Raw genomic sequence first — 115343 nt, 5'->3', positions numbered from 1 at the left:
GAGAACACGCCTTCCTCCCCGATCTTTGCAGGAAGGACTCCTTCATTCAATCCGATGGCAAAGGCTGCTTTAATATCACTCAGGCGGGAGAGATCCACGCTTGTGATCAGAACCTGGTCAATGGCTGGGGGAACAAGGGAGAATTTCATGCTCTCCATCCCGGCTTCCAGAAGCCCGATGAACTTCTTGAGGCTCATTTTTTCATCCCCCAGAAGCTCCACGAACTGGTCCAGGAGCTCCATGACCGCGTTCCACACCTGTTCATGCTCCCTGGCCGTCACAAGGTCTCCTTCCGCCTCTGCTGACTGCTTCAGCCTTTCGAGCTTTTCAGGGATATGAAGCTCTTCAAGAAACAGATACAGAGCCTCACAGAAGTATCGGCTGTCTTTTGCCCGCTTCAGCCTGCGGGAAAGCTTTTGGATCGGCGCTGAAATCATTTCTTTCAGTTCATTCAAATCAGCCTCGATGCTTTTCTCCTCATCCGTCTGGCCTTTGCTTCCCAGATCAAGGCCCCTTACTTTCCTGTATGACCAGGGTTCCTTATTTGTCCATCTGCTGCCCTTTATCCCTCTTGACAGCACATAGTTCTCAAGCCGGTCCGCACGGCGGCGCATGATGGACGGCTGATCGCTGATCGGGAACATCAGCTCCGTCTTGACCGCCCTAAAGACAGGCTCGTATCTCCAGCTGGTATCAAGAATTTCAAGGACCGAGCGGATCAGCTCTACAACAGGATGGTTCAGCATGGATCTCTTGGCATCGATAAAAATAGGAATGTTGTAATCTTTAAACACCGTCTCGATAATATCCTGATAGGAAGAGGCATTTCTTACGAGCACAGCGATATCCCTGTACCGATAATCCCGATCCCGCACAAGGGATGCAATCGTCCTTGCTGCCCCTTCCACTTCTGCACGCCTGTTAACTGCCTGTCCAATGGTAATCCTGGCGTTATCGGTAAAAGGTGCCTCTCCCCGGGCGGTGAATTTCTCCTCGAGCACTCTCAGACTTTCATGGGCGAACCGATGCGATGTCCTCAGAACTTCTTCTTCAATGAAAATATTATTTTTCAAAGCAAGCGAATAGAGCGTATGATACATATGGCCTGTCTGCCTGAACAGATCCAGCTCACCCGGCGGCCGGTACTCAAAGGGCTCATCCATAGTCAGTGATACGGCGACATTCGCGCAGCATTTCATAAGTCCCTCTACAATCAACTGCTCCTGGGGGGTAAGGCTGTAGAAGCCGTCGATATAAATTTCCGCATTTCTGAGATAATCCGAGTTTTCTAGATTTTCAGCCAGCAGCTTGAAATAATCCTCGGAATCCAAGTATTTTCCTTCCAGCTGGTTTTCGAAGGATTCATAAATCAGCTGCAGGTCATGAATTTTATCCGCCACCGCGCCGGACGACGCCTTCTCTCCGGACTGAAGGGTTTCCCCGAGTTTTTCAGGCGTGATGCAGTATCTTTTGAATTCAGTGAGGATGCTCTCCATATGGCCGATAAAACCAGGCTTATCCGAAGAGCGCTGGAAAATTCTCATATCATCCTTTTGGTCTTCCAGGATTTTTTGGATCAGCATCGTGATGCCCACGCTGTTCAGGTGGGTGCGCGCCATTCCTCCTGTTTCCTGCAGGACCCTCCATGCGAGCCTGCTGAAGCTGAATACCTGTGCCCGGATCATTCCATCCAAACCAGGAGCCGAAATCAATTTATATTCAGACTGAAACGTCATTTGATCTGGTACTAAATATATAATCGGAGGTCCGTCCGGGTCCTGAGAAAGCTTCTCCCGGATCTCATCCAGAATAAGCCTGGTCTTTCCCGTTCCTGACCTTCCAAGCAAAAAACGAAGGGCCATTTCCTGCCTCCTCTACTTAATTTATACTCACCATTTTACCATAAAAATGGGCGTTCGATAAGAAAAAGCTCGGAACAGGCGTTCGGAAGATAATAGGAGGATGGGAACTGCCGCCATTTCCCTGTTATCCCCAAATAAAAAGCTTCCCGCCAGCGGGAAGCCTCCATTCATGCTCGTTCTTTTTGTTTTTTTACGCTTTTGTTCATCCGGATTTCTATTGTTTTACCCGCAAGCCATACGAGGAATATGATGACCGCCACGATTGCCGTCCGGAGGGGCTTGTGTATAAGGGCAGATAAATCATATCCGACAAAGCTGATGGAGAAGATCATGACCATTTTGCCCGCCGCCAGAGCGAATGCGTACTGCCTTGGACTGATATTAGACAGCCCTGCGACGACATTGATGATGGCAGAGGGGGAAAACGGGAGGCAAAGCAGCACGAACAATGGTCCAAAGCCATGCCTGTCCACCCAATCCATCAGCTTTTTTACCTGCCGGTGCCTCTGAATGAAATGGAACACTTTCCCCTGGCCGTACTTCCTTACAAGCCAGAATACTAAATAAGACCCGGCACAGGCCCCTATCCAGGAAAACAAAAAACCGAACCATAAGCCAAAGGCGCTTGCATTGGCGAGTACAAGCACCACAAGCGGCAGAAACGGCAAAAAAGCTTCCAGCGCAGGAAACAGGATCCCTGCAAGCGGCCCAAGAGCGCGGTAATGGTGTATCAGGTCATACATATTTTCAAGTGTCAGCCATTCTTTCAAATCATTGAAATCCATCTTTTGCTCCTTAGCTATTATGTAATGCCCCAAGGGCTTCCTTGCACTTCTTTTATCTCTTTTCCCTCTATAAATATAATAACTCATTTTTTTAGAAGGTTATAATTTCTTGCAGAAAAATCATAATGGTAAGGAGACGTAAAATTTCTGGCGGACACTTGCAAAGGGATAAAAAATTGATTAGGATATATACAGAACAAATGTTCTGTTTTTTAGTCAGAGGGGGCTTTGGAGAAATGACAAGAATACCCGAGAAAGACCGGGATATCATTGAAAACGCGATTTATCTGCCCATGGTCCTCACGATCCTGAACAGGGACCTGGATGTGATCGGCCGCAGTCCCTTCAAGCTGAAGCGCCCATATTTAGAGCTTATCGAAGAAACCATGAAACAGGTTCAGAGGGATTTAAAGGAGACCAGACTTTACTTGAGAAAAGAAAATATACATGTAAGCGAGGTCCGGAGGGATGAAGCCTTCACCATGTACCTGTTTATGTATAAAGGCTATGAAGAGCACCATAATTATTTTAATCCAAGGCTGCGAAACAAAGTCGAAGAGCTGATGACTGCCTATCTATTCAGGAGATGCGAAAGCCGGCTTGATTCCTAAATCGGGAAGCATGTTCCAGCTATAACCTGCTTAATCGAAGCTGCCATGCTTCCGTTCAGGCAGATGAACAGCCGCCGCAGCTACTGCCGGCGCCTGTTGACAAGAAGATAATTCGCCTTCAGATCCGATGCTTCGGATGTAGGATTTGAAAATAAATACATAGATTTCCTCTGAGTCTCCTCAATTCTCTGAATCAGCTTCGTCCGGAGCATGGCCGTCCGGAACATCTGGCTTTCAAAAGAAGAATAAGAAATGGGCACTTCAATTTTATTTTTATTCCTAAAGGTCACAACGGTATTTCCTTTATCATCCCTGTGGTAGGCATCCACATTTTCGTGGGAAATCCATATGCAGTCCTCCCTGCCAGGAGAATTCGTGGGAAAGAAGAAGAGATTGCTGGTAGGATCAATGGTGACCGGCAGCTTGTGGGTGATTCCTACCAGCTGGCGTGTCCCGTCTTTCCTGCCTTCATAGCTCGAGCCAAAATACTCACAGCTCTTCTTTATAATCTCAATCGGCTTAAATGGTGAAACCAGCTCCCCATCGACCTCCACTACCCGCGAGTAAATCTTGCTTCCATATTCTATCGGCATGATGATGAGTGTATAAGGATTTACTTCATATTCCTCAACTAAAGCAGATTTTAAGGTTTTCATTGGCCTTCTCCTTTGAACATCCAAAATTTTACACTTCTCAAATTCATCATATCACGATTTTCAGGACAAGACTAAATATTTTTTAGAAAATTCAAAATCTATAGTTTTGGTTTTTCCCTTTTTCTCATATAATTGAAAAAAGGAACCGGGGTGAAAGGGATGAGCAAAAAGAATTCCTATTCAGAGTTGATGAAGAAGTCCGTCATGGACCGGCAGAAGCAGAGTAAGAATTATATGCAGGATTTATTCATTGAGATGGTGATCCATGAGGCCTGTATGCTGTTTGAGCTTGCCAGCGTGAACACGGAGATTGATAAAAGCCTTGATTCCAGAGACAAAGAGCTTTTTATGAAATTGAGCAATAAGAAGAAGGAGCTGCTGCAAAGATTCGGCACCTAATGAGTGGGAAAATATAGAAAAGACTTCAGGAAGTTTAATTTTCCTGGAGTCTTTTTTAATTTTACCTTAAATTTTTAAAGATGCCTTCTGCTTTGCAGCGCAGATTATTAGAATAACGGATTTTTTATTCCCTTTAATCCAAAGGCGGCCGGCAGGGAGCCGGCCCATTTCTTTTATTTACTTTTTTGCCGGCCAATTTTCAATCATGGAGATCCTCTCAAGCATGGTCGGATGGGTATAGCGGAAAAGCTTTACAAGCAGGGGCGGATTTACCTGGCTCAGCCCTGACCGTGTGAGTTCCTGAAAGGAATGAATGCCGGCCTCTTTGTCCTTTGTCATCTTGATGGCATAAATGTCTGCCCGCTTCTCCTCATATCTGGCTGCATAATTAGAAACTGGACTTGCCGCAAAGAGCAGGACCGAAGCTGTGAGCAGCAGCAGGGGATAAGAGCTCAGGCTTTTAATCGAGGGGATTTTCAAAAGTCCTCCCCACCTTCGGATAATGGCTGCCACTAATTTCGAGGCGATCCATAGACCGATGAAGCTTCCTGCCAGTGAGCCTGCTATCCCGAAATACAGATGCTTTTCTACATAGTGGCCCATTTCATGCGCCATGATAAACAGAATCTCTTTATCGCTCAATTTATTCAATGTAGTATCCCACAGGACAATCCTTGAATTTGAGCCAATCCCATTCACATAGGCATTCATGGAATTAGTCTTCGTGGACATGTTCACCTCATAGACATGCTCTGCCGGTATGTCCGCCTTTGCCGCAAGTGCAAGAATCTTTTTCTCGAGCTTTTGGTCCTGCAGGGGATAAAATTTATTATAAAGCGGGTCAATCACAACCGGCTGAATGAACATCAAAAACAGGGTGAATGGTATGGAAAGCAGCCAGGCATACAGCCACCATTTCTTCGTAAACCTTCTGATCAGCCAGTATAACACGCTCATTACCACCCACATCAAGGCGAAATCCACCCAAAAGCCGATCAGTTCATCCTTCATCCACAAAGGAAAGGTCTGGTTCGAAAGGTGATAGGATTTCGACAGCCTGAACCCGATAAAGTCCAGCGGCAGTGTAAAAAGAAAAGCCAGTACAGATACCCAGAATAAATAAATGCCATTCTGAAGGATGGTCCATTTCACAAGATTCCGGGACCAGCGCTCGACCAGGCCCGGAAAGCCAGCCAGCATAATAAAAAGATAGAAAATCCAGTCATAGGGAGCCGCGAGGAAAAACATAAAATTGCGGATCTTTGAATAATGCGTGCTGATATCGAGCTCCCGGCTGTTCATAAAAGTCGAAGGGTCGGCGCTTGTCCCTTTTAAATGCGAAGGAATATCCGCACTTGTGCCATAAAATATATACCAGTAGATCACAGCGATGAACAACAGATAAATGAGCATAGCCCATGAAGCGGTTCTCCTAGCCATATTATTCTCCTTCCGTACGAGCTTTCCTTATAATGTAGCCGAATTGACTGGGATTTAGAACCGATTATTCGGGTCATGACAAAGCCGGCTAAAAAATGGCTGAATATAAGGTAAGCACTACAATGGAGCCTAATACCGAAACAATGACATTCAGCCCCAGATAGGATAGCAGGAAAGCAGCTGCGGCTCCTATGAGCCCGTATAAAATATTATCCTGAATGAGCAGGACAGCGGGAAAAATAAGTGCTCCCAGCGTGGCGAAGGGAATGTTCCGCAAAACGCCCTGTAGAAAAGGCGGCAGCTCCCTGTTTTTAAACAGCACAAAGGGCAGGGCCCTGGGTATGTAGGTCACGGCCCCCATTCCGATAATCATCAGTAATATAGATGTGTTCATGCTTCTTTCCCTCGCTTTCTGGCCCCATCTACCGCTTCAACCAGCACGGCAGATATTAAAGTGGAAGTTACTATGGACCAGCCTGTGCCAAGGAAATGGGACAGTGTAAAAGCACTGTTCAGGCAGGCAGATGTTACAGCAAGAAGTATGACTTTTTTGTTACCCTTCAAGGACGGCACCAAAAGTCCAATGAACATGGCATACAGGGCAATAGACATGCTTTCCTGGAGCACATGGGGAAGTGCAGCACCAAAAATAAAGCCAAGCCCCGAGCAGATGACCCAGCTTGCATAGGCAACCCCATTCACACCAAACATATAGCCTGATGTCACCGGGGAACTATTAATCGAAGCAACGGAAAAAGTTTCATCGGTAATCCCAAATGCAAATGCCGCCTGTTTTAACACATGGTCATCCTCTGTTTTTTCCCTTAAAGATGCAGACATAAGGAAATGCCTGATATTCACAATGAAGGTCGTAAGAATAATCTCATAAATTCCGGTGCCAAGGGACAAAAGGTTCAAGGCCATATATTGAGAGGCGCCTGCAAACACAATGAGACTCATTAGAACTGTTTCTGACAGGGCCAGGCCAGTGCTTTTGGCAATTAAGCCAAAGGTAAGCGCTATCGGAAAATAGCCGATCGCTATGCTTGTCCCCTCCTGCATTCCTCGACGAAAGGAAGACATTTCTTTCTTGACTGCAATTTCCTGCATGGGTGCGTGCATCTCCTTTTCTAGTTTACCTATAGCCTGTTGTCAATAAAGCAAATCACATGTATGTATTTTATAAATTATACTTATATATAAAACTATTATTCAATACAAAGGTTAAAAAAAGACAAATAAAAAAACCCTCCGCTATCATACGAGAGGAGAGTATCAAGAGCCTGTGATGCTTTGTTTTATTTTGCTTTAAATACTGGCCTGCGCTTTTCCCTGTAGGCAGCCATCGCTTCCATTCGGTCTTCTGTTTGAACGGTTTTTCTAAACGAATCTCCTTCAAGCAGAAGTCCCTCTGCAAATGTAGTTTTCAGCCCTTTTTTCATCGCCGACTTAGCCTGTGCCATAGCAATAGGGGCATTTTGCAGGAGAAGGTCCGCATAATCTTCTACTGTCTGACTGAAGGAACTATGAGAAGCTGTTTTGGTGAAGAGACCATAAGCAAGCGCTTCCGTCGTTGTAACCCTCCTTCCTGTCAGAATCATCTCGAGTGCCCTGGATTCACCGATCAGCCTGGGGAGTCTCTGGGTTCCTCCGCTTCCAGGGATCAGACCAAAGCTTGTGTCCGTGAATCCGAGCAGGGCATGTTCAATTCCAATTCTTATATCACATGCCAGTGCCAGCTCCAGGCCCGCACCAAACGCATATCCATTCACTGCGGCAACTGTCGGCTGCGGCAGCCCCTCGATTGAGCTGCAGATGTTTCCCAGAAGTTTTTGGAATTCCATGATTTCCTCCGGTTTGAATGCTTCCAGCTCTTGAAGATCCATCCCAGCGCTGAAGGCTCTGTCTCCAGCCCCTGAAATCACCACCATCCTTACCTGGGAATTCCCATGAATATCCTTCACCACTTCATCCAGCCGCTGGAGCATGGAAAAAGTCAAGGCATTAAGGCTTTTTTCTCTATTTAAGGTAATATAAGCGCGGAATGAATCGACCTCATACAGGATGGAAGAATTGCCAGACCCTTTTTCCATTAAAACATGGGAATTCCAGCTGGCTGGTGTTGTGTCTTTTCCTGATGCATTCATTCGGTTGCCACCTCTCTCCTTTAGACTCTTAGTAAGTCTTTTCCCCTGAGCCTTAAGCGAAAAACAGAAAAATTCAAGATATTTACAATTTGTAAAAATTGGATTTTCTTAGACTTTCAGAAAGGGAGTTCACTCCGCTATGTATTTCGGATTCTCCTTTTAGGCCTTGATTAGTTTCCGGATAGCCAAAAAGGCGGCAGCCCTAATACAACGGGCGCCGCCTGTTCCCTGAAGCATCATTTAGACCTGTGAAACAGAGGGTTTCAATGTTCTTCTGAGTATTTTGCCTGTCGTATTTTTCGGCAGCTCCTCCAGGAACTCGAAAGCCGATGGTACTTTATATTTAGCCAGATGCTCCCTGCAATAAGCGGTCAAATCCCCGCCGGTCACGTCCTTTGAGTCGGAGACGACAAATGCATAGACCGCCTCTCCCTGATTTGGATCCGGCACTCCGATGACGGCTGCCTCCACAATATGAGGGTGCGCAAAAAGGACCTCCTCCACTTCCCGAGGATACACATTATAGCCTCCTACAATTACAAGATCCTTTTTTCTGTCCACAATATAGAAATAGCCCTCTTCATCCATCCTGGCGAGATCACCGGTATAAAGCCAGCCGTCTTTAAGAACCGCCGCGGTTTCCTCAGGCATTTTATAATAACCCTTCATGACATTCGGGCCTTTAACGGCAAGCTCTCCTACCTGGCCGGGCGGGACCTCCTCCCCAAGCTCGTTCATGACCTTATTTTCCACATTCAAAATATTGGTCCCGATGGAGCCTGGTTTCCTTGGGCGGTCCAAAGGATTAAAGCAGGTGACAGGAGATGCTTCGGACAATCCATAGCCTTCTGAAACGACCACTTTAAATTTTTTCTCAAACTCTTTTAGAAGGGAAACCGGCATGGCCGCTCCCCCGGAAATGCACAGGCGCAGAGATTTTAAATCATCTGAGTTTCCATCAGGGAACTGGTATAGGAAGTTATACATGGTTGGAACACCGGCAAACACGGTAGCCTCATACTTCGCTGCCAGCCGGAATACTTCCTTGGGACTGAATTTTGGCATGATCAAGAGAGTGGCTCCCTGTAATAAAGGGGCGTTCAGTGAGACGGTGAGGCAAAACACATGGAACATAGGAAGCGCTGTAATAACAGAATCGCTTTCATTCATTTTAAGATAGGTGCCTACATCATCCGCATTCTTGTAGAGGTTCTTATGGGTAAGCATGGCTCCTTTCGGTTTTCCAGTTGTACCCGATGTGTAGAGGATCACAGCAGTATCATCTTCGCAGGTATCTGCCTCCAGATAGGCAGGGTTTCCTGTTTCAATCAAGTATGTAACCGGTTTCAATTTTGGATAAATCGATAAGTCTGTGAGATTTCCTGTGCCTTCCTTTGAGGTGTGACAATAGACAATATGCTTTACATTTGGCATAGCGGGATCCAATGCCTCCATCAGCGGCAGGATAATATCGAGTGTAATGACAAGCTTGACATCCCCATTGCTGATGATATATCCGATTTCATCAGGAGTATAGATGGGGTTGATCGGAATAACGGTTGCACCCGCACGTAAAGCGCCATACAATCCAATAATGAAATGCGGGGTATTCCCCAAGACCAGGGCGATATGGTCACCTTTTTTAATGCCAAGGTCCCTCAGCGAATTTGCAAACTTTGATATAGCAGAATCCAATTGCCCATACGAGGTCTTCTGCTCCATAAAGATATAAGCTGTTTTATCAGCGGCCCCTCCGGCCGTTTCATGCAATCTCCTTGATAAATTCATAGTTTCCCTCCTTCTTGACTTCTGAATGAATAGTCATTCATATTTTTAATTTTCAAATAATATTATAGTAAAATATAGCCCTTTCTTCAACCCTGGAGTTAAAAAAAGGCGGATACTAACAAAAATAAAGCTGGCTGCCTGTACATGGAAGCCAGCCCGGATCCTGCATCAATATACCAGCTGGATGAAATCTTCCTTTGATATATTTCCAAAATAGTGCTGAATATGGATATCCTCAAGAGCATTCGTGATTTCAGAGCGGTCATATCTCTTTCCGGTCAACTTTTCCTCAATATCGTGAACATCCCCTACACCGAAGAAATCACCGAAAATCCTGCACTCCTCGATTTTCCCCTTATTCACTTCCAGTCTGATATCAATGCTGCCCACAGGGAAACGATGGCTCCTCTGAAGATTGAATTTAGGGGATTTACCATAGTTCCATTCCCAGTTCCGGTATCTTTCTTCAGACAGCTTGCGGATATTTTCCCAATCTTGTTCAGTCAGGACATATTCCTGAACTTCCTCCATATTGAAGATGTACTGAAGAAGTGTGCTCCTGAATTCCTCGATTGTCATCGGCTCTTTTAAAAACTCGGATATATTGGCCACCCTGCTGCGGATCGATTTAATCCCTTTGGAAGCAATCTTTTCCTGCTTTACATTAAGGGCAGACACTACATTTTCCATTTCAGAGCTGAAAAGCAGGGTGCCATGGCTGAACATTCGGCCGCGGGTTGAGAACTGTGCATTCCCGGAGATTTTACGCCCTTCTGCTTCAAGGTCGTTCCGGCCGCTTAATTCCGCATTCACCCCAAGCTTTCTAAGAGCTTCTACCACAGGCTCCGTAAACTTCCTGAAATTATGGAAGCTTTCTCCATCATCCTTTGTGATGAAGCTGAAATTCAGGTTGCCGGTATCATGGTAAACAGCGCCCCCGCCTGACAGTCTTCTTACAACATGGATGTTATGCTCTTCCACATAATTACGATTGATTTCTTCAATGGTATTCTGGTTTTTCCCGATGATGATGGATGGTTCATTGATATAAAATAGCAGATACGTTTCCTCAATATCTAAATTTTTCAAGGCATATTCTTCAATTGCCAGATTGATGCTTGGATCCGTAATTCCTTTGTTATCAATAAAAAGCATGTGTCTTGTCCTCCTGAATCAAATGTAATACTCCATACCGCTTCGTGCGATGATAATTTGGCGCTCGAACACCTCTGCGGCCTGCTCCTGCAGCTGGCTGACCTCCCCAAAATGCGGGAGATGTGTCAATACAAGAAGCTTCACTTCTGCCTTTTGTGCGAGAGTACCTGCATCCGTGCTTGTCATATGGCCAGCCTTTTCTCCATCCATTCCCTTATAAAAATTGCTTTCACATAAAAGCAGGTCAGCGTCCTTGGAGAAGTCCGCAAGCTCCTCGAAATATGAGGTATCCCCGGTGTACACCATCGTTCTCCCGTCACATTCGATCCTTATGGCAAAGCAGGGTGCGCCATGTCTCGTTTTTAAGAATGTAAAAGTGAAGGGGCCTATTTCCAAAGCCTCCTCGTCCGAATAAGCCGCACCCTTTGTTATATCCTTATACGTGAGGCTGCTGAATCCTTTGGAATCGAGAGTATGACCGTATATTGGAAGGGCTTCCTTTTCATTGCCAAGCATTTTATCAATTAACAGGGCATGCTGCAGCACCCCTATATCTGCAATATGATCGGCATCATAGTGAGAAAGTATCACACCGTTTAAATTTCGGGGAGCTGTGTGATTCTGCAGCTTGGACAGCACAGCGCTGCCGCAGTCCACAAGCAGGGTAAAGTCTTCATGCTCCAGCAGGTATCCTGCAGAAGCGTCATTCTGGGCAGGATAACCTCCCCAGCAGCCAAGGATGGTAAGTTTCACATTATTTCCTCCCGTCAATTTAGCATGGAATAGTTAAATCATAAATCATTATGCCTATTTTTTCATCTTTTTACATTTTGTTATACTACATAACTTGACCTTTCAAAACTGTTATAATACAATACTAGTAATCATTTAATTTTCTGAATAATCAAACAGGAGGCGTTGACTATGATCCTAAGCAGCCTAGAATTCTTTAAGAACCTTCCCGCAAAGCAGTGCGCGGAATGTGGAGAAACCATTCAGGAGCAGCATGAATGCTATGGCAATAAATGCGAGTCCTGTCTGCAGATTTCTAAATAGGAAGAGCAGGAAAAAACCAGCCGGATGCCCGGCTGGTTTTATATTATCTGGATAATCCTTTGAAAACATAGACTTCAAGGAGTTCTGCGATTTTTTCTTTGGGCAGCGGGTTATGGGTCTGCTCCCAGTCAAAGATAAGGGTAATATACATCTTGAGGATGATGAAGGAAGTAAGCTCAGGATCGCAGGGAATGATTTTCCCATTATCAATTCCTGTTTGAATCTTTCCACTGATATACGTAATAATCGCTTCCTCGATTTCATCGACCATGTCCACGACTGCTCTTGTACCCATTTCCCGTTTCTCCTGCATCAGTTTGATCATGAACTGATGGTCGCGTCTGTATTCAAGCATTTTATATAATACATTATGGATATTTTCATGAAAGGTCGCCGCTGTATCCAGTGTTTCTTCGGCTGCATTCATCATCTCCTGGATCAGCCCCTGGACAATTTCCTTGAAAAGCTCCTCTTTGTTATGGAAAAAGGTATAAATGGTCCCTTTTCCTACATTTGCAATTTTTGCAACCTGATCCATTGTGGTCGCTTTATAGCCAAACAGGGAAAAAGACTTGGAAGCAGCCTTTAAAATGGATTGTTTCCTGTCTATTGTCATTCTTTCTCCTCCGTCTAATGACCCATTGAATAATTCAGTCATTTTAAGCTTATCATAACAGATGACGACAGAGGAGACAACCTGCTGCTATAACTGAAGAAAGAACATAATCACACATGCCAGGAATGAAAAGAAACACACGTTTAATAATACCGTTACCATCATATTCAGCATCCGCCCGCCTGCTGCGGCCTCCGCCTGTTTTCTACGCAATTTCCGGCTCATTGAACACCGCTCCTTTTGCCATATACCTTTATTTTATTACAAAAGGACTGCATATTTAACAAAATGTTCTGAAAGCAATCGTACAGGTACGTTTAATAAGCCAAACCGGCTGCTGCACTGGTTTGGCTTATTCACTCTGGTATAACTTCCTTTTCCTTTAGCTGCATGAACACCGTTTCAGCTGCTTCCTCTCCCTGCTGAATGCAGTCCGGAAGGCTGATTCCTTCATAGGAACTTCCGGCAAGGACCACTCCGGGGAGATCTTTCCTAACCTGTTCCATCAAGCGGGCGATCCTCTCTCTGTGTCCTACCGTATATTGAGGCATGGCGTCTTTCCAGCGGGTTACAATGGTGAAAAGAGGAGCATCTGTAATCGACATGATTTTGTTTAAGTCTTCCAGGACCACCTGCCTAATCTCATCATCCGATAAATCGACCACTACCTGATCTCCAGCCCTGCCTATATAGCAGCGGAGCAGTACTTTTCCCTCCGGGGCGGAATGAGGCCATTTTTTGTGGGTCCAGGTAAATGTGGTAACTGTATAATCACTATTGCGGGATACAACAAAGTCCGTCCCTCCGAAGTCCTTTTTCAGGGCGGATGCATCAAATGCCATGGATACAGTAGCAACACTTGTTGTGGGCATTTCCTTTAATTCATCAAAGAAGGGATATTCCGAGAAAATGTGCCGGACAGCAGGATGCGGTACAGCAGCTATAATGGAGTCCGCAGACAGCACTTCTCCGTTATTCAGCGAGATGGTGTAGCGGCCTCCTTCCAGCACGGCGCGCTCCGCCTTCACTCCCTTTATGATCGATACCGGATCGAGCTTGGACTCTATAGCCTCTACAAAGGACTCCAAACCTGTGGTGAAGGTCAGAAAAGCCCCCTCTTTATTTTGTGTCTGCGGAACATTCGCTGGTGCTAAATGCTTCATGCCAAGGATCATGCTCTTATAGGTCTGCTCTGCTTGGAAAAATTCCGGAAAGGTGGACATAAGACTTAAATGATCGATATCACCGGCATAAATGCCCGATAATAAGGGTTCGATTAAGTTTTCTACCACTTCACCGCCAAAACGGCGCCTGAAAAATTGCCCTAATGACTGATCTTCGGCTTTTCTGGAGGGCGGCAGGACAAAATCAGCCGCCGCCCTCAGCTTGCCGACAGGACTGAATAAGCCAGTGGAAATAAAGGGCATAATCCTGGCTTCCTCACCTAATACGGACCCCCCAGGCAGTGGATACAGCCGCTCTCTGACCAGTACAAAGGATCTGCCGGGCATGCTCTGCACCAGCTTATCCTCCATTCCTGCTTCTTTAGCAAGACGGACTGCGCTTAATTTATGGGCAAGAAAAGACTCCGGACCTTTTTCGATTACAAATCCATCCCTTTTCGTTGTCTGGATTTTGCCTCCCAGACGCTGGCCGGCTTCTATCAGAATCACATCCAAAGGATGTTTTTCTTCCCGGGCCTTTTTTTGCAGGTAATAAGCGGCCGTCAGACCGGTGATTCCCCCTCCGATTACTACAGCCCTCTGCCTTTGCTGTTTCACGGTTCATCGCCTTCTTTTTTATGCAAATGGGTATTCAATCCGAAAGCGGCTGCAGGCTGCAGAATAAACCGCAGACCTTCCGCCGCTTTATCGATCGTTTTAAGAACGCAGTTTCTTTAATACAACGTCCGCCAATGCATCAATAAATTGCGGATGCGTATTCGGCATTTCCGGACGGTAATAGGCGGCTCCTATTTCTTCAGTGACCACCTTACACTCCACATCATTGTCATAAAGAACTTCAAGATGATCGGATACAAATCCCACCGGAGTGTAAACAAACGCCTGATAGCCTTCCTTCTGAAAGAGCTCTCTTGTAAGATCTTGAACATCCGGCCCAAGCCATGGCTCCGGAGTCCCGCCTGCACTCTGCCATCCAAGCTCATAATGCTTGATTCCCGCCCCTTCTGCAATTAAGCTTGCAGTTTCCTGCAGCTGCCGGGGATATGGATCTCCTGAAAGAAGGATTTTCTCAGGCAGGCTATGTGCCGAAACAATCAGGACCGCTCTTTCTCTTTCGTTTTCACTCATCTTTGCGTAGGTCTCTGTCACCCGGTCCACCCAGTATTGAATGAATTTAGGCTCATCATACCAGCTTTCTACACTTTTGATTTCCGGCCCGCCGATGGACGCTGCTTCTTCCTTGGCCCTTCCGTTATATGATTTTACGCTGAAAGTAGAGAAGTGCGGGGCAAGCACAATGCTCACGGCTTCCATAATGCCATCCTTTTTCATCTGATGTACCGCATCTTCAACAAATGGCTCGATATGCTTAAGGCCTAGATAATAGGTGAATTCTACTTCATCCTGTACCTCATTCAGTCTCTTTTCGAGGGCCTGGGCCTGTTCCTCGGTGATTCTGGCAAGCGGGGAAATTCCTCCTATGGCAGCATATCTGGTTCTTAGATCAAGAATGGCTTCATCGCTCGGCCTTCTGCCATGCCTGATATGTGTATAATATCTTTCAATATCTTCTTCCTTGTATGGCGTTCCATAAGCCATTACTAATAATCCGACTTTCTTTTTTTCCATTTGGCTGCACCTCTCATTGGCTGGGTTTATTATTTGTTATTCCTTGAATATTCATGGATAAACTGGGTCAATCTTTTTAATGTATCCGGGTTCACATCCGGAAACACTCCATGCCCCAGGTTGAAAATATAGCCTGGTGACTGCATTCCCTGGTCCAAAATAGCCTTCGCCTTTTCCTCAATGACATTCCAGGAGGAAAGAAGGATGGCCGGATCCAGATTGCCCATCACCGTCTTCGTAATTCCTTTTTCTCTCGCCTGGGAGATCGGCAGGCGCCAGTCAAGGCCCACCACATCCAGAGGCAGGTCATGCCATTCCATGGCCAGATGGCTAGCACCTACCCCGAACATAATAAGAGGTACATTTTCCTCTCTTAAACTAGAGAAAATCCGGTCCATCACTGGTTTTATATAATAGCGGTAGTCCTCGGCATTCAGGGCTCCTACCCAGGAATCAAAAATTTGGATAGCTTTTGCCCCCGCTTTGACCTGGGCTTTGACATAAGTAATGGCCATATCCCCAAGCTTGTCCATCAAGGCAAACCACGCCTTTGGCTCTGTATACATAAAAGCTTTTGTCTTATTGTAGCTTTTAGAGGGTCCGCCCTCGATCATGTAAGAAGCGACCGTAAACGGCGCGCCGCTGAAACCAATCAAAGGAACGTTCAGCTGTTCGTTCACCAAAAGCTTAATGGTATCAAGTACATAGGGAATATCCTCTTCAGGATGAATTTCCCCCAGCTTTTCGACATCCGCAAGTGATTTAATCGGATTGGAGATGACCGGGCCGATCCCTGAAACGATATCTACATCCACTCCGATTGCAGGAAGGGGCGTCATGATATCCTTATAAAGGATGGCTGCATCCACTCCGTATTGTTCGACAGGCAGCCTTGTCACATAAGCGCAGAGCTCAGGCTGATGCGTAATTTCAAAAAGTGAATATTTTTCTTTTAATTTGCGGTATTCGGGCTGGGATCTGCCAGCCTGCCTCATATACCAGACGGGCACATAATCCGTTTGTTCTCCTCTTGCCGCTTTTAAAAATGTCTCATTTATCATTTTAGCCATAAATAATATCCACCTTTCGAAATTACCCTGAATCGCTTCTGCCATTTCCCATTATTTCAAGAGCCCTGGAAAGGCTTCCCGTAGACATCTGCCGGGAAGCCGGACTCGGATCTTATTAAATGTTTTATATGTTTCAATATAGACTTTTCTCCTATAGTTGTATAGACTGGCGCTCTAATTGTCAAAAAACAGACATTTTTGCTTTTCCATAAAGGCTTTTGGCGAGAGAAAGGCTCTGCCGAGTCCTGTTTACACCATGGCGTCATGAGGTACAATGAAAGTGTAAAAACTTTGTATAAAAGAGGTGCAGGAATGAATTTTTTTATCACATCGGGTACGGCAGATTACTTAAATGTCTTAAAGAATAAAAATGCGGAGGAAAACATGATCGTTTTGAACGGGCTGGATAACGCCCTACTTCTTCATGAAACACCAAAGGATACGGTTTTCAGCACTCCGCGCAGATATGAAGTGGTTGACTCAAAAGGTGAATTAGCCCAGCATGGTTTTGTAGTCATGAATAATATCCCTGTAACGGATGAAGGACGCCCCATCTTCGAATACCGATTCAAAAACCGGGCAGGGCTCATCGAAAATGAACCCGGCTTTATCGCCATCAGGGTTCTCCGGCCCACCAACTCAGACACCTATGTCATCCTGACTCAGTGGGAAGGCGAATCCTCATTCAGCAATTGGCAGAATTCCCAGTCCTTCGCACAAGCCCATGCCAAAAAAGGCGGCTCCGGGGAACAGGACGCCCCACAGCAAACCATCTTTTCAGGCTCCTCCTATGTAACAAAATATGCTGTCTATGAAGAAGAATAAAACATCGAAAGCAGAACCACGCAGGTTCTGCTTTTTTATTATGATTGATTCTGGACATGTGATTCATATTTTAGTTGATAAATCTGTTAATACTATTGCTTAGTGAGAAAAGCATCTACAAAATAATGGATGCTTCCTGAGTTTCCCTGCCCGTTTAACCCTTTACCCATACAGTACATCATCATATAATCCGTCCCAATAGCAATGGGAATAACGATTACAGCTCCAATGTTGAGGGTGAATTACACATTGTTGACATTCATTTTCCTTTCCGCATTCTCTTTCCTGCTCACGCTCACGCTCTTTTTCCCGCTCGTGTTCTCTTTCCTGCTCGCGTCCTCTTTCCCTCTCGCGTTCTCTTTCCTGCTCGCGTCCTCTTTCCCTCTCGCGTTCCCTTTCCCGCTCACGTTCTCTTTCCTGCTCGCGTTCCCTTTCCCGCTCACGTTCTCTTTCCTGCTCGCGTTCTCTTTCCCGCTCGCGTTCTCTTTCCCGCTCACGTTCACGACGAATTCGGCACCTACCCATAGTACCACCTCCTAATATTTACAATATATTATTCAGGGGTGGCTGAGTCAGTGTGGACAAGTTGCTATAATAGCACCTTTAAATTATAATTCCGCACTCTCAATGTTTACCTTTTCCGGTTCAGTCTGAGCTCTCTAAGCTGCCATTTCAATAGGTCAGCCATTCGGTAAGGTTTATGCTTTCTCTTTAAGATCCTCAGCCGATCCATTTTTTTGAATTGGTACAAGGTGCATATGATATCAAAATAAATGACGGCGATTATGAATCTTTTTATACACATCACGATAAATTTCGGCTTATCCGCGGCTAAGTCCCTGGCTGAAGTCTGAACCACCATGCATTTCACCACCAGAAAAAAAGTTTTAACCAGCCGTTTACCGGCTAAATGATAGATTTCACTTCATTGATCGTTTTGATATGCTTCACATTGGCTGATGCTTTATCTGTCAAATCTGTTTTCAGCGGAACAGGCAGAAGCCTGATATCTTCTATGAACTCGTTTGTTATAAACCAGTCCGAACCAGGCGGCGGCATAAAGGGCCGATCCTCCCAGGCATCGGATAGTACAGGGCTGTAAATCTTTTCATCATCCCTGCGCTTCCGGGTAAAGAGTTCTTCCCAGTAATCAGACCTCGATGCAGTATGAACATTCTTGAAAGCAAAATCCTGAGTCCCTTTGAGCACTTTAGGAGACAGAAACAGCATGGAGTAAAGGAGCTTCCCAGTCATAATCCTTCCCTCCGGTCTTTCAAAACGGTTCACAGTCAGGCCCGCCAGCCGGTATTTGCTCCCCTTCCTTTTCACATAAGGAAAAATGACTGCAGTAAAACCAAAGAACTCCTGAAGCTGAAAATCAATTCTTGATAACAGCTCTGCATTCCAGCTTCTTTTCACTACCCTTTCCTGCAGCATCCTTTGTTCGTTTAGAATCATGCCAACAGTCAGCATTTCTCTGTTTCCTGATTTAGAGAAAGCCTCCCAAACTGGAATCATAAACCTGGAAATTCGAAAATGGGGGAAAAGCCGGCGAAAGGAAATTGCCCGATTTTTTGAAAGTTCATAGAGATGGAGCTGTGGATATGCATCCGCAAATATGCCTCCATTGGCCCTTTCAAGAAATGCAAAATATTTATCCCGCTCGCTTTCCTTAAGTAAATGGTCCATCATGGAGCCTTTCAAGTCGGTCATATGATAGCCGCCATTCCGGGATACCATATGTGCCAGGAACGCCCAATGAACCTCAGGGTTTCGTTTGAAATAATCCAGGTAGCCCATGGTCCTGGTCAGATTATTGGCATTGAGCTTACGGACTTCATTTTCTACATGCTCTTTTATTTCTTCTTCTTCAGGATGAAGGACTGGGATATCCGGCTCCCTTTTCAGCTCCTCTTTCAGGCTTTCCCTGAGCTGGGAAAAATCTCTTTCCCCCATCACTTCCTGCCAGCGGTTTTCCTGCCCTCCAAAGAGTTTTCCCTTTAACACCTTAAGCGTCGTAAACGGAAAGATTGCTATCACCCCTTTAACCGTTCTTTCGCTTACTATATGAACAAAGGAATGGTCTCTGACCACTTTTTGTTCTTTTCAATTGTCCCATTTGGGAGGATAAAAAGAGGACTGCTAAAGGGACTAGAATAAAAAAAGACTGGTTCCTGCCCCAGATGCATGGAGACGAACCAGCCTTCTTCTAAATTTGTTTTTTTCGTTTCATATACGCAAAAAAGATTTCGTAAAAATGTAAAAGCCCAGCTGTATAAATGAATCCCAAGGCATAACCTCCGATGACATCTGTAGGATAATGCACATTAAAATACACCCTGCTCATACCGATTAATAGAATAATGATAAATACCGCAAAACAAAGGATAGCTTTTGCCGTTCGGGTCCTGCAATAGCTGAACAAGAAATAGCCAGCAAGAAAATATAAAATAAAGCCCACCGCAGCATGACCGCTCGGGAAACTATAGCCAACCCCGTCCACTGCGGCATTAAGGCTCGGCCGGTCCCTTTCCACCAGGTTCTTCACCAGCTTATACAGCTGGTCTCCCCCCGCAACTCCCAGGACAACTACAGCCATCGCAAGATAGTTTTTCCTTGAAAACCAAAGGAAGGCAATAAACAAAAGAGAAAGAGTTCCAATCACTTCTCTTGATCCCAGCCGGGTCACAGAGGAAAAAAAGGCTTCAGAAGAACTCCCTCCCCAAGATACCAGCCAATCCTGGATAAAGGTATCAAGCTTCATCGGCGTACTGTCCTTGACATGAAGGATTAATAAAAAAAATACGACCCATGCAACAGCAAGAAAGCATGCAAAAACGATCGATGTTGTATTTCTGTTCTTCTTAATAGGTACTGCTTCCATAAACTCTCTCCTACTCTAAAATATCATGCCTGTGCCATATGAGTGATTAAAGCTTGAGGATCCGCATCCTCCAGCAGTTCATGGCGGTTTCGCCAAGATGGTCCAGCAGATTATAGTTGGCATAGGCCCCTACTACAGCTCCAATGCCAGGTACAAGCTGCAGCATTTTAGCAAGGTCAATATAATCCCTGTATTCCTGCTGAAACACTCTCCAATCCATTTCCTTCAGCCCGTTTTTATACTGATCCCAGTTTTCGATTTTCCGGAGAGTCTCTGCTCTTTTATCATCACTCGAAAAAGCAAGCTGGAACACGTGAAGAATAAACAGCCTTTCCTCGTATTCTTCAGCGTCAAATCCATACAGAGAAGTGAGTTCGAAGAGAAATTTCATTTTGATCGCAAGCAGCAGGGGGAAATCTGCCAGCCCCGCTATAAAACCGGCTGCCCCTGTTCCGGCACCTTCAATGGCTGCCGCCTTTCGATAGGCCGCAATTGCTTCTTTCACAAGCTGTTCTTTTTCTTCCAGATTTAAATTCTCCACCTGTTTATCCCTTGTAATCCAATCGGCTCCTGCAAGTGCCGCCTTTACCATGCCCTTGACACTGTCAGTGATCAGCTTGTGGGCTTTTTCCGGAATATAACTGTTTAGCTTTGCCTGAGCCCTTTTTGACAGCCGCTTAAAAATGGAAGACCTGGTTTCCATGGCCATCTTCCACCTCATCACATCCCCAGTGATCCGTGTTTCATAGGAATCCATAGCGCCTCTTCCTTTGCAGATTTTTTTAACAAGCCTTCCATGAATGCTGCCAAGTCGAAACTTCCTGAGATGTCAGCCTGCTAATTTCCGTTTGGCATACCCCGAAAACAGGAGCATGAATAGAATTCCTGCCGCAAGGGATATCCCTGCGCCCATAACATTTCCTTGCACGAGGGCAGCAAGGGCAAACAGCAGGCTCTCGACAATCAGGACCCATCGAAGAATACCGGACACTGCCCGTTCCCTATACGCTTTAGATACCGGATACAAATCGATCCATATTTTAAGATTATGATGCTTTGCCAGCGGCAGAAGCTGAATGCCTGTTAAATATAAAAATAAAAGAACAGTTATGGCCTTTGCCCACACACTTGCAAATATTAAGCTGATGATAATTCCGATTACGGTAAGCCTCACCGAAAGCCCCAGATAGTCATTGGACCTTAAAAAGGTCCTGGAATACAAATAAGAGTAGGAAGATTCCTGTTTGTACGGGATCGCTGAAACAATCCAATCCAGCCATTTTCTGCGCACGGCTCTTTCCTTCAGCTTTGGCACATCGGTGAAGAGGTTTGCGATCCTGTAAAAAGCCGACATTCTTTTGCTTTCCATGCTGATCAGCCTTTCCCATTTCAGCGGCTTTCCGCTTGTATCGCGTTTAAAGTACATCAGCAAAAAGAGCAGCGCACAAGCTATAACAACCGGATAAACAATCGGCGCCTTATCAAAATATAGATATAAAAAGGCGATATTCAGGCACAGCCTGATCACTGAATCCACCAAAAGCACCCTGTTGTCCGGGTAATACAGAGTCTGCCAGCGGATCTGGATATTTACATACTTCAGTACCAAGAGCAGAATCAATCCTATTATAAAGTCGCCAAAGGAGGCTGCATTCACTTTTGCGTGCATGGGCATGAAAGCGGCAAGCACCATGAGAAGCAAATATCCCTGAAACACGAAGCTAATGGTTCGGGATTTTGCCATATATGGGTTCAGCCTGGTTTCCATCGGCAGCAAAAAGACGATGTCTGCCTCCTTCAAGAAAGTGAAGACAGGTGAAATGGTAAGCATAAGGCCAAACACGGCTGCCATGATGAGCCCAGCAGGGAAATCACTGCTGAGAGTCTTTACCCATTGACTGTAATAATAAGAAAGGCCGCCGACTGCAAAAATAAGCACAAAAGCAAAATGTCCATTAAAAATATATTTTAAATATTTACCCGTTTCTTTTGTAAAGCCTCGGAATCGTTCCCGCCATAAATCATTCGCCGTCATGATCTTGCTCTTCCTTCGTTAACGCGATATAAATCTCATCCAGGCTGGCTCCTGGCATAGAAAACTCCCTTTGGATATCGGCAAGCTTCCCTTTGGCCCTGATCTCCCCATTATGCAGAATGATGAAGGAATCACAGTAGCGTTCAGCTGTGGCCAGAATATGGGTGGACATCAGAATTCCCGCGCCATCCTCCTTCATTTTCTTCATTAGATCAAGAAGCGACTGAATCCCAAGAGGATCGAGACCGACAAAAGGCTCATCCACAATATAAAGCGATGGCTGCACCAAAAAAGCGCACATAATCATGACTTTCTGCTTCATGCCCTTTGAGAAATGAGCAGGGAACCATTTAAGGCGTTTTTCCAATCTGAATTCCTTAAGGAGCGGCTGAATCCGCCTTTTGTACTCTTCCCTTTCGATTCCATAGGCCATCGCGGTCAGATTCAAATGCTCCTCAAGCGTCAGCTCATCATACAGAATCGGTGTTTCAGGCACAAAGGTATATTGCTGGCGGTAGGATTCCGGGTCATCACCAAAGCTTTTGCCATTGATGCGGATACTTCCGGATTTCGGCTCCATCAAGCCGATAATATGCTTAATGGCCGTACTTTTCCCCGCCCCATTCAAGCCAATCAATCCTACCAGCTCATTTTTTTCAATTTCAAAGCTGATGTCTTTTAAAACAGGATTCCTGGTATAGCCCCCTGTTACATTTTTTAGTTCTAATAATGGCATAAAGATATCCCTTTCCTTATTATCCTAGTTCATTCATTTTAACAAATTTCGCTTCATGTACCTAGCGGAAACGAAAGGAATTCCATTATTACCCAAGGTTTATTTTCTTTACACCCGGACATTCTAATATAGAGGAAGGAGTTAAAGCGGTGATGTTCTAAGACTTGATGGTTTTTGCATCATTGAAATGGGGTGTCAGTTAAAGATATTTAACTGTCTTTCATTTACTTCAAATCCGTCATGCAAGGGGATGTTATTCTTGCACATTTAAGGTGTTTGTTCACTTCCGGCTCAGGCCGGGAGCAGGTCTAATCCGCCATTTAGTTGAGAAACTCATACGGTATGGGAGATGATCCGTTTGGACAACGAAGCTCTTTTGAAATAGCCGTCATTCCATAAAAAATGAGGTGTTTATCAAAGAGTAAAAAAACCTGATTAGACGTTTGATAACTGAAACTCCTTCCTCCTAAGGCAGGGTGGCTGAAGCCATCCTGTCTTTTATTGTTGATGATAGCTGTTTTTGTCCGTGGGGGTCCTGTTCACGGACAGATTTCTGTACCTCTAACGAAGTTTTGTCCTTGAGGGCCCTGCTCATGGACTGATCTCTGTACCTTTAACAAGGTTCTGTCCATGAGGACCCTGCTCATGAAATATTCCTGATTTCATGGAAGAAGTTAACTTGGAATGTATTCTCTGAACCACTTTTTATCATGACCGCCTGTATTTTGGTCCTGAGGTGCCCCCTCTGAACCACTTTCACCAGCTCTGTCTTTGTTTTTGGTCCTGAGACGCCCCCTCTGAACCACTTTCACCGGCTCTGTCTTTGTTTTTGGTCCTGAGACGCCCCCTCTGAACCACTTTCACCAGCTCTGTCTTTGTTTTTGGTCCTGAGACGCCCCCTCTGAACCACTTTCACCAGCTCTGTCTTTGTTTTTGGTCCTGAGACGCCCCCTCTGAACCACTTTCACCAGCTCCGTCTTTATTTTTGGTCCTGAAACGCCCTCTCTGAACGATTTCCCACCATGACCGCCTGCGTTTTGGTTGAGACGCCCCCTAACTGAACCAACCCAAAGAACAGCAGCCTTATTCAGGTTCTGTAACGAATATCTTTGAGATTCTTCCAAAGCATCCTAAACTGCTGCATATCAATCAGCTGATGACCCCGAATCTCCAATCTTTTATAGGCACATTGGTTTCATTTAAACCTTCCACCCTTTTGCGCCCCATTTTACTAGTCCCAAACCTATATGATAAAATACCTCAAAACCGGTCTTTTTTTTCTTGGGACTATTCGAAAAGCTTTCAATTAGGAAAGGGTGGAAATATGAGCAACTGTATTTTCTGCAGTATTTTAAACGGAGAGATCCCTGCCTCAAAGGTTTATGAGGATGAGCATGTCCTTGCATTCCTTGATATCAGCCAGGTTACAAAAGGGCATACTCTTGTCATTCCAAAGGTTCACCAGGAGAATGTATATGAATTAACAGATGAAACAGCAAGCCAGCTTTTTAAGGCGGTTCCCAAAATAGCGCAGGCCATTAAAAAGGAGTTTAACCCGGTAGGCCTGAATGTACTAAATAATAATGGCGAAGCTGCGGGTCAATCGGTGTTTCACTTCCATATGCATTTAATTCCCCGCTACGGAAAGCAGGATGGCTTCGGGGCGGTATGGAAGACCCATACAAGCGAGTATACTCCCGAAGATCTTTCTTCTATCGCTTCTTCCATTGCCAGGCATTTAGGATAATACATAAAGACAGAGAGCCCCGCCCTAATAGGAGCGGGGTTTTTCTTATAACCCTTCTAATTATTCAGAAGGTTTTAAATAAAATTTTATTTCCGACTCTTTTTCTGTTACATTATAGTAGTACTTTAGCGATTTAAAGTGGAGGGAATAAATTGGAGAGAGCACTGAATTTTAATGCAGGTCCTGCTGCACTGCCATTGGATGTCTTGAAGAAAGCCCAGGATGAGTGGCTTAATTTTAACGGTACAGGAATGTCGGTACTCGAGGTCAGCCATAGAAGTCCAGAATTTGAAACCGTCCTGAATGAAGCTAAGCGCCTTTTGACTGAATTAATGGAGATCCCGGACACTCATGAAATTTTATTTATCCAGGGAGGAGCGTCCCTTCAATTCTCCATGATTCCTTATAATCTTCTTGAGCCTGATAAACAGGCGTATTATGTATTGACCGGAACATGGTCCGAAAAGGCGCTGGCAGAAGCCCAAAAGATTGGAAAAGCCAAGGTTGCGGCCACAGCCAAGGACCGCAATTATTCGTATATCCCTGACCTTAAAGGCATTAGCGTGGAAAATGCTGCTTATCTTCATATCACCAGCAATAATACCATTTATGGTACAAGCTGGCGCCATTTCCCTGAGCTTCAGCAGATTCCGCTGGCAGCTGATATGTCGAGTGATATTCTGAGCAGAAAACTCGATGTATCTAAATTCGGAATCATTTATGCTGGCGCTCAGAAAAATCTCGGCCCATCCGGTGTGACCGTGGTCATCATCAGGAAGGATCTGATAAAGGATGACGCTTCGCATCTCCCAACCATGCTGAATTATCATACTTTTGCAAAGCACAATTCACTTTATAATACACCCCCATCCTTTGCGATTTACCTGCTGTCACTTGTGCTGCAATGGACAAAAGATAAAGGCGGCATAGAGGGGATCCAAAAAATCAATCAGGAAAAATCTTCGCTCCTGTATAGAGTTATAGATGAAAGCGAAGGATTTTACCGGGGGCATGCCGAAAAAGAACATCGATCTGACATGAATATCACCTTTACGCTTCCTGATGAACAGCTTACAAAAAAGTTCCTTGCTGAGGCTAAAGAAAAAGGCTTTACCGGTCTGAATGGCCATCGCTCCGTAGGGGGCTGCCGGGCCTCGATTTATAATGCGGTTCCTCTCGAGCATTGCGAGTATCTTGCAGAGTTCATGGAAAATTTCAGAAGGAATATTTAAGTTCCCTAATCGGGGCAGTCATGATATAATCAAACATATCTTTTCGCGTTAAGGCAATGAGTGCACTTACGGAACAGGTGAAAAAATTAGCTTAGCAGAGCATAGGAGAGATGAGAATTGAATACAAAAACATTAGTATCCCTTTCCCTTTTAGTTGGGATCGGTGCCGCACTTCATTTTATTATCCCTGGATTCTTTCTTGGCATGAAGCCAGACTTAATGCTGGTCATGATGTTTCTCGGTATCTTTTTATTTACTGAAAAGAAAAATGTATTGCTGCTTGGAGTACTTACCGGAGTCATATCTGGATTGACATCAACCTTTCCAGGAGGCCTTCTTCCGAACATCATCGACAAGTTCATAACAGCATTTGTCGTTTTCTTTATTTTCATCAGTCTTCGCCACCTGAAGAACTCCATTTATTCAGTATGTGTCCTTACTGGTGTCGGCACATTAATCTCTGGGGCAGTTTTCCTTGGATCGGCTCTCTTAATTTCCGGTCTTCCAGGATCATTCCTTGCCTTATATACCATGGTAGTGCTTCCAGCCGCAGCGCTTAATATTCTTGCGATGGCCATTATCTATCCTGTTGTAACCAATATTCTTAGAAGAACTGGCTATCGTACAGCCGTTAAACATTAATGAATAGAATAAAGACAGAACCCGCCTAGAGATAGGCGGGTTCTTTTGCTTGTTTCCATTCAGCTTCCGGTCTTCTCCTTTTCCCTTATCATTTCCACCTTTTCCGGGGTCAGAATAATGTCTCGCACCGGAGAAACTCTTCCCCATTCATCCTTATGGGCGATATGCTTCCGTATTAAAAAATAATACCAGCCATAGTAATTAGGAATAAGGCACAAAAAAGCGAATCTTGAAGGTCAAGATTCGCTTTTTTCATTTTATTTTCCATCGACGATGTCCTTAAAGATCTGGTAAGAGCGTTTTTGTTTCTCTGGATCAAAAATATAGGAAACCGCCATGATTTCATTAACATCATATTTTTCCTGAAATGAAGTCAATTGAGCTTTGATTGTCTCCTTACTTCCCATCAATGTCACACTGGACATGGACGATGCCATTTCCTTTTCCTGCGGGCTCCAGACGGCATCCATATCCTCCACCGGCGGCTGCAACGGTGTCCTGGATCCGCGGACAACATTCAAGAAAAATTGCTGCATGGTGGTGGATTCTCTCTTGGCTTCCTCGTCTGTTTCGGCAGCAATGACGTTCAGGCAAACGGTCATATACGGAGAATCCAAATACTCGGAAGGCTGGAATCGATTGCGGTAAATCGAAATCGCCTCCTCCATATATCTAGGGGCAAAATGAGAAGCAAATACATATGGCAGTCCTAATTTAGCCGCTAAATAGGCAGAATCAGTCGATGATCCTAAAATATAAATCGGTATATGCGTATCCGCGCCTGGATATGCCCTGACATATCCCTGCTCTTCCTCGGGCCCAAAGTAAGTGAGCAGGGACATTACATCCTCAGGAAACGTATAAACCGTATCATTCTGCGAACGCCTCAGGGCCTGTGCTGTCATCATGTCAGTACCTGGTGCCCTTCCAAGACCCAAATCCAGGCGGTCCGGGTAAATGGCAGCCATTGTGCCGAACTGTTCAGCCACAACCAAAGGTGAGTGATTAGGCAGCATGACTCCCCCTGAACCGACTCGTATTGATTTCGTATGCTCCAGGGTGTGCTTGATTAAAATGGAGGTAGCCGAGCTTACAAGCGTAGGTGTATTATGGTGCTCTGCAATCCAGTATCGTTTATATCCCATTCCCTCCACAGCCTGGGCTAAATCAACCATTGCATCAATTGCATCTTTTGGTTCCTGGCCCTGCCTGATCGGTGCTAAATTCAAGACAGAAATGGGTATATTTATATTGGTCATTGTGGTAAGATCCCTTCTAAAATAAGATTTATTCCTATCGTATCAAGCCACGGTTAAGAAACAAAATGGTTTGCTTGAAAATTCATGAATAGTGTTCCCTTTTTTTACGGGAAGCTAAAAACCAAAACTTCTCAGCAGCAGAATTTGTTTATTATTTGATAGAACGTGTATAGTACAAAATAAGACTTTTTGAGGAGGTTTAACAGGATGTCTTTCATTGGAATTGTCATCATCATTGTACTTGTATATTTTCTGATCATAAAACCGATGACCCAAAGGAATCGGAATCAGGGTTATGGCCCCGGAGGACCTTATAATCAGAACCAGGGATACGACCCTAGGTATAATCCAAATCAAGGTTATGACCCTGGAAGAAGTCCTTATAATCAGAATCCTAATCAATATGGTCCTGCCTATCCAGGCGGTATGGGCGGGTACGGTTCAGGAATGGGACGCTTCGGTACATTTGCCGGAGGACTTGCTGCCGGTGCACTGCTGAGCTATTTGTTTGAACAGGGAAGAATTGGATTTGACCAGTTTCAGTCACTGCAAGGACTTGGAGATCATGAACTGCTGAGAGAGCTGGAAGACCAAAATATTTTGCAGCAGGATGAAATTAATCAATTGCGCGATGAAATTGGCCAGGATGGCGGAAGTCAGGATGATGGAAATGCGCACGAGGATCAGAACGGCAGCAATGAAGATAATGGTCCGAACGACCAGCAGAATGATACTAATGGTGGCAGCTGGGATGATAACTCGGATGATAATTGGCTTTAGGTTCAGTGCTTCATAAAAAAGCTGCAGGCAAACCCATTTCACCTGGTTTGCCTGCAGCTGAATTTATAAAGACAGGTCTTTTATTTTTTCAATCCAATCCTTAAAATTCTCAAATTCACCCTTGCCAAATCCAAAATGTTCCTTTATGACCCTTACTGATTCTCTCTCTTTTTCATGAAAAACTCCATCTGAGTAAATCAGCTGAAAAAGCTCCGTGAGAACAATGTTCCGGGATCGTTCGCTTTGGAATTGCTGTAGGATATCATCAATAGGAAGGCCCTTGATTTGATAATCCTCAAGGCCCATTTCCTTTTTATATTTGTTTAAGATCGCACCTTCGTAAAAAGATACATTTCCGTCAATATTAGCCATCAGGACGGCTAATTCAAGAAATGCGTATTTTTCCTCCTGCTGGAGTTCTGCCAAAAACAATCACTTTCAACTCCTAATATGAATTACTGAATTACTCTATATATACGAACATGGTCTGATTAAGTTTCATTTTTTCTCCGGAACACAGAGGTGCTTTTTCTAATAATATAGGCCTCTCTCCATTGAACTATACAGGAAAAAGGCATATTGGATATCCTTAAAAAATTCAATCTTTTTACTTCATCCCCCATATTCCTTATTCAAGGATGGACGATGACTGCCTCTCCCTGTAGACAAGAGAATGCTTAAAAGCACCAGTGATGCACCAAAACAGCCTTTTGCAGACATTGTTTCATGGGCAAATACAAAGCCGAGCAGCGCTGCAAAAACAGGCTCCAGCGAAAAAATGAGACCTGTCCGTGCTGGGGATGTGTACCTTTGGGCGATGACCTGAAGGATAAACCCCATCGCGCTGCAGAGCACGCTGAGCACAAGGATGGAAACCCAGCTGTTCAGGGAGTCCGGCCAAGTTGGAGTTTCATAAATGAATGAGAGCAGCAAGCCGTATAATCCCGCAAAGCCCAGCTGGAGGATGCCAAGCTTCAATGTATCTACCTTCGGGGCGGCATGCCCCACCACAATGATATGGACCGCATAAAAGAGAGCGGCCGAAATACACAGAAGATCTCCTTCTGCAACTCTAAAGGGAGGCTTGAGGGTCAGAAAAGCGATTCCTGTGATGGCCAGAAGGATGCTGACAGCCAGTTTTCTCTCTATCTTCCGCTTTAGCACAAAAGCGTTAATCAAGGGAACAAAAACCACCGTCAGGCTGACTAAGAAACCCGCATTGGAGGTGCTTGTGGTATGTAAGCCGAAGGTAATGCATGTAAATATGAGAAACAGGATAACGCCTAGTATCATGGAATACTTCAGCTCAATCCATCGCAGAGAGCGCAGCCTGCTGAAAAAGATGCCCCCTGCCAGAAGAAAAGCCAGTCCAAAACGTAAGGCGATCAAGTTGAACTCCCCTAGCGAGCCAAGGCCCATCTTCATAAAAAGATAGGACGAACCCCAGAACATAGTAACGAGCAAAAGCAAAAGTTCCGCTCTTATCGGTTTCACTTTATTGCGCCCTCCAATCGGATCATGGTAATACCTTATTTAAACTTTCAGATAATTCTAACATTAATTTAGCTTTTATAATATTTAAATATTTACTTCGTAAAGCTTTTATACCGGTTCATCCTATTGGTTTATTCATCCTTGATTGGTTATACTTTTTAAAGATTAAATAATAACTAAGGCAGGAGGAATCCATAATGACAAAATACGCTTTTATAACCGGCGCAAATAAAGGAATCGGCTATGAAATGGTACGGCAGCTGGCGGAATCGAATTTTCAGGTGTTTTTAGGCGCACGGAATGAGGAGCTGGGTAAAAAGGCCGTAAAATCACTGGGCCTTTCTAATGTAGAGTTTATACCAGTTGATGTCACAAATTCAGAGTCCATTCAAAATGCATCCAGTAAAGTTCTTACATTCACCGGACATTTGGACTTGCTGATCAATAATGCAGGTGTTTCACTGGATCATCATACAACGCCTAGTGAATTGATGCTGGAAACACTCCGCCAGGAATTTGATGTGAATTTCTTTGGGGCATTTCAGATGATCCAAGCTTTCCTTCCATTAGTGAAAAAAGCACAAGGCGGAAAAATTATCAATGTAACCACTGATATGGCGTCACAGACCATGTTTGACAATGGAGAAACAGCCCCGATTAACGCGCTGGGCTATAATTCATCCAAAACAGCCATGAACGCTTTGACATTGGCCTTCGGCAAAGAATTCGGCCATCATGGACCTGAAATTTTCGGAGTTACTCCCGGTTTCACCACAACTGACCTGAACGGAAACGCTCCTGGCGGCCATACAACAGCTGAAAGCGCAAAAATTATTCTTAAATACGCATTAGGCTCTCAAAATTATAATGGTAAATTATTGAACCAGTCCGGTATCATCCCTTGGTAAAGAGTTCTGCCATAAAAATAGGGAATGAGGTCAGACCCCTTTTCTCAAACCTTATGGCATCGCACGGTCTTTTTTCCTAGTATTTCGTATTTATTATTTATCAATTTAGGAGTATGATAATATATAAAAAAATACGAAAGAGGTTATCCTGTGAGTTCAACATTTCCATCTGCAGAATCAACAAAAACAAAGGTGCTCGTTCTCAATGCTCTATTTATCGCTTTAACCTTTGTAGCGACCATGTTAATCCATATCAGGCTTCCTATCATGGGTAACGGAGGACTTATCCATCTTGGGAACCTTCCACTTTTTCTCGCAGCCTTGGTTTACGGTAAAAGAACCGGTGCCATAGCAGGTGCATTTGGAATGGCCTTGTCTGACGTGACAAGCGGCTGGGCAATCTGGGCGCCGTTTACTTTTGTCATTGTAGGAGTAATGGGCTATACAGCGGGACTTATATCCGAAAAAGTACCGGGTAACAGAACTCTTATAAATATACTTGCAGTGATTGCTGCGCTGGTGATAAAAATTGTGGGCTACTATTTCGCAGAAGTCATCCTTTACGGAAACTGGATCCAGCCTTTCGGCTCCGTTCCAGGCAACATCCTTCAGGTGGTCATCGCCGGTATTATCGTAGTCCCTCTTGTAAGCCGCCTTAAGAAAAGAACATAAATGAACAGGAAAAAGGCTTTGGTGAATACTACCAAAGCCTTTTTATTACTTATTCGCCTCTGGCCAGGCCTTCATGATCAGCAGCTGCAGGAGGCTCCTCCATCCATTCATGATCTATCAACAGATTAATGCCATCCTCAGCAATCAATGCTATCTCCGTATTCATGCGTGCGTAAGCGGCAGACAAATCTCGTCTTTGACACATCGATAAAGCTTCTCCGTAGTAACCAAGCGCTGCAGACAGCAGTGTTTCTATATGGTAGAGCATAAGTTTATCCGAAAAGGGAGCGGCTGTTGAATCCGTTACTTCTGATTCAAATATCCGGGGAATATGGAGGTTCTCTTCTTCCAGCATAGAACCCAGAATAGTAAAATGCCTTTTACAAAGCTTCCTCGCCCGTTCCATATAATCCAGTACCTTTTTATGCTGGCATACCTGGCTGAAGCCCAGCTCCAAAACCATTTTCACCATCGTTTTCTGCATATTCAGGTACACCCCGCTGATTTCAATGGCATTAATAGGCCGCCTTTTTCCAAACCAGCCTGTCATGTAGCCCTGTTTTTTTATAAATCCCACATGTTGATGGTTGTTCAGCGTGGGAGGCTTACTTTGAATTCCCTTTGATAAAGAAAGGCTGGTCACCCTGTCATATAAAACGAGTGTTTCGGATGTACAATCCATGAAGTATCTTCTTATGTCCTCACGGAGACAAACACTTGTGGCACCGGCATATCTCGTCAAGCCGTGAATGATCATAATCTGAAGATAGACAATTTTAAACGTATCCGTAAATAAGCTGGGCGCCTCCATATTCACATCTTGTTCGGTAAACCCAATTGGAACAGGATGGCCCTCCTGTTTTAAAAACTGCTTCGTTTGATCCAAATGACGTTCAGAAATATCGAGAGAAGACTGTAGTAAGGAGCGAATGCTTTCATCCTGCGTGTCTTTTATCATATATTTCAAAACGCATTTTGACATACTGTCACTCATGTATTGTGACCATATGACTGCTTGTTCTGATGCGTTCATTCTTGTTGGATGATGATCTTGTTCCATGATTATTCCTCCCGATTGCATTGAACAGGGCTCGATAAAAATATGTTTTGCATTTTTTCGAATTATACTCTTTCACTTGACGAAATAATTCAGGGGAATTCCCCCTTTGAAATGCTCTTATGGAAAAAAACTATCTTCCTTTTGTTTTAAAAAAATATTTTTGTGATATACAAATAAAGGAGTCTATTTTTAGGTTTTTTCTGCATGGTCGTATAAAATAAAATTATCTTTTTAATAGCGGACAGCCCTTGCATGAAATGACCCCGGCGCTAAGCGTTCTGCCCCTTCCAAGAACCGCCTGGAAAGAATCTTTTATAAGGAAACGGTTGCTGAAGGATAAAAATATGCATATATAGGGTATATACCTACTACGGGCAGCCGCTAAATTCTTTTGAAAAGCTGCTGCTGACAAAAAGGATTTTTTAAGTTTTTGCAGAAAAATGTAAATATGAGGTGATGATAAGATGAAAGTGAAATCTCTACTCCTAGGTGTGCTGACAGGCACGATTGTAGCGGGAGCCGGAACTCTTCTTGCTGCCCCTTCTTCAGGCAGGGAGCTTAGAAGGAGAATCCAGGAAAACAAAGATGAAATTATTTCCATTCTGAGTGATATTAAAGAAAAAGCCCTGGATGTGAAAAATGAAGTGATTTCTGCTTCAAGCACCAGTAAGGACAGCTTGAAGGCCTTCACAGCTGAAGTGAAGAATTTAATTCAGAACTGGCAGCAGGACATCGAGCCTCATAAATCGGAAATACAGATGAGGATCGCGGAAATTGAAGGGGCTATCCAAGAGCTTGAAGGAGTAGTAAGCACCCCCTCTTCAGAAGAAAAAGAAGCAAAGTAAAGAAGAGTATTCACGGAGACAAAAGGCCTGGACTTATTCCAGGTTCTTTTGCCCGGGTATACACATTCTGAAAAAATTAATTATTTCAGTAAAAAGAAATAACTTCCACTTTTTATTACCCATCTGTCATGTCCCTTGCATTTACCTGGCCCATTCTTGATACATAAGGCATTCAGCCCTTTATTTCCTTGCCCCTCACCTTAATGTCTGTGGTAAAAATAAATTTTTTTCTCGTAAATTCAAAAAATTATGTTTTTTTACTTTATAAGTTATTATTTTATTGTCATAATAAAAAGTAGATTAGTTTTTTGCGAAGCCTGGCTGCTTTTTGATATTTCACAGGGTGGCCCTGGGCTCTGGCTATTCACTCCGAGAATAGAGGATATTCCCAAACAGCCAGTAAATAGATTAACGCAGCATCTTATCTAAAAAAGCCATAACTAAAAAAGTGGGTGAACCTTTTATGCCTGAAAAAAATTATTCCATGAAAGAAGCAATGTTATTCAGCCAAAGAATTGCTCAGCTAAGTAAAGCACTTTGGAAGTCCGTTGAAAAAGACTGGCAGCAATGGATCAAGCCTTATAACCTGAATATCAATGAACATCATATTCTATGGATCTCTTATCACCTTAACGGTGCGTCCATTTCTGATGTGGCCAAGTTTGGGGTCATGCATGTTTCTACTGCGTTCAATTTTTCAAAAAAGCTGGAAGAAAGAGGACTCCTTCAATTTTCAAAAAAAGAGAACGATAAACGGAATACGTATATCCAGATTACCGAAGAAGGGGAAAACATCCTATTGGACCTCATGGAAACATACGATCCTTCCCACAATGCAGCGTTCAGCGGCGCCCTTCCATTAAGAGAACTATATGGGAGATTTCCCGACATGGTCGAAATGATGGCGGTGATCCGCAATATCTATGGTGAAGACTTCATGGAAATTTTCGAGCGCTCCTTCTCCAATATAGAAAAAGAATTTGTCGACAATAATGGGGTCCTTATTAAAAAGGAAGCGGTGAACGAAACAAAGACAAGTTGAATACGCATACATTGCAAAGCGGAAAATCCCAGTCCCCTTCCGCTTTTCGTCCTTCTTTTCATTGTTCGGCACTTCACAATCATATCATCCACTAGGACTTTACAAAAAGAATCCTTCCTCTCTTTGTTTTTTTTACCCAAGTATTTCTTACTATCTTTTTTCCAGATTATTTGGTATCGTATTTATAAAATTTGTTTTTTTGCAGAAGGAGGGGATTTCAGGTTGCTATCGCTTTTTTACAGTCTTCTTGCTTTGATCATTTTATTCTTTACTAATCAAATGACTGCCTCATTATGTATTCAAAAAGAAATCCCTGAAGATCGGCAGCCAGGGGTTTTCCGGACTATTAATGTGCTTATTACTATTTTATTAATCTCATCTTATGTTGAAATATTATTTACATAGATTTGAGACTGTTGCCCGATCTCATTTTTAAACCAAAGGTGAAGCTGACACAGCTTCACCTTCTTTAATTTATAGTTTGTCTGCATGTCTGCATGGATTTATCAGTCCAGCAGATTAGTATCCCCACCAGGATGCACCAATGATAATTAGAAGGATAAATAGGACAACCAGTAAAGCAAAGCCTCCTCCGTAAGCTCCGGACATACTTTTTCCTCCTTTCAAAGAAAAAGATAAGCTGTTAAGTGAAAGGGAATGGCCTGGCTGTTTAGGACCAAAAACTTTGTCATGTTTTTCCGCCATTCAACTCTGTCACTTACGTTATCATATGTATCCCCCAGAGCTTTGGATAGGCGGATGACGGATATTACGGCAAACATTTTTCCGAAATTTTTTCCCTGGGAATTAATTTATGTTATGATTATCCTTGTGGATTTAATTGCCACGAAATACAAAATGGGAGTTGTTAACATGAAGAAATGGGCATTATCCATTGCTGTTACAGCAGGACTTTTAGGATTAACGGCCTGTAGTAATAATGGCGGAGGCTCCGATAAAGTTGTCGAATCCAAAGCCGGCGATGTTACAAAGGACGACCTATATAACTCAATGAAATCACATTATGGGAATAAAGCTCTGCAAGACCTTGTTTATGAAAAGGTTTTGTCAAAGAATTATAAGGTGACAAACAAGGAAATTAACGATAAAGTTGCCAAAGTTAAAGAAGAGCTTGGCGACCAATTCGGTATGGCCCTTCAGCAATATGGCTATAAAGATGAAGCCGATCTTAAGCACTCCTTCAAAATCGGCCTCCTTCAGGAAAAAGCGGCTGTCAAAGATGTAAAGGCGACAGATAAAGAAGTGAAGGACGCTTATAATAACTATCAGCCTCAAGTTCATGCCCGCCATATTTTGGTGCAGGATGAAAAGACTGCCCAGGATATTAAGGCTCGTCTTGATAAAGGCGAGAAGTTTGAAGATCTGGCTAAAAAATACTCAAAAGATCCTGGATCTGCCTCTAAAGGCGGAGACCTTGGCTGGTTCGGCCCTGGTCAAATGGTTCCTGAGTTCGAAACTGCAACTTACAAGCTGAAAAAGAACGAAATCAGCCAGCCTGTCAAATCAGATAACGGCTACCATGTCATCCAGCTTCTTGATAAGAAAGAGAAAAAGTCTTTTGACGATATGAAGAAAGAGCTTGAGTATCAAGTAAAAGTGGCCAAGCTTACTCCTGAAATCGTCCAAAAGGCTATGGATCGCGAGCTTAAAGCAGCAAAAGTGGACATCAAGGATAAAGACCTGAAAGATGCCCTTAAAACTTCAACTGGACAGCAGCCGCAGCAGCCTGCTCAGTAATCCATTTAGAAAAAACTAAAAGAGGCATGCCCCCTTCTAAAACAGCTCTAAGCCATATGCTTAGAAGGCTGCAGCAGGGGGCTGCCTCTTTTTTGATTATCTTTTCATTCTTTACTAGTCTCTTGTTTTGCTTTTTAAACAATCAGCTTTGTATCCGGTTCTTCTTCTGCCCCTTCATTCCTCTTTCTCTTTTCTTCCTCCATCCGCTCTATATATTTCATTCCCTCTTCCTCAATCCAGGCCATCTCAAGCCTTTTATCCTCCAAAGCTGTTTTAAGTGTCATAAATGCACTGCTGGCAATTCCGGCTATAACAAACCATACCCATACAGGCATATCGTCTCCCCTTTCCATCGGGCTGTCCCCTATCTATCCTGAATGTATGCGGCTTCCTTAAAAAAAATGCTTCTTCATAATAGAAGAAGCATTTTTAAAACCATTATTTTTGAAAAGAAGGCTTGTAAAAACTCCTGTTTTCCAATGCGAAGACCCGCTCGCTGAACTCGCCTGGCTTGACTCTTTCAAGTGCCCGGTCGAGCATGTTGATCTTGGCATCCAGATTATCGATATAATGCAGAATTTCCGCTTCTCTGATCATCGGCGGCTTAGGGCTTCCCCATTCAGCCTTGCCATGATGGGAAAGGACAAGATGCTGAAGCACCATGATCTCTTCTCCCTCAATTCCCAGTTCTTCGGCTGCCTTACCAATTTCATTCACCATGATCGTAATATGCCCTAATAGATTCCCCTCGATCGTATAGGAAGTGGAAATCGGGCCTGACAGCTCGATCACCTTCCCAAGATCATGGAGAATCACTCCTGCAAATAAAAGATCTTTATCCAGGCTAGGATACAGGGACGCAATTCCCTTGGCTAGATCGAGCATGGATACCACATGATACGCAAGGCCAGACATGAACTCATGATGGTTCTTGGTTGCCGCCGGATAGGTCAGGAATTCCTGATAATGCTTCTTCAATAGATGGCGGGTGATTCTTTGGATATTAGGGTTTCTCATTTCAAAGATATATTGAGTGATTTTATCAGCCATGACATCCTGGCTTAGCGGCGCCGTAGGAATCAATTCTGATATATTCACAGAATCATTTTCATTTGTAAGCCTTATGTTACGGATCTTCAGCTGGCTCCTGCCCCTGTAATTCTGAACTTCCCCCGACAGCTTCACCGTATTTTCCGCACTGTAATTTTTTTCATCGGCGTCGCTGATATCCCAAAGCTTAGCTTCAATTTCACCGGATTTATCAGACAGATACAGCGTTAAAAACGGCTTGCCGTTGCTGGCAATTCCCTTAACGCTGCTTTTTATAAACATATAGGCATCAACTGACTCGCCGACACCGTAATGGGCAATCCCTTTTTCCATTTCGTTCTCCTTTCAATTTAAATGCTATTTCATAGTATACCATATTGATAGTGATTTAAGGAGCAGCAAGAAACGGAGTCAATCCCAATTATCCCCTTGACCTTGCTGGAAGTCTTTCATCATTTTTAAGGATGTGTACATCTCCTTCAGAAAATGTTTCAAGCAGATGACCGTGGCAGGTGAAAAAGATTACTTGAGCCTCCTCCTTTATGCCTTCAAGGAGCTGAAGCATCCGCAGCGTCCGTTCCCTGTCAAAATTTACGAAGCTGTCATCAATAATGATCGGAAAAGGCTCACCTTCCGCCGTTGATAGAGCGAGCGCCAGCCTGATTGACACATAGGCCTGCTCAGAGGTTCCACGGCTGACTTCTCCAGGCTCAAAAAGAGTCCCATTCTTGTCCTGAAGCTGAAGCCCGCCTGCCCCTCCTCCTAAATGGAGAGATGAATACTGCCCTTCTGTAAGAAAGGAAAAATACTCTTCCGCTTTCTTTATGATCTTTGGCAGCCTTTCATTTTTAAACGTATCAACCGTCCGGTCCAGCAGAGATTTGGCCGCCGCATATTCAGCCCATCTCTTAGCATCCTCCTGGAATTCAGACCTTTTTTGATAAAAAGCATGCAGGAGCTCCGAGTAGGTACCGCCTTCTTCTATTCCGGCTATTTTCAGCTGTGCCTCCGCAATCGCCTTAATAAGCCCATCTTCTTCCTGTATCCATTGCTTCCTGCTTTCCTCCAGCTCATGTACATGGTAGGGACTCACACCGATCGTTGTATATTCCTCTATTTCACGGTCTGAGAGTCCTGAATTTTGCAGCTGTCCTTTCAATCTCTTCAAGGATTTTAAGGCTTCTTCTGCTTCTGTATAAATCCTGGCAATCCTTCTGAAGTCCTCTTCCCCTTCCGCTCCAGCTGCGCGAAAAAGCTCTGATATTTCGTTTCTGACATAGGTGACTTTTTGTTCATTTTCTTTAATCTGCATTTCTGCTTCTTCCGCTTTTTCAAGGAGCTGTCTAAAGGATCGATCCAGGTCGAGGTTACTTTTCAAGACTGTTTTTAACTCTGAGGCAGCCTCCCTCCATACCGGAGCTGATAGCGAAAGCCCGGAAGAAAGACGGAGGATTTTATCCTTTTGGACAGATGCCTTCTCAAGCTCTTCTTCCATCTGTTCGCTTAATCTGCGGATTTCAAGGGAATTATCCTTTACTTTTTTTAATGTAGTAAATATGAGTCCCAGATATTGCGGATGCGTTTCACGGGGGAAACGCAGCTCCAGGAATGCCTGTGCTATTCTCTGTTCATTATCCTTCCACTCGACCTCCCATCTTTCAAAGGAGTCAATGACCTTATCGAATGCATGCTCTTGTTCCTGATATTTAATCTTTTTCTCCTGGATAGCTCTCTGCAGCTCTATGTCCCGATCGAGAAGAGCCTGCTTGGAGAAATCCCAGCCTTTGTCCCGGGAAGCCTGCTCCAATTTTTCTTTTTGGGAGGACAGCTCAGCCAGCTCCTGCTTTAATTCGTTCACTGCACCTTCCGCATTTTTCAGCGGTCGGTATAAAAACAAGGCACCCGCCGCAATTCCGCCCAGGATACCGGCAAGATACTGTTTAAAGAACAGGAGGCAGGCGATAGAGAGAACCATCAGAATTACACTGGCTCCCTGTGCAAAAAGCTGTTTTCGTTTTAGTCTCTCGACTTTCTTTTTCTGTTCCTTGAGCCTTTTATTTACTCTCTCTATCTGGCCCAGAATCAGTTCCCTCTTTACCTCTGCATGGCTGGAATCCTGGCTGCTTTTACGGATTTGTTCAAGCTTTATCCGTTCTTCCTGTGAAAGCAGCCGATGTTCCAGTTCGGAAATCGACTTTTCCGTTTCCTCCAGTTTTTCTCTGTCCTCCTTCAGCCGCTCATCCAGCTGCTCTTTCATATGAAGGCTCTTTTGATGGTTCCTTTCCAGGGTGCTTATTCGTTCTTTTGTTAAAGTCCCAGTGTCTAGACTCAGGATTTCCTCCTCTGATAAGGGACTGCCTATTTCCTGCAGGTGCTGCTCGTTTTCGGACGCCTTTGCGCGGATCTGTGCCTGAATTTGGCCGATCATGGTCTCAGCCTGAAGAAGGGCGGGGACATGATCCAGGGCACGTTCTATTTCTGCCTCCTGTTCCATAACAAGGGGGTCAGGCTTGATTTGCTCCAGTTTCATCCTTACATCCTTCAGCTTTTCCCTTTGGGCCGTAAGTTCGGCTCCGTAATGATTTTCCAGATTGACCAGTTCCTGCAGCCGGTTCAGGCCGTCTTCAGGAAAATCGATGATCTTTCCTGCTTCAGCTGCCCTCTCCTGCTCGGCTTGTTCATGGAGCAGGGATTTGATCCTTAGGTAGTCACGATACTTTATGACTCTCTGTTCAGCTTCCTGTTTTTTATCCCTGAGATTCTGGAGCCGCTCCCTGTCTTGGATTGACTGTGCTAAAAGAAGCTCATATTCCTTTTGCATGCCCATGGCTTTGTTAAGATCGGCCTGAAGCGTCCGCAGCTCCTTCAGCTTCCGATTCAATACAGGCTTAGATCCGGCGGGCTTAAACAGGGCATCCATTTCCTTCTGTAATTTTCCTTCCGCATATGTAAGCGTATCGTTCCCAATCATCCCGGCTGAAAGCAGGAACTTGCCAATATCATTTTCATTCACCTTTTGAAGTTCCTGAAGTCCGGTCAGATCAAATGAGTAAATCGATTGGAAGGTATTTTTATCCAGTCCCTTAAGCAGTTCCTTCAGGCTTTCCTCCCCTCCGGCGATTTTATTCTGGAAGGCTACTGTTACATCACCGGCCGCTTTTCCTTTGACCCGTTCAATAGAAACAAGACCTTCTGCTTCTGTTTCGACAATCAGTCTCCCGCCATACTTGGAATGATGCTTCGGTTCATATCTGGCACTATTCTGGTTCTTCGCAGGAAAGCCAAAAAGCACGCTGTGAATAAACGACATGATTGTGGACTTACCGGCCTCATTCTGTCCGAAGAAAACCTGGAGATTCTTAATATCTGTAAAGGATCGGTTCTCAAGCTTTCCGTAGCCGTAGATATGAATTTCCTTTATTTTCATTTCGCGCCTCCATTCAGCAGCTCCAGTACTAATCGTGTGGAACGGTCCAGTATTTCGTCCGCAGCCATGTTGTCAAGATCAAGATACTTCCTAGCCTGCGGGTGCTTAAAGAGAGCAGCGGCGGCCGCCTCCATTTCGAAGGCCTCCCCTTTAGAAATGCTCAGCAGTTCCTGTATAAAAGGGTTGGACTCCTCATAGACAGCTGTTTCCCGGGTTTGGATCTTAAGAGAATGCACCCATACAAAATCATCATCCAAATACTCCTCCTGGAGGATTTCCAATATTCCATCGGAGATTTCCCTGGTCTCAAGTCCCTTTGCTTTTAGTTCAATCCTTATTTCCAAAAAGACTCCCTTACCCGGTCTTCCGGCGAGCATCACCTGCTCCCTGCATACATCCAGCAGATCATCAAATCCCTGGAATTCGTCTACTTCAAGCTGCGCCGTCTCCCAGATGATATCAGAGGTTTCTATAAAATGCCGTTCCATATGGCCTTCACTCAACTTGATTAAATAACAGCCTTTATCTCCCTGCTCGTTTTTATGCCTGCCCTGGATATTGCCAGGATAGATAATTCCAGGGTAGTCATAAAGCTCCTGCCTTTTATGGATATGCCCGAGCGCCCAGTAGTCCATGTCTTTCTCAAGAAGCTCTTCCAGTGTAAAGGGTGCGTAATTTCCATGCTCTGAACTGCCTTCAAGATTCCCATGAAGCATGGCGATATGAAAATCGGCTCCCCCGGATTTTGTATAACGGGCTGCCATTCTCTCGAACACATGCCTCTCTGGATAGCTGAAGCCATAGATTTGGACTCTGGCCCCATCAGCCGTCTCAAGGAATTTCACCTCTGGTTCTCCTTTGTAAATGTGGACATTAGGAGGAAAGTCCAATTTGACCCAGCTCCCGCTCAGATGATCATGATTCCCATGGATCACATATACCGGTATGTGTTGGGCAGAAAGCCGTTCCATTTCCTTCCTGAACCTGACCTGCGCCCGTATGCTCCGGTTCTCACCATCATAAATATCGCCCGAGATCAGGACAAAATCCACCTGGCGTGAGATCGCTGCGGTTACAATCCGCTCAAAGGCCAGGAATGCCGCTTCCCTGAGCCTGCCTATAATAGGATCAGGGATATCTTTAATACCAGTAAAAGGACTGTCTAAATGTAAATCTGCTGTATGTATAAACTTGATTTCTCCCATAAAAAAGCTCCCTTCCAATTGTTCCGTGAGCTATATTTCTATTATTTTATCACATTAAAAAGGGGCAGGCCGTATTCCCGGGGAATTGGCCTGACCCTTTTTATTTTTGCGATAATGCTTTTTTTATATCTTTAAACGAGCTGGATTTACTATATAAAAGGACTCCTCCTTTATACACCTTCGCCCCGAATACAGCAAGGGCTCCAATGGAGGCAAGCAGCAGCACGATACTCAGGATGATTTCCCAGAGAGGAACATCCAGCATCCCCACTCTGAGGAACATAAGCAGAGGGCTGAAGAAGGGAATAAAAGACATGATGGTAATAAAGGATAAATCCGGCTTTCCTAAACCAAACATGGCTAGCATAAAACCGATAACAACCAGCCAGGTCATAGGGCCGATGGTCTGCTGCAGATCCTCCACCCTGCTGACGAGCGAACCAAGAAAGGCTGCGAGCGTTGCATAAAGGAAATAGCCAAGAATGGCGAACAAGATTCCGTAGAATATGGTGGCCACAGGCAATTGATCAAAATTAAAGAAAGGAATGCCTGTCTCACGTATCGACTCTAGATTTTTTTTGAAAGAAGCATAGCCCACTAGGAAGAATAAAGCCAGCTGAGTTATGCTTAACAGCGATATTCCGAGGATCTTTGCAAACATCTGCTGAACCGGCGAAACGCTCGAAACCAGTATTTCCATGACCCGTGACGTTTTTTCCTGCGCCACTTCCATTGCGATCATATTCCCATACATCAGCACCGAAATATAAATCACAAACAGGATGATGTATACAAACCCTCTCGCCTGATTAAGCTCTTCCTCTGTCTTTGCATCTTTTTTCAGAGGGACCACATGAAAATCAACCGGCTTGTAAAGGGCCGCAGCCTGTTCTTGCTGAAGATTCAATTTCTTCGTAATCAAAACACTTTTTGATTGCTGAAGAGCTGACTGAAGCTGGGAGCTGATGCTGGTGTCTGAAATCGTTTCCGATTTATAGGTACCCTTCGGCAGTCCTTCCGCATCAGATTCTACCAGCAGATATCCTTCAATCTTGCCCTTTTGCTCCAGCTTTTTTGCTGCCTCCTCACTTTCCGCTTTTATAAGCGTAAAATCCGGTTTCAAAATGTTTAGCTGCTGCTGGAGTAAGGGGTATTGTTCAGGATCCGCAGTTACTGCAGCTACCTGATCCTTGCTGTCGTCCCCTTCAAACAAATTAATGATCTTCGTGATATTAGTTGCTCCCAAGGCAAAAAGCAGCATGATCAACGTCGAAATAATGAACGACTTAGATTTGACCTTTGTTAAGTAGGTATGCCAAAAGATAATCCAGAACTTATTCATATGCAGCACCCACTTTTTCAATAAATATATCATTCAAGGAAGGCTCCTCGATTTCAAACTTCCGGATGAACCCCTTTTTCACAATATCCTTTAATATGCCCTCCGCTGCCTCTTCTCCCGTAATCTGGAGAATCACACCTTCAGTCACAGGCTTCGCCTTGACCACACCTGGAAAATCCTTCAGGAAAGATAAATCAAAGTCCGCATGGATCGATAGATTTTTTTTGCCGAAAGAGCGCTTGATTTCCTTTAAAGCCCCATGAACAACAGGGCTGCCCTTATGCATGATGCACAGATTCTCACACAGCTCCTCCACGTGCTCCATTCTATGGCTTGAAAATACAATCGTCGTTCCTTTTGCCTTTAATTCCATGACAGCGTCCTTAAGGAGCTCCACATTCACCGGATCCAGACCGCTGAATGGTTCATCCAGAATTAAAAGCTCTGGTTTATGTATAATCGCTGCAATGACCTGGATCTTCTGCTGATTCCCTTTGGACAGTTCTTCCACTTTCTTATTGAGATATTCCGGTACCTTGAATCGATCCAGCCAGTACTCAAGCTCCCTCAGGGCCGCCGCCTTATCCATGCCTCTCAATCTGGCAAGATAGACAATCTGATCTTTCACCTTCAGCTTTGGATAAAGCCCCCTCTCTTCCGGGAGATAGCCGATTTTCGAACTCTTGGAATAATCGATTTTCTCTCCATTCCAGTGGATCTCCCCCCTGGTAGGTTCAAGCAGCCCCAGAATCATTCGAAAGGTCGTCGTTTTGCCCGCTCCATTGCCTCCCAAAAAACCAAACATCTCATTTTCAGGGATGACGAAGCTCAGCGAATTGACCGCTGTAAAACTCCCAAACTCCTTGGAAACATTCTTAATCTCAAGGACCATTACATTGCTCCTTTCCCTTCCATTCTCCTATGATAATAGTAGATTATGGTAATGACTTCAATGCTTCTTTGAAATTAACTCTTTTTTGAGGGAGTTACCCACCCCGAGATCCAGGATTTCTGACCAGGATTATTTTTCAGAAAGATTTGACTCCCGGATTATCATACATGACATACCGTAAAAAGCGGGAGCAGCTTCCAAGGTTCATCTTTACAACTAAATTAATGGTATGTAAGAATAATAATAAATAGTCTGAAGAGGAGGATTTTTATGAAAATTTATAAGTTGACTGCTTTTGATGCAACAGGAGAAAAACTTCTGGATGAAACTCTGCAGGCTGCCGGCGATGAGGAGGCAAAAGCTCAAGGCACCCAGCTCCTGCAGGAAAAAGGACTTCTCGATCAAACACACCGCTGTACCTCTCCTGCGGGTAAGCTTGTGCTGTTTCACCGTTAAGATACACGGTTGTGACGTATGCTTTGCCTGCTGCTAAATCAGCGCGGATAAAATGAAAGAGGATGCGAAGGTACACATAAAAAAATCCGATGTGCCGGATGGCCATCGGATTTGGGTTTACCTGCCTATGAAAACGGGCTTCCTTTTTTGTATGAATGCTTCTATGCCTTCCTGATGGTCCTTTGTACGCCGCATCTTCAGCTGGCCGTATTTCTCCAGCTCCAGCATTTTAAGGAGATAAGGACGGTTATTTTCTGCAAGTATTTTTTTGGTCTTGATCATCGCTGCGGTAGGCTTTTGACGCCATTCGCCAATCTTGCGGTCAACTGCTTCCTCGAGATTTTCCGCGGTTTCATGAATGAGCCTTTTAGCAGCGGCTTCATCTGCCGTTAAAACTCTTCCTTCCCAAATCAATTCCTTTGCATGTACTTCACCGATCCGGCGCTCAAGGAAGAAGTGGCCTCCTCCATCCGGGATCAGTCCAATTCCTATAAAATTCATGGCGATCTTACTGTTTGTGTCGGCAATAATATAGTCACATGCCAGCGCAATGCTCAGTCCCAGTCCAGCTGCAGCTCCATGGATCGCGCATAATGTTAATTTCGGAATACAATATAAGGTTACGGCAAGCTCGCTTATGCATTCCATCATTGCAAAAAAGTCTTCTTCACCTGTTAGTTCAAGCATGGCTTTTATATCACCGCCTGAACAGAACCCTCTGCCGCTTCCCTTTAATACAACCATATCCACTTTCTCATCTACCGTAATGTCCTTCAGGCAGGCAAGAAGCTCTTTTAATAAATCTAAATTTAAGGCGTTTAAAGAATCGGGCCGGTTCAGCTCGATTACTGCCAGTCTCCCTGAATAAGAAACTGTCACTAATTCCTGCTTTGATACTGTATCCGCTTCCAAAATTGAAGCCTCCTTTATGCATTTATATCTCAATTATACACCTCATTCTTCGATTCAATGAAAGTATTCCAAAAAGTTAAGAAATTTGTCATATTTTAAAAATTCGCAAACTTACTGCTTTGGAGAGGAATCGAGGAGTCTCCACCTTCCGCTTCAATCACCTGTTTTTATAATGGAATCATCCTAGAAAGCAGCATTTTTTTAGAAAAAAGCCAAAAAAAGACTATAGACAAACCCGATTCCTGCCGGGCATGTCTAAAAGTCTGAAAGGCTCTGACGTTTTTTAAATGAGTGTGTTAGTAATAGAGAAGGTTTCTTCCAATAATCTGATCTTGTCCGCTGTATATTTTTCAAAGCTGTCGTTATAGGACTTCGGGTCTTTTGGATTGGCAAACTGCGTGATCTTCCCCGTTTCAGGGTGGATGAACTTACTCGCCGCCCCGCAGCCGATCCCGATGATGGTCTGCATTTCTTCCATGATCATGATATTATAGATGCTTTCCTGGCCAGGCATGGAATAGCCGACATTCTCGAGGTTTCCGAGGATATTTTTCTGCCTGTACAGATAATAAGGAGTATAGCCGTGGGAGGCTGTCCAATTCTCTGCCATCTTCATCATTTCCTCTGCTTCTGTCCGTCCGGCCACCTGATATTTTTGCTTATTGCGGGTCATCTCCGAAGCACGCTTAAAGGATAGCGTATGGACGGTAAGAGACTCCGGCATCAGCTTTTCTGTCTCATCGAGTGTATATTGGAATTCCTTGGTTCCTTCTCCGGGAAGCCCTATGATGAGGTCCATGTTGATGTTTTTCATTTCCATTTCTCTGGCCAGCTTGAATTTTTCAATGGTTTCTTCTACCGTATGATGCCTGCCGATGGCTTTCAATGTCTGCGGGATATAAGATTGAGGATTGATACTGATCCGATCGATATTCCATTTAGTAAGGACTTCCAGCTTTTCTGGTGTAATCGTATCTGGCCGTCCGGCTTCAACCGTAATTTCCCTGATATTTTTCACATCAGGAAAAGACTCGTACATTTCCTCATAAAGCATATCCATTTCTTCCGCTGTTATGCTCGTTGGAGTCCCTCCACCGAAGTATACAGTAGTGATGCGGATCCCATTTTCCTTCAGCCATTTTCCCATTGCCTTCATTTCATAATGGAGGCCGCCCAAAAAGGAATCCACAGACCCCTGGCGTCCGTTGATGGCATATGCCGGGAATGTGCAGTACGCGCATTTCGTAGGACAGAATGGGATGCCGATATAAATGCTGACCTCTTTTCCAAGACTGTATAAATCCGGCACGGCCTTCAGCTGAGTATCCACAATTTTCTGCATCAGCTGGATCTTTTCTGGAGAGATGAAATATTGGTCCTGCAGAAACTTGTGCATCTCTTCGATGCCGCCTCCTTCTCTCATTTTCTTATGAAGGAGCTTTGTCGGCCGGATTCCAGTCAGGATCCCCCATTTCTGGATGATCCCCTCCTCTTCCTGGAGCACTTGGAGATAGGCTTTTGATACAGCTTCTTTAATCTGTTTGTGGAGTTCATTTTCCGGTAGAGCTTCCTGCTCAATAAAGGAGGTCCACTGCCTGCTCTCTTCCAGGCTGGTCAGGACAGCTTCAGCAGATATAACATCGTCTGTCTTGATGGTAAAATCAACTGTAAAGCGGTCCTCCTCCCTTGCAGTAAAAGAAAGGGAAGATTCTTCAAAAAATAAATTCGTGATATTGGTAAGCGGCCTGATCAGCCTTTCATCTTCAATACCTTTTATATGAATTTGCACATTAATCACCTGATCTATAGGAATTGCCCAGGGTATTCTTCTGCACATGTTTTCATAAGAGAAAAAACCCCTGCCAAAGGCTGTAATAAGTGTACATAAATGCATTTTCCAGGTCAACCTCCAGGTGGATTTTGACCATGATTCCCCTTTCTGCCAAAAGAAAAATCGAAGGCTGCCTCCATCTCTGATCCTCCGGGCAGTACAGTTCCGGGAGATCACAGTGATATGGCAGCCTTTTCGCTTATTTTTATATAAGTCATTTTTTCAGCATAATCTTGCTTGTTTCTGCTGCCGGTTCAATATTCTGCTGTTTCCGGAAAACTTCTTTCAGCGTATAGGCAACACCCAGCTGGTCATTGGTCCTCGTAGCCCATGCTGCGGCTTCCTTCACTTTTGCCGGCGCATTCCCCATTGCCACTCCAAGGCCGGCCCGTTCAATCATTTCGATGTCATCCTCTGCGTCCCCAATGACTGCTATTTCATTCTTCCTGATCCCAAGGTATTCCGCAAGATAGGCAATGCCATTCCATTTCGAAATTCCTGCTGGGACCACTGAAAATTTGTTTTCCTGAATTTTGACAGTATCCACTTCATGATACATGCCTTCAATCGCTGCCATCAAGTCCTCGGCCACCTTGGCTCTGTCACAGACCACATCGATTTTAGGAGGGGCTGCCGGGTGGGATTCAAGGGTTTCGCTTAATACATCTACATATTGATGTGAATAAAAATAAGGCTCGTTTTTAGAAAAGGTCGAACGGCCAATTAAATTTTCAGGCAGGTTCACCCTGTTTCCGACCATATATTTCTCGTGATACAGCCTGATTTGACTGGAAGAAGCTTCAAGCATTTTAACAAGCTCCAAGGTAACTTCCTCGGATATTCTTTTAAGAAGGATTGGTTTATCCGGCGTTCCTACATAAGCTCCCTGATGGGCCACGAGCAGCGGCTTAACCTTCAATCCTTTAGCCACCTTTTTAGCCGAAGCAAAGTTCCGGGATGTGACTAACGTTACATAGACACCCTTCTGATGTACATATTCCACTGCCTCCCTGGTCACCTTATGAAGGCGTCCATTAGAATGAAGCAGTGTTCCATCTATGTTAACGGCTAACATGCGATACACCATGATGATCTCCCCCATCTGTTGTGTCTAATAAATTTTTATGAAGAAATTCCTTGCGGTAGAACTTCCTCCTGTATCCCGGGGAAGGTTTTCTGCATTCATCCAGATTGATGGAGAGGAAGGCGGATCTTGAACGAAGCTTCCTTTTGTAAAAAAACAGGTTGATTGGAGCGGAAGGTGCGAGGCTCCTGATCCAGCTCCAAGGCTTTAGCCCCTCTAGTCATAAGCCAATCCGTCTATGGGAAGAAAAACACTCCCCACAGCCGGCTCGTCTTATGCTTGCACTAAAGCATAAGTGCGACTAAGCTTCTGTCTTCTTTATCGGGTCTCTGCCTGCCAAGAGGTTCACTGCTTATTTTAATATAGATGAACATTGAGCCCTTAATATTGTCATATTTAGCAGGCACCGCTTTCCGCTTTTCTATGCGGGATTAGGGGGACAGGTGAGACCCCGCAGGCGCAGGCTTGAGGAGGCTCACCGCCCGCCCCGCGGAAAGCGAGCATCCTGGAGAGGAAATCAACCACCTTGTTCCAAGCCACAAAGTTTGCGAAAACAGCCAAAAAATAAAAACCCTCAGGAAAATTCCTGAGAGCTTTCATTATCCCTGCTGAGGGCTGCCGTATATTTCATCAAGCGGTTTTAATACAATCTTATTCAGTTCTGCGATGATCATGCTCATCCGCTGCTCCGCTTCCATCAAACCCGAAATTTTTGGGTTCTGCTGGACAAGGGCGACTGTTTTTTGAGCCTGCTGGATTTCATCCGGGGAAATATCCTGGCCCATCATCTGCTTCTGCTGGATGGTCATCTGTACCTGACGGAAATTTTCAAACATGCCTTTCGCAGCCGGATCGGCATTCACTTCTGCAAAACGCCTCTTTAATTCGTTATATTCTGCGCTCTGGCGGATCGTCCTCTCTAACTCATAAGCAGCATCGTATAAATTACTCATTTATAATCCTCCTTCGTCTTCCTAAAACAGCTCATACCTGAATATACTCCAAGCGGTTATATTCTATTATCACTTTTTTATATTGGCAAAGTTCCAATCCTAAATAAGGTATCATGAGGCGTTCATGATTTGCAAATTTATATCCTGCTCCTTCTTGGGAGCAATGGACTGCCAGGGAAGAAATGGATTATACTTAAGCAGGAGGGATCGACATGATAACACATTTTACGCACGAGCGATTATTCAGCAATTCCCAGCTCCCCGGCTGGAAGATTTCCTTTTATTATAAACAGAAATTGTATACAGGAATGTATCATGCGAGCGGAGAGATTGAATGGCTGACCGAGCCGCCTCATCCAGAGAAAAAGGCCAATATTGAAAGCTATATCCACGAGCTCATGCTCTATCATGTATATGAATAAAATGAAAAGGGGCTGAAAAAAGAATGCTAGACAAACTTAAACAGACATTTCAGGGTTCTTTTATACACAGCCCTGAACAGCCACCATCCTCTGACAACCTTTATATCCAAACCGAGGGCAAGATTCTCGGAATCCCAAAAGACATCATCTCAGAAAAAGAAGCCGCTCTCCTGACAGCTCTATTTCCCCTGGATCCTAAACCTGAGCAAAACTTTGGCTCTCTTTCGGAAAAAGATCAATGGAGAAAATTCCTCACTTCCCCTGAAGGCCAGGAACAGCTGCCGCTGACTTCCTGGACATATGTCCGGTTTGCTTTCTTCTCTATCCAGGGAGGCAATCCGGCGCGCAGGGAGGCCGAGGAAGCGTTTTGGACTCTTTTCCAAAGGACGTCTATCGTACTCTGGAATTCAAACACTGAGGGTGTGCTCATTGAGCCGCTGTCTGCCGAGCATTTAAAAAAGAATGAAATGGAACCGGTGCTCTCGGCAATCGAAAGTGACTTTTTCATCCGATTGAAGCTGTTTATTTCTTCTTTTTATGAAATCGATAACTGCCTGCCGGAGGCCTATGCCTTCATGAACCATTGCAGGGCAATTGGAGAACGGTATTCACCCTCCCATAAGCTTCAGACCGTCTCAAGCGTCTTTCCATTCTTGATGTCCACCGGTCTTGATGATGCATCCCTTTCACGGCTGGCTGAACATCTGCTTGGAGAAACCCTTAAAGATGAAGAACTGATCTCCACGATTAAAACCTATATCGAGTGCAGCTCAAATGCGAGCCTGGCCGCGAAGAAACTATTTATGCACAGAAACAGCCTTCAATACAGGATTGATAAATTCATAGAAAAAACAGGACTGGATATCAGGACATTTGAGGATGCTCTCACTGTGTATCTGCTGATTGCCGTCTCTTTATCCAGGATTAGCCGTTAGACAGAGCCCCATCTTGCTTAAAATCAACTTTTATTTCAAACTGGGCACCCTGCATAAAGAGTGACTGTTCTTTTTGTGCAGAGTGGACATATTCCAGCAGCCGCTTTTTCCGTACAATGTAAGTAATTAAGGAATACATAATACAGGGGGAACTGAACATGGCTGAATTAAAACTCGATCATATTTACAAAATTTATGACAATAAAGTGACAGCAGTATCCGATTTCAATCTTCACATCCAGGATAAAGAATTTATCGTATTCGTTGGTCCTTCAGGCTGCGGTAAATCTACGACTCTTCGAATGATCGCCGGCCTTGAAGAAATTTCAAAAGGCGAATTCTATATCGATGGAAGACTTGTAAACGATGTTCCTCCAAAAGACCGCGACATCGCAATGGTTTTCCAAAACTATGCATTGTATCCTCACATGTCTGTGTATGATAATATGGCTTTCGGCTTAAAGCTGAGAAAGATGCCAAAAGACGAAATTGACCGCCGTGTAAAAGATGCTTCCAGAATCCTTGGCCTTGATGCTTACCTGGACCGCAAGCCTAAAGCTCTTTCAGGCGGACAGCGCCAGCGTGTTGCTCTCGGAAGGGCAATCGTACGTGACGCAAAGGTATTCTTGATGGATGAGCCTTTATCAAACCTTGACGCCAAGCTTCGTGTACAGATGCGTGCCGAAATCGCCAAGCTTCACAAAAGACTGGAAACCACTACGATTTACGTAACACATGACCAGACGGAAGCTATGACAATGGCTACCAGGCTCGTAGTCATGAAGGATGGTCTGATCCAGCAGGTAGGTTCTCCAAAAGAAGTATACGAAAATCCTGAAAACGTATTTGTTGGAGGATTTATCGGATCACCTGCCATGAACTTCCTGAACGGAACTCTTAAGGACGGAAAATTCCTGATTGGAGATCTTGCCATCCGTGTTCCTGAAGGAAAATATAAGACTCTTCGTGAACAAGGTTATGAAGGGAAGGAAATCATCCTTGGAATCCGCCCTGAAGATCTTCATGATGAGCCTGTATTCATCGAGTCTTCAAGTGATACAGTAATCTCTGCACACATCGAAGTGGCCGAGCTTATGGGTGCTGAATTCATGCTGTATTCTCAAATTGGAGGCCAGGATTTCGTTGCCCGTGTGGATGCCCGTACAATCGTAAAAGCAGGAGACAGACTTGAACTTGCTCTTGATATGAACAAGGTTCACTTCTTTGATAAGGATTCTGAATCACGGATCCGTCCTGAGCGCCAGCCGGTTACGGTTTAATTTAAAAGCAAAGAGCCGATCGATGGATCGGCTCTTTTTTCATGGGTTCGGCTATTCTTGAACAAAGACCACCTGATCATGGCCGCATTCCGGACAAGACACAAGATGGGGACAGATATCATCCTCCGCTGTGCGGGGAAACCCGTCGCCGAGCTTGACCGTTTCTTCATCGTTATAATGTCCATAAGGATCCAGAAAATCAGATACTTTTCCCGAATCCTCCATAATCGTTCCGCAAACCGTGCATATCTTTTCCAGCTTTTCAAATCCGTTGCAATAAGGGCACATCGCCATCGTGCTTCCTCCCCCCTCCGCCGCTTTTTTACATATCCCTGTATAGTATGGCCCTATGCGTGCGGAATTATAGAGAGATCCGTATATATTCAGATGCAGGGAGAATACTAGGTACTGCTTCCATCATTGGGCTTAGCCGAGATTGGCGGCAGGAAAACCCACTTTTTCTGCAGAGCTGGTTTAAATCCAGCAAGCCCAGCCCTATTTTTTGGATACCATCTTTTCAGGGTTCACCCATTCATCGAACTGTTCCTCTGTTACATACTTCAGATGCAGCGCCGCCTCTTTCAGCGTCAAATTCTCTTTATACGCATATTTTGCAATTTCAGCAGCCTTTTCATAGCCGATATAAGGATTGAGGGCTGTCACCAGCATTAATGAACGCTGTACATTCTCTTTGATTTTCTCCTGATTGGCTTCCAGTCCTTCCATACAGTTGTCGTGGAAGGATTTTATTCCATCTGCCAGCAGCTGCACCGATTGAAGGAAATTATAAATGATGACCGGCTTGAATACATTCAGTTCAAAGTTTCCCTGGCTTGCTGCAAAAGAGATCGTAGCATCATTCCCGAATATCTGAACGGCAATCATTGTAACAGCTTCACTTTGGGTCGGGTTTACTTTTCCCGGCATAATGGAGCTTCCCGGTTCGTTGGCAGGAATCACCAGTTCCCCGATTCCTGTGCGGGGACCGCTTGCCAGCCAGCGTACATCATTGGCAATCTTCATCATGTCTGCCGCAAGTGCTTTCAAGGCACCGTGGGCATGAGCCAGCTCATCATGGCTTGTTAACGCATGGAAGGTGTTTGTGCTTGCCTGGAAAGGATAGCCCGTTTCCTCTGCAATAAATGCTGCCGTCTTACTGCCAAAATCCGGATGGGCGTTTATTCCTGTCCCTACTGCGGTTCCTCCAATGGCTAGATTTAAAAGATGACGGCTGCTTTCCTGAATCATGAGTTTGCACCTTTCAAGCATGGCTCTCCATCCACTTATTTCCTGGCCGAGTGTCAAAGGGGTCGCATCCTGCAGATGGGTCCTTCCTATTTTCAGCAGGTTTTCATATTCCCTCTCCTTTGCTTTAAGGGTTTCTGTAAGAGTATCAACCTGGGGAATCAGGTTTTTCTGTACAGCAAGGTATGCAGCGATATGCATGGCGGTAGGAAACGAATCATTAGAGCTTTGGGACATATTCACATCATCATTCGGATGTACCTTTTCCCCGCTTCCCTCCTGCTCCAGCAGGGCATTGGCCCGATTTGCCACCACTTCATTTACATTCATATTGCTCTGTGTGCCGCTCCCTGTCTGCCAGACAGAAAGAGGAAAATGATCATCATACTTTCCCTGCATAATATCATTGCATACGGTTTCAATGGCATCCTTTTTTTCCTCGCTCAAGGTTCCCAGCGAATGGTTTACATTGGCAGCTGCCTTCTTCAAACCCGCAAATGCGTGAATCAGGGCAAGAGGCATTTTCTCCTGGCCGATTTTAAAATTATTCCGGCTCCTCTCCGTCTGCGCTGCCCAAAATTTATCCGCCGGCACCTTCACTTCTCCCATTGTATCCCGCTCAATCCGATATTCCATCTTTCTTCCCCTCCTAATTTAAATCATTATTCTTTTCCCTTATATAGCTGTTATAACTCAAAATTTAGCGAACATTCCAGAAATTCAGCTTGGGAAATGCAGCCTGCCCCCCCCCTTTCCCGGTTATTCCCCGCCCGAACAGGCATACTAAGTACTTGCACAGATCATATATAAAGGAGAAATTCAGCATGAGCCTTCTGGAATTGCTGATCAGGATACCTATTTCTTTTTTAGTCATCCTTTGCCTTGTGAGGCTTTTAGGCAGGCAGGAAATATCTCAAATGAATTTTTTTAATTTTGTTTCAGCTATCACGATGGGCGCAATTTCGGCAAATCTTGTTTTCAACAAGCATCTTCCTGTCATTCATGGAATCATTGCCCTGGCTGGCTGGTCCATCTTTACATTTGGCATGGAGTTTGCCGATATCAAATCCAAACGGGCCCGCCAATTGATTGAAGGAGAGCCTGTTATCCTGATCAAGGGTGGAAAGATCATGGAACATGCTTTGAATAAAACAAGGCTTGACGTTAATGCTCTGAATGCTCTCTTAAGGGAAAAAGGGATATTTTCATTGGAGGAAGTAAATTTCGCTGTATTCGAAACGGATGGAAATCTGTCAGTCTTAAAGAAGGAAAAGCCAAAAAGAATTCATTCCTCCCTGACTGCCCCTGCCACAGAGGTCATATCAAATGGTGAGATAAATAAAACGAATGTAGGAAAGCTCAATCTTAGCAGCGAGGGGTTTCACCAGATTCTAATCAGAAATGGAGTCAGAAGGCTGTCAGAGGTATTTTATGCTGAAATAGATGAGAGAGGGCGGCTTTATGTGGACTATATGAATGACCAAGAGGCACCCGCCGGGAAGAAGAAATAGCAGCATGGCATAAACAAAAAACTGTAGACAAACTCTCATCTTACGGAGTTTGTCTACAGCTGGAACGTCCTATCCTGCTTTATTAATTTTCTTCCCCTGCTGAAGCTCATACATTTGATAGTATTTTCCCTTAAGCTTCATCAGTTCGTCATGGCTTCCTTTTTCCGCAATCTCTCCTTTTTCAAGAACGAGGATTTGGTCGGCATTTTTTATCGTGGACAGCCTGTGGGCGATAATGAAGGTTGTTCGTCCTTTTTTCAGGACCTCCATCGCTTCCTGGATGATCGCTTCTGTTTCGGTATCAATGCTTGAGGTAGCTTCATCCAATATGAGGATGGCAGGATCGAAAGCTAATGCTCTTGCAAACGATATGAGCTGCCGCTGCCCGGAGGAAAGAGTGCTTCCTTTTTCGATTACAGGCGTGTGAATGCCTTCTTCCAGATGGGTAAGCACCTTGTCTGCTCCTACACTTTTCAGTGCCGCTTCAATCTTTTCCTCCGGAATGCCGGGCTCATTAAGGCTTACATTGGAAGCGATTGTTCCTGTAAAGAGGTATGGATCCTGCAGTACAATGCCCATATGCTCCCTAAGGGACTGATAAGGAATTTCGCTGATATCCTTCCCGTCGATTTTGATGCTGCCCCTTCCTGCATCATAAAATCTGAACAAAAGATTCATGATTGAGCTTTTCCCGGATCCGGTATGGCCGACAAGGGCAACTGTTTCCCCCTGCTTCGCCTCAAAACTGATATTTTTTAACACCGGCTCTCCTTCTTTATATCCGAAGGTGACATTTTCGAATTGCACATTTCCTTTATAACGTGCAATCTTATTGTCACTTACCAGTGTTCCCTTTTCATCAAGAAGTTCGAACACCCGATCTCCTGCGACAAGTGCCTGTTCCAGATTGGCAAATTGGTTTACAATGCCCGAAATGGGGTGGAAAAGACGGTTAATATAATCTACCAGAGCATAAAGCATTCCCAGGGAAATTAATGAGCCCGCAGTCAGGGATTCCTTGCCGAAGAACCAGATGAAGGCAACAAACGTACAGTTTCTTAAGATATTCACAAGATTATGTCCTGTAAATGAATTTAAGCTCAGCATTTTATTTTGATAGTCGAAATGTTCGTTATTCAGCTTTTCAAAGGAGGCTGAGGTCTCCCCTTCCCTATTAAACGCCTGAATCACGTTCATTCCCTGAATGGATTCATTAATCGTGGCATTAATATCGCTGACCCGTGACCGGATGACATGATTATATTTGGACGCATATTTCCTGTACACAATCGTCCATACAAACATGATCGGAATAAGAAGCAGGCAAAGCAGGGACAGCTTAGGTGATAAAATAAAAACCGCAATGAAAATCCCAATAATATTGATAATGCTTGAGAAGAAGTTGGCCAAAACAGTTACATACAGCTCCCTGATGGCCTCCGTATCATTGGTGATTCTGGATACGACCTTTCCGGCCGGCAGATTATCAAAATACGAAATGTGAAGAGTCTGTATATGAGAAAACAAATCATTTCTCATCTTTTGAATGATTCGATTTGCCGCCTTCTGGAGTTGATATCTCTGCCCATACTGAAAGATTGCAGCAATGGCAAGCAGGGCGAAATAGAAGACTGCCAGCTTCAATATCCGTGATATTTCCGGTTTGTAAAACTTGAAGAGCTCATTCCTGGAAAGGGTGTCCGCCTTATATTGATGGGCTTCTGCTCCATTCTCCTTTACAGTAAGGACCCCGTTCTGAAGACTCCGTTTCCCATCCCTATTCACATCTCCATTTATAAACACAAATGAAGTTCCGATTTGAAGGATGGAAACTTTGTTCCCTTTCACTTCACCCTTTGTAAAATAAGTGCTCCTCTTATAGTAACGGCCTTTATACGGAACGGAATCTGCCCCTTTTTCCGTCTCGTTCCAGCTCTTCTCTATCCCCAGGATATGGGCATCGATGACCCTTTTTGCCACGAATGGGCCCGCCAGATCGGCCGTAACCGATATGGCCAGCATCAAGAGTGCGGCCAAAATGATTTTTTTATAAAGCGCTGCGTACTGATACAGCCGTTTTCCTGCCATTACACAGCCACCTCCGTTTCTTCCTCCACCTGCTGTCTACCGAATTGTTCCATGTACCAGCCCTTCTTTTCAAGGAGTTCCTCATGGCGGCCTTCCTCAATGATTTTCCCGTCATCCAGAACAACAATCCAATCTGCATGCTGTACTGCCGACAGCCGGTGGGTGGTTATGATAGTGGTTTTTCCGCTTCTGCCATTTCGGATATTATCAATGATGGTGGTTTCTGTTTTAGCATCCACGGCAGAAAGAGAGTCATCGAGAATCAGGATTTCAGGCTGTCTGATCAATGCCCTGGCAATCGATATCCGCTGCTTCTGTCCTCCCGAGAGGGCGACTCCTTTTTCACCGACAAGAGTATCCAGCCCCTGCGGCAGATTGGCAAGATCCTTATGGAAATCGGCAAACTGGATCGCATCCTGCAGCTCGGCTTCTCCTGCATCCGGATTCCCAAACAGAATGTTTTCCCTTATCGTACGTGAAAAGAGAAAATGATCCTGAGGTACATATCCGATCCAGCTCCGGACCTCTGCAATATCCAGTCTTTCAATAGGTGTACCCCCAACCTCGATCACGCCTGTTCCAAGAGGGTATTCCCTCAAAAGCTGTTTAACCAGGGTGGTCTTCCCGCTTCCGGTTTTGCCCACGATTCCGATTGTCTGCCCCTTCTCTATTCGCAGTGATATCTCTTCTAAATTCAGGTGTGACGAAGAGGGATAAGTGAAATTCACAGATTGAAAGGATATCCCGTCGGGAGCCTGAACAGTAAGGAGATTTTCACTGTTTTTCACATCCTCCTCATAAGAGAGGGTTTCCGTCACCCGATCAAGTGAGGCATTGCCGCGCTGCATGACGTTAATAAGCTCACCTATCGCAAACATTGGCCAAATCAGCATTCCTAAGTATACATTAAAGGAAACAAGCCCTCCCATTGTCAGCTGCTGATTAAAGATAAGATACGCACCATAGCTCAGGCCGATTAAATAACTCAATCCCACCAGAATCTTGATGGTTGGATCAAATAGTGAATCAATCTTGGCCACCTCTACGTTCTTGTGATACACATCCTCCGTCATATCAGAGAAGCGCTTTTCATCCTCACGCTCCTGCACATATGCCCGGATCACCCTCACCCCGGAAACAGACTCGAGTACATGATCATTCATTTCCCCAAAAGCGTCCTGTGCGGCTGTAAAACGTTTATGAATCCTTTTGCCATAGACGTTCATGATAATGGCCATCACCGGCAGCGGTATGATGGCGGCAAGTGTCAGCTTCCAATCTACGACGATGCACATGGTCGCAAGAATGGTTGCGGTATACAACAGGGAATCCGTAAGGGTAAGTATTCCGAACCCTGCTGTAACAGAAACGGCCTTAAGGTCATTTGTGGCCCTTGCCATTAAATCGCCAGTACGGTTTTTTTCAAAGAAAGGCGGTGTCATCTTCAGCAGATGATTCATCAGCTGCGACCTCATTCTTTTCTCAAGAATAAAAGCCCCGCCAAACAGCTGGTACATCCAGATATAAGATATTAAATAGATGGCTGCCGCAATCCCGGCAAGCATGAGCATATATTTGACAATGCCTGCATGAGTAAGGGTTTCTCCATGGATATCATCGATGGCAAGCCCTACCAGCCTTGGCGGCATTACTTCCATAACATTGACCACGCATAAAAGCGCTATGGCAATGGTGTATCTAAGCCAGTGCTTCTTAAAGAACCAGGCTAATTTCTTGTAAATTGACAGCATATTGTCATCCTCCAATTATTCATTTTTTTCAAGTCTGCTAACCGCTGTCTGGATCCCATGCTTCTAAAGTCAACCAGCTTCCTTTTCTCATCATTCATCCCTCCGGATTGTTTTATTGGAAAGAGCATTAGCCCGTATTCCTGTTTCTCTCTTTGCTTATTTTTCTGCAAGAGCCAAAGAAAAAAGACTCCACGCGCATGCGGGAGCCTTCTGCTTTAACGACAAAAAAGCGCACGCGCGGATTTCCCCGCAGCCTGCGCAGTCTTTTCCTCAAGAAAAATTCTTGATCAGAATCAACTGTATAGACGGGCTGCGTTATGTTCTGTTCGAGCTATTGCAGAAAATACTCTTACATCGGCCATGACACAGCCCTCCTTTTCACATTACTATCTACTTTGTGTACTTTACTATTAATGAAATATTTTGTCAATTTATTTCCCAAAATTTCCTTTTTACTTTGAATCATTCATAGATATGCAGCAGTGTTCCGGATTAGAATTCTTTTTTCAGCCTGCTGTTCTTACAGCTTCCTGCTGGCCGTTTTCATACTTGGGCAGCAGATAGGAATAAATGAGGGCAACAAGCATCAAGGCCCCTCCCACAATCCAAAACAATCCTTCAATGGAAAGAAAGGCAGGGAATGAAACCGAGATGACACCCAGCATAAGAGATTGTGCAAACATCATAAGAGGAGTGATCCACCCCTGCACCCGGCCCATCATCTTGGGATCGACAATTCGCGGCATCCATCCGCCAAGGGCAATATTGCAGAACGGCAGGCCAAGCCCCGCCGCAAACAATGCTGCAAAGAACCAGAAAATACTGTCCGTAAAGGAGGAAATCACCACGAAGAAGCCTGAGACAAATAGGCCCGCAACCAGAATGGTAAGCAATTTAAATTTCGCAGCGATCGATGAGGCAGCAAAGCTGCCGGCCATGACTCCGCTGCCAAACACGATTCCAAGGACAATCGAATACTCTTCATAATGATGGGGTGCCAATTTGTATTTCAGGATAAAGATCGGCATGACGGAAAACCCGCCGTTAACAAGTCCAAAAAAACAAAAGCCGCTCAGTAAGGATAACAATAGCTTATGATCCAGGATGTATTTCATCCCCTCTTTAAAATCCCTTGCGACCATCTTAAAATCAAGGTCCTTGATAGTATGAGAGCCATTTGGCGTTCTGACTGGAGCAGGAATTTTGCAGGAAGAAATCAAAAGTGCGCTTGCCAAGAAGCTTGCGGCATCCACTGCAAGAGCCCCATAGATCCCCAGATACCAGTAAAATAGGATGCCAAATCCATTCCCTACAAGCATGAATAGACTGGAAACCATCTGGTTCAGACCCGCAGCAGTCGTATAGTCATCCTTTGCCAAGACTCCCTGGAGGATGCCTGACTGGGCAGGCATAAAGAACTTCTGGACACCGCTCCTAAGGAATAGGACGGCAAAGACCAGTGCGATTACCTCTGTTTTAATAGCGGCAATCAGCAGCACAGTCAGGGCCAGACAAATCCAGTCACAGTTTTTGGCGATTTGCTGGCGGTCCATCCTGTCAGCCATCACACCGACAAAAAAGAAGACGGCTAATGTGGGCAGGGAATACATCAGTTCTGTGACAGAGGCGTAAAATGGATTATTCGCAAAGCGGTCCAAAAGAAAAAACATGAATGCTGTTACTCCAATAACACTTCCCATCTGAGAAGTGAAATTAGCGAAAAATAACTTCGTATAAAGCGGGTTTTTAAAAATCAGCCAAATTTTTTTCATATGCGCCTCTTTTCAAGAGAAACGGAAGTGGACGATCATCTGTAGGTTCTGCTCTTTATTTTATTCAAAAGTTCCTTTTACGATTGGAATACCGTTCCTCACCATCACCTGCCCCATGGCAATGACGGTGTCAATTCCTAGATGGCTCTTATCCAGAATAACCAGGTCGGCATCCCTGCCTTTTTCGATAATGCCTTTATCTTGCAGCTTCAAAATGCGTGCTGGATTTTCGGTGATTACGGACACAGCTGCTTCAATAGGGATATTTTCTTCTATTATGGCATCCCGGACTTCCTTAAATAAAGATGTACATTTTCCTATTTGCAGGCCGATAAACTCCCCATCTTCATTAAATTCCGGAAGGCTTGCCTGGCCATCTGAGGTAAAGGTAATTCTTGAAAGATCGACACCTTCATCCAGCATGATTCTAAATCCCTTTGAGCATTTCATTTCTCCTTCTTCCAGGAACTTAGGAATGGTGCTGGTCGTAAAATCTACAAAACCGCCTTTTTTCGCAAACCGGATGGCTTCTTCAAATAAATGCAGATTTCTATTAACATGTGTGGGGTAAAACTGGCGCAGCGGCAAATCGGTCGTTTCCACCACTTCTTCTATAAGCTTGAAATGATCATGGCTGTCACCAATGTGAATATTCACAATTCCCGCTTTATTAGAAAGCAGCCCGCCAAGCCTTGCCGCTGATGCTATTTTCGCCAGCTCTTCCACTGTCGGCTGGGATGAACGGTGATCGGATATCGCAATCTCTCCGGCACCGATTATCTTGTCTACAAGAATAATATCGTCCTCAATTTTTCCTGTGAGCGTTTTAACGGGAACCTGATAAGATCCTGTCTGAACATAGCAGGAAATTCCCTCTTCCTCGAGCGCTCTTGCCTTGGCGATCAGACTTGGCATGGTCCTCGTTGTACCGTCTGTGCCAATGACTCCCACAAGAGTTGTAATCCCCCCCAGCGTCGCATCCGTCAGCTGTATTTCAGGAGTTCTTGTCCTGTAACTTCCTTCACCGCCGCCGCCGATAATATGGACATGTGAATCAATAAACCCCGGCACTATGTATTTGCCATCTGCATCAATCACTTCAATCTCCCCTAATGTCTGGGGCGGTGTAATTTCATCTGCAATCCATGCAATCTTATTATGAGCAATCAGGAGATCCTTTCTCCCGAGAAATTTCGGGGCATAGATTTCCCCGTTTTTGATGATGGTAAGCATAATGTATGGCTCCTCCCCTAGATGGCGAAAAATGTCAGTTTAACATACTTCTGCACACATATTGGCATTTCCTGCCAGAATGTAAAATATTCGTTATGCTTATTATACAGTATAAAATATATCGATATAGCTCCTTTATCCAAGGTTTTATTCATTCACATCCGGGTAAATAACTACATAACAAGGATTCATTCTCATATAGAACGTTTCTTTATATTATTCGTTTAATAATAAAGGAGATCTAACAATGCCGGAAATTACTTCTGCAAATATCCATATATATGAAAAACTGCCCATGCGGAACATCCTTTCCCTTTTCCAGGCCATAAAAGCGTACAAAGGGAATGTATATCTTCACTGTGGCCACAGGACCATCGATGCAAAAAATCTTTCTAAGCTTGTATCCTTTCTTCTGACAATGAATAACTGTTCAGATGTAAAAATAATCATAGAAGGACAGCAGGTACAAAGCAAGCTGATGGAATTAAGCCGTTTATTCACTGACGAACAGCCGAGCAGGAAAAAATTCTTCCGGAATCCCTCTGAGACCATTCAGGTATAATGCTAGGGATTCAAGGAAATCTTAACTCATTGCGAACATTCCAAATTGAAAATGGGTGAAAAAATGGACAGCAAGGCAGGAAGCTCAGCGGGCATTATCAAATATGGGTCATATGCAATCATATTGGCAGGAATTGTTTGGCTGCTGGTTAAATTCATCCTATAAAATCCTAAACGCAGTCCTCCTCATCGCCGGGAGGGCCCTCCATTTATGGAAAAAAGGGGTTCAGAAAATCACATTCTGGACCCCTTTTTCTATGGATTCTACCTCTATGGAAACCTGCTCCGTCCTTATCACTATTGCTATAAAACAGAGAAAAAACTGCAGACAAACCTACGATCAGCGTTTGTCTGCAGTCTGAACCTGGCTGCTATTTAATTCTCCTGAACATCTCCCTCATCAGTAACAACGGTACCCATCCGTTTTTCAGGGATTTCCTGCGGCTGCTTAGGTTTCGTATTTCCTGCGGCTGGAGGATTGCCCGTTCCGCCAGGCTGTGTTCCTGTTCCTGGCTGTGTTCCTGTTCCTGGCTGTGTTCCAGTACCGGTATCTGCACCCGTGCCTGTACCAGATCCCTCGCCTGATCCCGGCTCAGTGCCTGTCCCCCCATCCCCGCCGCCTTGGGCAGGCGGATCGGCAGGCTTTGTGGCAGGAGGCTCCGGCTTATCCGGTTTGGTCTCCTTCTCCTGTCCGCTCCCGGCTGCAGGTTCCGGTTTCTTTTCATCCGGATTCTCCGCCGCTTTTTCTTTGTTTGTAGATGGGGCTGGGTCTGCCTTTTCATCCGGCTGCTTGGGAGGAGCCGGATGTCGATCCTTTGGCTCTGGGGCTGTCTGACTATCAGCCTTTACTTCTTCCTGCCCCTTTTCTTTCTCGGTTTGACTTCCAGAAAACTTATCAATGAATTTATTCCAGCCTTTTTTTATTCGGTCCTTCTTTTTGTTCCAGTATTCTTCCCTTGCCTTTTGCTTCTCTTCCTTTTTATATTCTTCTATACTTTTCACGTGAAAGGATGAAGTATTTGCATCCTTCAGTGAGCCGAGCAATATCTGTTTGAAAAGAGGTGCAGCACCCTCGCTGCTTGTGGTGGTCAGGTAATGGTTCTTGTCCGTTTTATCGTATCCCACCCAGACAGCTCCTACAAGGTTTGGTGTGTACCCCACAAACCATTGATCCTTCACACCGTCTATGCCTTCAATGGGGAGCTGGGTAGAACCGGTTTTTCCGGCTATTTCCCTGCCCGCGATACCTGCCGCCTTCCCTGTTCCATCATCCACTACCCCTTTTAGGATGGAGGTCATTTTTTTGGCCGTGGCTTTATTGGTTACCTCGATTTTTTTACTTTTCCATGCCGCGACTTCTTTTCCGGATGCATCTGTGATCTTTAGGATCGTATGAGCTTCGACCCTGTAGCCTTGATTCGGGAACACCGAATAAGCTTCTGCCATCTGCTTGGGCGATACTCCTTCATTCAATCCCCCAAGGGCGAGGCCCAGCGTTCTGTCTTCGTTTGTAAGGGGAATCCCGAATTTCTTCACGGATTCCATTCCCTTATCAATCCCTATCTCATTTAGAAGCCAAACCGCAGGAACATTCAATGATTTCATAACCGCTTCATATAACGGGACCTTCCCTTGGTATTGATCATTGAAATTGGAGGGTTCATAGCCGCCAAAATCCATCTTTTCATCTGTTAATTCATCTGTTACCCCATACCCATTCTGAAGGGCTGGAGTATATACGGCCAGAGGCTTCATGGATGATCCCGGCTGGGCCTTTAATTGTGTCGCTCTGTTATATCCTCTGAACGTATGCTCCCCCCTTCCGCCGACAAGCGCATTGATTCCTCCTGTTTTCGGATTTAACAGGACGGCCCCGCTCTGGACCATATCGCTGCCTTTTCCTTCAGGAAACAGGGATTCATCCTGATACACTTTTTCAGCGGCCTTCTGCATATTTTCATCCAGCGTAGTGTATATATGATAGCCCTCTGTAAGGAGCTTATCCTGGTCCAGATGATACTTCTGGATCGCTTCATCCAGTACTGCATCAACAAAGTATGGATACTTTCCCTTTAAGGGATCCTGAACATTCTTTACATTTAGAGTCAATTTCTCATTTCTTGCATGGTTGTATTCCTGGGTATTGATAAAATCATATTTCTTCATTTCAGACAGGACCACGTCTCTTCGTGCGGCAGACCTTTCTTTATGTATAAACGGATCCAACTGTGACGGGGCCTTTACCAAACCAGCAAGGAGGGCGGCTTCCGAAACGGTCAGCGATCCGACATCCTTGCCAAAATAAGTCTGTGCGGCACTTTTTATCCCCCATGCACCGTGGCCGAAATAGATTTGATTTAAATACATGCCTAGAATTTCATCTTTGGAGTATTTTTTCTCGATCTCTTTCGCTAAAAAATACTCCTTGAACTTCCTCTTAAATGTACGGTCTGATGTCAACAGTGTATTTTTTGTGAGCTGCTGGGTAATGGTGCTTCCTCCCTCAACCACCCCTCCAGCTTTTATATTTGCTGCGGCAGCACGGAAAATCCCCTGGTAATCGACACCATTATGTTCATAGAATCGATGGTCTTCAATGGCCACGACCGCATTTTTCACATAATCGGGAATATCCTTATCGGGAACCGTCTCAACCTTATTGGCCGTAATTTTGCTCGCAGCCTTTCCATCCACACTATAAATCACGGTAGGCTCATACATGGTGCCGGCCAGCATGCTGACATCTTCTTTTGGCTTAAAAGAATAGACAAGCCCTGCTGCAAAAAGGGCAAGCACCACAGCTCCCAGTACTGCAAACAGCAGGATCCTGAGCCAATTCACCTTTTGCAATGGTATCAGAAATAAATGTCTTATCACATTCATACGAACTCTCCCCAGTAGTAGATTATCTTATCATTCCCTATCTTCTTAAAACAGAAAACTTGATATTCTATACCACTAATCTTTTAAAATGACACATTTCTATCTGATCCAATAAAAAAAGCAGAGACAATCTCATGCCCGCTGCTTCCCTTGTTACTTTCCATTTATGTAATTGCCTTCTTTTTTAATTTGGCTGGATAATTCCTGGTATAAAGTCTCCATATACATATACACGATTTGCTTGGTTTTATCGTCGGCACCTATGACAGAAAGATGTTTTAAGCATCGATTAATGGTGGGGTGCCTCTTTAAATCGCTGGTCATTCGTTCCATCATATCACCTCTTAAGTCATATGATACTTCACTCACCAATATTTAACATTGGACTTTTGGCATATTTTTCGACAAAGTCTAAATATTTCGTATATTTATATAAGGAATCATGTTATAGGGAGATGGATGGATGAAGTTTTTATATAATCCTTGGATATTTCCCGATCATTTCAGGGTATATATCCAATAAGTACCTAATTATGACAAAAAGATGATGGAAGCATCAGAAAGCAATTGTTATTTTATCAAATTTATCGGGAGAGGAGTCATCATGAATATGTTCAAACATATTGCAGTAGCCTATGATGGAAGCGATGGCGGCAAACAGGCAGTCCGCATGGCCGCAAGCCTCTTAAAAACAGATTCTGAAGCAGAACTGACGGTCCTCCATGTATATGACGGATCAAGAGATGCTTTCGGCACTGAAGCAGGCGGTTCTTCCCTTGCGAAGGAAAATCTCTATGTTGATCCTGCACAGATTCAGCCCATTATGCCGACCCCCATCAACTACCGGGATGCGGTTTTCAGTGAAGGCGCGAATCATACAGATCCTATCCTGGAGATGGAATCGAACATTAAGGACACGCTTGGGCCGAGGATGTCGCATGCTAAATTTGAAGTATTGGATGGCAGCCCCGCAGACAGCATCTGCCGGTATGCGGCTGACCATAACGTGGATCTTCTTATTGTCGGCAACAGCGGTAAAAGCGGATTGGAAAAATTCTTTATGGGAAGTGTGAGCGGATCTATCACAAAAAATTCTCCATGTTCTGTATTGGTGGCCAAATAACAATAAAATCCCCTGCAGCTGCAGGGGATTTTTATTCGATTCAGATTATAGATGTTTAGAATAGGTTTTTGCATACATTGCATTTTTAAATAGTACCCTGTGAGCGGTAGAATAAAGAAAAACAACAATAATAGCTGAAATGATAAAATTGATCGCCATATAAGTACCATTATAAACGAGTGAATAAATAGCAACTGGCTGTCCTTTAGGCGCATATGAACCGAAAAAGACAATGCCGGAGATAAAATGACAAATGAATCTTAGGAAGCTTCCCAAAAAGACTCCTGCAATCATATAAAGATAAGACCTGCTTCGGCTTCCCTGTAAAAAGTTTTTTTGAATGATTCGGGCAAATACACCTGCCGCACCTATCACCAGAAATGCCAGTGGATAATCGAGAATTCCCTGAACCGGATGGCTGATCACTGCAAAACCTGTGATAATCTGCAGGACACCCAGCAGCAGTCCTGATACCACACCGCCTTTGATTCCCCATCGGTATGCCATGATAAAAATGGGGATCATAGCAATGCTCACAGAGCCGCCCTGGGGCCAAATCCTGGAGAAGATAAAATTGGAAGCCATGTCCAGGAGCAGTGCAAGGGCTGCAAACACAGCCATTTCAACCATCATTTGTACATTATTTTTCATAAACGCCTCTCCTTAACCAGAGGAGCCAGTATACGCCAATATGAACAGAGCCGCAGGAAAATAAAAAACAATCTGCGGGAGGTTACGGATAACTCCACAAATTGCTTATCACATAACCACATCCCTACGCTAGTATTAACTAACAGGTTCATAGGGTCAGAACTCTTACGTTCACTCTCAGCCTTTGGGCTCCCCCTGTGGGTTTTTATTTTATTTTTCCATTAAAAATATACTGCAAATCCCATGTTTATTCAAGAAAAAAATTAGAAGTCCTCAATATGGTGTAATAGACTCCGGTATTATATAGAACAATAAAAAGAAATTAGAGAAAATATGGAGCCATCTGCATCGTATCATTATGGGATTTCATACTCTTTGAGTTACAATACTTAATTATACCTTACATAAGAATGAACAGCTGCTGGGTTTATCTGGGCTGGAACGGGGATGGGCGATTCTTGAGCTCCCTCATGGTTTCATCCATAAGACAAACCTTTACATACAGGAGGTGACTCCTTGTCCCGGCATCTGCCTGGCAAGGGAACTAGTTGAACGTATTGAATATATTTTTAGTTATATTGCTGATTGCAATCACGGCATTCTTTGTGGCATCGGAGTTTGCCATTGTAAGGATCAGGACATCAAGGCTGGACCAGCTCGTGGAGGAAGGAAATAAAAGGGCTATTCCTGCCAGGAAAGTAGTGTCCGACCTGGATGAATTTTTATCAGCCTGCCAGCTCGGCATAACTCTTACATCGCTTGGCCTGGGCTGGCTGGGGGAACCCACATTCCAAAGTATATTGGAACCGCTGTTCCATAAGCTTGAGCTTCCATCGCAGCTTTCCCACTTTATATCCTTTTTACTGGCCTTTTTCATTATCACTTTTTTCCATGTGGTTGTCGGAGAGCTTTCTCCCAAGACCTTTGCCATTCAAAAAACAGAGGAAATCGCCCTTGCTGTCGCCAAGCCGCTGATTTGGTTCAACAGGATAGCTTTTCCGTTTATATGGACGCTTAATAAATCTGCTTCCTTATTTACCAGGGCATTCGGACTTCAGCAGGCATCCGAGCATGAATTGGCCCATTCCGAGGAAGAATTGAGGATCATTCTTTCTGAAAGCTTTAAAAGCGGTGAAATCAATCAGTCTGAATATCGGTATGTGAATAAAATCTTTGAATTTGATAACCGCCTTGCTAAGGAAATCATGGTGCCCCGGACAGAAATCGTCAGCTTGATGAAGGATGAAACCGTTGAGGATTTCATTAAGATTGCAAGAGAGGAGAAGTTTACCCGCTACCCGATTGCGGATGGAGACAAGGACCACATCATTGGTATGGTAAACATAAAAGAAATCTTTTCGCAGCTCGTCAGCAAGAACGATCGCTCTTCAACCTTGGAGGAATATATCCGTCCGGTCATCAGGGTAATTGAAAATATCCCCATTCATGATCTGCTGGTCAAGATGCAGAAAGACAGGATTCACCTTGCGATTCTGATGGATGAGTATGGCGGTACCTCTGGTCTGGTGACAGTCGAAGATATTTTAGAGGAAATTGTCGGGGAAATCCGCGATGAATTCGACCTCGATGAAGTGCCGGAAATCAGAAAAATCAAGGAAGGCCATTATATCCTTGACGCCAAGGTTCTAGTCTCCGAGGTCAACGATCTTTTGGGAATTCATTTAGAAGAGGAAGACGTCGATACCATTGGCGGCTTGATCCTCACCGAAAAATACGAAGTAGTTCCTGGGGACATTATTGTATGGGATTCCTACAGCTTTAAAGTGACGGAAATGGACGAGCATTCCATCCGCTATGTCGAAGTCACCAGGATTCCGCCTGAACCGGAAGAAGAACCGGCTGAATGATGATGCCAAGCACAAAAAAGATGATTCCATCCGGAATCATCTTTTTTGGTGATTATTTTTTCCTCACTGTCCTGACAGGAGGAGTCTTCCTTCTTTTCCACAGAATATATATGATGATACAAATCGCGGCAATAAAAAGTAAAGGTGTTACATAAGGAGAGGCTGCTTCCTTGATATGAGACCAGTTTTTCCCCAGGACCGTCCCAAGGTAAATAAAGCCAATAGTCCATGGAATGATCGCGGCGAGGGTATAGCCTATAAATTTCATGATAGGCATTTTTGCAATACCTGCAGGAATGGAGATTGCATGCCGGACCACTGGAATGAACCTGGCCCCAAATACCACTCCTCCCCCATACTTCTCGAACCACTGCTCCGCAACATCGATATGATGCTTATTAATGAGGATATATTTTCCGTACTTCTCCAGAAAAGGACGCCCGCCATAGTATCCAGCCCAATATAAAAAGAGCTGGGCGATGGTTCCTCCTATTACCCCGGCAATAACAGCCCCTATAAAGTTCATCTGGCCAAGGTCCACAAGGTACCCGCCATACCCAAGGACGATTTCGCTTGGAATGATTTCAATCATTAACCCAAGTGCAACCCCTAAGTAGCCTAGATCCGCAAAAAAATTCAAAAGTTCATATACTATATCCTTCATGGTTTTCCCCTTTATGAACAGCCCCTTTCCATTACGAAGGAGCCTTTATGTAGATGATAAGTCAATATCACTAGCATACATCAACAGGGCTGATTTGCAAATAAGACCGCCGCTGCAATATATACCATTCAGTAAAAAACACACCTCAAGGTGTGTTTTTTCTTTTCTCATTTTGTGTTTTTCATATAATTCAAAGAATTGGAAGAGGATCTGGCTGGCAAAGCGAGCAGGGAAGGGTCCATTTGAAATAGCTTTTTGAATACTTCCAATCTGGATTTAGTCTTTTCTATTTTTACACCTTTGTTCCTGAATTTCACTATCATATCGCTTTCCACTCAATTCACCTCTCCGTTAAGGGTTCATTCATTCTATTTTCATTTTCCCATGCTTTCCTTAACTTAAACTTAACTCTGTATCAAAATATTGGTATATTCATCCATTAAATGGAATGGTGGTTAAGCAAAACATTTCCATACCTTTAATCTCCACCTTAACATTACCTAAAGGAGAAACCATCTACAAGTTACATTTACATTACGCCTTGTTTACAACTGTTATAAATGTCATGGCCCCTACGGCTGCTATAGTTAGGAAGGAATATAAAAATACACCAAATCCGACTATGCCGATTCCTCCGGAAATAACCGCTCCATCAATCAAAAAGATCAGGATTCCCACATTGATCGCGGTCTTCTTTGAGATAAGCTGCGCAAGAAGATCTGTCCCTCCTGTGCTGATATCATACCGCAGCATCAGACCGATTCCTGTTCCGATGAGAAAACCTCCAATCAGTGAACTGGTCAGCAATGAAAAATCATGTTTAAAATGGATTCCTGATAATAAATCGATGCACAGCGATGAAATAATCAGCCCGTGAAGACTGTTATAAAAGACGTTCCGATTTCTCAGCCAGGCAATGATATAAATTGGAATCGAAATAAGAATCATGCAAAGGCCGGCAGGAAAACCTGCATAATAATGTATAAGAAGGCCGAGGCCGATCACACCCCCATCCAGTAATTTATGGGGAACCAAAAAAATATTTATGCCAACTCCAATAAGAAAGCTGCCAATGAGCAGCGCTGTAAACTTTTCCGCCATTTTCTTCCCGCCCTTGTACTTGTCCTGCCTAGACTACTATATGAACCGGTTACCAGAATTAGTCAAACTAAATAATTTTTTTAGTTTAAAAACCCTTAATATCAGGTATAAAATCTCCATATATATGTAGTAAATTAAATATCTTTCTAGAGGATTTGACTGAAAGTGCAGATTTTTTTATACTTATATTTAATTCTGGAAATGAGGTGATGAGATGGGGCAATGAATTTAGCGATGATCACTAAAAGTCATGCTGCTGCATCCATTACTTACATTGCTGATTCATAAAAGATAAAATTAACAGAATATTTAAATTACTCAAGCGAGAAACCTAACATTTCAGGAGGTGACCTCCTTTCTCCTGAATTTAAGGAGAAGGAACCTTATTTGGACATATTAAACTTGGTTTTCATAGCCATTTTTATTGCCTTGACAGCTTTTTTCGTAGCTTCCGAGTTTGCCATTGTCAAAGTGAGAAGCTCCCGTATTGACCAGCTTATAGAAGAAGGGCATATGAAGGCCATTCCAGCTAAAAGGGTCATAAGCAGCCTGGACGAATATCTATCTGCCTGCCAGCTGGGAATCACAATAACAGCCCTTGGACTTGGATGGCTGGGGGAGCCGACGTTTGAGCATTTCCTCGGCCCATTGCTTATATATCTGCACCTCCCTGCAAGTGCAGCACAGCTTCTGTCCATCTTGGCAGCCTTCTCAATCATTACCTTCATTCATGTGGTAATTGGAGAACTCGCCCCCAAGACCGTAGCCATTCAGAAAGCAGAACAAATTACCCTGCTTTCTGCCAGACCGCTCATGCTGTTTTACAAAGTCATGTTCCCTTTTATTTGGGTGCTGAACGGTTCGGCTAGAATGGTTACCAGGGTACTCGGTTTTAAAACCGTCTCGGAGCATGATATTGTTCACTCTGAAGAAGAGCTCCGCATCATTCTGTCAGAGAGCTATAAAAGTGGCGAAATAAACCAGTCTGAATTCAAATATGTAAATAAAATTTTCGAATTTGATGATCGGATTGCAAAGGAAATCATGGTCCCCCGTACTGAAATTATTACGCTTTCCAATGATGATACAATAGCCGCGCTATTTACCATGGTACAGGAAGAAAAGTTTACAAGGTACCCCATAATAGACGGCGATAAGGACCATATCATCGGCATGGTTAACGTTAAGGAAATATTTACAGACTTAATATCCAACCAACAACTGCCGAAGGAAAACCTATCCCAATATGTCCGCCCTATCATCAGGGTCATCGACAACATCCCCATTCATGAGCTGCTGCTCAAGATGCAGAAGGAGCGCATCCATATGGCCATCCTCATGGATGAGTACGGCGGTACCTCCGGGCTGGTGACAGTTGAAGATATCCTGGAAGAAATCGTCGGAGATATACGTGATGAATTTGACTTAGATGAAATACCAATGATCCGCAAGTTGGATGATGCTCATTATATTATGGATTCCAAGGTTCTGATCAGTGAGGTTAATGATTTATTGGGGCTTGACATCAATGATCAGGATATCGATACAATAGGCGGCTGGGTGCTTACAGAAAACTTTGATATCAAGCAGGGCGGCATCCTCCAATTCGATACCTATGAATTTAAAGTGATTGAAATGGAAGAGCATCATATCAAGTATGTCGAAATAACAAAATTAATTCCTGAACCTGCCCCGGAAGAAACTGCTGCCATTCCGCTTTCATCAACAGAAATCGTTTCCTGACAGCCGCCTTAAGACTTCAGGCAAACTTGATGAAAATCCGGTTTGTCTGAAGTCTTTTCATTTTATTAAAGGACACAAGAAAGGGACGTATGAAGGGACATACGTCTTTTTCTTTATTTAACGAGTTATTCATTAACTTGACTGGAATATTATACAAGTAAAGAGAGGGTCAAAACTCTTAATGTTCCTTGCTGAATTCCCGCATCTATCGTCGGCGGGGAAGCTGGCTGGGCATCCGAATATAATGGACGTACCCAGCCTTTTTCTCATCCATGATCTAAATCTTAAAATTTATGCGGATCACTCCTGCCCTTTTTAAGGTATCATAGACGATTACAAGTGCCGGTCCCAGGAAAATCCCGATAAACCCAGCCAGCTTAAATCCTAAATACAGGGAAATCAGGGCGGCAAGCGGGCTGAGACCTAAATTCGTGGAATAGATTTTCGGCTCAATAATTCTTCGTACGACGGTGATGATTAAAAACAATATGATCAGCCCGATCCCAAGGCCCTGGCTCCCCTGCAGGATAGCTACTGCTCCCCAGGGTACCAGGACGGATCCCGTACCGAGGATCGGCAGAATATCAACGATGACAATCAGAACAGACAATAGAACCACATAGGGAGTATGCAGGATCCATAGTCCCAGCAAGGCCATGATAAATGTAACGAAGCTAAGAATCACCTGTGCCTTTATAAAGCCTATCCCCGCTTTTGTCAGATCATTGAATACGAGTCCCAGCTTTCTTGATGTTTCTGTTTTTAAATATGTTTTTAACCTCGTTTTAATGCGCGGAAGTTCAAGACTGAATAGAAACAATGCAACCAGGTAGATCAAAAACTCAATCAAAAAACCAGGTATGAAGGTGACAAGCCCGATGATGCTTTGTACAAGTCTTTGAAAGAACCCTTCCAGCCCATTGATCCCATTTTCCAGTGTCTTTCCGATAGATGAAATCACATCATTCGGGAGCGATTCAGAGTAATTCTCCCATTTGGTTATGAACGGGACAATGACACTCTGATAAATTCCTCTTAAGAACCCCGGAAAAACCTCCGACAGATTAATGATTTGTTTACTCAACACAGAAATGCAAAAATAAACGATTGCTGTCAGGCCGCCTGTATAAATCAGAAAGCTCGAAAGGACGGCCAGCCCCCTTGAGAGCTTTGCCCTTTCCTGCAGTGGAGCCACAAGGCTTTCGAGAAGCACAGCAGTTGCAAAAGCGAATAATAATGTCCATGAATATGGCACGAGCCAAATAATAATGCCGATAATGACAAGAGCCCAAACCCATTTAATGGATAAAAACCACATTTTCTCTTTTTCTTTGACCTGCAACGGCCTGCCTCCTTTGGACACTTCCACCGCAATACAGATTTAGTCATAGCGTGGACCTGGTATTTTTATTAGCCTGCTCTCCGGGCTGGCCGGCGGATGCTTAGAATCTTCCAGTGAACTGCATAATAAGAACGAAGAGGCCGAGCATCCAAACATACACAGCAAAAATTTTCAGTGAGTGGTGTTTCAAGTAATTGATCATCCATTTGACGGCTATGTAGCCGAAAATACCTGAGGAGATAATTCCGATCGCCAGGGAGCCCAAGGGGATGCTTTCAGCCTGTCCGTCCAGGAGGTCCTTCCCCTGCAGGACGATGGCTCCTGCGATGGCTGGAGTGGACATCAAAAAAGAGAAGTAGGCAGCTGTTTCCCGGTCGAGCTTTCTTAGAAGCGCGGCCACCATTGTTAATCCAGACCTTGAAAGGGCGGGAAATATGGCAAAAGCCTGAAAAATGCCGATGAAAAACGCATCAGTGTATGTAATATCAATCATTTTCTTTCTTCCCTTTTTAATGCTCTCAGCAAACCACAAAAACAAACCGGTTATAAGAAATTCCCATCCGATCGTTACCCCTGTTTTGGAAACTTCGTCAATAAAGTCCCCGAGTAAGAGGGCAACGATCACAGCCGGGATGGTCCCAATCACAAGCAGCCAGGTCAGCCTTCCAAATGGATTTTTTAGTATCTTCAAAAACTCATATCTATAGAAAATAAAGACCGCGATCAATGTGCCGATATGCATCATCGTATCCAGAAGCAGCCCTGCTTCTTCAAGTCCAAAAAGATGCCTCCCAAGATAAAGGTGGCCGGTACTGCTGATCGGCAGGAATTCCGTTAATCCCTGGATGATTCCTAATATCAATGCTTCAAGCTTTGTCAGCATAAAACAAATCTCCTCACTCTCAGGTTTTGCCGCGTTTTTTAAAGCTTATAAAAATAATGAGTGAACAACCATCTAATTGGACATACTTACTAAGACTTAAGCTGTTGCTTTTCTATTATGAGCAGACTAATCACAGGGAGGACCAGAAAGTGAAACTTATCGAATTATGCATCCATTGCCAAGGACGCGGTAAAGTAACATTTTTACAGATTTTCTCTAAGCCTTGTACCAGATGCAAGGGCCACGGAAAGATTGTTACAGTCCTCGAAAGGCCATTTCAGCCCCCATTTCCCTAAGTTTCTTCCATTTTCAAGAAAAAAAGATGTTTTTTTATGACTTTTTTCCCTTTTTTCCTACTCATTTCGTAGTATAGTAGATATATCTTCCAGAAAGATAGAATACTGATGAATAGGAAAAAAGAGGTGAGTAAAATCAAGAAAAAATTTTGGGTTCTTGCATGCGCCTTTGTCTTTGTCTCCATGTTTTATGCCAACTCGATCCCAGCCAAGGCTGCCTCCTATCAGAATGCAAAAATCACCGCAAGCACTCTGAACGTACGGTCCACGCCTTCGACTAAATCCGCTATCCTTTGGAAGCTCTCAAAGGGTCAAATCGTCAAGATTACTCAGACCAGTAAAGGCTGGGCGAAAATCGATGATCCCAAAAAGAAGGATGGATGGGTTTCTGCAGATTATCTGCAGCCTATGCCAGTACAGGTTAAAACACCTGCAGCCACGACTAAATCCTATTACGTTAATGCCAGCGGACTTTATTTACGGAAAGAAGCAAACACCAAGGCGCAGGCCATCACTCTTCTGCCGAATCAGACAAAGGTTGTTGAACTGTCCAGAAATGGCAGCTGGTCCAAGATCACATATAAACCCTATACCGGATGGGTTTCGAATAAGTATCTGACAGATAAAGCTCCTGCAGCTTCAAAGCCTTCAGTCCCTGTGCCCCAGACAAAGCCAAAGACGATTGTTGGAAAAACCATCGTCCTCGATGCAGGACACGGCGGGACGGATCCTGGATCGGCCGGTTACAGCCCTGCTCTGAAAAAAGCGGTGCTTGAGAAAGACCTGACCCTTATGATGGTTCAGAAGACTGCAGCGCTTTTAAAGGATGCAGGAGCCAATGTCATCCTGACAAGAAGCTCAGACACCTACCCTTCTCTGCAGGCACGCGTGGACCTAGCTGAAAAATACCATGCGGATGCATTTGTAAGTGTACACTACAATGCAGGGTCAAGTACGGCATCCGGCCTTGAAACCTATTATTATACACAGGCTAAGGATCAGAAGCTTGCAGACTGCATCCAGCGGGAAATGGTGAAAGCCACCAGTATGAGGGATCGTGGAGTCAAGAAAGAAAGCCTTCATGTAGTCCGTGAAAACAGCCAGCCGGCTGTTCTGCTCGAATTAGGCTTCATTTCCAATCAAAAGGAATTGGATACCATTATATCAAATGAGTACCAGATAACCATGTCGAATGCTATCTGCAATGGACTAAAAAATTATTTTTATTGATCTTCCTTTAGAGGCTGGACTATCCAGCCTCTTTTTAAAGAAAAAAGCACTGCCCATACGATCGGGTCAGTGCTTTTTGTTCTTTATTTAATGGGAAGGTTATTAAAAATATTTCTTCTTCCAAAAGATGAGGGTGGTTATGGCTGATAAGGAGACAGCAAAACACATGGTGATCAGAAAAGCATGCGGGCTTTTCTCGAATGGCAATGCAACATTCATCCCATAAAAGCTTGCAACCATGGTTGGAAAAGAAAGAATAATGGTGATGGATGTCAAAAACTTCATGACAGCATTTAGATTGTTAGAGATGATGGAGGCAAAGGCATCCATCATACCGCTTAAGATTGAGCTGTAGGTGTCAGCCATTTCGATTGCCTGGGTGTTTTCGATAATCACATCCTCAAGCAGATCCTTATCTTCCTCATACATTTTTAAATGATTGAGCCTGAGCATTTTCTCAAGGACAATCTTATTGGATTTCAAGGAAGTGGTAAAATATACAAGGCTCTTTTCCAATGAGAGGAAGGTATACAGCTCTTTATTTTTCATGGATTGATGGAGCTCCCTTTCTGCTTCATCCGTCTTCTTATTGATCTGCTTGAGATAGCGCAGATAATAGGAGGAAATGATAAAAAGAATCTGCAGCGCAAATCTCGTCTTTTTATTTGTAAAGAATCCTTTTATTTTATTGTTTTTAAAATCTGATAATATCGGTGTTTCTTTTAAGGAAACGGTAATGAAGCATTCCTCGCAGATAATCATCCCGATGGGAATTGTCTCATAGATCGGGAGGCCGGTATCGTCCCTGGTCACATAAGGGAAATCGACGATAATCAGTACATTATTGTCTTCCTTCTCAATCCTTGACCTCTCTTCATCATCCAGTGCATCCCTAAAGAAATCGACCGGGATATTCAGCCTGCCGGACACCTTGCTGATTTCCTCATCACTCGGCGAAATCATGTTGATCCAGCAGCCTTTTGTAATCTCGGGGATTGGTTCAATCCTGCCGTATTCATTTGTCTTAAAAACCTCAATCATTTGCTGTCCTCCTCATGATATTGAGGAAGCAGCCATACCTTTTAAAGGGCTGACATATTTGCAATAATCACTCCCACATGATAAAAAGATAAAACCGTCTTCCTCAAGCAAATTTTCCGAATCGGGTTCTATGGAACCGTGGCTACTCAAACAATCAACTCCTTTAATGGTCATTTCCGTTATTTTATGCAAAAACGCAAACCCCAGTGCTATATGCCATCAGCATATGGGCTTCCTAAAAAATTATACTCTTAACCCCTAAAAAATCAATGAGATAATTATGCATAAAATTTAATTATAAAAGAGAAACACGAAAAAGGGAAATGAAATACAGGGCTGGACTAAAGTCACGTGTTCGCACAGAAGTTGATGCTGCTGCCCCAGGCATAATAAAAGAGCATGAATCATAGACTCATGCCCCAAGACGAAATGAAATCATTCCTTTATATTAATAGCCGCTCACTGTCTCCTCATAACCTTGTGAATAATCATGGGTGACTCCATCCAGCAACAGATCTAATTTTTCAAGCATTTCGTTAATGTCGTTCAAAGTAATTTTTTCATAGTTTGCTGACATTCTAACTCCCTCCCTCATATTAAATCAATTCGCCCAGTCTGGAATCGGATGAATGAAAAAGACAAGTCTGAAATGGACTTGTCTTTATTCTTTGATTTAATTATAAAGGCTTCCCCGTGACTTTTGTATTGGGAAAATTTTCGTTAATATATTAAGAAGGCGGAAGAATTACTTCAATACGGGAAGGTTTATATATTGAAGAATCATAACCGACATTTGTGAAGGAAAATGCCGTTGCTAGTACAGCACCTAATGCTATACATAAAATAAATTTTTTCATTTAAACTGCCCCCTTCTTTGATAATTCAATATATTTATTATAAAAATGAAGTGATTTATCCATTTCATTTTTTTCCGAATACCATTCAGCAAGCTTTAAAGCTATGTCTTTAGCAGATGCAAATTGATTGTTATTTATATAGTAAGAATACACTACATTTTCCAGGTATGTATAGTATTTTTGTTGGGAAAATAATTGATATTTATACATATTTGCTAGGATAATATACTTCTTATGATTTTTTTTGTCACAAAGATCTAAGACTTCATCAATAACACTTACAATTTCCTCTTTTTCACGATTTAATTTAATAGATGTTTCAATATAAGCAAGTTTAATTATTAAATCCTCTTGACTTCCCTTAGGAAATGATCCGCTGCATTTTATTAATAATTCTCTCGCCTTTTTATATTCACCCATTTCCGTAAGCATAACCGAATAGTTAAATAGAACTTGATAAAATAAATTGTCCTGTAGAAGTAACCTAGATGTTCTCATTAAATTCCTATACATTTCTGAAGCCTCTCGGTACATTTCCAGTCTCATATAGCCTATCCCTAATAACATCTTTGTATGAATTATTCTCAAGAAATTATTTTCATTCTGATATATATTTAATGCTTTATTTGCCTGAATAATACACTTTTCAGGATCATACAATACACTTGCACATAAAGCTTTTTGATAATAGAGTTCACCGTTAAAAGTAATCGCTTCAGTTGGATTATAGGATTCAAGCCTGATAAATTGCTCATTGGCCTCGAGTATTTTATTCTCACTCATTAAGGACAATCCAATAAGGAAAGTATAAAGTAAATTTTCAAAAGGCGTAAAGTTATTTTGGAGTTTTTCAATAACCTTCTGTGTCTGATTAATTTTTTCATAGTCTCTTTTTTGAGTATAATATTTAAATAAATAGAGATGGTATAAATTAATTAAATCAGTAGAAGAAGCAAATTCCTCCATATCTTTAAGGTATGTATTATACTGTTTATCTGCTGTTTCAAAATCGTAAAATACCATAGCCTCATAAAATTCCTGTAGCGCTTCTTTTAACTCCTCATACTTCTCTTCTTCCTGCTCCAGGTTCACATTCAGCTTCTTCAAAAGAAGATCAACCGTCTCCGCGTTTCCATCATAGCTGTTGTTTTCGATTTTACTGAGATGGGAGATGGAACAAATATCCTGTGCCAATTCGGATTGAGTCAAATGCTTTTTTAGACGGTAGTATTTTATAATGGACCCCAGCTTCATAATATCCTTCCATTTCCTATCATATTATATATATATTACTATATATAATATCAGTCTTCAAAAGGTTTTCGATTCATCGATCCCCGCCTTGTTCTTTAGTACATAACATATTTTTGAATTCCTGGTTTTATACCCCACTGTAGAAATAAATAATCCCGGGAAATAATAATCCTCCAAAGTATACAAAGAAGGCTGTCCCAAAAAGTTTTATATCCTTTTAAGACAGCTCCTGGGCTTAGCCTTTGTTAAGTACGCTGTGTTTTCTTCCGTATAGGAAATAAATCAATAATCCTATCACAAGCCAGATTCCGAACGCGGCCCATGTGATTCCTGGCAGCTGAAGTGCGAGGTAGGCGCAGAAGAGAAAGGCCAGAATCGGGATTAATGGCACAAATGGTACACGGAAACCGGTCTTAAGCTCTGGATTGGACCTGCGCAGATATAGAATTCCCAAGGAAACTGTCATAAAGGCAAATAATGTGCCGATATTGGTCAATTCGGCCAGCTTATCAAGTGGAACCACCCCTGCAAAGATCGCTACCAATAGGCAGGTTATCCAAGAATTCACTATTGGCGTCTGCTTCTCTTTATGGATCCTAGAAAACATTTTAGGCAATAGACCATCTCGGCTGATCGCATAAAATAGCCGGGTCTGTCCATAGATCATCACCAGAAGTACAGTTGTGATCCCCGCAATGGCTCCAACCGAGACAAGTCCGGCAATCCAATCCTGATGAATATAAGTAAGAGCGAAAGCGACGGGATTTTTAACATCTAACAGATTATATGGAACCATCCCGGTTAAAATCAAAGACACGACAATATATAGAATGGTGCAGACAAGAAGAGAACTGATGATCCCTATCGGCATATTTTTCTGGGGGTTCCTCACTTCTTCCGCAGCTGTTGAAACTGCATCGAAACCGATATAAGCAAAAAACACAGTGGCCGCTCCCAGTGTGACTCCATTGAATCCAAAAGGCATAAATGGTGTCCAGTTCTCCGGCTTTATATACCAGACGCCTGCTGCAATGAAAAGGACAACCACTGCCAGCTTGATGATGACCATTACAGTATTAAATTTTGCGGATTTTTTTACTCCCTGCGTCAGGAGCAAGGTGATAATAACAATAATGAAAATTGCTGGTATATCAATAAAAGTCCCTTTGTCCGGGTTATACGCACTGGTGATGGCGTGAGGGAGCTGGAATCCGAATCCTGCGAGCAGACCCTGGAAGTATCCCGACCATCCGCTGGCCACAGCTGATGAAGCAAATCCATATTCCAAAAGGAGATCCCAGCCAAGGATCCAGGCGGCCAATTCACCGAATGTGGCATAGCTGTATGTATAGGCGCTCCCCGAAACCGGTACTGTCGAAGCAAATTCAGCATAGCATAGTGCCGCAAATACACAGGCAAGACCTGCTATTACAAAGGAGAGAACAAGAGCCGGACCCGCATACCTTGCTGCGGCGACCCCTGTAAGAACGAATATACCCGTTCCTATGATCGCTCCTATCCCCAGCATGGTTAAATCAAAACCGCCAAGTTCCTTTTTTAGCTGAACATCTTTCCTGCCTGTTTCTTGAATCAATTCTGCAATAGATTTCTTTCTGAATAAACTCATAAATCCTCCTGATGCAAGTGCTATTATCTAATAATACAGATTAATTGAAGTTAATATAACAATACTCTACATTATTCGACAAAGTGCAGCAACTTTATTTTCTGTTTTACCTAAAAGTTATCTCCCGCGCCATCTTCAAGATCATTTAATGTTTTATCCTGGTTACAAGGGGAAAAGATGAGTAATCAAAAAAGGGAAGGAGAAAAAGTATGGCTAACGAAGAGAAGGAACGATACTTGGAAGAAAGAAATGATACAAATAAGGCATTTCAGAAAGACCAGCAAAAGCAGCTGGAGAGAGATCAGACTCTCATGCCTGTAGATGACCTCCCCCTTGAAGATATAAAGGAAGAAATGAGAGAAGAACGCGATCGCGACGAATCCAAGAACCAGTCCTCCAGTGAAAAAAAACTGAATGGCAGCATGGGTATGGACAACGATCTTCCCGATCCGGATCGATACAAAAAGTAAAGAAAAAGAGCCACTATTATAGTGGCTCTTTTTCTTACTTATTATTCACCTTTTTTTCTGGATAAGAATAATCGTAATCTGCTGGGTTGATCTTCTTGAATCCCTGTGGATTGTAGAATCTCAAGAGATCTCCATATACAATCTTGTCAGAAAGTTCAAGTTCTGATGTTGCCTTGTCACCCATCGGTTTACATTGCTTTGCATCTATTTCCTCAGTGGTGGCATTTGAATAACATTTGCCGTCAACCTCTGTATATTGAGGAGACATAAAGTCCCCATTCCTGAATGGAACAACCTGATCAAAGCTGTTCGATAGGATATCTGATCCGAATTCTAGATAATCTTTAGAATCCATTCCTAGAAGATGCATAACAGTAGGACGGACATCTACGTCACCGCTGTACTTGCTGACTACGTTACCCTTCACACCAGGAACATGAATGAACAAAGGAACGCGCTGCAGCTGGGCGTTATCGAATGAAGTAATTTTATCCTTCCCAAGGATTTGGGCCAAGGCCTTATTATGGTTCTCTGATAAGCCATAATGGTCACCATAAAGCACAATCATGGTATTGTCATATAAACCGGATGCCTTCAGATCATTAAAGAACTGTTCAAGTGCCTCATCCATGTAATGTGCTGTCTGGAAGTACTGGTTCACTACCTTATCATTCGTCTTGGCTGCAGGGAAGGTAATATCCTCTTTATCCAGGTCAAACGGGAAGTGATTGGACAGCGTAATGAACTTGGTATAGAACGGCTGCTTCAAGCTTGTTAAGAGCGGCATGGATTCCTTAAAGAATGGCTTATCTTCCATACCATAGTTAATGGTATGCTCTTCAGTCATATCATAGTAGTTCGCATCGAAAAACTTGTCATAGCCCAGGGACTTATACATTTCTTCGCGATTCCAGAATGTTTTATAGTTACCGTGGAACACCGCGGAAGTATAGCCTTTGGTTTTCAGGATACCAGGCAGTGCCTGATACGTATTTTGTGCTTTTGTGGTAAATACCGCTCCCTGCGGAAGCGGATATAAAGAGTTTTCCATCATAAATTCAGCATCAGATGTTTTTCCCTGACCAGTCTGATGGAAAAAATTATTGAAATAGAACGTATTAGGATCATGGGTCAATGAATTAAGGAATGGTGTAACTTCCTGACCATCAAGCTTATAGTTGATCATGAAGTTCTGGAAAGATTCAAGAGATACATAAATCACGTTCATCCCTTTGGCCTTGCCAAAGTATTGAGGATTTGGTTCCGCATAGTTCGATTTAATGCTGTTCTCTACTTCAGTGATCTGGTCACTGTCCGCCAATGCTCGCTGGGCAGAGGATTTTGTGCTCTGAATCATGTCATAAATAGTATAATTATAGGTTCCTAAATATTTTACCAGGTAATTCCTGTCAAACGTCCTTGTTAACAGCTCAGGACGATCAGATTCTGCAAGCCCAAGGTTTACAAGGAAGATAATGACTGCAGATGCAAATACTCCCATGATGGTCCTTGCTTTTAGTTTTTGTTCTGTGATCGGCTTTACTTTTTTCAAGAGAAGCAGCGCAATCAGGATAATGGTGTCAAGGAAGTAAAAAATATCTGTCCAGTGTATCAGCGCGCCGATACTGTTGCCAAGATCTCCTGCATTGTTCTTTGTTTGAGTCAGTACCGGAAGGGTAATAAAATCATTAAAGAACCGGTAATATGCGATGTTGGCAAATAAGATAAAAGATAAAACGAAGTTAATGGCAACCAGGATACGGTTTCTTGCTCGTCCCTTGCGAAGCAGTGAAAAGGCAAAGAAGAACAATGCCGAACTGATTGGATTTATGAACAATAAGAATTTTTGCAAGTCATTGGTGATGCCCAGACTAAATTCTGCTCTGTAAGCTGCATACGTTTTAATCCAAAAGAGTAAAACCGCTAAATAGAAAAAGGAAAGTTTTGTGTTTAACAGGTTCCTTCCTATCTTCTTCATGCTTTCCATTCAGAACATCCTTTCTAATTTTAAAACATAGGCTTTTTTCCATCTGAAATAATACTCAATTATAAACCTTAATTCATTTTCGTCAAGGTCCGTTTTAACAATTTTTTTACAGAAGCTTAACAATACATTATGCTATGTCCTAAATAAAATTTTATTACTCTGCGTTGGTTAATAACGCCATATTGGCAAAAAGAAGCGCAGTCCATGGGCTTTTTTTACCCAGCTGCGCATATCCCATAAACCACTCCTACAATAGAAAACCAAATATTCCTTAACATTTCCTTAACCTGCTATTTTGCTAAAATTTACAATTTATTTTTACGCACTGAATTATTATATCCCTTATCAGTAAAAATGTCACATTCAAACCACAAAAAAAACAGCTGGCAAAACCAGCTGTTTTTTCTTAGAGGACCATAAATGTCTTATTGTAGGCAACCAGCAGGATAAAGGCTAGAAGAATGACGAATACTATCCAGAAACCCGCGTGCTTCTTCCCTTTTCTTTTGCGCGCTACAAGCATTTCCATAATTCCCATTAAAATGACAGCAGCTATACCTTTTATGATATAACGGCCGTTAAAGTGGCCCAGGATCAGCATCCCAATCCCGCTTCCCAGCATGATTAAGTAAAAAAGCCTTTGGATCATTAATGTTATCTTTTGTCTGCTGGCGAAATAGCTGATAAGGAAAAGAAGAATTAAGATGGCCCATGAACCTGCATGAGTATGATATAAACCTGTTAACATAATCACTTGCTCCCTTATGTATTTTTCATATAACTACCAACATTATAACAACACCGCTAAAGAATTTAAAATGCCTCCCATTAAATCAGGGCCAATTCTTTGCAGACATCGTTCACAATTTGTATACATCTGACAGTCACTAAAGGTTTTTTATAGGACAAAAGTATCTAATTGAACGAGTTTCTTCATATTATATGCTTTCATTTGATTATTTTTTCAGAACATTTCACCCCTGTCTAATTTAGCCGGCAGATCTTTACTGCATTTTCGACAAACAGGGATGATTATTTCGATAGGCTGTTTCCAAACTTTGTTGCTTCGAAACAAGGTGGTTGATTTCACGCTCCAGGTTGCTCGCTTTCCGCGGGGGCGGGCGGTGAGCCTCCTCAGCTTCGCCTGCGGGGTCTCACCTGTCCCGCTTCCGCTCCAATCAACCTGATTTTACAATGAGATCGCCTCTCAGAACTATTAAAAAAACAACAATCTTTTAGAAAAGATCCTTTCGATAACATACTAAATAAGACAGCAAACGTACTCAGATTCTTACTGAGCCAGTCTGCTGTCCTCAATTTAACGGTGCATATCCAAGGCGGTATCTCTCACCTTTGCAAACAGTCCTTCGTCAATATCAAAAACAAGTTCCCTCGCAGCTTCCCAGGCCTTCTCCTCTGCCATTCTCAGGAGTTTCCTGGATTCTGCTTCATTGGCTACTGCCAGCAGATCGGCAATGGCTGCAAGACTCTCATCGGTAGCATGCCCTAATTCATGAGCAAGTACTATTGCATAATAATTTAAATAATGGCTTATGCTGCCAAAAAGAAGCTGGCATTGCTCTTTTACAGTATCGAGGTACATGGTGATGGATCTGGTTCCGAGGTTGTATTTTCCACCAACGAGCCGTCCGTTTGGAAATCGGTTTTCGAGGGAGACCGGGACATTAAGCCCGCTGCGGGTCAAAAGTTCCGAGGTAATTTCTTCGATTGTCTTATCTAACATATCCCACTTCCAGCATAAAGATTTTTTATAAACTCAATCATTTTATATTCTATATCGGAATAATACAAGATTTTTTTACTCTTCTCTCTTATTAATATATTCACCACTCCCTTCCCTCTTGATAACAAATTTCAATTTCTTTTATGTTTAAGTTCTTTTAGCGAGGCTATATAAGTACTGTAAGATAAAAATTACTTTGCTAAAGGAGAGTGGAGTACCATGGCTAAAGAAAACGATGAAAAAATGACTGTTGAAGAAGCTGGCCGCATGGGCGGAGAAGCTACATCCAAAAATCATGACAAAGAATTCTACCAGGAAATCGGCCGTAAAGGCGGAGAAGCCACTTCCAAAAATCATGACAAAGAGTTTTATCAGGAAATCGGCAAAAAGGGTGGAGAAGCCACTTCAGAAAATCATGATAAAGAATTTTATCAGGAAATCGGTGAAAAAGGCGGAGAAGCCAGAAATAAAAACAGGGATTAAAATAAATACGGTTTTTTTTACAGAGAACCTATTACTATTTACCTAGCTTCTCCTGGGAAATGTGAACAAATGATTTAACGTATAAATCGGTCTGTACAAAAAATCAATCAAATTAAAGGAGTGCATGTAAAATGGCTAAAGATAACAATAATAAAATGAGCGTTGAAGAAGCAGGTCGCAAAGGCGGGGAAGCTACTTCTGAGAATCATGGCAAAGAATTCTACCAGGAAATTGGCAAAAAGGGCGGAGAAGCTACTTCTGAGTCCCATGACAAGGAATTCTACCAGGAAATCGGCAAAAAGGGTGGAGAAGCTACTTCTGAGTCCCATGACAAGGAATTCTACCAGGAAATTGGCAAAAAGGGTGGAGAAGCCACTTCTGAGTCCCATGACAAGGAATTCTACCAGGAAATTGGAAAAAAAGGCGGAGAAGCCACTTCTGAGTCCCATGGACGCGAATTCTATGAAGAAATCGGCGAAAAAGGCGGCAATGCCAGAAACAATAACAGAGACTAACATCCTTGCTTGAAATAAAGTAAGATAGAAGTTTCATGTTTCTGAATATTCAGTTTTTTTGATTATACTATAAAAAGGGGTGTTTTCAATGGCTAACGACAATAAAAATGGAAAAATGACAGTGGAAGAAGCAGGACGCAAGGGCGGGGAAGCTACTGCCAAAAATCATGATAAAGAATTTTATCAGGAAATTGGCAAAAAAGGCGGAGAAGCTACTTCCGAGAATCATGACCATGAATTCTATGAAGAGATTGGCCGAAAAGGCGGAGAAGCACGAAATAACAATGATAATGACTAAAGCAAAAAAAAGAAAGAAAGCACGCGATGTGCTTTCTTTCTTTTTTGTTAAAAGGGAACGATCCCGATTGGGTTGACTGCATTGGTCTTCCCCGCATTCCATTGTCCATTATGGAGTTCAAAGTGCAAATGCTGCCCTGTGGATTGACCTGTATTCCCCATGATTCCAAGCTGCTGGCCTTTGGCAACTACCTGTCCTGTGCCAGCCAGCCTTTCTTTTAGATGGGCATAGACCGTTGTATAAATCTTCCCATCGATGGAATGTGTGATAAAAATGACATTCCCGTAACTGGAGGATAGGTACGATCTGCTGACTACACCATCAGCGGCTGCTACGACCGGTACATTTGCCCCCGCATTGGCAATATCCACACCCATATGCCTTTCGCTTCCCCGCTGTCCAAAATTGGATGATAAGATTCCGTTGGCTGGAGTTGTGAATGTCCCTCTCGAAATTATCGGTCTTGGAGCAGATCCAGCTGAAAAGCCCTTCATTTCTTCCTCAGCGGCCCTTTTTCTGGCTGCCTCAAGCTCAGCAAGCCTTGATTTTTCAAGATCAATTGCCTTCTGTACAGCCGCACTTTGGGCAGCGAGAAGCTCTTCCTCTTCCTTTAAATCCATTTTATGCAGACTTGTTTCATGCTCCTGCTCCTGAAGCTCTTTCATGAGCCGGTCTTTACCAGCCTTCTGTTCCACTTGTTCTTCCTGGAGGCTCTTTAGTTCTGTCAGCATAGACTGCAGGCTCCCTAATTCTTTTTTCACCTGTTCCTCAGCTGTCTCCAGTTTGGATTTATCTGTTTCCTGCTCATGGATGATATCCCTATCAGCCTGCATCAATGTAGAAACGGCCGATACCCGTTCAAGAAAATCCCCGAAATTTTCGGCCCCAAGCAGGACCTCCAGGTAATCAACATTCGCGCCGTTTTCCTGCATCGCCCTCGCCCGCTGCTTCAAAAGCTCCTCGCGCTTTGCGATCTGTTCCTGCAGCTGAGCAATTTCATTATTTAATTCAGATATTCTTAGATTCTTATCTTGTATTTGTTTTTCCTTTTCTGCGACTTTTTCTACAGTTTCTCTCATCTTGAGCTCTAATGCCTCAAGCTGCTGGATCACTGTTTTCTGCTGGCTCTGCAGGCTTTCAATCTTTTTGTCAGCCGCCAGGACGCCAGACTGTACCGTTTCACGCTTAGCGTTAAGCTGATTTTGCTTCTCCTGCATATCTGTTAAACTAGCAGCTTGAGCCCCCCCGGAATAGGCTCCAAGGCATAATAAAGCCGCCATTAAGATGAATAATTTTTTCAATGTTTTCCCCCGCTTGTTTAAATCCTTTTTTCGTCACAAATCCTGTTAATTTCTTAAATTTATGGATTTTTTGTCACCTTTATCCAAATCCATGACTATTATACCATTTTATTTATCGATAAATGTTTCAAATATATTTCAATTTACCTAATTCACTCCGAAAAAAAAACTGGGATAATTCCGGCTTTCACCGGAATTACCCCAGTCTTCTAATCTATTTGTTCCTGATTCCGCTTTTTCAAATTCATTTTCATCACGACATTCTGATAGATTCCCATGGATCCCAGGAGAAGAATTAATGAGGAACCTCCATAGCTGATAAATGGAAGCGTAATCCCTGTAATTGGAATCAGTCCGGTTGCCCCTCCAAGATTAATCATCACCTGTATGCCGATCATGGACGAGATCCCAATCAACAGAAGGCTCCCAAATGCATCTTTACATCTGGCCGCAAGCAGGAAGCCCCTTAATACAATAAAGCCAAGACCTGCCAGAACGAAGGCTACACCCAAGAATCCAAGCTCTTCTGATATGATCGAGATGATGAAATCGGTATGTGACTCTGGCAGATAGCCATATTTTTGGATGCTTTGTCCAAGACCAAGGCCCTTCACGCCGCCTGACCCTATTGCAAGCAGAGAATTCGCAAGGTGAAATCCTTCATTTTGCTCAGTTTTAAATGGATCGCTTAATACTTCAAACCTTGACATACGCTTTTCCGAAACAACAGTCGAAAAATTGCCTGTAATAATGACAAGTATAGCAATTAGTACAAAAGCAGCCACGAGGACGCCCCCAAGCTTCGAGAGGCCTTTCAGGGACATGCCGGATGACATCAAAATCATCCCAGCAATCATAAGGATGATGACCACATTCCCATAGTCTGGCTGGAGGGCGATAAAGAAACAAATAGCACCAAGGAAAATCATGGTCGGCATAACCGCTTTATCAATATTATCAATCCGGTCCTGCCTTTTAGAATAGATGGCCGAAAGATAGATGATGACCCCAAGCTTGGCAACCTCAGCAGGCTGCAGCTTGAATGGACCGATTTCAATCCAGCTTTGTGCGTTTCCCGCAGTATGTCCCACAAAAAACACCAGCACTAAAAGAAAACCCGTCCCGGCCATGATGGCCGCGAGAAATTTAGGCTGCTTGTACAGCTGATATGGAATAAACATGGTGATCAGCATGGCGGCAATTCCAATAATGAACGCTACTTTCTGTCTTTGAAAGAAAAAGTCTGCGGACACTCCATACCGGGCCACGGCTGTTATCATGCTTGAACTGTAGACCATCATTAAACCGAAGAGACAAAGAACAATAATCGTAAAGAATATTGGATAGTCATAAGCTTTTAATATCTTTTTTAACATGTCATTCTTCCTCTTTACTGTAGTTATCTTATGTATGAATTTATCTTATCATAAATTTAGTCGAAGTCTTGTTACAAATATGTTATTTGATTGAAAGAAAAAACCGCCCAATGCATGAGCGGTCCTGCTATTCATTCTCATAATCTTCCTTTATCCGGTTGTGCTCCGGGTTGTCTCCCATCTTCTCATATACATCTTCATTATTTAAAGTGTTTTGCTGGTTTTTCGTGTTCTCATTATATTCGTATCCTGCTTTCGCTTCCGGCTCTCTGTTATTGGACATTGCTGCACCTCCTTCTTCTATCTATTACCACATGGAGCTTTTGTTAATCTCTAAAGGAACTTATGTAATGATTTTGTAAAGGGGATCCCCTCTGTTAATTCTATTTGCCATATGGATCAAAAACTTTCCCATCTTGGATTCGGGCTGGATACATGGACTGAAAATTACAGCTGTGGCTGTTGTTGTCCATGCAGTCACCGGTATGGCCCGGAATTTTGCACCCGATTTAACAAGAAAGGGTGTAGTTAAATGATGTTAAGAAAAAATTAATGCTTTTTTAATAGCTATAAATAAAAAAATTAAGAACTCACCATTATGATTGTTTCAAATAAAACAATTTTATATATGGGTGGTGGTATTTTCAAAGTGAACTTAGTCTAGGTAGAATTGTTTAATATGTATGGAGAAACAATTATATATCATCGCAAACCGATTCAACACAGGCCACATTAGGTGGACAATTAACAGCTTTTGCGAAAATTGAAAACAAAATGCTGGAAGATGTAAACTCAAATAACTTTACTTTGGCGAAAAAAGGCGCAGACGATTTGGAGCATCAATGGGATACAGCAGAACCTAAACTTAGAAATTTAGATGGAACAACATGGACAAAAATTGATGGGACAATTGATGTGGCTTTAGCAGCTGTTCGCTCTTCGAATCCTAATGCCGCCAAGTGTAAATCTGCACTTAATCATTCTCTTAATCTCATAAATGGAGCAAATAAATAAAACAAAAGGAATCGCAAATAGCGATTCCTTCTACGTTCTTATTCTCCCTTAAACCGGTATCCTGCTCCCCAAACTGTTTCGATATATTGAGGATTTGAAGGGTCTGTTTCGACTTTTTCTCTGATTTTCCTTATGTGTACTGTAACTGTTGATATATCACCAAGGGAATCATACCCCCATAATCGTTCAAATAATTGATCCTTGCTAAAAACTTGATTCGGATGGAGGGCAAAAAAAGTAAGGAGATCAAACTCTTTTGTCGTAAAGATCACCTCATGTGTATTTACAAATACCCTGCGGGAAGTTGGGTCAATTCGAAGGCCCCTAATCATGATGACATCATTCTGGGTATCCCTTCCAATCAGCCGTTCATACCTGGAAAGATGCGCTTTTACCCTCGCAACTAATTCACTTGGGCTGAAGGGCTTTACAATATAATCATCCGCACCGATTCCAAGACCGAGTATTTTATCATAATCCTCTTTTTTTGCAGTAACCATCAGGATGGGGATATCCTTTCTTGAACGGATCGATTTGCAAATTTGGAAGCCGTCTATGCCTGGAAGCATAAGATCTAACAATACCAGATCAACATCCAGGTTTATAGCCATTTCTAGACCTTCCCTTCCTGTCAAAGCAATTTCCACCTTGAATCCGTCTATCTCTAAATAATCCCGTTCCAACTCCGCGATGCTTTTCTCATCTTCAATAATGAGAACTGTTTTCATCCTGCCCACCTGCTTTTTTTAAGGTAAATGAAATCATTGTGCCATGCCCTACCCTGCTTTCTGCCCAAATCGATCCTTTGTGCTCCTCTATAATTCTTTTTGCAATAGATAAACCAAGGCCGCTTCCTCCCTTTTCCGTTCCTCTAGCTAAATCAGCACGGTAGAAACGGTCAAAAATTAAAGGAAGATTTTCTGCAGATATGCCAGGTCCATTATCTTTAATACTTAACTGAATATGGGACTGTATGTCAGATAAATGAAAGGATAGCTTTTTGTTTACTTTTTCATTATATTTTAAGGAGTTATTTACAATATTGGATATAACCCTCTTAAGGTGCTCTCGGTCGCCCAATACTGAATAATCTCTATTTTTCTCGATTTCCAATGAGACTACCACATTCATATCTTCCACATCAAATTGAAGCTCTTCTACAAAATCCTGAATATAATGATCAAATTGTATGAACTCAAAATGAAATGGCAGCCTCTGTAAGTCCAGTTTTGAATATAAGAATAGTTCGTCAATCATATGGTCAAGATCAATCGCTTTATTGTAGATCGTCTGGATATAACGTTCCATCCGAGCAGGACTATTTGCCACCCCGTCACGAATACCCTCAACATATCCCTTAATCGTGGTAATAGGAGTTTTTAAATCATGCGAGATATTAGCAATCAGTTCTTTACGATTATCCTCATAAGCCGATTGCAGTTCCATTGATTCTTTAAGTCTTACTCTCATTTTATCAAAACCCAATGCAAGTTGTCCCAGCTCATCCTTTGACATTGGTTCAATTTTATCGTCTAAATTTCCATCCTTTATTTCTTTTGCAGCCTTCTGAAGCTCTCTTATCGGCCTGATAATACTTCTGGATACGTAGTATGTTAACAAGCCGTTTGTAATAATTAAAATTAGAATTAAACCAATAAATAATCCTGGAAAAAAAGAACGTACAAACTTAGCAAGGCTGCTAGCATCTGAAATAAAAAACAGAGAACCTTCTGTCCCCCTAGGGAAGAAGAAATCAAGCTTTTTTATGGAGTAGAATTGATGATCAATTCTTTCAATAGGGTCTATGTCCTGATAAACCCCAAACTGTGGCAGGTCCTTTGTATCCAGCCCCTTTAAAGAAGAGGATAGATAAGTAATTTTTTTGCCTTTGCGTATGACAAGTGAAGCTCCAGATTTTTTTAACTTTTTTTCCATACCGGTTAAGTACGGCCGATCTAAGAATAATCCCGGGTCTTTGACCGATTGGCGGCCCAAATCAAGAAACAATTCATCCTTAACCGATAGATCTCTTTGATGCTCAGGCGGCAGATAGATATTCCGAAGCTCCTTTACATCTCCCCTGAATAGCAAAGCAATCAATAAGGCTGATACCATAGCGAAGAGAATTGGAATAAAAATCATCGCAATATAGGACAGCAATAATCGTAGGCGAATTGACATTTGTTCCACCGCTTTCAAAACTCAAAATTCTTTCCTGCTGAATTTATAATAGCCCAAAGTATAAAATAGGACACTCCATGACAGCAGAAATAAGGTTCTTCCCATAACAAGGACACTTAAGCCGCTATTTATCCATCTTTGATACCAGTTGCTATCGTATGTAGGAAGCCATCGTGCCAGTCCGGGAAATAGAAAATTAACAACCATCAAGGCCAAATATAGGATAATAGAAAATGTTAAGGCCCGGCTGCTTGATCCTATCCATTGAACCAGGAATATAAATAACAGACCTAGAGCCATTAATGGAAACCATGATAGTAGAAACGATGCAACTGCCAGCATTAATCCCTGCATTGTAAAGTTTTCAAGCCAGATTGCACCTGATAAAAGAGACGTAATACAAATAATAAGAAGCAGCAGTAGTAAATAAATTCCGGTGCTGATCATTTTGGATTTAAATATGTTCATCCTTGAAATAGGGCGTACCAGCAAAAAAGCAAGTGTTTTTTGTTCTTGTTCTCCTGAAAATAATTCACTAACGGCCAAAGCGAGTAATAATGGTAAATAAAAAGAAACAGCCAGACTTAGCATCGCAAGCGGAAAGCTTTCCCCATCAAACGCCGTGAAGCTGAATTTATTCTGCAAAATCTTGATGACAGGACCAGCGATTAAAGGTAATACTCCGGAAATTACAAGCAGCGTTATAGCAGACCGTCTACGGGTTAATTTCATCCACTCATTTCTTAGATTTAACATTACCCCGTCTCCTTCCTTTTCTTAATACAATCAATATAAAAGGATTCAAATGTCTGATTTTGCTCTAAATCATTTTTTGATGATTCTCCAATAATTTTTCCTTTTGAAAGAATAGCTACTCTATCACATAATCGTTCTACTTCATCAATCAGATGTGTAGACAAAATGAATGTGACTCCTTCTTCTTTTGCCAATTTGGCAATCAGGTGCTGAAAGTCCAGTTTTCCTTCTATATCCAGTCCATTTGTTGGCTCATCCAGTATAACAAAAGAAGGTTTAGCCAGTAGTGCTGCAGCTAAATACAGCCTTTGCCGCATTCCAGTGGAAAAGGACTTAATCTTTTCATTCTTGTGCTGTTCCATTCCAACCCATTCCAATACCGTTTCGATCCTATGAGTTTCTATTTCAGGATATAGACGGGAAATGAGCAAGAGATTCTCATATGCAGTCAAATAATCAATCGCTTCTACTCCGCTGATTAAAGTACCTACAGATTTAAGAGCCTTTTCGAATTGTTCTCTTACATTATAACCCTGTATAAAAATTTGTCCGCTGTCAGGCTGGCATAAAGAAACGATACATTTCATTAATGTCGTTTTCCCCGCACCATTTGGGCCCAGCAGACCAAACACTTCTCCCTGGTTAACGGTTAAATTGATGCTTTCTATTCCTCTGCCATTTTTATATCTTTTTGTCACATTTTGTATCTCAAGGATTTTTTGCATCTTATCCCCTCCTTTAATAAACCCGGATCATAAGAATAGTAATTACGCTGGAATAAGACATACTCGGAAAAGCTGCACGTTTTTCTTCATGTGAGGAAAAAGCGGCAAAGCCAGCCGTTTTTAGGTCCATGTCTTCAGGAAATTTATGGAATATAAATTATAATTAGCGAAAAAAAGGCAGAGAGAGAACCCTCCTCTGCCTCTAATTTAAAGGAAAATAACTAATCTTCATGCCCATCATGGCGATCCTGTACTTTGACAACTTGCTTGCCTTTTAAATCTACAGTATCTGCATTTGTCTTATTCAAATTGTCCAGATTGCTTATAATATGGAGCACTACGTTATGTTCTGTACCATCGGGATCTTTTCCTGAAACATATACGTCAGCCTTTTGGCCTGTTAAGTATTGGTGTGGATTTACTTCGCCCTTGAGTACTACCCTCGATACAGAAATATTGCTTGTTAATTGAGGGATAGCCGGTTTCAAGTTCGCATATTGAAGTGGTCCAAATCCTTCATGAGCATTTTCTGATCTCTGCTGGTCAATGTTTTTCAGGAAGAAAGACATTACTGCCTGACCAACTGCAGGAATCTCATTCTTTGAAAGATCCAGTTTAAGTTCTGTATTGCCGTTAGACAATTCCTTGCTAGTCACACTATCCTGATAATTTTTGGTGAGGGCGTCAAAAATAGCCTCAATATCTTTTTGTTTTCCAGCAGAAAATTGTTCTTCTTTATGGTTGTCTTTAGAATCTTTCCATTTGTTTTCATTATCCTGCTTGACATAATACTTGTTGTCACTGCTGCTTTTCACCACAGTCTGCTTTTCATCGTTGTAAAAATTCATCTGTGACTTTTTTCCATCATTAACAACTAATACGTTGCTGCTGCCATTGTCAGCTTTCAAGTTTTCTTTACTTACAGAATCCACACTGTAAATAGTGCTGCCATTGTCTTCTAAAGAAGCCTGAACATGGGCAGTAAAGCTATTTACTTTTTGCGTCTTCTTTACGGATGTTTTAAAAAGATCATAACCCGAAGCGGACGCAGATGCAGATAAAACTCCACCTGCCATAAGCAGGCCGCTGATTCCCACGGCAGTAAGAACTTTTGAATTCATGGTACTTCCTCCTTCTTAAAATTTTTTTGGTACAGATTAACAATAGCCTTCATGTCTAAATAAACTTTAAAATAAATCTTAAATTTTTGTTAAATTTATCCGTGCAAATACTTAGTAATGCTTAACCGATTTGCTCCGTTCTGCTTGTTGTTAAATTCGCTCACGCACTCTCTTTTAGAGCCCTTAGCGCTTCTGCGTATCTTCCTTTATTGGGAACCTGAACAAAAAGAGCCCTCTTGGTATGATGCAGGGTGTCAAATCGACGCGGATTGACCCCTAATTTGATAACCAAGGAGGACTCCCTATGGAGATGAACTCTATTATTTTTAGTTCCTTTTAATTTATGTGCTTGCCATCTGAAGAGAAAATCTCTAATGGTAAGCCATGGCCTCAATTTTATTAAAACGGCACAATGCCTATTGGGTTAATGGCATTGGTTTTCGCTGCATTCCATTCGCCTTTATGCAGTTCAAAATGTAGATGCTGTCCCGTAGACTCACCCGTGCTGCCCATTACTCCGATCTGCTGTCCTTTTTTCACAGTCTGGCCGGAGCTTACTTTTCTAGATTTCATATGTGCATAGACAGTCGTGTATTTTTGACCATTAATAGAATGAGAGATAAAGACTGCATTTCCGTAGCTGCTTGAAAGGTAAGAGCGGATGACTACCCCATCTGCAGAAGCCACGATAGGGACATTGCTTCCCGGATTTGCAATGTCTACTCCCATATGCCTTGTACCCCATCGGGCACCAAAATTAGAGGAAAGAACTCCTTCAGCCGGCCTTGTAAAACTTCCACTGGAGATGGCCGGAACTCCTCCATCCCCATGGCTGCTGTCCATTTTGGCCGCCCGATCCGCCGCGGATTGCTGGGAGGCAAGAAGCTCCTCCTGCTCCTTGAGGCTCATTTTCTCCTCGTGAAGCTCTTTTTCCTTTGTTTTCAGCTGCTTCATTGTTTTCTCCAATTCGGATAGCTGCTGCTTTTGCTGCTCTTTCTTCTGTTGAAGGCTTTTCTTCTGATTCTGAAGCTGCATCACTCTATCCGCCAGTTTCTTTTCATCCTGCTCAAGCTTCTTTTCGTCCGATTCTTGTTCCTTAAGGATTTTCTGGTCCGCCTCCATGATGGTAGATACCGCTGACATTCGCTCTACGAAGTCTCCGAAGCTTTTAGAGCCAAGCAGGACTTCCAGATAATCCGCATTCCCCCCGCTCTGCTGGATGGCACGTGCCCTTTCCTTTAAGAGCGCTTTCCGCTTAGCCATTCTCTCTTTAATTTCCGTTACTTCTTTATTCAACTGATCGATGTCAAGCTTTGACTTTTGCACCTCAGCTATATTGGCATTGATTTCCCCAGTGGTTTCGGAAATCATTCCTACTAATCTTTTAATCTCATTATTTGTATAACTCTCTTTTCCCTGCAATTCCTGTATGCCAGATTGAATCCGACTCTTCTTTTCCTGCAGATCCCCGCTTGTCCCGGCCGCTTTCGCAGGCGGCACGGCAGCAATTGCCATTAGGATTGCCGCCAGGGCAATATGTATAATTTTAAACATCCCGCTTTCTTCCCCCTCTAGATGCTGTCTTTTCTCTATTTTCATGAAGCACTTCTGCTTGATATCCAGGCAACAGGCTCATTATAGCAGAGGCCTTCTTCACCAAGGTTACAGGATTATTTCAATGTAGGTAAACGCAGGGATGTTTACTGGGAGCGGGGGAAAAACATGGTTACATCCGGATCTTTTTCCTAAAGCAACATTCTATATACAGAGAAAACCCGCAAGAAACAAAAGGCGGTTCTTGCAGGTTCTTTTTGCATCCTGTCAGCATTTATAGATGAGTCTTTGTCGGCTCGGCATAACCATCTTTATACTTCTCATCTAGGTCCAGTTCAAGGTTTCCGCTTAAAATCATTTAGACCCAGCCAAAAGCCTTTGCAGCGAAAGTGGTCATAAGCGGCACTATAACAGCAATAACGGTTGGAATCAGAAAGGCCATGAAGGTCCATTTTTTACTCTTAGTTTCTTTATATATATTGATCAGTGTGGTCCCGCATGGATAATGCAGAAGTGAAAACAGCATCATATTCAGGGCTGTCAGCCAGGTCCATCCGTGCTCTGAAAGGATGTTCTTAAGCTCAGCCATACTTCCGGCTTCGGTCAGCGAACCTGTCGATAAGTATCCCATCAGCAGGATGGGCAGGACTATTTCATTTGCCGGAAGCCCGAGTATAAACGCCATGAGAATATAGCCGTCAAGGCCGAGAAGTCTTCCGAATGGATCCAGGAACTGTGCGACATGCTGCAGGACACTGGCATCGCCAATATAAATGTTTCCTGCTATCCAGGTCAGAATGGCTGCCGGTGCTGCCACTTTTACGGCACGCATCAGCACTGCCCATGACTTTGTAAGTGAGGAGCGGATGACGGTATCAAATATTTTAGGCCTTCTATAGGGAGGAAGTTCAAGCGTATAATGTGTCGGAACTCCCTTTAAGGCGGTTTTTGACAGAATCCAGGATACCAGGAAGGTAATGACAATCCCAAACATGACCAATCCAATAATCACTAGTGTTGTGATCAGGGATTTAAATCCACCTGTAAAATGGGACGCCATGAATAAGGAAGATAAAAGGATGAGAGTTCCCCACCTGCCATTGCATGGCACAAAATTATTGGTCAGGATGGCAAGCATTCTTTCCCTTGGTGACTCAATGATTCTGGTGGAAAGGACTGCGGCAGCGTTACAGCCAAATCCCATGGCCATGGTCAGTGACTGTTTGCCATGTGCCCCGGCACTTTTAAAAATGCGGTCCAGATTAAAGGCAACCCTCGGCAGATATCCGTAGTTTTCCAAAAGTGCAAACACAGGGAAGAATATGGCCATCGGAGGCAGCATGACACTGATGACCCAGGTGGTGCCCCGATAGAGCCCGGCAACCAGAATGCCGTATATCCAGTCAGGAATATGAAGATATACAAACAGATTCTCAAGCGGCCCTTCAAGCGAGCCAAAAAAATCAGCGAGCAGTGAGGAAGGAATATTCGCACCGGCAATCGTAATGTAAAAGACTGCCCCGAGCATAAGGAGCATGATGGGAAAGCCCAGTACAGGAGAAGTAAGGATCGCGTCTATGCGTTCTGTCCTCACATCCTTCTTCTCTGGATACTTGACACCTGCTGCACACAGCTTTCTGCTCCTTTCATAGAGCCTGTGTACAATTTCATCTCTCATTTCCGTGGATGACTGTTCCCTTGCCTCAGTCCATAACCCTTGAAGATTCATCATTCTCCTCCCTCCCCATCCGTTTTTCCATTTCCCTCATCAGATCCTCATCTCCGTCCAAGAGCCTTAGAGACACCCAGCGGGATGAGGGGCCATCTTTCCACAGCTCTTTTACTTTTGGCTCCAGCCTGCTGATTTTCTCTTCTATTTCTTCATCGTAGATCGTTGGAACCGGATTGCACTCTATTGCTCTGGTAATGATCCGATCGATTGTATCCAAAAGCTTGGGAAAGCCGAGTTTATTGCGTGCGGAAACTTTTATGACCGGTACTCCAAGCTGCCTTGTCAAAAGATGTTCATTAATCTTGATGCCCTGCTTTTCTGCTGCGTCTATCAAATTAATACATATGATTACATTTTTCGTCATTTCCAGTACCTGCAGAGCCAGATTAAGATTTCTCTCCATAGACGTGGCATCCAGTACCACCAGAGTTATGTCCGGCTTTTCAAATACGATATAATTTCTGGCAACTGTTTCATCTGCTGAATTCGAAAACAACGAATACGTTCCGGGCAGGTCAATCAGATCGTAATGATTCCCTTTATGCTGAAGGCTTCCTTGCGCAACGGAAACCGTTTTGCCGGCCCAGTTCCCCGTATGCTGCCTGAGTCCTGTCAGCGCATTGAATAAAGTGCTTTTGCCTGTATTCGGATTTCCAGCCAGGGCTATACGGTAAGCATTATTCATCATTGAACAGCTCCCCTTCAATTTTTGAACTTTCTTCTTTTCTTAGCGCGATCACGGCCTGGCTGACTTTAAAAGCCATCGGGTCTCCCAGGGGGCTTTTCCTGACAGCTTCAACAAGAGCCCCAGGGACAAACCCAAGATCAAGCAGCCTCCTTCTCATCACTCCATCAAGACCTAAAGAAGAAATTTTGATAACATCCCCTTTTTCTGCATCCGCCAGCGTCATTTTAGACTCACGCATATTAATTGCCCCTTTTTAATAGTTTTTCCCTTACGCAACTTTTTCTTAATTATATGCCGGCTTTTTCCAGCATGCCACTTTTTTATAACAGTCTTGTTAAAATGGGGATTTGTTTAGGAAGATGATTCAATTCCAGAGAAGATAGGCGGGAGCAATAGAAAAACGGGTCCAAATGACCCGCTTCTTCCATACTATCAAGGGCACTGCCTGTCTCTTTTAATCAGCAGTCCGGTTTGATCCGGACTGGCATCAAGGAACATTTCCTCTGCTAAATCTGCTGCAGATGGTTCAATCGCTGTCTTGATTCCATTTATCGTCAGAATATGATCATTGATTTCAGGCTCATCCAGAGCCAGTCCTGCCTGCCTGCCGCCTCAGCCATAGCCTGCAAAATATATCCGGATATTTTGTGCATGATATTTATGGAACATATCCAGCAGGACCGTTTTGGCCTCATCCGTGATAATCATGCGGTTCCCCCCTTCTTCCGTCATATAGCGTTATACCTCTCCCCTGACTTTTACCCCGGCCTCCCTCCTCTGACACTAAAAAGTTTACAGTATTTAGGGCCTGGGTATAGTTGAAGAACCATTCACGGAGTCCCCCTCTCAAAAAAAGGATGAAGGAACCGCCATTTATATAAAGCGCTTACAAATGTATATAAAGGAGAGGTTTACATGGCTGAAGCAAACACACTATCAAGCAGTGAAATGCCTCGTGAGTCAGTTAAAAGAAAAAATCCCTTTAGAAGCATTCCTTTTCCCTACTGGGTTTTCCTTTCCTTGGCAGCAGGATTTTCATTGGGCTTGTTCCTTCCAGACAATGGGGTGGTCCATGGAATTGCCAAGAGCGGCGAATATTTTCCTAAGACGATTGTAACCTTTGCTACAGCCATCATTTTCTTCCTTCTTTCAGGTGCGACCGTAAAATTAATAACCCTCCATAAAGAAAAGGCAGGGAGTCTTTTCGGGCGGATTTTCCTATTATATTTAACGCTTGGAATTACTGCTCTTGCCTGGGCCTGCTTATTCATATATGCTCTGGCAGGAGACAGCCTCCATCCCGAAGGAGCCCATGCAGCGGGAGCCCATGCATTCTTTTCAGGAATTTTCGGGACGTTTAAAACCATTATCACCCAGCAGCCCCTTTTGCAGATTCTTGCTGCATCAGTCATCATCGGCTGGATTGCAGCCGTAAAAAAACAGCTGGCAGGAATGGCAGGCTGGATTATGAAAATCAGCGATGTCATCCTGGCCATATTTAAAAATCTAATGTGGTATTATCCGATCATGATCGGCTGCCTCGCAATCAACATACCGCTGAAATTTGGTACGAACGGTGTAGCCTCCTATGGAAAAACCGTTTTGTGGGTACTGGCCATGGCCATCACCTGGACCTTATTTATGCTTCTTGTAACAAAGCTGCTGACAAAGAGAACCTGGAAGCAGATCATGTCTTACTATATCACCGTATTTTCTGCCGGATTTGGGACAGGAGGCTCTTATGATACTCTTGCTGTCAATATCATTTCCGCAGAAAGAGATTTAAAGCTTAAGCCTGAATTTGCCGAAACCTCCATCGTTTTCGGCACAGTATTAAATAAAAGCACTGCCACTATGGCCATTCTGATTGTTACAGTGACAACCTGTGAGATGATGAATATTCCCCTGTCCTTTGCCGAAATCCTGCTGCTTGTTTTCCCGCTCTGGATTTTAGGCCTGGAGTCTCCCGGGGTGCCCGGCGGAGCAGGGTTTTTCATGTCTCCGGTCATTGCCTTGATCCTTCATGTCCCAAATCCTGTCTTATTCACAACTACTTTTGTCACCATGTATTCCGGACTGATTCCCATGATCACAACAGCCGTTAATACTACGGATGATGGTTTAATCGGAGCCATGGTACAGGACAGATTTGCACCAGACAAGTAAAGGAGTTCATAAACATGAGAATACTGGGATGTATATTATTTACTGCCGGTTTTTGGATGATGGTTTCTCCTCAAGCGGCATTGGGAGTTTCCGAGCTAAAGTGGATGGCAGATTACTCTTTTCCGGGTGAAGCCCTGTTTGGAGCTCTGTTTTGCTCCCTTTCCTTATTGTTATTCAAACCATATGACTATAAAATAAAAGAAAAATAAGGAAAACGTGCTGGTACACAGCACGTTTTCCTTATTCTTCTACATCATATCCCTGATCATCAATGGTTTCTTTGATCTTGTCTAATGAAACGGACTGCGGATTATATTCAACTGCTACTTCTCCGCCCTTTAAGTCAACCAGTACTCTTTCTACTCCTGCAAGATCGCCTACACTGCCTTCAATTGCCTTGACGCAATGCTCGCAGGACATGCCCTGCACCTTTAAAGCTGCTTTTTCCATCTATGATTCCTCCTTATTTTCTCATTAATTTATCAATCGTAACAAGAACTTCTTCCAATACTTTAGTATCTCCCTCATTGATTCTTTCCAGCACACAGTTTTTCATGTGCCCTTCTAAAAGAATCTTTGCGACGGAGTTCAGTGCCGATTGGGTGGCGGCAATCTGGGTAATCACATCATCACAATAGGTATCTTTTTCAATCATCCCTTTGATTCCCCTGATCTGCCCTTCTATTCGGTTTAATCTGGCGGCCAAGTTCTTTTTCACTTTTTCAGAATGATGGCTTTTTCCTTCAATAGAATGTTCCCCGCATTCCTCGTGACTCAAGTTTGATTCCATCCAGTTCCCTCCATCCTTTCACTATACTATACCCCCGGGGTGTATGTAAAGGAAGCGGATTGAGATGACAGGGGTTATGTCCTCTTTTACTATTTCCTCTTCCTAACACCTTAAAACTATAATTTGGTGACTGCGGCTAATCTAGTTTTGTATTGAAGAATTCCTGCATATAAAGCCCTGCTATTTCATATTCAGTTATTTAGGCCTCTGCTTGATTTCACTTTAAAAAAATCTCCGCCCTTTTGTTTCTCATCATCTGTTCCCCAATCAATTCTCTTATCTAGATGCTCTAATCTTGGAATATGCTTTGAGCAATGTATATAGGCTTCATCTATGGTAATGTGTACCCAGCGCTCAGCTTTGGGGCTTTCCTGCTCGAGAAGCATTGCTGCCAGCTCACCCGGGAGGTCTAAAGAATTAAGGTCGTGATTTTCGATGATTGAAGCTTTTCCATTAACATGGAGACCCATTGAGCTGCCAAAAAAATCAATGAAAAGCAAACCTATATGCGGATTCCCCATAATGTTTCCAAGGCTTGCCATGACCCCATTACCACGGTATTCAGGATATATAATGGTGTTTTTATCGATTACCCTTACAAATCCCGCTGAACCTGACCGAAAGGAAGAATCACAGTTCCCCTTCTCATCCGCCGTCGAGATAAATACCATCTCCTGCTTTACGATGAACTTGATCATTTCTTCATTTAAATGGCCGATCATCTGGTTATCATAAAAGGATTGGGCTCTTTTTTCTGTTTTGTATTTTTTTTGAAGATATCTCTCACCTTCTGAAGCAGACATAAATGAATCTCCTTAATGAAAATTAGTTTCCTTTAAAATTATAGAGTTCCCTTTTATTCAATCTTAATAAATGTTGTGGATGGAAACCATATTATTTTGATGAAAGGCAAATCTTTTTAAGTACTTTTTGGAATCCCGCTAAAAGGCAAAAAAAAAGAGCAGACCAGGGTCTGCTCTAGTTCATTCTTATAGAGGTACGATTCCAACCGGATTAATTGCATTTGATTTTGCATAATTCCATTCGCCTCTGTGAAGCTCGAAATGAAGATGCTGTCCAGTTGATTCGCCCGTGCTGCCCATAACGCCGATCTGCTGGCCTTTTGCCACTACCTGGCCAGTTGTGGCCAATCTTTGTGACATGTGAGCATAAACTGTAGTGTATACCTGTCCGTTAATGGAGTGGGATATGAAGACAACATTTCCATAAGTGCTTGATAGGTAAGAACGGCTTACCACACCATCAGCAGCTGCTACAATTGGAACATATCCACTTCCTGCAATATCAACTCCAGGGTGGTTCTCTCCCCATCTAGCTCCGAATCCGGAGGAAATATAGCCTGCGGCCGGCCTTGTAAAGCTGCCGCTTGATACTGCCGGTGCCGACTGACGCGGCTCTGGAGTATAAGAGCTTGAGCTGTGGGTTTCAGTGCTGGCTGCTGCCTGTGACTTATGCAGCTGGGCAGGCTGCGACTTATGCGGCTGGGCAGCCTTTGCTTTGGCCGCAGCAGCAGCAGCTGCACGTTCTTTCGCTTCCGCTGCAGCACGCTGTCTTGCTTCCTCTGCTGCACGCTGTCTTGCTGCCGCCAATTCAGCCTGGCGTGTTTTTTCTAGATTGATAGCCTGCTGGACAGATTGCTGCTGAGCGGCCAATAGATCTTCCTGTTCTTTCAGATTCATTGCATGTTCATGCTCGTCATCTTCTTTTTGTTTCAGCTGCTTCATCAATTCACCAAGCTCTGCAACCTGCTGATTTTGCTTGTTCTTCATGTTCTGAAGATCCGTCAGCATCGTTTGCAGGTTCGCAAGCTTCGTTTCAACGCTCTTTTGGTTCTCTTCTAATTGTTTCTTATCAGCTTCCTGCTGACGAAGAATTTCCTGGTCCGCATCCATGATGGTTGCTACCGCGCCTACACGCTCGATGAAGTCCCCAAAGCTTTTGGAACCAAGAAGCACTTCAAGATAGTCGGCATTACCACCGCTTTCCTGCATCGCACGGGCACGCTCTTTAAGCAGTGCTTCCCTTTTTGCCATTCTATCCTGGATGACAATGATTTCCTGTTTTAGTTTTTCAATTTCTGCTTTTGTTTCATCAATTTCTTTTGTTTTATCATTAATTTGGGAAGTAGTTTTTGTGATCAGGTCAGAAAGATTTTTGATTTTTTCAGCAACCGTCTGCTGTTTTCCTTGAAGGTCTTTAATTTTAGTATAGCTATCATTAATTCCTGAGTTGATTGTACTTCTCTTCTGCTGGATCTGCTGTTTTTGAATTTCCATATCATTAAGTGATGCAGCCTGTACCGGTGGAACTGAACTTAAAAGTCCTAGTCCTGCAACTAAAGAAATATTTAGGATAAGATTCTTCTTTTTCAACATATTCCCCTCTAACTCTGTTTTATTTTATATATGTAAGCCGCATTTTAAGACGACAAAATGGATGATTTACCAAGTTTTTTTGACAACAGGCTCATTATAGCAGAGAATTTATCCAGCAAAGTTACAAAAATATTTCAATATGGTTAAAATATGTCGCAATATGTTTACTTTTCCATCTACATGGAATGAAAGCGATTTATTTATTGCAGCTCTTTTTACCCATTCCTGCTGATTACTTAAATACACATATTAAACGCCGAGGAGGAAATAAAAGTGTTTATCTCGCTATTATTGTTTGTTCTTGCTGGTCTTGCGGAGATAGGAGGCGGCTATCTTGTGTGGATCTGGCTTCGTGACGGCAAACCTTTCTGGCTGGGGGCAGCAGGTTTTATCACGCTTTGCATATATGGCGTCATTCCTGTATTTCAGGCCTTCCCTTCATTTGGAAGAGTGTATGCTGCCTATGGAGGAATTTTCATTGTGCTTTCGATTCTGTGGGGCTGGCTGGTTGATAAGGCAAAACCCGATTTCTATGACCTTCTGGGAGCTGTTATATGTGTAATAGGAGCATCCCTCATTCTGTGGGCTCCCCGGCATTGATCAATTGTATCCTGCATTCAAGGAATCTTATGAGTCGTTGGATGTAAAAAAGGACCTGAAATTGACAGGCCCTCTTTTTCCTAAACGATTATTTGTATTCCTTAAGCCCCATCTCCCAGAAGCCTATTGTCATTAGCCTTTTTCAGTTCTTTTTCATTTGACACATAGCTATAACCTAATTTCCGTTCTGTAAAAGAAATTACAAAATATTATTCTTCTAAAAAGAAAAAACAGACAGCAGGAAAACCTGGTATCATCTTAGTGTTCCTGCTGTCTGTTTGTACCTTTTTAGCGTTCAGCAAGGCTGCCTTTATGGACAGCAAGTTTTTCCACGAGCCTTTGGCTCTCGGAATCCAATCCAATAAGATGCACGGTGGTCCCGTTTTGATGGTACTTCATGACCACCCGATCTATTGCACCAACCGCTGAATCATCCCAAATGTGGGCACGGGTTAGATCAATCTCAATGTCCTTAATGTCTTCTTTATAATCAAAACTGTTCATAAAGTCAGTCACAGAAGCAAAGAAAAGCTGGCCCTGTACTTGATATATCCTTCTCTGCGCTTTTTCATCCAGATGGCTTACCACCTTCACCTTGGATATTTTCGCAGCAAAGAAAATCGCACTAAGGATAATGCCAATCATTACACCAATGGATAAGTTATTCGTTTTGACGACAGTTAGAACCGTCACTATCATTACGATGGTATCTGTGACAGGGATTTTCTTAAAAGTTTTGAAGACCGACCAATCAAAGGTCCCGATGGATACCATGAACATAACCCCGACAAGAGCCGCCATAGGAATTTGAACCAAAAGATCCTTCAAGACAACAATGAGTGTTAAAAGGAACGCACCCGCCACAAGAGTTGACAGCCTTCCTCGGCCTCCTGATTTCACATTGATCACGGATTGCCCAATCATTGCACATCCTGCCATCGCACCGAAGAAGCCTGAAACGATATTGGCAATCCCCTGACCGCGGGCTTCAACGTTTTTATTACTTCCTGTGTCCGTCATATCATCGATAATGGAGGCAGTTAAAAATGTCTCAACCAATCCTACGGCTGCAATGGATAAGGAGTATGGAAAAATAATCTTCAATGTCTCCAAATTAAATGGTACATCCGGAATTGAAAGGACAGGGAGTCTAGATGTTAATTCCCCTATGTCGCCAATAGTACGGACATCGCTGCCTGAAAAGATTGAGATTGCTGTTATCCCAATAATGGCTGCTAACGGAGAAGGAAATGCTTTGGTAAAGCGCGGCAGAATATAAATAATGGCAAGCGCGCCTGCTACCATGGCATACATCACCCAGGTTGCACCTGTGAATTGAGGAAGCTGGGCCATAAAAATCAGAATGGCAAGAGCATTAACAAATCCAGTCATGACTGATCTCGGAACAAACTTCATCAATCTGCCGGCCTTCAATGCTCCCAGAATGATTTGGATCACTCCTGTCAAAATCGTAGCCGCAACCAGATAAGGCAGACCATGTTCTTTGACCAATGAAGTCATAAGCAGCGCTGTTGCCCCCGTTGCCGCAGAAATCATACCTGGCCTTCCGCCGGTAAACGCAATGGTCACTGCAATGCAAAATGACGCATAGAGGCCGATCATCGGGTCGACTCCGGCGATAACGGAAAACGCAATGCTTTCAGGAATCAAGGCGAGGGCTACGACAATACCTGACAGAATATCACCCTTTATATTTCCAAACCAAGAATATTTAATTGTATTTACCTTCAAACAAGGCACCTCTTCCTTAATATTCTTTTTTTAACTTTCAACTCTCATGAAAGCCGGGGCCGTTTCAAACAGAGACAAGTATACCTCAATTTAAATAATTTGGGAAACTCCTATGTAAACGGAAACATCCTTTTAATTCTTTCTATTTCTTCTCCATTCGTGTCTTTCCGCCTATTTATTTAAAAGACCGCCGTCATGTCTGTTTTTTCTAACCAAACAATAAGGTATATAATAGATAGAACCAAATTTTAGTTATCCAGAGGTGTTATTTGTGGTTTATTTTCTAGTAGGGATTGGAGGTATAGCCGGGGCTCTTCTGCGATACATGGCTGGTGTTTTTTTCTTCCGCCATTCTCTTTTTCCTTTTTCCACTCTCATCATCAATCTCCTTGGAAGTTTTCTGCTTGCCTATCTGACAACAGGATTATTCAAGAGACTCTCAATTTCCCAGGAATTAAAAACAGCGATTGGCACTGGCTTTGTCGGCTCGTTTACTACCTTTTCTACTTTAAGTGTTGAAACAGTAAATTTATTCAGGAACGGACATTGGCTCCTTGCTCTTGTATATATTGCTGCCAGTATCTTTCTCGGGGTTTTGGCAAGCCGGCTTGGACATAAAACAGTAGAGGGGGCACCGTCATGACAGTCGCGGGGATTTTGATGGTCGCAGCCGGGGGATTTTTCGGTGCAATTGCAAGGTATTCTCTCAGCAAATCACTCAATGCAAGGGGAACTGCACTCCCGCTTGGAACGCTTCTTGTAAACCTGCTGGGGGCACTCCTGCTCGGATTCATTACAGGAATTCACGCTCCCAGGTATGCCGCCCTCCTTTTTGGTACAGGATTCATGGGAGCTTTCACCACCTTTTCGACATTAAAGTTAGAAATGATTGGACTGCATTTAAAGAAGTTCAAAAAAGAATTCATTCTTTATACCTCCATAACTTATGGAGGCGGGATTCTCCTCGCCTATCTTGGGTACCTTGCAGGAGACCTGATCAGATAAGCTTATCTGAACGGAAAGAAAGTCTTAAACGTTCAAAAAGCCTGCTGATCCTGCTGTTCTGCAGCAGGGAGTAAGCAGGCTTTTTCTATGTTTATTTTAAGAACCATGAGTTGAGACTGGGATCAGACTGGTTTTATTTGCTGCCAGGTGCCGGCTGGTCAACCCCCTTTACCCGATGCCTGTGGCCGTCATTCAATGTTGTATAAAAATCATAGTAATGGACATGCATGCCATTCCCAACCGGAATGGCAGGGCCTGAATAGGCTTGGTAATGATGGGTGTGGCCATCCTCAAAAACCACATAGCCCTCAGTATAGTGGATGTGGCTGCCATCCGGAGTCTGGACGGGTGGATGAGTGACATCCAGACACTGATGCACATGTCCGTCCGCAAGTCCGGTATAGTCTACAGACCCATGTGTATGGTTCGGAACAAAGCCCTGAACAAAATCATCTTTACCTGCCATCTTTCCACACACTCCTCAAACCAAAATATAAGTCCTATCCTTCACCTATTTAAGGACTTAAGAATTAAATATGCCGAGCAATTGCAGTTCATGAAAACTTCCAATAGAAAAAAGCCGCCTTAAGGCAGCTTCGATGTTTTTCTTCTTATAATGATCATACAGATTGTTATTATAGTAAAAGCAAGAAGAGCAAGAAAAGGAATGGTCATAAAACCAAGCCAATTGATATACTGTCCGGAACAGGGAACTCCGCTTGAACAGACCTGGAATTCCTTCATGAACGGAATCTTTTGGACAGTATAATGATAGACAGAGACAATCATCCCAAGCGAGGAAAGCGGGAGTACATATCTATATACGTTCGTATCTCTCTGATAGACGGCCATCCCAAGGATGAATACCAGCGGATACATCAGTATTCTCTGGTACCAGCAAAGGGTGCATGGGATATACTTCATGACTTCGCTGAAAAAAAGGCTGCCCAGCATGGCAATAACGGCTGCCAGCCAGGCTAATGTCAGAGATCGATTCATCCTATTTACTCTCCTTTGCCGCCTTGTTCACCATATCCACCAAATCCTGGTAGGTGTCTCCTTTGAACTGCTTCCCATTGACAAAGAATGTGGGAGTGCCGGTTACTTTTAGATCCTCCACATATGATTTATCCTTGTCTAAAGCTTCCTTGTATTTCCTTTTGTTAAAGGCTGCTTCTACCTTACCTGCTTCCTTGTCAGAGACTGCTTCTTTCAATGTTTCTGTAAGAAATTCTGTTTTATAAAGATCCATTCGTTCATATTTAGGATCTTCCGGCTGTTTATTGTACAGTTTGTCATGGAATTTCCAGAAAGCATCATTTCCTAATTCATGATAAACCGTTTCACCAAATTCAGCTGAACGATCAGAATCCGTATAGATAATCGGATCATTCATGAAATATAGTTTTGCTTTTCCTGTCTGGATTAAATCCTTATCAATGCCCGGAAAAACATTCACTGTGAAATTCTTGCATACAGGACACTTATAATCTCCAAACTCTACAATATTGACAGGTGCATCCTTTTTACCCAGATAAGGCTGATCCTTATAATCAAATACCGCCTCTTTTTTAGGCAGATTGCTTAATATCACAATCAAAATAATTCCCACTACAATTAAACCCGCCACCCAATAAAAAAAGGCTCTGGATTGCTTTGGTTCGTTTTTCTTTTTGGCCATTCTTCCACCTCATTAGTATTCAATGTTAGAATCTGCTATTTCAGCAATCTCCTATAGAGCCTGCTCTCTACAAATTGTAGAGGCATTTGGCTCTGGAATCAAGTCTGATAGTTTCATAGTAAACTGAGTATTCATTCGGTAAAAGCCTTTTGAAGAATTGAGATTACTAAATCCCTGGATTATAATATGTAGAAGAACAAAGAGAGAAGGGCACTAGATGAGAGAGAACGATCAAAAAAAAATAAACCAGGATATCGATGAGGAAACCTTATTGCTGGTATCTCAAACCTTCAAGGCTCTTTCCGATCCGACCCGCATCCGCATCCTGCTTCTGCTGTTTCAAGGAGAGCATTCTGTGAACCAGATTGCAGAAAGTCTGGAACTGCTTCAAAGCACCGTTTCCCACCAGCTCCGCTTTCTTAAAAATCTCCGGCTCGTCAAATCCAGAAGAGAAGGAACTCACTTGTTTTATTCCCATGATGATGACCATGTCATCGGCGTACTTAAACAGACCATTGAGCATGCCAGGCATAATTGAAATAGTTGGATGGGAGTTTTAAGCCCCCATCCTTTTTATGAATCCTTTGGCCTGTGTACCTGCTCAGATTTTATCCTCTGCAGACATGAAACAATCGAATGTTCCTTTTTCAATCTGAATGGTTGGATGTTCGATACCAAATTGATCATGAAGTTCTTTGGTGACTTTCTGGATGAGACTGTCATTGTCCTCAATCTCTGTCCTGATTAAGTGCACAGTAAGAGCAGCTTCCGTAGTGCTCATCGGCCAGACATGGAGGTCATGTGCATTAACGACAGCCGGAAGGCCTTCAAAATATCTTTGTAATTTATCCATATCAATTCCCTCAGGAACTGCATCAAGGGATAAATTAATGGAGTCACGCAGCAATCCCCATGTGCCGATCAGAATAACCAGGGCGATGAGCAGGCTGACAGTTGGATCCAGCCATTCCCATCCGGTATAAACCATAACGATTCCCGCGACAACTACCCCAAGAGATACCAGAGTATCTGCTGCCATATGCAGGAAAGCCCCGCGGATATTCAAATCATGCTTCCTTCCAGACATAAAAAGAACTGCTGTCACCCCGTTAATCAAAATACCTATAAGGGCCACAATAATGAGGGTCTTCCCTCCTGTCGGCGAAGGGACAAAAAACCGCTGGACCGCTTCCCATGCAATGGCTCCAATGGCAACCAGCAAAAATATAGCATTAAAGAGCGCAGCCAGAATAGAGCTTTTCTTTAAGCCGTATGTCCTATTCTTAGTGGGTGCCTTTTTCCCCAGCCATACCGCAATCCAGGCAATGACCAGCCCAAGTACATCACTTAGATTATGTCCTGCATCCGCCAGCAGGGCCAGTGAATCTCCGATCACCCCATATATGGCTTCGACAATAATGAACAGCGTATTTAAAATGATGCCAAATCCAAATGCGCGGCCATAATTTACTGGTGCATGACTATGACCGTGGCTGTGTCCATGTGAATGTCCCATTTTCTCCCCTCCTATATGAATATATGATCATATATACATTGTATTTGAAGCAAGATAAAAAAACCATCGTTTTTCTATTTTTTTTGACATGTATTATCCATTCCCTAAATTCATAGACTTAATGAAGATCTCGAGCAGATTTTGGGCACAATTTGCAGAATTTCAGGCTTTGGGTGCAGCACGGACCATGTTATGGAAAGCTAAGCCACATGGGGGTATTGGGACGAAAATTAAGGGCGCCATGGTTGTGAGGGATAGTACGCAGTTTAGCGATTTCATCCGCTTTTTCAGGGAAATTTCTTTGGGCTGAAGTCTGACAAAAATAAACAAGATGAGCTGCGAAAGCAAAGGGGGCATTCCTTCTGGAAAACCCCTTTCATTTTATTTATCTTTTAATCGGAGCAGCCGCAGACCATTCAGGGTCACTATGAGTGTTGCACCCATATCCGCGAATATGGCAATCCACAACGTTAACCACCCTGGTATGACCAGGAGAAGAGCCAATAGCTTGATGCCAATAGAAAAAGTAATGTTTTGCTTGATGATCCTAAGAGCTTTTCTGCTGAGTTTTATGGTAAATGGAAGCTTGCTTAAGTCATCTCCCATAAGGGCAACATCTGCGGTCTCTAAGGCCGTGTCCGTCCCGGCGCCTCCCATGGCAATACCCACTGTTGAAGCAGCGAGTGCCGGGGCATCATTGACACCGTCCCCTACCATGGCAGCACGGCCGTACTCCTTCCGTAAAACTTTGATTAACTCAAGTTTATCCTGCGGCATTAGTTCTGCTTTGATATCGGAAACCCCCACTTTGCCGCCGATTGCTTCAGCGGTGCTGCGGTTATCGCCAGTCAGCATAATGGTCTTTTTAATTCCTAGTGAATGGAGCTTTGAGATGGCTGATCGGCTGCTTTCTCTGACTTCATCTGCCACAGCGATAAGAGCCAATACTTCTGAAGAATTCCCGCTGACCATCACTGTATTCCCCTTAGACTGTAATTCTTCAATATAGCCTTGAATGGAAGGAGACATACTGATTCCTAAGTCTTCTAAGAAATAATTGGGACTGCCGATATAAAGCAGCTCACCATCTATACGCCCTTTAATTCCTCTGCCGGTAACCGAGGTGAATTCTTCCACTGATATGTCTGCATAGGAAAGGTTTTCTTCTTCGGCTTTTCTCATTACTGAGGCGGCGAGCGGATGCTGAGAACGATGCTCTAAAGCCGCAATCCTGGCGAATAACTCGTCTCTATCTATGCTGGAATCCGCCATCATAAACTCTGTGACAACGGGAATACCTCTTGTTAAGGTTCCTGTTTTATCAAAGGCGATGGCCTTTAATGATCCCATCTCTTCAAGATAAATACCGCCTTTAATCAGTACACCTTTTTTCGCTGCATTTCCGATTGCTGTGACAATGGAAACAGGCGTGGAAATGACCAGGGCACATGGACATCCCACCACAAGAACAGACAAGCCCTGATAGACCCACGTGTTCCATGATCCATCAAACAAAAGTGGCGGAATGATGGCAACAAGTAAAGCTGTAAACATGATTACAGGAGTATAATACATGGCGAATTTTTCAATAAAAGCTTGTGAAGGGGCTCTTTCACCCTGGGCTTCTTCTACTAGATGAATGATTTTTGAGATTGTCGTATCCTCAACCTTTTTAGTTACCTTTACTTCCAATAATCCTTCTTCATTAAGGGTGCCTGCAAATACCTCATCGTTTATGTTTTTTTCTACCGGCACTGACTCACCTGTGATGGCTGCCTGATTTACGGAGGATATTCCGCTTATAACCATCCCATCCAATGCAATCTTTTGCCCCGGCTTAACGACCATGATATCTCCCACAGCGATATCATCCACTTCAATCAAAACTTCTGTTCCGTTCCGGCGGACAAGGGCTTCTTTAGGAGCAATATTCATGAGTGAACGGATGGACTGACGAGCTTTCTCCATGGAGAATGATTCAAGGACCTCGCTTATGGCAAAGAGAATGACTACCACTGCCCCCTCGCTCCATTCTCCTATAAGAGCCGCTCCAATGATTGCGATGCTCATCAGCGTCTTCATATCAAAATCCAGGTGAATAAGATTTTTTACACCTGCACGAAACAGAGAATATCCGCCGATCAGGATTGCCAAGGCAAACATTAAAATGGCCTGCGCGCTGTCTTCTCCATACGTATAGTATGACAGGTATCCCATTAAGACAAAGAATAAGGATATGACCACATTTCCATGTTTCTTTAAAAAAGGAATCTTTTCCTGTGGGATCACTTCCTTTTCAGGGACCACTTTTATATTTTCAAAAGCCCCGACTTTCTCGATTTCTTGAATGGTTGTATCTCCATAAACAGTAAGCTTTAACGCACCGAAATTAACCTTTGCATCCTCAACACCATCCAGGTGCTGCAAGTTCTTCTCGAACTTATTGGCACAGCCTGCTCAAGAAATACCAGAAAGGCGGTATACCTTTTTACTCGCTTCAGACACGGCTTTTCACCTCCATAGAGTGAGTAAAGGCAAGCTGGACTAACTGGATTACATGATCATCATCCAGTGAATAATAAACCAATTTGCCCCTTTTCTGATATTTGGCTAGACCGAGGTTATGAAGAAGTCTCAGATGGTGGGAAGCTGTTGCTGTAGAAGCTCCTACAATATTTGCCACATCACAGACACACAGTTCGTCTTCCAGGGTTAATGCATAAGCAATCTTTAGTCTTGTTTCGTCAGCAAGAGCTTTAAAGATAGAAGTCACTTCTTTTGTATTCTGCTCTTTTAACTTTGCTTGAACCCGGCTGACTGTATCCTCATGGTAACAGTTCACCTCACATACATCATTCTCCATTAGATTTCACCTCGGTTTTATTCAAATAATCGTTTGACTATTAGTATATGAAACGATAATAAAACGGTCAAATGATTGTTTGAATAATCAGAAATAAATAAAGAAAAAAAGAGCCCGCTCTAGGCTCTTTTTGATGTTAACAGCAATTCCCTGTATTCCCCAGCAGTACAAGTCCTGAGTTGTCTCCAGCTAAATCAAGAATCAGTGTTTCTGTGTTAAGCTGAATCCTTGGGTCGATTGCCACAAGTATTCCATTGATTGTTTCCTTAATATCATCCTGATCTGGCTCATCCAGAGCCAACCCAACTCTTGGCTGTCCTCAGCCATAGCCTGCAAAATATACACGAATATTCCTGGCATTGTGTTTTTCGAACATCTGCTGCAATATGTCGCGAGCCTGATCTGTAATATTCAATTTCATCTTCCTCTCCATTTAATGGATTATGTCTTATTAGTTCCTACCCTATGGGGATGATTATTTACCGGTTTCAGAAAAGGTTTTAATGCGGTCCCCAATTTCATCGCGTACACGTTGGAAGAAAGCCCATTTTTCTTCTTCGGAGCCCTGAGCTTTAGCCGGATCATCAAAGCCCCAGTGATCCCGCTTTACATGAGGAGGAGTCATTGGGCACTTATCAGCGGCATCTCCGCACAGCGTAACAACAAAGTCTGCATGATTCAAGATTTCTAAATCAATAATATCTGATGTCTGTCCTGAGATGTCGATTCCGGCTTCATTCATTGCCTTGACAGCGTTTGGGTTTAATCCATGTGCTTCAATACCAGCACTAAGGACCCGCCACTCCTCCCCAAGATATTTTTTTGCCCATCCTTCCGCCATTTGACTGCGGCAGGAATTTCCCGTACATAAGAAGTAAATGGTTTTTTGTGCCATAAGTGAATTGCTCCTTTAAAGTAAGATTGATTAATGAAGAATCAATAACCAGATATATAATCCGGCCAAAGTAATAAATAGAGTGGGAATAGTTAATATAATGCCGGTTTTAAAATACCTTCCCCATGAGATTTTAACTCCTTTTTGAGATAAAACATGCAGCCAAAGCAAGGTGGCCAGCGAGCCGATCGGTGTGATTTTAGGTCCTAAATCGGAACCAATTACGTTGGCATAGATAAGTCCTTCTTTAACAATCCCAGATGTATGTGTATGTGCAATGGCCAATGCATCGATCATAACAGTAGGCAGATTATTCATGATGGACGAAAGGATAGCAGCAATAAATCCCATTGAAATGGTGCCTATAAATAATCCCTGGCTGGCAGCTCCATGAATAACATCTGCTAAAATATTCGTTAATCCTACATTACGCAGTCCATAGACGACTACATACATCCCTATAGAAAAGAATACGATGGCCCATGGCGCCCCTTTTACAACGGTTCTGGTATTGACAGCTTTGCTTTGTTTGGCCATCAGTAAGAAAAAGACCGCTATAATACCGGCTATAAAGGAAACGGGAACGTCCACCCATTCACTGATGAAGTATCCAGCCAGGAGAAGGGCCAGGACGAGCCAGGACAATCGGAACATCCCTCTATCTTTTATGGCATCAAGAGGATCTTTCAATTCAACTGTATCGTAATGCCTCGGTATGCTTTTTCGGAAGTACAGGTAAAGTACAAGAATACTTGCGATTAATGAGAATAGATTAGGAACGATCATCCGTGAAGCATATTCTGCAAACCCAACTCCAAAGAAATCCGCAGATACAATGTTGACCAGGTTACTTACTACAAGCGGTAATGATGTTGTATCAGCAATAAATCCGCTGGCCATGATA

120 protein-coding genes, 1 pseudogene and 1 riboswitch (2 of these 122 cut by a window edge) are annotated in these 115343 nt (G+C 43.3%); of the genes and pseudogenes, 35 read left to right on the top strand and 86 right to left on the bottom strand.

Going from position 1 to position 115343, the window contains the following annotated elements:
* Both addB and H539_RS0105385 read right to left on the bottom strand, forming a co-directional pair.
* Positions 1–1862 carry the 5' portion of a helicase-exonuclease AddAB subunit AddB gene (gene addB, locus H539_RS0105395; protein ID WP_026692685.1) on the bottom strand. Its footprint begins 1618 nt before the window's first position, so only the first 1862 of its 3480 coding nucleotides appear in the window; its start codon is at positions 1860–1862; its stop codon lies off the left edge, out of view.
* Between the two features lie 167 nt (positions 1863–2029).
* Positions 2030–2647 carry a TVP38/TMEM64 family protein gene (locus tag H539_RS0105385; RefSeq protein WP_026692684.1) on the bottom strand — a complete coding sequence of 206 codons (618 nt, stop codon included), beginning with the start codon at positions 2645–2647 and terminating at the stop codon, positions 2030–2032.
* Between the two features lie 236 nt (positions 2648–2883).
* On the opposite strand from H539_RS0105385, the gene H539_RS0105380 reads away from it, so the two are divergent.
* Positions 2884–3258: a YhjD family protein gene (locus H539_RS0105380; protein WP_026692683.1), complete on the top strand. Its 375-nt coding sequence runs from the start codon at positions 2884–2886 to the stop codon at positions 3256–3258.
* Between the two features lie 80 nt (positions 3259–3338).
* Here H539_RS0105380 and H539_RS0105375 read toward each other — a convergent pair whose 3' ends face one another.
* Positions 3339–3914: a competence protein ComK gene (locus H539_RS0105375; RefSeq protein ID WP_026692682.1), complete on the bottom strand. Its 576-nt coding sequence runs from the start codon at positions 3912–3914 to the stop codon at positions 3339–3341.
* Positions 3915–4073: 159 nt separating this feature from the next.
* Between H539_RS0105375 and H539_RS0105370 the strand changes: the two genes are divergently transcribed.
* Complete coding sequence (locus tag H539_RS0105370; RefSeq protein ID WP_026692681.1) at positions 4074–4313, top strand: IDEAL domain-containing protein; 240 nt, start codon at positions 4074–4076, stop codon at positions 4311–4313.
* Between the two features lie 177 nt (positions 4314–4490).
* Here H539_RS0105370 and H539_RS0105365 read toward each other — a convergent pair whose 3' ends face one another.
* From H539_RS0105365 to H539_RS0105335, 7 genes are all read right to left on the bottom strand, one after another.
* Positions 4491–5753: a M48 family metallopeptidase gene (locus H539_RS0105365; RefSeq protein WP_026692680.1), complete on the bottom strand. Its 1263-nt coding sequence runs from the start codon at positions 5751–5753 to the stop codon at positions 4491–4493.
* Positions 5754–5841: 88 nt separating this feature from the next.
* Positions 5842–6147 carry an AzlD domain-containing protein gene (locus tag H539_RS0105360; protein ID WP_026692679.1) on the bottom strand — a complete coding sequence of 102 codons (306 nt, stop codon included), beginning with the start codon at positions 6145–6147 and terminating at the stop codon, positions 5842–5844.
* Positions 6144–6863 carry an AzlC family ABC transporter permease gene (locus tag H539_RS0105355; protein ID WP_026692678.1) on the bottom strand — a complete coding sequence of 240 codons (720 nt, stop codon included), beginning with the start codon at positions 6861–6863 and terminating at the stop codon, positions 6144–6146. Before H539_RS0105355 ends, H539_RS0105360 begins: the two co-directional genes overlap by 4 nt.
* Before the next feature lie 188 nt (positions 6864–7051).
* Complete coding sequence (locus H539_RS0105350) at positions 7052–7900, bottom strand: enoyl-CoA hydratase-related protein (RefSeq protein WP_245602131.1); 849 nt, start codon at positions 7898–7900, stop codon at positions 7052–7054.
* Positions 7901–8140: 240 nt separating this feature from the next.
* Complete coding sequence (locus tag H539_RS0105345) at positions 8141–9688, bottom strand: fatty acid--CoA ligase family protein (protein WP_026692676.1); 1548 nt, start codon at positions 9686–9688, stop codon at positions 8141–8143.
* Between the two features lie 168 nt (positions 9689–9856).
* Positions 9857–10843, bottom strand: coding sequence for a lipoate--protein ligase (lplA, locus tag H539_RS0105340; protein WP_026692675.1), 987 nt, complete (start codon positions 10841–10843; stop codon positions 9857–9859).
* A gap of 18 nt (positions 10844–10861) precedes the next feature.
* Positions 10862–11596: an MBL fold metallo-hydrolase gene (locus tag H539_RS0105335; RefSeq protein WP_026692674.1), complete on the bottom strand. Its 735-nt coding sequence runs from the start codon at positions 11594–11596 to the stop codon at positions 10862–10864.
* 171 nt (positions 11597–11767) lie between these two features.
* Here H539_RS0105335 and yhfH point away from each other — a divergent pair, with 171 nt between their 5' ends.
* On the top strand, positions 11768–11899 hold the full coding sequence (gene yhfH, locus H539_RS30615; RefSeq protein ID WP_081415786.1) for a protein YhfH: 132 nt from the start codon (positions 11768–11770) through the stop codon (positions 11897–11899).
* A 43-nt stretch (positions 11900–11942) separates the two neighbouring features.
* Here the strand turns inward: yhfH and H539_RS0105325 are convergent, their stop codons facing one another.
* From H539_RS0105325 to hemE, 5 genes are all read right to left on the bottom strand, one after another.
* Positions 11943–12515 carry a TetR/AcrR family transcriptional regulator gene (locus H539_RS0105325; RefSeq protein WP_026692673.1) on the bottom strand — a complete coding sequence of 191 codons (573 nt, stop codon included), beginning with the start codon at positions 12513–12515 and terminating at the stop codon, positions 11943–11945.
* Positions 12516–12602: 87 nt separating this feature from the next.
* Positions 12603–12740: a hypothetical protein gene (locus tag H539_RS31345; protein ID WP_155889947.1), complete on the bottom strand. Its 138-nt coding sequence runs from the start codon at positions 12738–12740 to the stop codon at positions 12603–12605.
* A 131-nt stretch (positions 12741–12871) separates the two neighbouring features.
* Complete coding sequence (gene hemY / locus H539_RS0105315) at positions 12872–14296, bottom strand: protoporphyrinogen oxidase (RefSeq protein ID WP_026692672.1); 1425 nt, start codon at positions 14294–14296, stop codon at positions 12872–12874.
* 99 nt (positions 14297–14395) lie between these two features.
* Positions 14396–15328 (bottom strand): ferrochelatase, encoded by a 933-nt coding sequence (gene hemH, locus H539_RS0105310; RefSeq protein WP_026692671.1) that lies wholly within the window; start codon positions 15326–15328, stop codon positions 14396–14398.
* 29 nt (positions 15329–15357) lie between these two features.
* Positions 15358–16398, bottom strand: coding sequence for a uroporphyrinogen decarboxylase (gene hemE, locus H539_RS0105305; protein ID WP_026692670.1), 1041 nt, complete (start codon positions 16396–16398; stop codon positions 15358–15360).
* 312 nt (positions 16399–16710) lie between these two features.
* Here hemE and H539_RS0105300 point away from each other — a divergent pair, with 312 nt between their 5' ends.
* Positions 16711–17223 (top strand): antibiotic biosynthesis monooxygenase family protein, encoded by a 513-nt coding sequence (locus tag H539_RS0105300; protein WP_026692669.1) that lies wholly within the window; start codon positions 16711–16713, stop codon positions 17221–17223.
* 162 nt (positions 17224–17385) lie between these two features.
* On the opposite strand, the gene H539_RS27795 is transcribed toward H539_RS0105300, so the two are convergent.
* The 7 genes from H539_RS27795 to H539_RS0105265 form a co-directional block, all read right to left on the bottom strand.
* Complete coding sequence (locus H539_RS27795; RefSeq protein ID WP_026692668.1) at positions 17386–17748, bottom strand: hypothetical protein; 363 nt, start codon at positions 17746–17748, stop codon at positions 17386–17388.
* A gap of 106 nt (positions 17749–17854) precedes the next feature.
* Complete coding sequence (locus tag H539_RS0105290; protein WP_026692667.1) at positions 17855–18085, bottom strand: hypothetical protein; 231 nt, start codon at positions 18083–18085, stop codon at positions 17855–17857.
* Positions 18086–18129: 44 nt separating this feature from the next.
* Positions 18130–19317, bottom strand: coding sequence for a DUF2515 family protein (locus H539_RS27790; RefSeq protein ID WP_051348442.1), 1188 nt, complete (start codon positions 19315–19317; stop codon positions 18130–18132).
* A gap of 115 nt (positions 19318–19432) precedes the next feature.
* The gene (locus tag H539_RS27785) at positions 19433–20107 is read right to left on the bottom strand and encodes a phosphatase PAP2 family protein (RefSeq protein ID WP_051348441.1); all 675 of its coding nucleotides are present in this window, start codon (positions 20105–20107) and stop codon (positions 19433–19435) included.
* Between the two features lie 46 nt (positions 20108–20153).
* The gene (locus tag H539_RS0105275; RefSeq protein ID WP_026692666.1) at positions 20154–20864 is read right to left on the bottom strand and encodes an EcsC family protein; all 711 of its coding nucleotides are present in this window, start codon (positions 20862–20864) and stop codon (positions 20154–20156) included.
* A gap of 72 nt (positions 20865–20936) precedes the next feature.
* Positions 20937–22142, bottom strand: coding sequence for an ABC transporter permease (locus tag H539_RS0105270; RefSeq protein WP_035321947.1), 1206 nt, complete (start codon positions 22140–22142; stop codon positions 20937–20939).
* Positions 22129–22878, bottom strand: a complete 750-nt coding sequence (locus tag H539_RS0105265) for an ABC transporter ATP-binding protein (protein WP_026692664.1) — start codon at positions 22876–22878, stop codon at positions 22129–22131. Before H539_RS0105265 ends, H539_RS0105270 begins: the two co-directional genes overlap by 14 nt.
* A gap of 1324 nt (positions 22879–24202) precedes the next feature.
* On the opposite strand from H539_RS0105265, the gene H539_RS0105250 reads away from it, so the two are divergent.
* The 3 genes from H539_RS0105250 (at position 24203) to H539_RS0105240 (ending at position 26499) form a co-directional block, all read left to right on the top strand.
* Positions 24203–24625 carry an HIT family protein gene (locus H539_RS0105250; protein ID WP_026692662.1) on the top strand — a complete coding sequence of 141 codons (423 nt, stop codon included), beginning with the start codon at positions 24203–24205 and terminating at the stop codon, positions 24623–24625.
* Between the two features lie 152 nt (positions 24626–24777).
* Positions 24778–25857 carry a 3-phosphoserine/phosphohydroxythreonine transaminase gene (gene serC, locus H539_RS0105245; RefSeq protein WP_026692661.1) on the top strand — a complete coding sequence of 360 codons (1080 nt, stop codon included), beginning with the start codon at positions 24778–24780 and terminating at the stop codon, positions 25855–25857.
* A gap of 117 nt (positions 25858–25974) precedes the next feature.
* Positions 25975–26499: a tryptophan transporter gene (locus H539_RS0105240; RefSeq protein WP_026692660.1), complete on the top strand. Its 525-nt coding sequence runs from the start codon at positions 25975–25977 to the stop codon at positions 26497–26499.
* A gap of 257 nt (positions 26500–26756) precedes the next feature.
* Here H539_RS0105240 and H539_RS0105230 read toward each other — a convergent pair whose 3' ends face one another.
* Positions 26757–27758: an LLM class flavin-dependent oxidoreductase gene (locus tag H539_RS0105230; RefSeq protein ID WP_026692659.1), complete on the bottom strand. Its 1002-nt coding sequence runs from the start codon at positions 27756–27758 to the stop codon at positions 26757–26759.
* Between the two features lie 207 nt (positions 27759–27965).
* Here H539_RS0105230 and H539_RS0105225 point away from each other — a divergent pair, with 207 nt between their 5' ends.
* Positions 27966–28538: a hypothetical protein gene (locus H539_RS0105225; protein WP_026692658.1), complete on the top strand. Its 573-nt coding sequence runs from the start codon at positions 27966–27968 to the stop codon at positions 28536–28538.
* A gap of 63 nt (positions 28539–28601) precedes the next feature.
* On the opposite strand, the gene H539_RS0105220 is transcribed toward H539_RS0105225, so the two are convergent.
* Positions 28602–28970 (bottom strand): TerB family tellurite resistance protein, encoded by a 369-nt coding sequence (locus H539_RS0105220; RefSeq protein ID WP_026692657.1) that lies wholly within the window; start codon positions 28968–28970, stop codon positions 28602–28604.
* A 180-nt stretch (positions 28971–29150) separates the two neighbouring features.
* The gene (locus H539_RS0105215) at positions 29151–30032 is read right to left on the bottom strand and encodes a DMT family transporter (RefSeq protein WP_026692656.1); all 882 of its coding nucleotides are present in this window, start codon (positions 30030–30032) and stop codon (positions 29151–29153) included.
* A gap of 197 nt (positions 30033–30229) precedes the next feature.
* On the opposite strand from H539_RS0105215, the gene H539_RS0105210 reads away from it, so the two are divergent.
* Both H539_RS0105210 and H539_RS0105205 read left to right on the top strand, forming a co-directional pair.
* Complete coding sequence (locus H539_RS0105210; RefSeq protein WP_026692655.1) at positions 30230–30940, top strand: SDR family NAD(P)-dependent oxidoreductase; 711 nt, start codon at positions 30230–30232, stop codon at positions 30938–30940.
* 150 nt (positions 30941–31090) lie between these two features.
* Positions 31091–31612: an ECF transporter S component gene (locus tag H539_RS0105205; RefSeq protein ID WP_026692654.1), complete on the top strand. Its 522-nt coding sequence runs from the start codon at positions 31091–31093 to the stop codon at positions 31610–31612.
* A gap of 49 nt (positions 31613–31661) precedes the next feature.
* On the opposite strand, the gene H539_RS0105200 is transcribed toward H539_RS0105205, so the two are convergent.
* Positions 31662–32672: a DUF3231 family protein gene (locus tag H539_RS0105200; RefSeq protein WP_026692653.1), complete on the bottom strand. Its 1011-nt coding sequence runs from the start codon at positions 32670–32672 to the stop codon at positions 31662–31664.
* A 464-nt stretch (positions 32673–33136) separates the two neighbouring features.
* On the opposite strand from H539_RS0105200, the gene H539_RS0105195 reads away from it, so the two are divergent.
* From H539_RS0105195 to H539_RS32735, 3 genes are all read left to right on the top strand, one after another.
* Complete coding sequence (locus tag H539_RS0105195) at positions 33137–33517, top strand: YtxH domain-containing protein (protein ID WP_026692652.1); 381 nt, start codon at positions 33137–33139, stop codon at positions 33515–33517.
* 463 nt (positions 33518–33980) lie between these two features.
* Positions 33981–34559, top strand: a complete 579-nt coding sequence (locus H539_RS0105190; protein ID WP_026692651.1) for an HTH-type transcriptional regulator Hpr — start codon at positions 33981–33983, stop codon at positions 34557–34559.
* Positions 34560–34781: 222 nt separating this feature from the next.
* Positions 34782–34964 (top strand): hypothetical protein, encoded by a 183-nt coding sequence (locus H539_RS32735; RefSeq protein ID WP_026692650.1) that lies wholly within the window; start codon positions 34782–34784, stop codon positions 34962–34964.
* Positions 34965–35078: 114 nt separating this feature from the next.
* On the opposite strand, the gene H539_RS27780 is transcribed toward H539_RS32735, so the two are convergent.
* Complete coding sequence (locus H539_RS27780) at positions 35079–35168, bottom strand: YjcZ family sporulation protein (RefSeq protein ID WP_035321961.1); 90 nt, start codon at positions 35166–35168, stop codon at positions 35079–35081.
* A 264-nt stretch (positions 35169–35432) separates the two neighbouring features.
* Here H539_RS27780 and H539_RS0105175 point away from each other — a divergent pair, with 264 nt between their 5' ends.
* Positions 35433–36317, top strand: coding sequence for a peptidylprolyl isomerase (locus H539_RS0105175; protein ID WP_026692649.1), 885 nt, complete (start codon positions 35433–35435; stop codon positions 36315–36317).
* Positions 36318–36451: 134 nt separating this feature from the next.
* Here the strand turns inward: H539_RS0105175 and H539_RS0105170 are convergent, their stop codons facing one another.
* The 6 genes from H539_RS0105170 to H539_RS0105145 form a co-directional block, all read right to left on the bottom strand.
* Positions 36452–36670, bottom strand: a complete 219-nt coding sequence (locus H539_RS0105170) for a sporulation YhaL family protein (RefSeq protein ID WP_026692648.1) — start codon at positions 36668–36670, stop codon at positions 36452–36454.
* A gap of 85 nt (positions 36671–36755) precedes the next feature.
* Positions 36756–37700, bottom strand: a complete 945-nt coding sequence (yhaM, locus tag H539_RS0105165; RefSeq protein WP_026692647.1) for a 3'-5' exoribonuclease YhaM — start codon at positions 37698–37700, stop codon at positions 36756–36758.
* A gap of 88 nt (positions 37701–37788) precedes the next feature.
* On the bottom strand, positions 37789–40794 hold the full coding sequence (locus H539_RS0105160; protein ID WP_026692646.1) for an AAA family ATPase: 3006 nt from the start codon (positions 40792–40794) through the stop codon (positions 37789–37791).
* Entirely contained in the window at positions 40791–41999 is a 1209-nt protein-coding gene (locus tag H539_RS0105155; RefSeq protein WP_026692645.1) for a metallophosphoesterase family protein, read from the bottom strand. Before H539_RS0105155 ends, H539_RS0105160 begins: the two co-directional genes overlap by 4 nt.
* 100 nt (positions 42000–42099) lie before the next feature.
* Entirely contained in the window at positions 42100–43341 is a 1242-nt protein-coding gene (locus H539_RS0105150) for an ABC transporter permease (protein ID WP_026692644.1), read from the bottom strand.
* On the bottom strand, positions 43334–44233 hold the full coding sequence (locus tag H539_RS0105145) for an ABC transporter ATP-binding protein (RefSeq protein WP_026692643.1): 900 nt from the start codon (positions 44231–44233) through the stop codon (positions 43334–43336). The genes H539_RS0105150 and H539_RS0105145 overlap by 8 nt, the downstream gene beginning before the upstream one ends.
* A 270-nt stretch (positions 44234–44503) precedes the next feature.
* On the opposite strand from H539_RS0105145, the gene H539_RS0105140 reads away from it, so the two are divergent.
* A complete protein-coding gene (locus tag H539_RS0105140) occupies positions 44504–44689 on the top strand; it encodes a YhzD family protein (RefSeq protein ID WP_026692642.1) in 186 nt (61 codons plus the stop codon).
* 117 nt (positions 44690–44806) lie between these two features.
* Here the strand turns inward: H539_RS0105140 and H539_RS0105135 are convergent, their stop codons facing one another.
* The 4 genes from H539_RS0105135 to H539_RS0105110 form a co-directional block, all read right to left on the bottom strand.
* Positions 44807–45601 carry an enoyl-CoA hydratase gene (locus tag H539_RS0105135; protein ID WP_026692641.1) on the bottom strand — a complete coding sequence of 265 codons (795 nt, stop codon included), beginning with the start codon at positions 45599–45601 and terminating at the stop codon, positions 44807–44809.
* Positions 45602–45884: 283 nt separating this feature from the next.
* On the bottom strand, positions 45885–47390 hold the full coding sequence (locus H539_RS0105130) for a coproporphyrinogen III oxidase (protein ID WP_026692640.1): 1506 nt from the start codon (positions 47388–47390) through the stop codon (positions 45885–45887).
* 256 nt (positions 47391–47646) lie between these two features.
* Positions 47647–48519 (bottom strand): Cof-type HAD-IIB family hydrolase, encoded by an 873-nt coding sequence (locus H539_RS0105125; protein ID WP_026692639.1) that lies wholly within the window; start codon positions 48517–48519, stop codon positions 47647–47649.
* Between the two features lie 596 nt (positions 48520–49115).
* Positions 49116–49469, bottom strand: coding sequence for a YlbF/YmcA family competence regulator (locus H539_RS0105110; protein WP_026692637.1), 354 nt, complete (start codon positions 49467–49469; stop codon positions 49116–49118).
* Between the two features lie 212 nt (positions 49470–49681).
* On the opposite strand from H539_RS0105110, the gene H539_RS0105105 reads away from it, so the two are divergent.
* The 3 genes from H539_RS0105105 to H539_RS0105095 all read left to right on the top strand — a co-directional run bounded on the left by H539_RS0105105 (position 49682) and on the right by H539_RS0105095 (position 52106).
* Positions 49682–49891, top strand: a complete 210-nt coding sequence (locus H539_RS0105105; RefSeq protein ID WP_026692636.1) for a DUF5342 family protein — start codon at positions 49682–49684, stop codon at positions 49889–49891.
* Positions 49892–49914: 23 nt separating this feature from the next.
* Positions 49915–50826: a PucR family transcriptional regulator gene (locus H539_RS0105100; protein ID WP_026692635.1), complete on the top strand. Its 912-nt coding sequence runs from the start codon at positions 49915–49917 to the stop codon at positions 50824–50826.
* A 158-nt stretch (positions 50827–50984) separates the two neighbouring features.
* Positions 50985–52106, top strand: coding sequence for an ABC transporter ATP-binding protein (locus H539_RS0105095; protein ID WP_026692634.1), 1122 nt, complete (start codon positions 50985–50987; stop codon positions 52104–52106).
* Positions 52107–52157: 51 nt separating this feature from the next.
* Here H539_RS0105095 and H539_RS0105090 read toward each other — a convergent pair whose 3' ends face one another.
* Together H539_RS0105090 and fumC are read right to left on the bottom strand one after the other, a co-directional pair.
* Positions 52158–52400 carry a hypothetical protein gene (locus tag H539_RS0105090; RefSeq protein ID WP_026692633.1) on the bottom strand — a complete coding sequence of 81 codons (243 nt, stop codon included), beginning with the start codon at positions 52398–52400 and terminating at the stop codon, positions 52158–52160.
* A gap of 201 nt (positions 52401–52601) precedes the next feature.
* The gene (gene fumC / locus H539_RS0105085) at positions 52602–53987 is read right to left on the bottom strand and encodes a class II fumarate hydratase (RefSeq protein ID WP_026692632.1); all 1386 of its coding nucleotides are present in this window, start codon (positions 53985–53987) and stop codon (positions 52602–52604) included.
* 188 nt (positions 53988–54175) lie between these two features.
* Here fumC and H539_RS27775 point away from each other — a divergent pair, with 188 nt between their 5' ends.
* Positions 54176–54862 carry a DUF421 domain-containing protein gene (locus H539_RS27775; RefSeq protein WP_035321945.1) on the top strand — a complete coding sequence of 229 codons (687 nt, stop codon included), beginning with the start codon at positions 54176–54178 and terminating at the stop codon, positions 54860–54862.
* 69 nt (positions 54863–54931) lie between these two features.
* On the opposite strand, the gene H539_RS0105075 is transcribed toward H539_RS27775, so the two are convergent.
* From H539_RS0105075 to iadA, 4 genes are all read right to left on the bottom strand, one after another.
* The gene (locus tag H539_RS0105075) at positions 54932–56950 is read right to left on the bottom strand and encodes an ABC transporter ATP-binding protein (RefSeq protein WP_026692631.1); all 2019 of its coding nucleotides are present in this window, start codon (positions 56948–56950) and stop codon (positions 54932–54934) included.
* Positions 56950–58701 carry an ABC transporter ATP-binding protein gene (locus H539_RS0105070; RefSeq protein ID WP_026692630.1) on the bottom strand — a complete coding sequence of 584 codons (1752 nt, stop codon included), beginning with the start codon at positions 58699–58701 and terminating at the stop codon, positions 56950–56952. Before H539_RS0105070 ends, H539_RS0105075 begins: the two co-directional genes overlap by 1 nt.
* A gap of 506 nt (positions 58702–59207) precedes the next feature.
* Complete coding sequence (locus H539_RS0105065; RefSeq protein WP_026692629.1) at positions 59208–60473, bottom strand: MFS transporter; 1266 nt, start codon at positions 60471–60473, stop codon at positions 59208–59210.
* A 60-nt stretch (positions 60474–60533) separates the two neighbouring features.
* Positions 60534–61706 carry a beta-aspartyl-peptidase gene (gene iadA / locus H539_RS0105060; RefSeq protein ID WP_026692628.1) on the bottom strand — a complete coding sequence of 391 codons (1173 nt, stop codon included), beginning with the start codon at positions 61704–61706 and terminating at the stop codon, positions 60534–60536.
* 247 nt (positions 61707–61953) lie between these two features.
* Between iadA and H539_RS27770 the strand changes: the two genes are divergently transcribed.
* Positions 61954–62268, top strand: a complete 315-nt coding sequence (locus H539_RS27770) for a hypothetical protein (RefSeq protein WP_051348440.1) — start codon at positions 61954–61956, stop codon at positions 62266–62268.
* 374 nt (positions 62269–62642) lie between these two features.
* On the opposite strand, the gene H539_RS27765 is transcribed toward H539_RS27770, so the two are convergent.
* Positions 62643–65150, bottom strand: a complete 2508-nt coding sequence (locus H539_RS27765; RefSeq protein WP_180321042.1) for a transglycosylase domain-containing protein — start codon at positions 65148–65150, stop codon at positions 62643–62645.
* 153 nt (positions 65151–65303) lie between these two features.
* Positions 65304–65486, bottom strand: coding sequence for a hypothetical protein (locus H539_RS0105035; protein ID WP_155889946.1), 183 nt, complete (start codon positions 65484–65486; stop codon positions 65304–65306).
* Between the two features lie 268 nt (positions 65487–65754).
* On the opposite strand from H539_RS0105035, the gene H539_RS0105030 reads away from it, so the two are divergent.
* The gene (locus tag H539_RS0105030) at positions 65755–66273 is read left to right on the top strand and encodes a universal stress protein (RefSeq protein WP_026692626.1); all 519 of its coding nucleotides are present in this window, start codon (positions 65755–65757) and stop codon (positions 66271–66273) included.
* A 45-nt stretch (positions 66274–66318) separates the two neighbouring features.
* Here H539_RS0105030 and thiT read toward each other — a convergent pair whose 3' ends face one another.
* A complete protein-coding gene (gene thiT / locus H539_RS27760; RefSeq protein WP_035321943.1) occupies positions 66319–66924 on the bottom strand; it encodes an energy-coupled thiamine transporter ThiT in 606 nt (201 codons plus the stop codon).
* Between the two features lie 104 nt (positions 66925–67028).
* A riboswitch (TPP riboswitch) is annotated at positions 67029–67130 on the bottom strand.
* Positions 67131–67472: 342 nt separating this feature from the next.
* Here thiT and H539_RS0105020 point away from each other — a divergent pair.
* Entirely contained in the window at positions 67473–68792 is a 1320-nt protein-coding gene (locus H539_RS0105020; RefSeq protein WP_026692625.1) for a hemolysin family protein, read from the top strand.
* 52 nt (positions 68793–68844) lie between these two features.
* Here the strand turns inward: H539_RS0105020 and uptA are convergent, their stop codons facing one another.
* The 3 genes from uptA to H539_RS0105005 all read right to left on the bottom strand — a co-directional run bounded on the left by uptA (position 68845) and on the right by H539_RS0105005 (position 70557).
* Positions 68845–69456, bottom strand: a complete 612-nt coding sequence (gene uptA, locus H539_RS0105015; protein ID WP_026692624.1) for an undecaprenyl phosphate transporter UptA — start codon at positions 69454–69456, stop codon at positions 68845–68847.
* A 167-nt stretch (positions 69457–69623) separates the two neighbouring features.
* Positions 69624–69779 carry an Lmo0850 family protein gene (locus H539_RS33380; RefSeq protein WP_425414694.1) on the bottom strand — a complete coding sequence of 52 codons (156 nt, stop codon included), beginning with the start codon at positions 69777–69779 and terminating at the stop codon, positions 69624–69626.
* Between the two features lie 211 nt (positions 69780–69990).
* Positions 69991–70557 (bottom strand): YitT family protein, encoded by a 567-nt coding sequence (locus H539_RS0105005; protein WP_026692623.1) that lies wholly within the window; start codon positions 70555–70557, stop codon positions 69991–69993.
* Positions 70558–70944: 387 nt separating this feature from the next.
* Between H539_RS0105005 and H539_RS0105000 the strand changes: the two genes are divergently transcribed.
* Positions 70945–72300 carry a hemolysin family protein gene (locus tag H539_RS0105000; RefSeq protein WP_026692622.1) on the top strand — a complete coding sequence of 452 codons (1356 nt, stop codon included), beginning with the start codon at positions 70945–70947 and terminating at the stop codon, positions 72298–72300.
* Between the two features lie 277 nt (positions 72301–72577).
* Here the strand turns inward: H539_RS0105000 and ytvI are convergent, their stop codons facing one another.
* The gene (ytvI, locus tag H539_RS0104995; RefSeq protein WP_342663997.1) at positions 72578–73642 is read right to left on the bottom strand and encodes a sporulation integral membrane protein YtvI; all 1065 of its coding nucleotides are present in this window, start codon (positions 73640–73642) and stop codon (positions 72578–72580) included.
* Positions 73643–73742: 100 nt separating this feature from the next.
* Positions 73743–74522, bottom strand: a complete 780-nt coding sequence (locus H539_RS0104990; RefSeq protein ID WP_026692620.1) for an undecaprenyl-diphosphate phosphatase — start codon at positions 74520–74522, stop codon at positions 73743–73745.
* Positions 74523–74947: 425 nt separating this feature from the next.
* On the opposite strand from H539_RS0104990, the gene H539_RS0104985 reads away from it, so the two are divergent.
* Positions 74948–76051, top strand: a complete 1104-nt coding sequence (locus H539_RS0104985) for an N-acetylmuramoyl-L-alanine amidase family protein (RefSeq protein ID WP_162144686.1) — start codon at positions 74948–74950, stop codon at positions 76049–76051.
* A gap of 102 nt (positions 76052–76153) precedes the next feature.
* Here the strand turns inward: H539_RS0104985 and H539_RS0104980 are convergent, their stop codons facing one another.
* The 5 genes from H539_RS0104980 to bcaP form a co-directional block, all read right to left on the bottom strand.
* Positions 76154–77092, bottom strand: a complete 939-nt coding sequence (locus H539_RS0104980) for a magnesium transporter CorA family protein (RefSeq protein ID WP_026692618.1) — start codon at positions 77090–77092, stop codon at positions 76154–76156.
* Positions 77093–77540: 448 nt separating this feature from the next.
* Positions 77541–77669 carry a hypothetical protein gene (locus H539_RS33050; RefSeq protein ID WP_281171387.1) on the bottom strand — a complete coding sequence of 43 codons (129 nt, stop codon included), beginning with the start codon at positions 77667–77669 and terminating at the stop codon, positions 77541–77543.
* 151 nt (positions 77670–77820) lie between these two features.
* On the bottom strand, positions 77821–77949 hold the full coding sequence (locus tag H539_RS33045; protein WP_281171386.1) for a hypothetical protein: 129 nt from the start codon (positions 77947–77949) through the stop codon (positions 77821–77823).
* Positions 77950–79203, bottom strand: coding sequence for a helix-turn-helix domain-containing protein (locus H539_RS0104965; protein WP_026692617.1), 1254 nt, complete (start codon positions 79201–79203; stop codon positions 77950–77952). It lies immediately after the preceding gene.
* Between the two features lie 235 nt (positions 79204–79438).
* On the bottom strand, positions 79439–80830 hold the full coding sequence (bcaP, locus tag H539_RS0104960; protein ID WP_026692616.1) for a branched-chain amino acid transporter BcaP: 1392 nt from the start codon (positions 80828–80830) through the stop codon (positions 79439–79441).
* A 209-nt stretch (positions 80831–81039) separates the two neighbouring features.
* Here bcaP and H539_RS27755 point away from each other — a divergent pair, with 209 nt between their 5' ends.
* Positions 81040–81300 (top strand): hypothetical protein, encoded by a 261-nt coding sequence (locus H539_RS27755; protein ID WP_035321942.1) that lies wholly within the window; start codon positions 81040–81042, stop codon positions 81298–81300.
* A gap of 34 nt (positions 81301–81334) precedes the next feature.
* On the opposite strand, the gene ltaS is transcribed toward H539_RS27755, so the two are convergent.
* From ltaS to H539_RS0104935, 3 genes are all read right to left on the bottom strand, one after another.
* Complete coding sequence (ltaS, locus tag H539_RS0104950; protein WP_081415783.1) at positions 81335–83287, bottom strand: lipoteichoic acid synthase; 1953 nt, start codon at positions 83285–83287, stop codon at positions 81335–81337.
* 406 nt (positions 83288–83693) lie between these two features.
* Positions 83694–84035, bottom strand: coding sequence for a DUF1516 family protein (locus H539_RS0104940; RefSeq protein WP_026692614.1), 342 nt, complete (start codon positions 84033–84035; stop codon positions 83694–83696).
* Positions 84036–84605: 570 nt separating this feature from the next.
* Positions 84606–85031, bottom strand: a complete 426-nt coding sequence (locus H539_RS0104935) for a hypothetical protein (protein ID WP_026692613.1) — start codon at positions 85029–85031, stop codon at positions 84606–84608.
* Positions 85032–85250: 219 nt separating this feature from the next.
* Between H539_RS0104935 and H539_RS0104925 the strand changes: the two are divergent.
* From H539_RS0104925 to H539_RS0104915, 3 genes and pseudogenes are all read left to right on the top strand, one after another.
* Positions 85251–85511, top strand: a pseudogene (locus H539_RS0104925) (KGG domain-containing protein); the annotation flags it as partial.
* A 134-nt stretch (positions 85512–85645) separates the two neighbouring features.
* Positions 85646–86029: a glucose starvation-inducible protein GsiB gene (gene gsiB / locus H539_RS0104920; protein ID WP_026692611.1), complete on the top strand. Its 384-nt coding sequence runs from the start codon at positions 85646–85648 to the stop codon at positions 86027–86029.
* Between the two features lie 88 nt (positions 86030–86117).
* Positions 86118–86327 carry a KGG domain-containing protein gene (locus tag H539_RS0104915; RefSeq protein WP_026692610.1) on the top strand — a complete coding sequence of 70 codons (210 nt, stop codon included), beginning with the start codon at positions 86118–86120 and terminating at the stop codon, positions 86325–86327.
* A gap of 47 nt (positions 86328–86374) precedes the next feature.
* Here H539_RS0104915 and H539_RS0104910 read toward each other — a convergent pair whose 3' ends face one another.
* The 3 genes from H539_RS0104910 to H539_RS31340 all read right to left on the bottom strand — a co-directional run bounded on the left by H539_RS0104910 (position 86375) and on the right by H539_RS31340 (position 89287).
* Entirely contained in the window at positions 86375–87628 is a 1254-nt protein-coding gene (locus tag H539_RS0104910) for a murein hydrolase activator EnvC family protein (RefSeq protein WP_026692609.1), read from the bottom strand.
* A gap of 209 nt (positions 87629–87837) precedes the next feature.
* Positions 87838–89004, bottom strand: a complete 1167-nt coding sequence (locus H539_RS0104905; RefSeq protein WP_026692608.1) for an FtsW/RodA/SpoVE family cell cycle protein — start codon at positions 89002–89004, stop codon at positions 87838–87840.
* A gap of 127 nt (positions 89005–89131) precedes the next feature.
* The gene (locus H539_RS31340; RefSeq protein ID WP_155889945.1) at positions 89132–89287 is read right to left on the bottom strand and encodes a hypothetical protein; all 156 of its coding nucleotides are present in this window, start codon (positions 89285–89287) and stop codon (positions 89132–89134) included.
* A 491-nt stretch (positions 89288–89778) separates the two neighbouring features.
* On the opposite strand from H539_RS31340, the gene H539_RS27750 reads away from it, so the two are divergent.
* On the top strand, positions 89779–90018 hold the full coding sequence (locus tag H539_RS27750; RefSeq protein WP_051348439.1) for a hypothetical protein: 240 nt from the start codon (positions 89779–89781) through the stop codon (positions 90016–90018).
* A 38-nt stretch (positions 90019–90056) separates the two neighbouring features.
* Here H539_RS27750 and H539_RS0104890 read toward each other — a convergent pair whose 3' ends face one another.
* The 10 genes from H539_RS0104890 to H539_RS0104850 all read right to left on the bottom strand — a co-directional run bounded on the left by H539_RS0104890 (position 90057) and on the right by H539_RS0104850 (position 99013).
* A complete protein-coding gene (locus tag H539_RS0104890) occupies positions 90057–90746 on the bottom strand; it encodes a response regulator transcription factor (RefSeq protein ID WP_026692607.1) in 690 nt (229 codons plus the stop codon).
* On the bottom strand, positions 90724–92199 hold the full coding sequence (locus tag H539_RS27745; protein ID WP_035321941.1) for a sensor histidine kinase: 1476 nt from the start codon (positions 92197–92199) through the stop codon (positions 90724–90726). The genes H539_RS0104890 and H539_RS27745 overlap by 23 nt, the downstream gene beginning before the upstream one ends.
* Positions 92200–92220: 21 nt before the next feature.
* The gene (locus H539_RS0104880; protein WP_026692606.1) at positions 92221–92955 is read right to left on the bottom strand and encodes an ABC transporter permease; all 735 of its coding nucleotides are present in this window, start codon (positions 92953–92955) and stop codon (positions 92221–92223) included.
* Positions 92955–93680, bottom strand: coding sequence for an ABC transporter ATP-binding protein (locus tag H539_RS0104875; protein ID WP_026692605.1), 726 nt, complete (start codon positions 93678–93680; stop codon positions 92955–92957). Before H539_RS0104875 ends, H539_RS0104880 begins: the two co-directional genes overlap by 1 nt.
* A gap of 221 nt (positions 93681–93901) precedes the next feature.
* Entirely contained in the window at positions 93902–94801 is a 900-nt protein-coding gene (locus tag H539_RS0104870) for a hypothetical protein (protein ID WP_026692604.1), read from the bottom strand.
* A gap of 160 nt (positions 94802–94961) precedes the next feature.
* On the bottom strand, positions 94962–95093 hold the full coding sequence (locus H539_RS33040; RefSeq protein ID WP_281171384.1) for a hypothetical protein: 132 nt from the start codon (positions 95091–95093) through the stop codon (positions 94962–94964).
* Positions 95094–95200: 107 nt separating this feature from the next.
* Positions 95201–96400, bottom strand: a complete 1200-nt coding sequence (locus tag H539_RS0104865; RefSeq protein WP_051348438.1) for a murein hydrolase activator EnvC family protein — start codon at positions 96398–96400, stop codon at positions 95201–95203.
* Between the two features lie 313 nt (positions 96401–96713).
* Positions 96714–98087, bottom strand: coding sequence for a nucleoside recognition domain-containing protein (locus H539_RS0104860; RefSeq protein WP_155889944.1), 1374 nt, complete (start codon positions 98085–98087; stop codon positions 96714–96716).
* A complete protein-coding gene (locus H539_RS27740; protein WP_035321940.1) occupies positions 98059–98775 on the bottom strand; it encodes a FeoB small GTPase domain-containing protein in 717 nt (238 codons plus the stop codon). The genes H539_RS0104860 and H539_RS27740 overlap by 29 nt, the downstream gene beginning before the upstream one ends.
* Entirely contained in the window at positions 98765–99013 is a 249-nt protein-coding gene (locus tag H539_RS0104850; RefSeq protein WP_026692601.1) for a FeoA family protein, read from the bottom strand. Before H539_RS0104850 ends, H539_RS27740 begins: the two co-directional genes overlap by 11 nt.
* Before the next feature lie 677 nt (positions 99014–99690).
* Between H539_RS0104850 and H539_RS0104840 the strand changes: the two genes are divergently transcribed.
* Together H539_RS0104840 and H539_RS0104835 are read left to right on the top strand one after the other, a co-directional pair.
* Positions 99691–100941, top strand: coding sequence for a cation:dicarboxylate symporter family transporter (locus tag H539_RS0104840; protein ID WP_026692600.1), 1251 nt, complete (start codon positions 99691–99693; stop codon positions 100939–100941).
* A 14-nt stretch (positions 100942–100955) separates the two neighbouring features.
* Positions 100956–101150, top strand: coding sequence for a hypothetical protein (locus H539_RS0104835; RefSeq protein ID WP_026692599.1), 195 nt, complete (start codon positions 100956–100958; stop codon positions 101148–101150).
* A gap of 31 nt (positions 101151–101181) precedes the next feature.
* On the opposite strand, the gene copZ is transcribed toward H539_RS0104835, so the two are convergent.
* The 4 genes from copZ to H539_RS0104815 all read right to left on the bottom strand — a co-directional run bounded on the left by copZ (position 101182) and on the right by H539_RS0104815 (position 104127).
* A complete protein-coding gene (copZ, locus tag H539_RS0104830; RefSeq protein WP_026692598.1) occupies positions 101182–101391 on the bottom strand; it encodes a copper chaperone CopZ in 210 nt (69 codons plus the stop codon).
* A gap of 13 nt (positions 101392–101404) precedes the next feature.
* Positions 101405–101731, bottom strand: a complete 327-nt coding sequence (locus H539_RS0104825; protein ID WP_051348437.1) for a metal-sensitive transcriptional regulator — start codon at positions 101729–101731, stop codon at positions 101405–101407.
* Positions 101732–101922: 191 nt separating this feature from the next.
* Positions 101923–102534, bottom strand: coding sequence for a pyridoxamine 5'-phosphate oxidase family protein (locus tag H539_RS0104820; protein WP_026692596.1), 612 nt, complete (start codon positions 102532–102534; stop codon positions 101923–101925).
* Positions 102535–102720: 186 nt separating this feature from the next.
* Positions 102721–104127, bottom strand: a complete 1407-nt coding sequence (locus H539_RS0104815) for a murein hydrolase activator EnvC family protein (RefSeq protein WP_026692595.1) — start codon at positions 104125–104127, stop codon at positions 102721–102723.
* Positions 104128–104400: 273 nt separating this feature from the next.
* On the opposite strand from H539_RS0104815, the gene H539_RS0104810 reads away from it, so the two are divergent.
* Positions 104401–104727, top strand: coding sequence for a YnfA family protein (locus H539_RS0104810; RefSeq protein ID WP_026692594.1), 327 nt, complete (start codon positions 104401–104403; stop codon positions 104725–104727).
* A gap of 288 nt (positions 104728–105015) precedes the next feature.
* Here the strand turns inward: H539_RS0104810 and H539_RS0104805 are convergent, their stop codons facing one another.
* Positions 105016–106479 (bottom strand): SulP family inorganic anion transporter, encoded by a 1464-nt coding sequence (locus H539_RS0104805; protein WP_026692593.1) that lies wholly within the window; start codon positions 106477–106479, stop codon positions 105016–105018.
* A gap of 271 nt (positions 106480–106750) precedes the next feature.
* Here H539_RS0104805 and H539_RS0104800 point away from each other — a divergent pair, with 271 nt between their 5' ends.
* Together H539_RS0104800 and H539_RS0104795 are read left to right on the top strand one after the other, a co-directional pair.
* A complete protein-coding gene (locus H539_RS0104800; protein WP_026692592.1) occupies positions 106751–107122 on the top strand; it encodes a fluoride efflux transporter FluC in 372 nt (123 codons plus the stop codon).
* Positions 107119–107484, top strand: a complete 366-nt coding sequence (locus tag H539_RS0104795) for a CrcB family protein (protein ID WP_026692591.1) — start codon at positions 107119–107121, stop codon at positions 107482–107484. The genes H539_RS0104800 and H539_RS0104795 overlap by 4 nt, the downstream gene beginning before the upstream one ends.
* 133 nt (positions 107485–107617) lie before the next feature.
* On the opposite strand, the gene H539_RS0104790 is transcribed toward H539_RS0104795, so the two are convergent.
* The 3 genes from H539_RS0104790 to H539_RS0104780 all read right to left on the bottom strand — a co-directional run bounded on the left by H539_RS0104790 (position 107618) and on the right by H539_RS0104780 (position 109165).
* Positions 107618–107950 (bottom strand): YmaF family protein, encoded by a 333-nt coding sequence (locus H539_RS0104790; protein WP_026692590.1) that lies wholly within the window; start codon positions 107948–107950, stop codon positions 107618–107620.
* A 119-nt stretch (positions 107951–108069) separates the two neighbouring features.
* On the bottom strand, positions 108070–108483 hold the full coding sequence (locus H539_RS0104785; RefSeq protein WP_026692589.1) for a disulfide oxidoreductase: 414 nt from the start codon (positions 108481–108483) through the stop codon (positions 108070–108072).
* Position 108484: 1 nt separating this feature from the next.
* Positions 108485–109165, bottom strand: a complete 681-nt coding sequence (locus H539_RS0104780) for a DsbA family protein (RefSeq protein WP_026692588.1) — start codon at positions 109163–109165, stop codon at positions 108485–108487.
* 217 nt (positions 109166–109382) lie between these two features.
* On the opposite strand from H539_RS0104780, the gene H539_RS0104775 reads away from it, so the two are divergent.
* Positions 109383–109703: an ArsR/SmtB family transcription factor gene (locus tag H539_RS0104775; protein ID WP_026692587.1), complete on the top strand. Its 321-nt coding sequence runs from the start codon at positions 109383–109385 to the stop codon at positions 109701–109703.
* Positions 109704–109766: 63 nt separating this feature from the next.
* Here H539_RS0104775 and H539_RS0104770 read toward each other — a convergent pair whose 3' ends face one another.
* The 6 genes from H539_RS0104770 to H539_RS0104735 form a co-directional block, all read right to left on the bottom strand.
* Complete coding sequence (locus H539_RS0104770; protein WP_026692586.1) at positions 109767–110681, bottom strand: cation diffusion facilitator family transporter; 915 nt, start codon at positions 110679–110681, stop codon at positions 109767–109769.
* A gap of 381 nt (positions 110682–111062) precedes the next feature.
* The gene (locus tag H539_RS27735) at positions 111063–113186 is read right to left on the bottom strand and encodes a heavy metal translocating P-type ATPase (RefSeq protein WP_081415782.1); all 2124 of its coding nucleotides are present in this window, start codon (positions 113184–113186) and stop codon (positions 111063–111065) included.
* Complete coding sequence (locus tag H539_RS0104755; RefSeq protein ID WP_026692584.1) at positions 113179–113544, bottom strand: ArsR/SmtB family transcription factor; 366 nt, start codon at positions 113542–113544, stop codon at positions 113179–113181. The genes H539_RS27735 and H539_RS0104755 overlap by 8 nt, the downstream gene beginning before the upstream one ends.
* 136 nt (positions 113545–113680) lie before the next feature.
* Complete coding sequence (locus H539_RS31335) at positions 113681–113845, bottom strand: hypothetical protein (RefSeq protein WP_155889943.1); 165 nt, start codon at positions 113843–113845, stop codon at positions 113681–113683.
* 174 nt (positions 113846–114019) lie between these two features.
* Positions 114020–114439 (bottom strand): arsenate reductase (thioredoxin), encoded by a 420-nt coding sequence (arsC, locus tag H539_RS0104740; RefSeq protein ID WP_026692583.1) that lies wholly within the window; start codon positions 114437–114439, stop codon positions 114020–114022.
* A gap of 30 nt (positions 114440–114469) precedes the next feature.
* Positions 114470–115343 carry the 3' portion of an arsenic transporter gene (locus tag H539_RS0104735; protein WP_026692582.1) on the bottom strand. 425 nt of this gene lie beyond the right edge of the window, so 874 of the gene's 1299 nt are visible here — the last part of the coding sequence; its start codon lies off the right edge, out of view; the stop codon is at positions 114470–114472.

This window comes from Peribacillus kribbensis DSM 17871 (assembly GCF_000430765.1).
GTDB classification, from domain to species: domain Bacteria; phylum Bacillota; class Bacilli; order Bacillales; family DSM-1321; genus Paraperibacillus; species Paraperibacillus kribbensis.
This window is presented reverse-complemented; position numbering and strand designations above follow the sequence as displayed.

What these genes read in the sequence shown, in the direction of transcription:
- H539_RS0105160 (WP_026692646.1), bottom strand. Translation starts at nt 40,794, where the DNA reads ATGAAAATAAAGGAAATTCATATCTACGGCTACGGAAAGCTTGAGAAC.
- gsiB (WP_026692611.1), top strand. Translation starts at nt 85,646, where the DNA reads ATGGCTAAAGATAACAATAATAAAATGAGCGTTGAAGAAGCAGGTCGC.
- H539_RS0105100 (WP_026692635.1), top strand. Translation starts at nt 49,915, where the DNA reads ATGCTAGACAAACTTAAACAGACATTTCAGGGTTCTTTTATACACAGC.
- H539_RS0105350 (WP_245602131.1), bottom strand. Translation starts at nt 7,900, where the DNA reads ATGAATGCATCAGGAAAAGACACAACACCAGCCAGCTGGAATTCCCAT.
- H539_RS0105155 (WP_026692645.1), bottom strand. Translation starts at nt 41,999, where the DNA reads ATGGGAGAAATCAAGTTTATACATACAGCAGATTTACATTTAGACAGT.
- H539_RS0105075 (WP_026692631.1), bottom strand. Translation starts at nt 56,950, where the DNA reads ATGGCAGGAAAACGGCTGTATCAGTACGCAGCGCTTTATAAAAAAATC.
- H539_RS0104880 (WP_026692606.1), bottom strand. Translation starts at nt 92,955, where the DNA reads ATGTTAAATCTAAGAAATGAGTGGATGAAATTAACCCGTAGACGGTCT.
- H539_RS0104870 (WP_026692604.1), bottom strand. Translation starts at nt 94,801, where the DNA reads ATGAATTCAAAAGTTCTTACTGCCGTGGGAATCAGCGGCCTGCTTATG.
- H539_RS0105325 (WP_026692673.1), bottom strand. Translation starts at nt 12,515, where the DNA reads ATGACAATAGACAGGAAACAATCCATTTTAAAGGCTGCTTCCAAGTCT.
- H539_RS0104840 (WP_026692600.1), top strand. Translation starts at nt 99,691, where the DNA reads ATGGCTGAAGCAAACACACTATCAAGCAGTGAAATGCCTCGTGAGTCA.
- H539_RS0105275 (WP_026692666.1), bottom strand. Translation starts at nt 20,864, where the DNA reads ATGGATTCCTATGAAACACGGATCACTGGGGATGTGATGAGGTGGAAG.
- H539_RS0105095 (WP_026692634.1), top strand. Translation starts at nt 50,985, where the DNA reads ATGGCTGAATTAAAACTCGATCATATTTACAAAATTTATGACAATAAA.
- hemH (WP_026692671.1), bottom strand. Translation starts at nt 15,328, where the DNA reads ATGGAAAAAAAGAAAGTCGGATTATTAGTAATGGCTTATGGAACGCCA.
- H539_RS0105145 (WP_026692643.1), bottom strand. Translation starts at nt 44,233, where the DNA reads ATGGTCCTTGAGATTAAGAATGTTTCCAAGGAGTTTGGGAGTTTTACA.
- H539_RS0105005 (WP_026692623.1), bottom strand. Translation starts at nt 70,557, where the DNA reads ATGGCGGAAAAGTTTACAGCGCTGCTCATTGGCAGCTTTCTTATTGGA.
- H539_RS0105065 (WP_026692629.1), bottom strand. Translation starts at nt 60,473, where the DNA reads ATGAAAAAAATTTGGCTGATTTTTAAAAACCCGCTTTATACGAAGTTA.
- H539_RS31340 (WP_155889945.1), bottom strand. Translation starts at nt 89,287, where the DNA reads ATGTCCAATAACAGAGAGCCGGAAGCGAAAGCAGGATACGAATATAAT.
- H539_RS0105375 (WP_026692682.1), bottom strand. Translation starts at nt 3,914, where the DNA reads ATGAAAACCTTAAAATCTGCTTTAGTTGAGGAATATGAAGTAAATCCT.
- H539_RS0104770 (WP_026692586.1), bottom strand. Translation starts at nt 110,681, where the DNA reads ATGGGACATTCACATGGACACAGCCACGGTCATAGTCATGCACCAGTA.
- H539_RS0104980 (WP_026692618.1), bottom strand. Translation starts at nt 77,092, where the DNA reads ATGATTGAGGTTTTTAAGACAAATGAATACGGCAGGATTGAACCAATC.
- H539_RS27755 (WP_035321942.1), top strand. Translation starts at nt 81,040, where the DNA reads ATGGCTAACGAAGAGAAGGAACGATACTTGGAAGAAAGAAATGATACA.
- H539_RS0105195 (WP_026692652.1), top strand. Translation starts at nt 33,137, where the DNA reads ATGAAAGTGAAATCTCTACTCCTAGGTGTGCTGACAGGCACGATTGTA.
- H539_RS0105090 (WP_026692633.1), bottom strand. Translation starts at nt 52,400, where the DNA reads ATGGCGATGTGCCCTTATTGCAACGGATTTGAAAAGCTGGAAAAGATA.
- H539_RS27785 (WP_051348441.1), bottom strand. Translation starts at nt 20,107, where the DNA reads ATGGAAGCAGTACCTATTAAGAAGAACAGAAATACAACATCGATCGTT.
- H539_RS0105125 (WP_026692639.1), bottom strand. Translation starts at nt 48,519, where the DNA reads ATGGTGTATCGCATGTTAGCCGTTAACATAGATGGAACACTGCTTCAT.
- H539_RS0105365 (WP_026692680.1), bottom strand. Translation starts at nt 5,753, where the DNA reads ATGGCTAGGAGAACCGCTTCATGGGCTATGCTCATTTATCTGTTGTTC.
- ltaS (WP_081415783.1), bottom strand. Translation starts at nt 83,287, where the DNA reads ATGGAAAGCATGAAGAAGATAGGAAGGAACCTGTTAAACACAAAACTT.
- H539_RS27780 (WP_035321961.1), bottom strand. Translation starts at nt 35,168, where the DNA reads ATGTCCGGAGCTTACGGAGGAGGCTTTGCTTTACTGGTTGTCCTATTT.
- H539_RS0104940 (WP_026692614.1), bottom strand. Translation starts at nt 84,035, where the DNA reads ATGTTAACAGGTTTATATCATACTCATGCAGGTTCATGGGCCATCTTA.
- H539_RS0105250 (WP_026692662.1), top strand. Translation starts at nt 24,203, where the DNA reads ATGAGCAACTGTATTTTCTGCAGTATTTTAAACGGAGAGATCCCTGCC.
- H539_RS0104875 (WP_026692605.1), bottom strand. Translation starts at nt 93,680, where the DNA reads ATGCAAAAAATCCTTGAGATACAAAATGTGACAAAAAGATATAAAAAT.
- H539_RS0105225 (WP_026692658.1), top strand. Translation starts at nt 27,966, where the DNA reads ATGTCTTTCATTGGAATTGTCATCATCATTGTACTTGTATATTTTCTG.
- H539_RS0104865 (WP_051348438.1), bottom strand. Translation starts at nt 96,400, where the DNA reads ATGAAAATAGAGAAAAGACAGCATCTAGAGGGGGAAGAAAGCGGGATG.
- H539_RS0105110 (WP_026692637.1), bottom strand. Translation starts at nt 49,469, where the DNA reads ATGAGTAATTTATACGATGCTGCTTATGAGTTAGAGAGGACGATCCGC.
- H539_RS0105230 (WP_026692659.1), bottom strand. Translation starts at nt 27,758, where the DNA reads ATGACCAATATAAATATACCCATTTCTGTCTTGAATTTAGCACCGATC.
- fumC (WP_026692632.1), bottom strand. Translation starts at nt 53,987, where the DNA reads ATGGAATATCGGATTGAGCGGGATACAATGGGAGAAGTGAAGGTGCCG.
- H539_RS33050 (WP_281171387.1), bottom strand. Translation starts at nt 77,669, where the DNA reads ATGTCAGCAAACTATGAAAAAATTACTTTGAACGACATTAACGAAATG.
- yhfH (WP_081415786.1), top strand. Translation starts at nt 11,768, where the DNA reads ATGATCCTAAGCAGCCTAGAATTCTTTAAGAACCTTCCCGCAAAGCAG.
- H539_RS0105175 (WP_026692649.1), top strand. Translation starts at nt 35,433, where the DNA reads ATGAAGAAATGGGCATTATCCATTGCTGTTACAGCAGGACTTTTAGGA.
- H539_RS0104835 (WP_026692599.1), top strand. Translation starts at nt 100,956, where the DNA reads ATGAGAATACTGGGATGTATATTATTTACTGCCGGTTTTTGGATGATG.
- H539_RS0104935 (WP_026692613.1), bottom strand. Translation starts at nt 85,031, where the DNA reads ATGTTAGATAAGACAATCGAAGAAATTACCTCGGAACTTTTGACCCGC.
- H539_RS0104815 (WP_026692595.1), bottom strand. Translation starts at nt 104,127, where the DNA reads ATGTTGAAAAAGAAGAATCTTATCCTAAATATTTCTTTAGTTGCAGGA.
- H539_RS27750 (WP_051348439.1), top strand. Translation starts at nt 89,779, where the DNA reads ATGCTGGAAGATGTAAACTCAAATAACTTTACTTTGGCGAAAAAAGGC.
- copZ (WP_026692598.1), bottom strand. Translation starts at nt 101,391, where the DNA reads ATGGAAAAAGCAGCTTTAAAGGTGCAGGGCATGTCCTGCGAGCATTGC.
- H539_RS0104795 (WP_026692591.1), top strand. Translation starts at nt 107,119, where the DNA reads ATGACAGTCGCGGGGATTTTGATGGTCGCAGCCGGGGGATTTTTCGGT.
- H539_RS27765 (WP_180321042.1), bottom strand. Translation starts at nt 65,150, where the DNA reads ATGAATGTGATAAGACATTTATTTCTGATACCATTGCAAAAGGTGAAT.
- thiT (WP_035321943.1), bottom strand. Translation starts at nt 66,924, where the DNA reads ATGAAAAATAATGTACAAATGATGGTTGAAATGGCTGTGTTTGCAGCC.
- H539_RS0105345 (WP_026692676.1), bottom strand. Translation starts at nt 9,688, where the DNA reads ATGAATTTATCAAGGAGATTGCATGAAACGGCCGGAGGGGCCGCTGAT.
- yhaM (WP_026692647.1), bottom strand. Translation starts at nt 37,700, where the DNA reads ATGGAAAAAGGGATTGCCCATTACGGTGTCGGCGAGTCAGTTGATGCC.
- H539_RS0104780 (WP_026692588.1), bottom strand. Translation starts at nt 109,165, where the DNA reads ATGGCCAAAAAGAAAAACGAACCAAAGCAATCCAGAGCCTTTTTTTAT.
- iadA (WP_026692628.1), bottom strand. Translation starts at nt 61,706, where the DNA reads ATGCTTACCATCATCAAAAACGGGGAAATCTATGCCCCGAAATTTCTC.
- H539_RS0104775 (WP_026692587.1), top strand. Translation starts at nt 109,383, where the DNA reads ATGAGAGAGAACGATCAAAAAAAAATAAACCAGGATATCGATGAGGAA.
- H539_RS27740 (WP_035321940.1), bottom strand. Translation starts at nt 98,775, where the DNA reads ATGATGAATAATGCTTACCGTATAGCCCTGGCTGGAAATCCGAATACA.
- H539_RS0105385 (WP_026692684.1), bottom strand. Translation starts at nt 2,647, where the DNA reads ATGGATTTCAATGATTTGAAAGAATGGCTGACACTTGAAAATATGTAT.
- H539_RS0105035 (WP_155889946.1), bottom strand. Translation starts at nt 65,486, where the DNA reads ATGATGGAACGAATGACCAGCGATTTAAAGAGGCACCCCACCATTAAT.
- H539_RS31345 (WP_155889947.1), bottom strand. Translation starts at nt 12,740, where the DNA reads ATGAGCCGGAAATTGCGTAGAAAACAGGCGGAGGCCGCAGCAGGCGGG.
- H539_RS0104915 (WP_026692610.1), top strand. Translation starts at nt 86,118, where the DNA reads ATGGCTAACGACAATAAAAATGGAAAAATGACAGTGGAAGAAGCAGGA.
- bcaP (WP_026692616.1), bottom strand. Translation starts at nt 80,830, where the DNA reads ATGAGTTTATTCAGAAAGAAATCTATTGCAGAATTGATTCAAGAAACA.
- H539_RS27745 (WP_035321941.1), bottom strand. Translation starts at nt 92,199, where the DNA reads ATGTCAATTCGCCTACGATTATTGCTGTCCTATATTGCGATGATTTTT.
- H539_RS33380 (WP_425414694.1), bottom strand. Translation starts at nt 69,779, where the DNA reads ATGATAGTGAAATTCAGGAACAAAGGTGTAAAAATAGAAAAGACTAAA.
- H539_RS0105300 (WP_026692669.1), top strand. Translation starts at nt 16,711, where the DNA reads ATGAATTTTTTTATCACATCGGGTACGGCAGATTACTTAAATGTCTTA.
- H539_RS0104820 (WP_026692596.1), bottom strand. Translation starts at nt 102,534, where the DNA reads ATGTCTGCTTCAGAAGGTGAGAGATATCTTCAAAAAAAATACAAAACA.
- arsC (WP_026692583.1), bottom strand. Translation starts at nt 114,439, where the DNA reads ATGGCACAAAAAACCATTTACTTCTTATGTACGGGAAATTCCTGCCGC.
- H539_RS0105140 (WP_026692642.1), top strand. Translation starts at nt 44,504, where the DNA reads ATGAAAATTTATAAGTTGACTGCTTTTGATGCAACAGGAGAAAAACTT.
- H539_RS0105190 (WP_026692651.1), top strand. Translation starts at nt 33,981, where the DNA reads ATGCCTGAAAAAAATTATTCCATGAAAGAAGCAATGTTATTCAGCCAA.
- H539_RS0104825 (WP_051348437.1), bottom strand. Translation starts at nt 101,731, where the DNA reads ATGGAATCAAACTTGAGTCACGAGGAATGCGGGGAACATTCTATTGAA.
- H539_RS27795 (WP_026692668.1), bottom strand. Translation starts at nt 17,748, where the DNA reads ATGGGTAGGTGCCGAATTCGTCGTGAACGTGAGCGGGAAAGAGAACGC.
- H539_RS27775 (WP_035321945.1), top strand. Translation starts at nt 54,176, where the DNA reads ATGAGCCTTCTGGAATTGCTGATCAGGATACCTATTTCTTTTTTAGTC.
- H539_RS27770 (WP_051348440.1), top strand. Translation starts at nt 61,954, where the DNA reads ATGCCGGAAATTACTTCTGCAAATATCCATATATATGAAAAACTGCCC.
- H539_RS0104860 (WP_155889944.1), bottom strand. Translation starts at nt 98,087, where the DNA reads ATGATGAATCTTCAAGGGTTATGGACTGAGGCAAGGGAACAGTCATCC.
- H539_RS0105170 (WP_026692648.1), bottom strand. Translation starts at nt 36,670, where the DNA reads ATGGAAAGGGGAGACGATATGCCTGTATGGGTATGGTTTGTTATAGCC.
- H539_RS0105380 (WP_026692683.1), top strand. Translation starts at nt 2,884, where the DNA reads ATGACAAGAATACCCGAGAAAGACCGGGATATCATTGAAAACGCGATT.
- lplA (WP_026692675.1), bottom strand. Translation starts at nt 10,843, where the DNA reads ATGCTTTTTATTGATAACAAAGGAATTACGGATCCAAGCATCAATCTG.
- H539_RS0104850 (WP_026692601.1), bottom strand. Translation starts at nt 99,013, where the DNA reads ATGCGTGAGTCTAAAATGACGCTGGCGGATGCAGAAAAAGGGGATGTT.
- H539_RS0104785 (WP_026692589.1), bottom strand. Translation starts at nt 108,483, where the DNA reads ATGAATCGATCTCTGACATTAGCCTGGCTGGCAGCCGTTATTGCCATG.
- H539_RS0105105 (WP_026692636.1), top strand. Translation starts at nt 49,682, where the DNA reads ATGATAACACATTTTACGCACGAGCGATTATTCAGCAATTCCCAGCTC.
- H539_RS0105360 (WP_026692679.1), bottom strand. Translation starts at nt 6,147, where the DNA reads ATGAACACATCTATATTACTGATGATTATCGGAATGGGGGCCGTGACC.
- H539_RS0104755 (WP_026692584.1), bottom strand. Translation starts at nt 113,544, where the DNA reads ATGGAGAATGATGTATGTGAGGTGAACTGTTACCATGAGGATACAGTC.
- H539_RS0105070 (WP_026692630.1), bottom strand. Translation starts at nt 58,701, where the DNA reads ATGCTGTCAATTTACAAGAAATTAGCCTGGTTCTTTAAGAAGCACTGG.
- H539_RS0105200 (WP_026692653.1), bottom strand. Translation starts at nt 32,672, where the DNA reads ATGGAACAAGATCATCATCCAACAAGAATGAACGCATCAGAACAAGCA.
- H539_RS0104965 (WP_026692617.1), bottom strand. Translation starts at nt 79,203, where the DNA reads ATGAAGCTGGGGTCCATTATAAAATACTACCGTCTAAAAAAGCATTTG.
- H539_RS0105150 (WP_026692644.1), bottom strand. Translation starts at nt 43,341, where the DNA reads ATGAATAAGTTCTGGATTATCTTTTGGCATACCTACTTAACAAAGGTC.
- H539_RS0105270 (WP_035321947.1), bottom strand. Translation starts at nt 22,142, where the DNA reads ATGACGGCGAATGATTTATGGCGGGAACGATTCCGAGGCTTTACAAAA.
- H539_RS0105290 (WP_026692667.1), bottom strand. Translation starts at nt 18,085, where the DNA reads ATGGTGGTTCAGACTTCAGCCAGGGACTTAGCCGCGGATAAGCCGAAA.
- hemE (WP_026692670.1), bottom strand. Translation starts at nt 16,398, where the DNA reads ATGGCTAAAATGATAAATGAGACATTTTTAAAAGCGGCAAGAGGAGAA.
- uptA (WP_026692624.1), bottom strand. Translation starts at nt 69,456, where the DNA reads ATGAAGGATATAGTATATGAACTTTTGAATTTTTTTGCGGATCTAGGC.
- H539_RS0104790 (WP_026692590.1), bottom strand. Translation starts at nt 107,950, where the DNA reads ATGGCAGGTAAAGATGATTTTGTTCAGGGCTTTGTTCCGAACCATACA.
- H539_RS0104905 (WP_026692608.1), bottom strand. Translation starts at nt 89,004, where the DNA reads ATGTTAAAAAAGATATTAAAAGCTTATGACTATCCAATATTCTTTACG.
- H539_RS0105210 (WP_026692655.1), top strand. Translation starts at nt 30,230, where the DNA reads ATGACAAAATACGCTTTTATAACCGGCGCAAATAAAGGAATCGGCTAT.
- H539_RS0105265 (WP_026692664.1), bottom strand. Translation starts at nt 22,878, where the DNA reads ATGCCATTATTAGAACTAAAAAATGTAACAGGGGGCTATACCAGGAAT.
- H539_RS0104890 (WP_026692607.1), bottom strand. Translation starts at nt 90,746, where the DNA reads ATGAAAACAGTTCTCATTATTGAAGATGAGAAAAGCATCGCGGAGTTG.
- H539_RS0105355 (WP_026692678.1), bottom strand. Translation starts at nt 6,863, where the DNA reads ATGCAGGAAATTGCAGTCAAGAAAGAAATGTCTTCCTTTCGTCGAGGA.
- H539_RS33045 (WP_281171386.1), bottom strand. Translation starts at nt 77,949, where the DNA reads ATGAAAAAATTTATTTTATGTATAGCATTAGGTGCTGTACTAGCAACG.
- H539_RS0105370 (WP_026692681.1), top strand. Translation starts at nt 4,074, where the DNA reads ATGAGCAAAAAGAATTCCTATTCAGAGTTGATGAAGAAGTCCGTCATG.
- H539_RS0105030 (WP_026692626.1), top strand. Translation starts at nt 65,755, where the DNA reads ATGAATATGTTCAAACATATTGCAGTAGCCTATGATGGAAGCGATGGC.